The organism is Kribbella sp. CA-245084 (genome assembly GCF_050942355.1).
Taxonomy (GTDB): Bacteria; Actinomycetota; Actinomycetes; order Propionibacteriales; family Kribbellaceae; genus Kribbella.
On sequence record NZ_CP192053.1, the window covers coordinates 5937542 to 6052884 of the forward strand.

At 66.4% G+C, this 115343-nt stretch carries 107 protein-coding genes (2 of these 107 running past the window's edge); 42 read left to right on the forward strand and 65 right to left on the reverse strand.

The window, feature by feature from the left end; genetic code table 11:
* The 3 genes in view from ACQPYH_RS28270 to ACQPYH_RS28280 are tightly spaced (at most 24 nt apart) and all read left to right on the forward strand, a layout consistent with a single transcriptional unit that may run on beyond the window.
* Window positions 1-102: the final stretch of a trypsin-like serine peptidase gene (locus ACQPYH_RS28270; protein WP_432877210.1), read on the forward strand. 1698 nt of this gene lie to the left of the window's left edge; only the last 102 of its 1800 coding nucleotides appear in the window; its start codon lies beyond the left edge, outside the window; it ends in the stop codon at window positions 100-102.
* Window positions 95-3205 (forward strand): AAA family ATPase, encoded by a 3111-nt coding sequence (locus ACQPYH_RS28275; RefSeq protein WP_432877213.1) that lies wholly within the window; start codon window positions 95-97, stop codon window positions 3203-3205. Before ACQPYH_RS28270 ends, ACQPYH_RS28275 begins: the two co-directional genes overlap by 8 nt.
* Before the next feature lie 24 nt (window positions 3206-3229).
* A complete protein-coding gene (locus tag ACQPYH_RS28280; RefSeq protein ID WP_432877216.1) occupies window positions 3230-5200 on the forward strand; it encodes a DNA/RNA non-specific endonuclease in 1971 nt (656 codons plus the stop codon).
* Between the two features lie 1153 nt (window positions 5201-6353).
* On the opposite strand, the gene ACQPYH_RS28285 is transcribed toward ACQPYH_RS28280, so the two are convergent.
* A complete protein-coding gene (locus ACQPYH_RS28285) occupies window positions 6354-12791 on the reverse strand; it encodes an RHS repeat-associated core domain-containing protein (protein WP_432877218.1) in 6438 nt (2145 codons plus the stop codon).
* Between the two features lie 760 nt (window positions 12792-13551).
* On the opposite strand from ACQPYH_RS28285, the gene ACQPYH_RS28290 reads away from it, so the two are divergent.
* Window positions 13552-13773 (forward strand): hypothetical protein, encoded by a 222-nt coding sequence (locus tag ACQPYH_RS28290; RefSeq protein ID WP_432877221.1) that lies wholly within the window; start codon window positions 13552-13554, stop codon window positions 13771-13773.
* 383 nt (window positions 13774-14156) lie between these two features.
* Here the strand turns inward: ACQPYH_RS28290 and ACQPYH_RS28295 are convergent, their stop codons facing one another.
* Both ACQPYH_RS28295 and ACQPYH_RS28300 read right to left on the reverse strand, forming a co-directional pair.
* On the reverse strand, window positions 14157-14345 hold the full coding sequence (locus tag ACQPYH_RS28295; protein ID WP_432877223.1) for a hypothetical protein: 189 nt from the start codon (window positions 14343-14345) through the stop codon (window positions 14157-14159).
* The gene (locus tag ACQPYH_RS28300) at window positions 14345-14719 is read right to left on the reverse strand and encodes a hypothetical protein (protein WP_432877225.1); all 375 of its coding nucleotides are present in this window, start codon (window positions 14717-14719) and stop codon (window positions 14345-14347) included. The genes ACQPYH_RS28295 and ACQPYH_RS28300 overlap by 1 nt, the downstream gene beginning before the upstream one ends.
* A 460-nt stretch (window positions 14720-15179) precedes the next feature.
* Between ACQPYH_RS28300 and ACQPYH_RS28305 the strand changes: the two genes are divergently transcribed.
* Entirely contained in the window at window positions 15180-18167 is a 2988-nt protein-coding gene (locus tag ACQPYH_RS28305; protein WP_432877228.1) for a helix-turn-helix transcriptional regulator, read from the forward strand.
* 63 nt (window positions 18168-18230) lie between these two features.
* Here ACQPYH_RS28305 and ACQPYH_RS28310 read toward each other — a convergent pair whose 3' ends face one another.
* From ACQPYH_RS28310 to ACQPYH_RS28325, 4 genes are all read right to left on the reverse strand, one after another.
* A complete protein-coding gene (locus tag ACQPYH_RS28310) occupies window positions 18231-18545 on the reverse strand; it encodes a hypothetical protein (RefSeq protein WP_432877231.1) in 315 nt (104 codons plus the stop codon).
* A 110-nt stretch (window positions 18546-18655) separates the two neighbouring features.
* The gene (locus ACQPYH_RS28315) at window positions 18656-19156 is read right to left on the reverse strand and encodes a hypothetical protein (RefSeq protein ID WP_432877234.1); all 501 of its coding nucleotides are present in this window, start codon (window positions 19154-19156) and stop codon (window positions 18656-18658) included.
* A 180-nt stretch (window positions 19157-19336) separates the two neighbouring features.
* Entirely contained in the window at window positions 19337-19714 is a 378-nt protein-coding gene (locus ACQPYH_RS28320) for a VOC family protein (protein ID WP_432877236.1), read from the reverse strand.
* A gap of 579 nt (window positions 19715-20293) precedes the next feature.
* Complete coding sequence (locus ACQPYH_RS28325; protein WP_432877238.1) at window positions 20294-21103, reverse strand: hypothetical protein; 810 nt, start codon at window positions 21101-21103, stop codon at window positions 20294-20296.
* A 319-nt stretch (window positions 21104-21422) separates the two neighbouring features.
* On the opposite strand from ACQPYH_RS28325, the gene ACQPYH_RS28330 reads away from it, so the two are divergent.
* On the forward strand, window positions 21423-22346 hold the full coding sequence (locus ACQPYH_RS28330; RefSeq protein ID WP_432877240.1) for a hypothetical protein: 924 nt from the start codon (window positions 21423-21425) through the stop codon (window positions 22344-22346).
* A 552-nt stretch (window positions 22347-22898) separates the two neighbouring features.
* Here the strand turns inward: ACQPYH_RS28330 and ACQPYH_RS28335 are convergent.
* From ACQPYH_RS28335 to ppdK, 3 genes are all read right to left on the reverse strand, one after another.
* Window positions 22899-23687 (reverse strand): phosphotransferase, encoded by a 789-nt coding sequence (locus ACQPYH_RS28335; protein ID WP_432877243.1) that lies wholly within the window; start codon window positions 23685-23687, stop codon window positions 22899-22901.
* A 1203-nt stretch (window positions 23688-24890) separates the two neighbouring features.
* Entirely contained in the window at window positions 24891-25202 is a 312-nt protein-coding gene (locus ACQPYH_RS28340; protein WP_432877245.1) for a hypothetical protein, read from the reverse strand.
* Window positions 25203-25886: 684 nt separating this feature from the next.
* On the reverse strand, window positions 25887-28601 hold the full coding sequence (gene ppdK / locus ACQPYH_RS28345; protein WP_432877248.1) for a pyruvate, phosphate dikinase: 2715 nt from the start codon (window positions 28599-28601) through the stop codon (window positions 25887-25889).
* Between the two features lie 222 nt (window positions 28602-28823).
* On the opposite strand from ppdK, the gene ACQPYH_RS28350 reads away from it, so the two are divergent.
* The 4 genes from ACQPYH_RS28350 to ACQPYH_RS28365 all read left to right on the forward strand — a co-directional run bounded on the left by ACQPYH_RS28350 (window position 28824) and on the right by ACQPYH_RS28365 (window position 32462).
* Entirely contained in the window at window positions 28824-29267 is a 444-nt protein-coding gene (locus ACQPYH_RS28350) for a pyridoxamine 5'-phosphate oxidase family protein (protein ID WP_432877251.1), read from the forward strand.
* A 35-nt stretch (window positions 29268-29302) separates the two neighbouring features.
* On the forward strand, window positions 29303-31048 hold the full coding sequence (locus ACQPYH_RS28355; RefSeq protein WP_432877253.1) for a GAF domain-containing sensor histidine kinase: 1746 nt from the start codon (window positions 29303-29305) through the stop codon (window positions 31046-31048).
* Window positions 31049-31137: 89 nt separating this feature from the next.
* Window positions 31138-32109: an Acg family FMN-binding oxidoreductase gene (locus ACQPYH_RS28360; protein ID WP_432877255.1), complete on the forward strand. Its 972-nt coding sequence runs from the start codon at window positions 31138-31140 to the stop codon at window positions 32107-32109.
* Window positions 32106-32462, forward strand: a complete 357-nt coding sequence (locus tag ACQPYH_RS28365) for a hypothetical protein (RefSeq protein WP_432877257.1) — start codon at window positions 32106-32108, stop codon at window positions 32460-32462. Before ACQPYH_RS28360 ends, ACQPYH_RS28365 begins: the two co-directional genes overlap by 4 nt.
* Window positions 32463-32575: 113 nt before the next feature.
* On the opposite strand, the gene ACQPYH_RS28370 is transcribed toward ACQPYH_RS28365, so the two are convergent.
* Window positions 32576-35281: a GNAT family N-acetyltransferase gene (locus ACQPYH_RS28370; protein WP_432877260.1), complete on the reverse strand. Its 2706-nt coding sequence runs from the start codon at window positions 35279-35281 to the stop codon at window positions 32576-32578.
* Window positions 35282-35409: 128 nt separating this feature from the next.
* Between ACQPYH_RS28370 and ACQPYH_RS28375 the strand changes: the two genes are divergently transcribed.
* From ACQPYH_RS28375 to ACQPYH_RS28385, 3 genes are all read left to right on the forward strand, one after another.
* A complete protein-coding gene (locus ACQPYH_RS28375) occupies window positions 35410-37785 on the forward strand; it encodes a phosphoketolase family protein (RefSeq protein WP_432877263.1) in 2376 nt (791 codons plus the stop codon).
* Window positions 37782-38594 carry a universal stress protein gene (locus ACQPYH_RS28380; RefSeq protein WP_432877265.1) on the forward strand — a complete coding sequence of 271 codons (813 nt, stop codon included), beginning with the start codon at window positions 37782-37784 and terminating at the stop codon, window positions 38592-38594. The genes ACQPYH_RS28375 and ACQPYH_RS28380 overlap by 4 nt, the downstream gene beginning before the upstream one ends.
* A gap of 69 nt (window positions 38595-38663) precedes the next feature.
* On the forward strand, window positions 38664-39218 hold the full coding sequence (locus ACQPYH_RS28385; RefSeq protein WP_432877267.1) for a flavodoxin domain-containing protein: 555 nt from the start codon (window positions 38664-38666) through the stop codon (window positions 39216-39218).
* Between the two features lies 1 nt (window position 39219).
* Here ACQPYH_RS28385 and ACQPYH_RS28390 read toward each other — a convergent pair whose 3' ends face one another.
* From ACQPYH_RS28390 to ACQPYH_RS28400, 3 genes are all read right to left on the reverse strand, one after another.
* Window positions 39220-39873, reverse strand: coding sequence for a response regulator (locus ACQPYH_RS28390; protein WP_432877269.1), 654 nt, complete (start codon window positions 39871-39873; stop codon window positions 39220-39222).
* A gap of 471 nt (window positions 39874-40344) precedes the next feature.
* The gene (locus tag ACQPYH_RS28395; RefSeq protein WP_432877271.1) at window positions 40345-41463 is read right to left on the reverse strand and encodes a hypothetical protein; all 1119 of its coding nucleotides are present in this window, start codon (window positions 41461-41463) and stop codon (window positions 40345-40347) included.
* A gap of 382 nt (window positions 41464-41845) precedes the next feature.
* Complete coding sequence (locus ACQPYH_RS28400; protein ID WP_432877273.1) at window positions 41846-42685, reverse strand: tachylectin-related carbohydrate-binding protein; 840 nt, start codon at window positions 42683-42685, stop codon at window positions 41846-41848.
* Between the two features lie 495 nt (window positions 42686-43180).
* Here ACQPYH_RS28400 and ACQPYH_RS28405 point away from each other — a divergent pair, with 495 nt between their 5' ends.
* Window positions 43181-44083 (forward strand): LysR family transcriptional regulator, encoded by a 903-nt coding sequence (locus tag ACQPYH_RS28405; RefSeq protein WP_432877275.1) that lies wholly within the window; start codon window positions 43181-43183, stop codon window positions 44081-44083.
* Between the two features lie 222 nt (window positions 44084-44305).
* Window positions 44306-44473 (forward strand): hypothetical protein, encoded by a 168-nt coding sequence (locus tag ACQPYH_RS28410; protein WP_432877278.1) that lies wholly within the window; start codon window positions 44306-44308, stop codon window positions 44471-44473.
* 70 nt (window positions 44474-44543) lie between these two features.
* Here ACQPYH_RS28410 and ACQPYH_RS28415 read toward each other — a convergent pair whose 3' ends face one another.
* From ACQPYH_RS28415 to ACQPYH_RS28435, 5 genes are read right to left on the reverse strand one after another with little or no spacing between them, the layout of a single operon-like run.
* Window positions 44544-44786, reverse strand: coding sequence for an SHOCT domain-containing protein (locus ACQPYH_RS28415; RefSeq protein ID WP_432877280.1), 243 nt, complete (start codon window positions 44784-44786; stop codon window positions 44544-44546).
* Window positions 44783-45325 carry a flavodoxin family protein gene (locus ACQPYH_RS28420; protein WP_432877283.1) on the reverse strand — a complete coding sequence of 181 codons (543 nt, stop codon included), beginning with the start codon at window positions 45323-45325 and terminating at the stop codon, window positions 44783-44785. Before ACQPYH_RS28420 ends, ACQPYH_RS28415 begins: the two co-directional genes overlap by 4 nt.
* Before the next feature lie 14 nt (window positions 45326-45339).
* Window positions 45340-46251 carry a universal stress protein gene (locus ACQPYH_RS28425; protein ID WP_432877286.1) on the reverse strand — a complete coding sequence of 304 codons (912 nt, stop codon included), beginning with the start codon at window positions 46249-46251 and terminating at the stop codon, window positions 45340-45342.
* A gap of 10 nt (window positions 46252-46261) precedes the next feature.
* Complete coding sequence (locus tag ACQPYH_RS28430) at window positions 46262-47131, reverse strand: universal stress protein (RefSeq protein ID WP_432877289.1); 870 nt, start codon at window positions 47129-47131, stop codon at window positions 46262-46264.
* Between the two features lie 5 nt (window positions 47132-47136).
* Window positions 47137-47697: a hypothetical protein gene (locus ACQPYH_RS28435; RefSeq protein WP_432877291.1), complete on the reverse strand. Its 561-nt coding sequence runs from the start codon at window positions 47695-47697 to the stop codon at window positions 47137-47139.
* 192 nt (window positions 47698-47889) lie between these two features.
* Here ACQPYH_RS28435 and ACQPYH_RS28440 point away from each other — a divergent pair, with 192 nt between their 5' ends.
* From ACQPYH_RS28440 to ACQPYH_RS28450, 3 genes are all read left to right on the forward strand, one after another.
* A complete protein-coding gene (locus tag ACQPYH_RS28440; protein WP_432877294.1) occupies window positions 47890-48846 on the forward strand; it encodes an Acg family FMN-binding oxidoreductase in 957 nt (318 codons plus the stop codon).
* Between the two features lie 18 nt (window positions 48847-48864).
* Window positions 48865-49740 carry a universal stress protein gene (locus tag ACQPYH_RS28445; protein WP_432877296.1) on the forward strand — a complete coding sequence of 292 codons (876 nt, stop codon included), beginning with the start codon at window positions 48865-48867 and terminating at the stop codon, window positions 49738-49740.
* Between the two features lie 86 nt (window positions 49741-49826).
* Entirely contained in the window at window positions 49827-50228 is a 402-nt protein-coding gene (locus ACQPYH_RS28450; protein WP_432877299.1) for a hypothetical protein, read from the forward strand.
* On the opposite strand, the gene ACQPYH_RS28455 is transcribed toward ACQPYH_RS28450, so the two are convergent.
* Complete coding sequence (locus tag ACQPYH_RS28455) at window positions 50203-50733, reverse strand: TetR/AcrR family transcriptional regulator (RefSeq protein ID WP_432877301.1); 531 nt, start codon at window positions 50731-50733, stop codon at window positions 50203-50205. The genes ACQPYH_RS28450 and ACQPYH_RS28455 overlap by 26 nt on opposite strands.
* A 77-nt stretch (window positions 50734-50810) precedes the next feature.
* On the opposite strand from ACQPYH_RS28455, the gene ACQPYH_RS28460 reads away from it, so the two are divergent.
* Complete coding sequence (locus ACQPYH_RS28460; RefSeq protein ID WP_432877304.1) at window positions 50811-51860, forward strand: aldo/keto reductase; 1050 nt, start codon at window positions 50811-50813, stop codon at window positions 51858-51860.
* Window positions 51861-51921: 61 nt separating this feature from the next.
* Here ACQPYH_RS28460 and ACQPYH_RS28465 read toward each other — a convergent pair whose 3' ends face one another.
* A complete protein-coding gene (locus ACQPYH_RS28465; protein ID WP_432877307.1) occupies window positions 51922-52974 on the reverse strand; it encodes a zinc-dependent alcohol dehydrogenase family protein in 1053 nt (350 codons plus the stop codon).
* Window positions 52975-53136: 162 nt separating this feature from the next.
* On the opposite strand from ACQPYH_RS28465, the gene ACQPYH_RS28470 reads away from it, so the two are divergent.
* Genes ACQPYH_RS28470 through ACQPYH_RS28490 form a run of 5 tightly spaced genes read left to right on the forward strand, consistent with a single transcriptional unit; the run spans window position 53137 to window position 56130 of the window.
* On the forward strand, window positions 53137-54003 hold the full coding sequence (locus ACQPYH_RS28470; RefSeq protein ID WP_432877310.1) for a universal stress protein: 867 nt from the start codon (window positions 53137-53139) through the stop codon (window positions 54001-54003).
* Window position 54004: 1 nt separating this feature from the next.
* Entirely contained in the window at window positions 54005-54895 is an 891-nt protein-coding gene (locus ACQPYH_RS28475) for an ABC transporter ATP-binding protein (protein WP_432877313.1), read from the forward strand.
* Between the two features lie 5 nt (window positions 54896-54900).
* Window positions 54901-55392, forward strand: a complete 492-nt coding sequence (locus ACQPYH_RS28480; protein ID WP_432877315.1) for a hypothetical protein — start codon at window positions 54901-54903, stop codon at window positions 55390-55392.
* On the forward strand, window positions 55335-55703 hold the full coding sequence (locus ACQPYH_RS28485; RefSeq protein ID WP_432877318.1) for a hypothetical protein: 369 nt from the start codon (window positions 55335-55337) through the stop codon (window positions 55701-55703). The genes ACQPYH_RS28480 and ACQPYH_RS28485 overlap by 58 nt, the downstream gene beginning before the upstream one ends.
* Before the next feature lie 7 nt (window positions 55704-55710).
* Window positions 55711-56130 (forward strand): hypothetical protein, encoded by a 420-nt coding sequence (locus ACQPYH_RS28490; RefSeq protein ID WP_432877320.1) that lies wholly within the window; start codon window positions 55711-55713, stop codon window positions 56128-56130.
* Here the strand turns inward: ACQPYH_RS28490 and ACQPYH_RS28495 are convergent.
* The 10 genes from ACQPYH_RS28495 to ACQPYH_RS28540 all read right to left on the reverse strand — a co-directional run bounded on the left by ACQPYH_RS28495 (window position 56047) and on the right by ACQPYH_RS28540 (window position 63653).
* A complete protein-coding gene (locus ACQPYH_RS28495) occupies window positions 56047-56538 on the reverse strand; it encodes a DUF2231 domain-containing protein (protein WP_432877322.1) in 492 nt (163 codons plus the stop codon). The two genes, ACQPYH_RS28490 and ACQPYH_RS28495, sit on opposite strands and share 84 nt — an antisense overlap.
* Window positions 56539-56611: 73 nt before the next feature.
* Window positions 56612-57064, reverse strand: a complete 453-nt coding sequence (locus tag ACQPYH_RS28500) for an FMN-binding protein (protein WP_432877325.1) — start codon at window positions 57062-57064, stop codon at window positions 56612-56614.
* Window positions 57061-57645, reverse strand: coding sequence for an FMN-binding protein (locus ACQPYH_RS28505; protein ID WP_432877327.1), 585 nt, complete (start codon window positions 57643-57645; stop codon window positions 57061-57063). Before ACQPYH_RS28505 ends, ACQPYH_RS28500 begins: the two co-directional genes overlap by 4 nt.
* 16 nt (window positions 57646-57661) lie before the next feature.
* Window positions 57662-59080: a ferredoxin reductase family protein gene (locus ACQPYH_RS28510; RefSeq protein ID WP_432877329.1), complete on the reverse strand. Its 1419-nt coding sequence runs from the start codon at window positions 59078-59080 to the stop codon at window positions 57662-57664.
* 23 nt (window positions 59081-59103) lie between these two features.
* Complete coding sequence (locus tag ACQPYH_RS28515; RefSeq protein ID WP_432877332.1) at window positions 59104-60336, reverse strand: sensor histidine kinase; 1233 nt, start codon at window positions 60334-60336, stop codon at window positions 59104-59106.
* Window positions 60333-60989 (reverse strand): response regulator transcription factor, encoded by a 657-nt coding sequence (locus tag ACQPYH_RS28520; protein WP_432877335.1) that lies wholly within the window; start codon window positions 60987-60989, stop codon window positions 60333-60335. The genes ACQPYH_RS28515 and ACQPYH_RS28520 overlap by 4 nt, the downstream gene beginning before the upstream one ends.
* Window positions 60989-61744, reverse strand: coding sequence for an FAD:protein FMN transferase (locus ACQPYH_RS28525; RefSeq protein ID WP_432877337.1), 756 nt, complete (start codon window positions 61742-61744; stop codon window positions 60989-60991). Before ACQPYH_RS28525 ends, ACQPYH_RS28520 begins: the two co-directional genes overlap by 1 nt.
* A gap of 95 nt (window positions 61745-61839) precedes the next feature.
* Window positions 61840-62079 carry a cation-transporting P-type ATPase gene (locus ACQPYH_RS28530; protein ID WP_432877340.1) on the reverse strand — a complete coding sequence of 80 codons (240 nt, stop codon included), beginning with the start codon at window positions 62077-62079 and terminating at the stop codon, window positions 61840-61842.
* 54 nt (window positions 62080-62133) lie between these two features.
* Complete coding sequence (locus tag ACQPYH_RS28535; protein WP_432894512.1) at window positions 62134-62778, reverse strand: CBS domain-containing protein; 645 nt, start codon at window positions 62776-62778, stop codon at window positions 62134-62136.
* A 29-nt stretch (window positions 62779-62807) separates the two neighbouring features.
* A complete protein-coding gene (locus tag ACQPYH_RS28540) occupies window positions 62808-63653 on the reverse strand; it encodes a universal stress protein (RefSeq protein WP_432877342.1) in 846 nt (281 codons plus the stop codon).
* A 265-nt stretch (window positions 63654-63918) separates the two neighbouring features.
* Between ACQPYH_RS28540 and ACQPYH_RS28545 the strand changes: the two genes are divergently transcribed.
* Window positions 63919-64587, forward strand: a complete 669-nt coding sequence (locus ACQPYH_RS28545; RefSeq protein ID WP_432877344.1) for a sigma 54 modulation/S30EA ribosomal C-terminal domain-containing protein — start codon at window positions 63919-63921, stop codon at window positions 64585-64587.
* A 139-nt stretch (window positions 64588-64726) separates the two neighbouring features.
* On the opposite strand, the gene ACQPYH_RS28550 is transcribed toward ACQPYH_RS28545, so the two are convergent.
* The 6 genes from ACQPYH_RS28550 to ACQPYH_RS28575 all read right to left on the reverse strand — a co-directional run bounded on the left by ACQPYH_RS28550 (window position 64727) and on the right by ACQPYH_RS28575 (window position 71720).
* On the reverse strand, window positions 64727-65995 hold the full coding sequence (locus ACQPYH_RS28550) for an IS110 family transposase (RefSeq protein WP_432877346.1): 1269 nt from the start codon (window positions 65993-65995) through the stop codon (window positions 64727-64729).
* A gap of 279 nt (window positions 65996-66274) precedes the next feature.
* Window positions 66275-66919: a TMEM175 family protein gene (locus tag ACQPYH_RS28555; protein WP_432877349.1), complete on the reverse strand. Its 645-nt coding sequence runs from the start codon at window positions 66917-66919 to the stop codon at window positions 66275-66277.
* Window positions 66920-67440: 521 nt separating this feature from the next.
* Complete coding sequence (locus ACQPYH_RS28560) at window positions 67441-68412, reverse strand: PEP/pyruvate-binding domain-containing protein (protein WP_432877352.1); 972 nt, start codon at window positions 68410-68412, stop codon at window positions 67441-67443.
* Window positions 68413-68423: 11 nt separating this feature from the next.
* Window positions 68424-69431: a type I glyceraldehyde-3-phosphate dehydrogenase gene (gene gap / locus ACQPYH_RS28565; protein ID WP_432877355.1), complete on the reverse strand. Its 1008-nt coding sequence runs from the start codon at window positions 69429-69431 to the stop codon at window positions 68424-68426.
* Window positions 69432-69736: 305 nt separating this feature from the next.
* Window positions 69737-70696, reverse strand: coding sequence for an Acg family FMN-binding oxidoreductase (locus tag ACQPYH_RS28570; RefSeq protein WP_432877358.1), 960 nt, complete (start codon window positions 70694-70696; stop codon window positions 69737-69739).
* Window positions 70697-70706: 10 nt separating this feature from the next.
* Entirely contained in the window at window positions 70707-71720 is a 1014-nt protein-coding gene (locus tag ACQPYH_RS28575; protein ID WP_432877360.1) for a zinc-dependent alcohol dehydrogenase, read from the reverse strand.
* Between the two features lie 183 nt (window positions 71721-71903).
* Here ACQPYH_RS28575 and ACQPYH_RS28580 point away from each other — a divergent pair, with 183 nt between their 5' ends.
* From ACQPYH_RS28580 to ACQPYH_RS28590, 3 genes are read left to right on the forward strand one after another with little or no spacing between them, the layout of a single operon-like run.
* Window positions 71904-72698 carry a 2-oxo acid dehydrogenase subunit E2 gene (locus ACQPYH_RS28580; RefSeq protein ID WP_432877363.1) on the forward strand — a complete coding sequence of 265 codons (795 nt, stop codon included), beginning with the start codon at window positions 71904-71906 and terminating at the stop codon, window positions 72696-72698.
* A complete protein-coding gene (locus ACQPYH_RS28585) occupies window positions 72695-73477 on the forward strand; it encodes a universal stress protein (RefSeq protein WP_432877365.1) in 783 nt (260 codons plus the stop codon). Before ACQPYH_RS28580 ends, ACQPYH_RS28585 begins: the two co-directional genes overlap by 4 nt.
* A 21-nt stretch (window positions 73478-73498) precedes the next feature.
* Window positions 73499-73903 carry a hypothetical protein gene (locus ACQPYH_RS28590; RefSeq protein WP_432877368.1) on the forward strand — a complete coding sequence of 135 codons (405 nt, stop codon included), beginning with the start codon at window positions 73499-73501 and terminating at the stop codon, window positions 73901-73903.
* 37 nt (window positions 73904-73940) lie between these two features.
* Here the strand turns inward: ACQPYH_RS28590 and ACQPYH_RS28595 are convergent, their stop codons facing one another.
* Window positions 73941-74849 (reverse strand): DUF4386 domain-containing protein, encoded by a 909-nt coding sequence (locus ACQPYH_RS28595; RefSeq protein ID WP_432877370.1) that lies wholly within the window; start codon window positions 74847-74849, stop codon window positions 73941-73943.
* Between the two features lie 125 nt (window positions 74850-74974).
* On the opposite strand from ACQPYH_RS28595, the gene ACQPYH_RS28600 reads away from it, so the two are divergent.
* The 3 genes from ACQPYH_RS28600 (at window position 74975) to ACQPYH_RS28610 (ending at window position 76751) form a co-directional block, all read left to right on the forward strand.
* Entirely contained in the window at window positions 74975-75160 is a 186-nt protein-coding gene (locus ACQPYH_RS28600; RefSeq protein WP_432877373.1) for a hypothetical protein, read from the forward strand.
* 70 nt (window positions 75161-75230) lie between these two features.
* Window positions 75231-75992, forward strand: a complete 762-nt coding sequence (locus tag ACQPYH_RS28605; RefSeq protein WP_432877375.1) for a DUF4389 domain-containing protein — start codon at window positions 75231-75233, stop codon at window positions 75990-75992.
* Window positions 75993-76076: 84 nt separating this feature from the next.
* On the forward strand, window positions 76077-76751 hold the full coding sequence (locus ACQPYH_RS28610; protein WP_432877377.1) for a DUF4386 domain-containing protein: 675 nt from the start codon (window positions 76077-76079) through the stop codon (window positions 76749-76751).
* 43 nt (window positions 76752-76794) lie between these two features.
* Here ACQPYH_RS28610 and ACQPYH_RS28615 read toward each other — a convergent pair whose 3' ends face one another.
* Genes ACQPYH_RS28615 through ACQPYH_RS28630 form a run of 4 tightly spaced genes read right to left on the reverse strand, consistent with a single transcriptional unit; the run spans window position 76795 to window position 79330 of the window.
* Entirely contained in the window at window positions 76795-77304 is a 510-nt protein-coding gene (locus ACQPYH_RS28615; RefSeq protein ID WP_432877380.1) for a DsrE/DsrF/DrsH-like family protein, read from the reverse strand.
* 9 nt (window positions 77305-77313) lie between these two features.
* Window positions 77314-77607, reverse strand: a complete 294-nt coding sequence (locus ACQPYH_RS28620; protein ID WP_432877383.1) for a TusE/DsrC/DsvC family sulfur relay protein — start codon at window positions 77605-77607, stop codon at window positions 77314-77316.
* Complete coding sequence (sqr, locus tag ACQPYH_RS28625) at window positions 77604-78848, reverse strand: type III sulfide quinone reductase, selenoprotein subtype (protein ID WP_432877386.1); 1245 nt, start codon at window positions 78846-78848, stop codon at window positions 77604-77606. Before sqr ends, ACQPYH_RS28620 begins: the two co-directional genes overlap by 4 nt.
* A gap of 59 nt (window positions 78849-78907) precedes the next feature.
* Entirely contained in the window at window positions 78908-79330 is a 423-nt protein-coding gene (locus tag ACQPYH_RS28630) for an Hsp20/alpha crystallin family protein (RefSeq protein WP_432877389.1), read from the reverse strand.
* A 267-nt stretch (window positions 79331-79597) separates the two neighbouring features.
* On the opposite strand from ACQPYH_RS28630, the gene ACQPYH_RS28635 reads away from it, so the two are divergent.
* Window positions 79598-79915: a hypothetical protein gene (locus tag ACQPYH_RS28635; RefSeq protein ID WP_432877392.1), complete on the forward strand. Its 318-nt coding sequence runs from the start codon at window positions 79598-79600 to the stop codon at window positions 79913-79915.
* Window positions 79916-79946: 31 nt separating this feature from the next.
* Window positions 79947-80210, forward strand: a complete 264-nt coding sequence (locus ACQPYH_RS28640) for a hypothetical protein (RefSeq protein ID WP_432877394.1) — start codon at window positions 79947-79949, stop codon at window positions 80208-80210.
* A 45-nt stretch (window positions 80211-80255) separates the two neighbouring features.
* On the opposite strand, the gene ACQPYH_RS28645 is transcribed toward ACQPYH_RS28640, so the two are convergent.
* On the reverse strand, window positions 80256-80540 hold the full coding sequence (locus ACQPYH_RS28645; RefSeq protein WP_432877397.1) for a DUF1876 domain-containing protein: 285 nt from the start codon (window positions 80538-80540) through the stop codon (window positions 80256-80258).
* Window positions 80541-80798: 258 nt separating this feature from the next.
* Entirely contained in the window at window positions 80799-81107 is a 309-nt protein-coding gene (locus ACQPYH_RS28650) for a transposase (RefSeq protein ID WP_432877400.1), read from the reverse strand.
* 163 nt (window positions 81108-81270) lie between these two features.
* Between ACQPYH_RS28650 and ACQPYH_RS28655 the strand changes: the two genes are divergently transcribed.
* Window positions 81271-81597 (forward strand): CD225/dispanin family protein, encoded by a 327-nt coding sequence (locus tag ACQPYH_RS28655; RefSeq protein WP_432877403.1) that lies wholly within the window; start codon window positions 81271-81273, stop codon window positions 81595-81597.
* An 81-nt stretch (window positions 81598-81678) separates the two neighbouring features.
* Here the strand turns inward: ACQPYH_RS28655 and ACQPYH_RS28660 are convergent, their stop codons facing one another.
* From ACQPYH_RS28660 to ACQPYH_RS28675, 4 genes are all read right to left on the reverse strand, one after another.
* Entirely contained in the window at window positions 81679-82143 is a 465-nt protein-coding gene (locus ACQPYH_RS28660; RefSeq protein WP_432877406.1) for a hypothetical protein, read from the reverse strand.
* A gap of 131 nt (window positions 82144-82274) precedes the next feature.
* Window positions 82275-85184, reverse strand: a complete 2910-nt coding sequence (locus ACQPYH_RS28665) for a helix-turn-helix transcriptional regulator (protein ID WP_432877408.1) — start codon at window positions 85182-85184, stop codon at window positions 82275-82277.
* A gap of 726 nt (window positions 85185-85910) precedes the next feature.
* Entirely contained in the window at window positions 85911-86537 is a 627-nt protein-coding gene (locus ACQPYH_RS28670; RefSeq protein ID WP_432877410.1) for a hypothetical protein, read from the reverse strand.
* Window positions 86538-87714: 1177 nt separating this feature from the next.
* Window positions 87715-88617, reverse strand: coding sequence for a hypothetical protein (locus tag ACQPYH_RS28675; protein ID WP_432877413.1), 903 nt, complete (start codon window positions 88615-88617; stop codon window positions 87715-87717).
* Window positions 88618-88827: 210 nt separating this feature from the next.
* Between ACQPYH_RS28675 and ACQPYH_RS28680 the strand changes: the two genes are divergently transcribed.
* Window positions 88828-89727, forward strand: coding sequence for a DUF5677 domain-containing protein (locus ACQPYH_RS28680; RefSeq protein ID WP_432877415.1), 900 nt, complete (start codon window positions 88828-88830; stop codon window positions 89725-89727).
* Window positions 89728-90101: 374 nt separating this feature from the next.
* On the opposite strand, the gene ACQPYH_RS28685 is transcribed toward ACQPYH_RS28680, so the two are convergent.
* Window positions 90102-92729 carry a tetratricopeptide repeat protein gene (locus ACQPYH_RS28685; RefSeq protein WP_432877418.1) on the reverse strand — a complete coding sequence of 876 codons (2628 nt, stop codon included), beginning with the start codon at window positions 92727-92729 and terminating at the stop codon, window positions 90102-90104.
* Between the two features lie 736 nt (window positions 92730-93465).
* On the opposite strand from ACQPYH_RS28685, the gene ACQPYH_RS28690 reads away from it, so the two are divergent.
* The 4 genes from ACQPYH_RS28690 to mobF all read left to right on the forward strand — a co-directional run bounded on the left by ACQPYH_RS28690 (window position 93466) and on the right by mobF (window position 100274).
* Window positions 93466-94572, forward strand: coding sequence for a tyrosine-type recombinase/integrase (locus ACQPYH_RS28690; protein ID WP_432877421.1), 1107 nt, complete (start codon window positions 93466-93468; stop codon window positions 94570-94572).
* Between the two features lie 22 nt (window positions 94573-94594).
* Window positions 94595-94936: a helix-turn-helix domain-containing protein gene (locus ACQPYH_RS28695; protein ID WP_432877424.1), complete on the forward strand. Its 342-nt coding sequence runs from the start codon at window positions 94595-94597 to the stop codon at window positions 94934-94936.
* A 125-nt stretch (window positions 94937-95061) separates the two neighbouring features.
* Window positions 95062-96501 (forward strand): hypothetical protein, encoded by a 1440-nt coding sequence (locus tag ACQPYH_RS28700; protein ID WP_432877427.1) that lies wholly within the window; start codon window positions 95062-95064, stop codon window positions 96499-96501.
* A 152-nt stretch (window positions 96502-96653) separates the two neighbouring features.
* Window positions 96654-100274, forward strand: a complete 3621-nt coding sequence (gene mobF / locus ACQPYH_RS28705) for a MobF family relaxase (protein ID WP_432877430.1) — start codon at window positions 96654-96656, stop codon at window positions 100272-100274.
* A 15-nt stretch (window positions 100275-100289) separates the two neighbouring features.
* On the opposite strand, the gene ACQPYH_RS28710 is transcribed toward mobF, so the two are convergent.
* On the reverse strand, window positions 100290-100607 hold the full coding sequence (locus ACQPYH_RS28710; RefSeq protein WP_432877433.1) for a hypothetical protein: 318 nt from the start codon (window positions 100605-100607) through the stop codon (window positions 100290-100292).
* Window positions 100604-100975 carry a hypothetical protein gene (locus ACQPYH_RS28715; RefSeq protein WP_432877435.1) on the reverse strand — a complete coding sequence of 124 codons (372 nt, stop codon included), beginning with the start codon at window positions 100973-100975 and terminating at the stop codon, window positions 100604-100606. Before ACQPYH_RS28715 ends, ACQPYH_RS28710 begins: the two co-directional genes overlap by 4 nt.
* A 47-nt stretch (window positions 100976-101022) precedes the next feature.
* Between ACQPYH_RS28715 and ACQPYH_RS28720 the strand changes: the two genes are divergently transcribed.
* From ACQPYH_RS28720 to ACQPYH_RS28730, 3 genes are read left to right on the forward strand one after another with little or no spacing between them, the layout of a single operon-like run.
* The gene (locus tag ACQPYH_RS28720) at window positions 101023-101388 is read left to right on the forward strand and encodes a hypothetical protein (protein WP_432877437.1); all 366 of its coding nucleotides are present in this window, start codon (window positions 101023-101025) and stop codon (window positions 101386-101388) included.
* Window positions 101389-101444: 56 nt separating this feature from the next.
* The gene (locus tag ACQPYH_RS28725; protein WP_432877440.1) at window positions 101445-101672 is read left to right on the forward strand and encodes a hypothetical protein; all 228 of its coding nucleotides are present in this window, start codon (window positions 101445-101447) and stop codon (window positions 101670-101672) included.
* The gene (locus ACQPYH_RS28730) at window positions 101669-102151 is read left to right on the forward strand and encodes a hypothetical protein (protein WP_432877442.1); all 483 of its coding nucleotides are present in this window, start codon (window positions 101669-101671) and stop codon (window positions 102149-102151) included. Before ACQPYH_RS28725 ends, ACQPYH_RS28730 begins: the two co-directional genes overlap by 4 nt.
* A gap of 105 nt (window positions 102152-102256) precedes the next feature.
* Here ACQPYH_RS28730 and ACQPYH_RS28735 read toward each other — a convergent pair whose 3' ends face one another.
* From ACQPYH_RS28735 to ACQPYH_RS28800, 14 genes are all read right to left on the reverse strand, one after another.
* Window positions 102257-102637, reverse strand: coding sequence for a hypothetical protein (locus tag ACQPYH_RS28735; RefSeq protein ID WP_432877445.1), 381 nt, complete (start codon window positions 102635-102637; stop codon window positions 102257-102259).
* On the reverse strand, window positions 102634-104385 hold the full coding sequence (locus ACQPYH_RS28740) for a type IV secretory system conjugative DNA transfer family protein (protein ID WP_432877448.1): 1752 nt from the start codon (window positions 104383-104385) through the stop codon (window positions 102634-102636). Before ACQPYH_RS28740 ends, ACQPYH_RS28735 begins: the two co-directional genes overlap by 4 nt.
* Window positions 104386-104390: 5 nt before the next feature.
* Window positions 104391-105797 (reverse strand): ATP-binding protein, encoded by a 1407-nt coding sequence (locus tag ACQPYH_RS28745; RefSeq protein ID WP_432877450.1) that lies wholly within the window; start codon window positions 105795-105797, stop codon window positions 104391-104393.
* Window positions 105797-107233 (reverse strand): SCO6880 family protein, encoded by a 1437-nt coding sequence (locus tag ACQPYH_RS28750; protein ID WP_432877453.1) that lies wholly within the window; start codon window positions 107231-107233, stop codon window positions 105797-105799. The genes ACQPYH_RS28745 and ACQPYH_RS28750 overlap by 1 nt, the downstream gene beginning before the upstream one ends.
* A gap of 2 nt (window positions 107234-107235) precedes the next feature.
* Complete coding sequence (locus ACQPYH_RS28755; protein WP_432877455.1) at window positions 107236-108234, reverse strand: type IV secretion system protein; 999 nt, start codon at window positions 108232-108234, stop codon at window positions 107236-107238.
* Between the two features lie 219 nt (window positions 108235-108453).
* Complete coding sequence (locus ACQPYH_RS28760; RefSeq protein ID WP_432877457.1) at window positions 108454-108765, reverse strand: DUF6112 family protein; 312 nt, start codon at window positions 108763-108765, stop codon at window positions 108454-108456.
* An 11-nt stretch (window positions 108766-108776) separates the two neighbouring features.
* Window positions 108777-109328 (reverse strand): CHAP domain-containing protein, encoded by a 552-nt coding sequence (locus ACQPYH_RS28765; RefSeq protein ID WP_432877460.1) that lies wholly within the window; start codon window positions 109326-109328, stop codon window positions 108777-108779.
* Window positions 109325-110098: a hypothetical protein gene (locus tag ACQPYH_RS28770; RefSeq protein WP_432877462.1), complete on the reverse strand. Its 774-nt coding sequence runs from the start codon at window positions 110096-110098 to the stop codon at window positions 109325-109327. The genes ACQPYH_RS28765 and ACQPYH_RS28770 overlap by 4 nt, the downstream gene beginning before the upstream one ends.
* A gap of 36 nt (window positions 110099-110134) precedes the next feature.
* The gene (locus ACQPYH_RS28775) at window positions 110135-110860 is read right to left on the reverse strand and encodes a hypothetical protein (RefSeq protein ID WP_432877464.1); all 726 of its coding nucleotides are present in this window, start codon (window positions 110858-110860) and stop codon (window positions 110135-110137) included.
* 49 nt (window positions 110861-110909) lie between these two features.
* A complete protein-coding gene (locus tag ACQPYH_RS28780; RefSeq protein ID WP_432877466.1) occupies window positions 110910-111974 on the reverse strand; it encodes a toprim domain-containing protein in 1065 nt (354 codons plus the stop codon).
* Window positions 111971-112852: a hypothetical protein gene (locus tag ACQPYH_RS28785; RefSeq protein WP_432877468.1), complete on the reverse strand. Its 882-nt coding sequence runs from the start codon at window positions 112850-112852 to the stop codon at window positions 111971-111973. The genes ACQPYH_RS28780 and ACQPYH_RS28785 overlap by 4 nt, the downstream gene beginning before the upstream one ends.
* Before the next feature lie 483 nt (window positions 112853-113335).
* Entirely contained in the window at window positions 113336-114685 is a 1350-nt protein-coding gene (locus ACQPYH_RS28790) for a hypothetical protein (RefSeq protein WP_432877470.1), read from the reverse strand.
* A complete protein-coding gene (locus ACQPYH_RS28795) occupies window positions 114669-114998 on the reverse strand; it encodes a hypothetical protein (RefSeq protein ID WP_432877473.1) in 330 nt (109 codons plus the stop codon). Before ACQPYH_RS28795 ends, ACQPYH_RS28790 begins: the two co-directional genes overlap by 17 nt.
* Window positions 114999-115264: 266 nt before the next feature.
* Window positions 115265-115343, reverse strand: partial view of an efflux RND transporter permease subunit gene (locus ACQPYH_RS28800; protein ID WP_432877476.1) — the 3' end only. 3059 nt of this gene lie beyond the right edge of the window; 79 of the gene's 3138 nt are visible here — the last part of the coding sequence; its start codon lies beyond the right edge, outside the window — the gene reads right to left on this strand; it ends in the stop codon at window positions 115265-115267.

Genomic DNA, 115343 nt, shown 5'->3' on the forward strand with positions numbered 1-115343 from the left:
GTCAATGGTCGCTACCCGAATCCAGACCTTGGCACGGTCGTCGGCAAGTTGCAGAACTACCTGGCACTCCTTCGTGAGCAGGGAGGCACGGACAATGACTGAGTACGACGATGTGCTGCCGACCCGGCCGACGACCGAACCACCATCCATCGTTGCCCACGGCATCGAGCAGGCGCGGGTGTACGCCGCCTTGTCCGGTCCGTTCGATCCGGTGGCCGCTGTACGGAGCATCGACCAGGTCGAGGATGCCGGTCCGAGCGAGCTGACGGCGATCGCTGCCGGACTGTCCCAGGCGTGTGACACGATCCTGTCCGCGGTGACCGGCCGGTGGTTGATGCGCGGCGCCGAACGTCGTCGTGTCCTCAACCGACTTGCGGCGGACGATCGGGTGCGGAGTGCGGTCTCGTGGCGCGCGCAGACCGCGACGGACCAGCCGACGGCCGATCTGCTGAACGCGATCGAGGCGGTAGGGATCTTCTCGGCCGATGCGATCACGGCGGCGGTGCGCGAGGACTTGGATCGCGAGGTGCTGGAGCGGCTCGCGATCGGGCTAGGGCGTGCCGGTCCGCTGGCACCGGAGTACCCGCAGGTGCCGAAGGTCAAGGCGGCGCTCACTCATCTTGATCTCGTCGCGTCCACCAATCAGGTTCGCGAGTTCTTCGGACGTACGGCAGAGATCGCGCAGATCATCCGGTGGCTCGACAACGCAGTCGCCGGACAGCCGGCATCGACGCTCTACATCGACGGGTTGCCGGGTATCGGGAAGTCCGCGCTGCTCGAGGAGATCACCGCGAAGCTGCTGCAGCCCGACGATCAGTGGGTCGTGGTGCGGTTCGACTTCGATCGGGCTGGCCTCGACGTACTGGACCCGGCCGGCCTGACGCTGGAGCTTGCCCGTCAGCTGTCGGCACAGCTCCCTGGCGCGGAGCACCAGATCCAGCAGGCCCGGGAGCGTGCGGCCAGTGCGCCTTGGCTGAAGGGATACACGCAGCCGCAGATTCCCGAAGAGCTGGGGCCGGTGCTGGCCAACGCGCTCAGCAACCCGTCGCGACGGATCTTCCTGACGTTGGACACCTTGGAGGTACTGCGGGCTCGCGGCGAGACGCACCCGTGGCAGCTGTTCGGGTGGCTGAACCAGCTCGCGACGGTGTTGAACGTACCCATCGCGATCGTTGGCGCCGGACGCGGAGAGGCTCTGGACGGTACGCAGGCGCGCGTCGATGAGCGGATCTCGCTGACCGGTCTGGACGACGGCAGCGCGGACCGTCTGCTCGAACGGCTCGAGGTCGACCCGGGTGCGTGGGCGGATGTCCGGATGATCGCCAATGGGAATCCGTTGGCGCTGCGGCTGGCGGCCAAGTTCGCGAATGAGCACGGGACGCGGGATCTGCCGAAGGCACGTGGGCGGGGTGCGCTGGCGGTGCCGTACCTGTACCGCTTCATCCTGTCGCGGCTCGAGGACGAGTCTCTGAAGAAGCTCGCGGTTCCCGGACTGGTCGTACGTCTGATCAACGCCGACGTGATCCGCGACGTCGTCGGACCGCAGGTCGGTCTGAAAGGTCTGACGGTTTCGCAGGCCGAGGATCTCTTCCAAGCCCTGGCGGGCCAGCACTGGCTGGTCGAGCCCGCGCCGGACGGCTTCGTACGCCACCGGGCCGACATGCGCTTCGTTCTGTTGCCACTGCTGTACGACGCCGAGCCCGCGAAGTCGGCCCGAATCGACCGAGCAGCAGCCAAGTGGTTCGGCACACGCCCGCAAACGTGGGCGAAAGTGGAGTCCGCCTACCACCAACTCCAGCTGATGAGACGGCAGTCCGCTGTCCCGCCGATAGACCCCGCGGTGCTCGCGCAGTTGGACGCACCCACGATCGCGGAACTGCCGAAGGTCGCCCAGGATGTCGTACTGCGAAACCAGGGCGAACGTTCCACCAGCTTCCGCGGCGACTACCCCGAACCGGGCCGTCCTCTGGACGTCAACGCGGTCGCCGAGCTGCGCGCCCTGAATGAGCGCTCCGACTGGCTCGAAGCCGACTACGTCTACAACCGCGCCTACGCCAACGCCACCTTCGACCCGACCGGGCCGGACGCAACCCCAGCCATCACCTTCCTCTGGCGCGCGGGACGCTGGCGGGAGGCTCGCAAATTGCTCGACGGGCAAGGCGGTTGGGACCGGTCGGCTGTGCGCAGCCAACCAACCCGTTCACCGCTCGCTCCCGAGGAGACCACCTCGTTCCTGGACACTCTGTGCCGCCTGGAGATGGGCGCCGAGTTCACGTTCGACGCGTTCGTCAGCGCCCTCGTCGAAGACCCCGATCTCGGCCGAAGCGTAACCAGCCTGGCGATGGAGTCGACACAGTCCGGGCTGTTCGACTCGGCACTGCGCCTGGCTGTCTTCCGCGCCGGTGTCGCAATCGATTCGCGCCGCCAAGGTTTCGACCTAGCTGCGGACGTGGCGGCCCGCTGGGCTGGCGGGAGCACCACGCGGCTTGAAAAAGCAGGCTGGCAGCGACTCACGGAGCGGACCGGTCCGCTGGATCGGGCCGGAGTCGACGAGGACGTGATCGCCGCCCGCTCGTTTGCCGTCTTGACTCCGTTCGCCGACTTGGTCGGGACCATGAGCCGGCTGCCGGATCATCAATACCTCGCCGACTACGCGACAGTTGTCGGCCAACGACTGGATGATCTGGGAAACCTCGCACCATTGGGTTCGCGGCCGTGGCGTGACTACTCGGACGCCCAGGGGTCGCGTTCTCTGCCGACGCTGACAGACCTCGGGTTGCTTGCGGAGACAATCGCAGCTGCGGCGTACCTCTTTGGGGACGCTGACCTCCGGCTGGTTGCGCGGGCAGCTGAACGTTGGCGGCGTACCGCGGCTGGTTCGTGGTCCTACGGGTCCGTGGCAAAACCGCAGCGCTGGGCCCGTCCGGTGGACGTGTCGATCGCGGATCGGGTGAGTGCGCTGGACGGCGGGCCTGACCAGTACGACCGAGCGGAGGCGCAGCTCGCTGCGTGGTGGCCGGAGCATGCGGCGGACGACGTAGTCCAGTTGTTGGAGCGAAGAGCTCCGAAGATGGTTGCGGATGCACGGCGGGCCGCGCGGGAAGACCTGATGGGCGCGGCAGCTCTTCTGCTTCGGCGGAACTTGCCGAGTGCCCTCGTGCCGCCGGTGGCGGTTCTGTTGCAGCGGCGGCGGTTCAAGCTCTAGAGGGGGAACACTATGACAGATGGGATGCGAAATGAGGCCGTGCGGCTGGAGCGGTTGCAGCGGCGACTGACGAACGACGCGTTGCGGGATGAGATCATGAAGGCGGTTGCCGACGGGCGGGTTCCGCCGGTGATGGTGTCGGAGCCGGAGGTGGAGCGGCTCGGCAAGGGAGACGAGCTCGAGCGTGTGCTCGGTGTCAACGAGCTGGAGGCGATCGTCCGGAGAGTTGGGCGGCCGCCGCTGCTGGTCGAGAACGACCGCGTCGTGATGCAGCCACTGCCCGAGTTCGCGGCCGGTACCGATGCGCTGATCAACGGCGCCGAGTCGTACGTCGCGTCCGTCGGGCGGGTGGAGTTCGTCAACCACGAGATGCAGTGGGGTGGCACCGGCTGGGTGGTCGCGGAGACGACGGCCACGACCCGCACGATCGTCACCAACCGGCACGTCGCGAAGCTGGTCGCCGCGCGGGTCGCCGACGGCAGCGGCGTCTTCCTGCGCTCACCGGGCGGGATCCGGTACGGCGCCCAGATCGACTTCAAGGAGGAGGTCCACTCCAACCCCGGCGCCGCCGAACCGATCGAGGTCACCAAGATCATCTACCTCGCCGACGACGCCTCGCCGGACGTGGCGCTGCTCCAGATCGAAGGCAAGCCCGGTCTGCCATCCGCGCTGCCGCTCGCCGAGGAGGAAGCGGAGGAGGGCCAACGGGTCGCGCTGATCGGCTACCCGGCGTACGACACGCGGAACGACAAAGACGACCAAGCTCGGTACTTCCAGGGCGTGTTCGAGGTCAAGCGATTCGCTCCCGGCTTCGTCATGCAGGCGCTCCGCGGCAAGCGGGCGCTGACCCACGACTGCACGAGCCTGGGCGGGAACTCCGGCTCGCCACTGATCAGCCTGGAGAACAAGAAGGTTGTCGGTCTGCACTTCTCCGGCAAGTACGGCCTCGAGAACCATGCCGTCGGCGTTGGCACCTTGACCCGGCTGCTGGCGGGCGATCGGCCGAGTGGCAGGGCTAGTGGGCAGGTCGAGAAGGCGACGACCGAAGCCGTGGACGGGTCGCATCCGGCTACATTCTTTGTTGGGCGGCAGGGGTACGACCCCGCCTTCCTGGGCAAGAAGCTTGCGGCGACTTGGCCCGGGCTGGATGCGGGGACGGAGAAGTTGCTGGCGGCACCTAGTGATGCGAAGGACGAGCAGCCGTTCGAATTGCGGTACACGCATTTCGGGGTCAAGTACCGGGCGGATCGCAAGCAGCCGCTGATGACGGCGGTGAATATTGATGGTGAGCATTCGGTGCGGGTGAAGCGGACGCGGGACAAGTGGTTCGCTGACAAGCGGATCCACGCCGACATCCAGCTCACGCAGGAGGACTACAGCGATCCCCAGATCGACCGCGGTCACATGGTACGGCGGGAAGAGGCGAACTGGGACGTCGCGGCGACGAGTGGGGTGGACGTCACGAAGGTGGCGAAGGGTGCGAACGTGGACACCTTCCACTACCCCAACGCTGCGCTCCAGCACTCGCTGCTCAACCAAGGCAAGCAGCTCTGGCAGGGACTGGAGAACTACATCCTCGACAGTGCTCGGACCAAGGGGTTCAAGGCGTGCGTGTTCACCGGCCCGGTCTTCCGGCCCGACGATCCGAACCTGACCGAGGAACTGCTCATCCCACAGGAGTTCTGGAAGCTGGTGATTATGCCGGCAAGCGGCGGCAGGAAGCTGCACGCGACGGCGTACTTGCTCAGCCAAGGACTGCTGATTCGAGACCTACTGGAAAAGCGCTCCCGCGTCGAGGCCGTCGAAGGCTTCGTGCTCGGTCCATATCGGACCTTCCAGATCGCCGTCGCCGACCTGGCCGACGCCACCGGCTACGACCTCTCCACCTACATCCCCGCCGACCCGCTCGGCGCGGCCCGGATCGGCGACGAAGCAGCCGCTACCCGCGAGCCGGCCTTCGTCCCACTCGAGTCCTTCGACCAACTGGTGATCTGACAAATGTCATCGGGGATTGGCGATCTTGGACGCCCGCGCCTCGGCGCCGAGGACGTTGGTGTCCAGTTCAGAGTCGTCGCAGGCGGCCCCTCGGGAACTCATTTACTCGTCGGGACTAGCCTCCGACCGACCACTCCCGTCACTCCAACACCCAGTGGCACCAGTCCCATGGCGCCAAACTCAAGCCACCGCTTTACAAGTGCGAGGGTTGGCATCGATGCGGCTGTCCGCAAGTGGAAACCGTGGCATCGCGACTGTCTTCGCTGCCCGATCTGCCTTGGAATGACTGAGGTTCATTGACAGAGCCATTGACACGTCGCTGCCTGCGCGCACCTCCCGGGTGCGCCATCTCATGGCTCGACGGGGTCGGTCGAGTCCAGTTCGCCTCATGAAGCGTGTCATCGGACGCGCGGTCGCAGAACCGATTGATTTGCATCTCCTACGAGGTAGCCACGGTTGAACCCGTGTCTGCGGCCAGTGGGTGTGTGGCGATCACACGCCAACCGCGCCGACGAAGCGACCTGTCAACGCGGTTGCTTTCAACCTCGTGGGATCGGACGTTCGCTCAACGGTTGGCGCCCTGGTCCAGCCTCCCGCAGCACCACGGGTCATTTCCTGTGTGATACGACGCCCCCGGAGGACTCAGATATGAATCCTCCGGGGTGCCCTTTACGGAGAGGTGCCGTCGGCGAGCTACTGGGATAGCTCACAATGACAGTGCGGCTAGTCCGGCGATACAAAGGGGTGAATCAGTCATCAATCGAATCGCGTGGCTTTGACTGACCGATTCTTACTGCCATCCACGTGCTAGCAATCAAGACCGCAGCTAGAGCAATCGTGTCGACTAGGGCGAAGCGATCGTCTGTGATTCGTAGCCGAATCACCAATATCCCGACTATCGCCAATGGAGATCCGAAAAACAACAACATCAGTTGCCAAGGCTTGACAGTATTAACTTTTGGGTCTGTCGAGGCCCTCCAGGAAGCGATCGCCGCGCTGACCATAATTCCCGCGAAGACCGCCGGGGGTAGCTCACGGGCGGCCAATGCGAGGACCACGAGGGCCACCGCCAGGGCAATCTGAACCACCGCCAACAGCCTGAATGTCCTCACTGCGCGCCTCTCTTAGAGCCGACATGTCCGCGAAGCTCATCTTACGGGTGACCATATACTTCACAGGCATCGATATACCAGAGGAAGGCGCCTATCGCAACCACGCCACTGATTACCGCGTCAGGATAGTCTTTCTTGAACATCTGATAATGGAATAAAGTGAATGACGCAGCAAAAGTTACAATTGCCGCGAGGCAGTTGTAATTCTTGATCCGCTTCGCTATAGCTTTGACATGTCTGACCGTCCTGAGGAATCGCTTTGCTATGCGCTTAATGTACTTGATCTGCCTCTTGGTCAGACGCGTGCCACGATTGCCTCCGCTACGCTCAGCTCGGCTTGATTTTCCGTCGAGGTCGAAGCGGTTGGTTGGGTCGCCGGGATAAGTGTAGGCGTTCGCATTGCCTCCGCGTACAGGGTCGACGGAGGTGAAGAGTCCGGTGCTGGGGTTGTAGACGCGCGCGCCCATAAGCACCATGCCCGTCGGGGTTGTGGCTCGGTGGTTCGCACCCGCCCAACCGTAGTTCGTGGATCCGGTGGATGCGGTGTTGGCTCCGGCAGCGGTTCCGAACTCGTCGAAGTTGTTCCAGCCGTCGATCCCGTTAGCCGCCGCGCCGGCCGGTGGCACGTCGACGGTGCTGACGATGTCGCCGTGCGGATTCGAGATCGTGAGTTGTCCACCGTCACCGCCGGCGGTCAGTGCCAGGTCGTTTCCGACGAGCTCGGCGTATCTGCGGACACTGGTACCGTCGTCGACCCAGGCCGGGTTGTCCGACTCGTCGTTGAAGTGGTTCGTGACCAACGTCGTCGAACCACCAGTGATGACCGTCGTCTCCTTAGCCCGGCGGTCTGCGGCGTCGAGGTTGTATGTCGTGGTCAGCGAGCCCTGGGTGATCGTTCGGACCGCGTCGTTGTCGTAGTAGGCCATGTTGGTCGCACCCGCCGACGACTTCGGTGAGTCGGCCGCCGTGATATCGGTCGCCCGACCGAGCTGGTCATAGGTGTACGTCGCCGGCCGGTCGGCGCTGTCGAAGGCCCGGGTGACGGTAGACGCGTCGGCGGTGGTGCAGGAACCGTCGCTGGCTGCGGGTGCGGTTGCTTTGGTGAGGCGGTTGTCGTTGGCGTCGAAGCCGTAGGTGCGGGTGACGCAAGCCGGTGCCTGTGCGGGGTCCTCGAGGTCGACGCCGGAGGAGGCGGCGGTGCGGTCGTCGACCCGGGTCAGGCGGCCAGAGTTGTCGTAGGTGTAGTGACGGTCGTAGGGAATCGCTCCGCCGCCCGAGCTGGTGAAGGCGTTGCCGTCAGGGGTCCATTCGTGGGTCACGCGGCCGGAGCTGTCGTTTTGGAGGGACCACGACAGCCACGGCCCGTTCGGATCGACTGTTGTGCTGCCGTCGGGATTGGTAGTGGTGACTTGGCCGGTGTAGCTCAGGCTGACGGGTTCGCCGGTGTTGTCGAAGTCATCCAACTCCGTCACGCCACCGGGAAGCTTCTGGGTGATCAGGGATCCGCTCGAGTCGTAGGCACCGGTGGAGGTCCAGGTGGAACCCGCGGTCGTGACATCGACCTTCGTCACGACGCCACGGTGGTCGGTTTTGCCGTTCGCGTCGATGCCGTCGTAGGTGTAGGTCGTGGTGCCGTTCGAGTCAGTCACGGAGGCGACGTCACCGGCGGCGTTGTAGACCGTCAAGGTGGCCGCGTCACCGGAAGGCTGGTAGGAGACCTTCCGACCCCAGCTGTCGTAGCCGGTGGTGATCGTGCCAGCGACGGTGTTGTCGGCGTTGTATGCCGTCACTACGGTCGGTTGGCCGGTGGCCGAGTCGTAGGTGGTGGTCTTCTTGGTGTTCGGGGTCGACCCGGTCAGGCCATTGACAGCAGTCGTGGTGGCGTCGGTGCGACCGTCAGTCAGGTAGCTCGTCGTGGTAGTACGGGTAACGGTGCCCGAGGTGGAGGAGACGATCTCCGGCGACAACAGGTAGTTGAAGGCCGCTGTTGTCGTTGCGGGCAGGCTCGGCCCGGAGCTGGGCGCTGCTGCCGGGTAGGTCTTGCAGACCAGCCCAGCCCATTGCGGCTTGCCGCCGCACTCCGGGGAGCCCGTGTTGGCGGCTACGGTGAAGTAGACGGTCTTCGTGGTTCCGGCGTCGGCGCCGTTGGAGGCGGGTTGCCGGGTCTCGATGGCCCGGCCTTCGGCGTCGTAGCGGGAGAGTTCGACGATGTCGCCGACGCTTGCCACGCCGTTGAGGTCGACGTCGGTGATGGTCTTGCCGGGCAGGCTTCGTCCCCACCCGTCGGCGTCGCCGGCGACGGGCGCGCTGTAGTCGGTGAGCGTCTGGCCGGTGATCTCCAGGTCGGTGTCGGTGCCGGGGTCACGGGCATACGACGTCTGCGTGGTCGGGAGCCGGTAGGGCAGCGACGTGGCCTGGTTGATGTCGCTGTTCGGCGCGCCCTCGTCGAATTTCGTGTGGGTGTGGGGGCGGACCCAGGCGAGGGTGCCGTCCTTCAACGCTGCCCACCGGGCCGGGCCATAGGTATCGGTCACCAGCGTCCCGGCCGGGGTAACGACAGCTCCGGCGTTGGTGATGTCGGGGTTGTAGACCGTGAGCGTCGCCAACTGGTCGGCCGATGCTTTGGTGTCGATGACGGCGCGCAAGGCGCGTTCGTCGAGCTCACGGACGACGTTGCCTTGGTCGTTGTAGTCGGTGGAGGTGTACTGCCAGCCCCCCGCGCCGTACTCGGCGGTGTTGACGGTGTAGCCGGCCGCGTCGGTGTACTGCAGGTCGGCGTACTGCCAATCATCCGAAGTCGGTGCGCCGCTGAGTGGGTGGTCGGGTCCGAAGACCGCGAACCCGTTCGTCGGCACGGCCTTCTGGTTCCATTTCGCGACCTGGGCCGCGGTCATGTCGGGCAGGCCGGTGCCGGACAAAGGTACGTCGTACACGTATTTGCCGAGAGTGGCGGTGCCGCCGGCCGGGCGGGCGCGGGTGACCGTGTCGAGCTTCTCGCGCTGGTCCACGCTCACGTAGTTGAACTGGTATGCCACCTGGCCGGCAGGCTTGATCGATGCGATGTGGCCCGATGCGTTGTAGGTGTACTCGGTCGACAGCCCGGAGCGCGGGTCGGTGACCTTGGCCAGCATGGCGTTGGCGTCGTAGGTGTAGGCGGCGACCGGCGTTGTGGTCATGCCAGCCCCGCCAGGCTTGTGCGGGTCATAGATGTCCAGCGAGGCCTGACTCAACCGGACCTGTGACGAACCGACGGTGGTGTAGTCGAAGGTCAGGGCCCGGCAGCCAGCGACCAACCCAGACAACGGGCTGCCGGCGACGTAAGCGCCACAAGTCACGCCGGGTGCGGGCGGCGCGAGGATGCGCACGACACGGCCGTTGCCGTCGTAGGCGAACGTCGTCTTGTCCGGAACACCGGGCTCGGAGATCCCGTCTGCGTGGAACTGAGTCGCGGCGTCCGCAGTCGGACCGGCCGGGGACGCGGGCTTCCAGGTCGTGACCGCACCGCCGGCCTCGACGTACGACACGACTGTGCCGGTACCGGTGCCGGTGATGGCCAGCCGGGCGCCGTCCGTCGTGGAGTCTTCGTCGACCGGATGCCAGTCGCCTTGCTCGTACGACGCTGTCGTGCGGCGCTTTCCGGACGGCGACTGGTAGATCAGTGCGCTGCCGTCGCCGTCCTGTAGGACAAGTGTGCCATCGATCCGGGTCTGGTCGATGAGCTGCTTGCCGGCCGCGCCGGCATCGGCGCCGTCGAACTGCGCAGTCCAGCCCGGCCCGAAGGCACCGTTGATCTGATCGGTCGGAGTCTCGTAGGTCATGTGCGACCGCGAGAACGACAGATCACCGGTGTAACCCGGCACCGACACGTCCGTCGATTCCGTGTTGAACTCACCGGTCCATAGCGCCACATCACCCGGACCGGCGTCACTGGTGGGGAACCCGTCGCCGAAGGCGTGCGCCACGCGCTGGATTGTGGTGTTCGGGGTTTCCGACCAGGTGCATTGAACGGTTGCGTTGTAGGTGAAGCAGACCTGGATGTCGAGCTTGACCGGCACCCGGTCGTTCAGCTGGGTGGGCTGCACTCCGGCGGTGTTCGGGTCGGAGTCCAAGAACGCGTCGGTCTTGGCCAACGTGGTGTCCCACAGCGTGTTCACCGACACGCCGCCGGCGCCGTTGTCGACCACCGGCAGCACGGTTGCGTCCTCGTTCCAGCCGACCAGGTCGTCGGCACCGCCGTACCCCGACACCCGCCAGCGGACCTTGGCGGTCACGGACGGGGCGGTGCCCTTCGGCGGGCCTGCGGCGGTGATCCGGATCGTGTTGGCGGTCGTGATCCTGGGGTCCGCGGTTGGCGACGACAAGGACGCGCTGCCCCAGCCGAGCCGCTGGGTGGCGGTCGTCGAGTAGTTGCCGCCGGGTGTCTGGGCCTCGGCGACGATCGTGTGCAGACCGGGCTCGGTATGCTTGAACGTCACCGTGTACTTCGCCACCGCCGGGTCGCTCGACGGCGTGATCTTGACGGCGCCGCTGGTGTCGTTCGTCGCCGGGCGTTTGCCGTCGATGAACATCCACAGGTAGCCCGGCGCGCTGTACCCGATGCCGGTTGCGGTGACCGTGCAGGTCACATCCGCAGTCGGGGTCGTGTCGGTCCAGGTGTTGTTCACGTCGTACGGCGCGGGGCACGACACCACCGGCTGTGCCGGCGTCGCGGCACCGGTCCGCAGCCGTGTCTGGTAGCTCGTCCAGGCGCCGTCGATGCGGCCGTCGTTGGCCTTGGCCCGGATGTACAGCAGCGTGTTATCGGGCAGATCGGTCGACGGGCGGCAGCCGGCCGTCGTGCCGGAGGCATATACCGACGACGTACACGTGCCCACGACCGTGGAGCCATCGGTCATGAACTGGAAGACGTACTTGACTGTGTTGCCGTCCGGGTCCGACGCCTTGGTTTGTACCCACGGCCGCAGGCTCTTCGAGTACATGTACGACGTCGTGTCGCCGGGTGCGGCGTATGCGGCCGCCTCGGTCGTTTCCACGCTCGCCGGCGCGTTCGGAGCCCGGTTCCACGTCAGGGAGATGTAGGGGTCGGCATCGCCCTCGCTGGACACGAACCGCTTCCACGCGTTCGCGTCTGCCTCGTTGGCAGCCTCCAGCGCGACACCGACGGTCGTGTCGGTCTGGCCCGACCAGTACTGCGCCAGCCCGGTCATCGGCACCGAGATCCGCCCCGCCGCACACGCACTGGAGAAGCCCCTCGCGGCCGACACCGAACCCCACACCGTGGAACTGGTGACCGGCTGGTTCGTCCACCGCGTATCGGTCGAGGCCGGCAGCGCCGCGTGCAGGTCCAGCTGCGTCGCAGTACAGGTCGTCGCGCCGTACTGGTACAGCGACAGGTTCGCCGCGGTGATGTCCTTGCCCTGGAATGAGGCTCCCGTGAAGTTGAGGAACGACCGCTCGGTGGTGGTGCCGTTCTTCCCGGCCCGCAGATCCACCGTCGAGGACAGGTCGTTGGGCCAGCCGGACTGCACAAAGGTGTCGAAGGTCGAATACAGCGGCGTGTTCGCATAGGTCGGGTCGACCGTGACCGGGAACACCCGCGTCGGGTCGAGCAGCCACTTCGCATCTGGGGCGATGACCAGCGTCGCCTTGCCCGGCGAGACCTGCTCGACTGACATCGACACCGCCGTGGTATTGACCGGCAGGTTCGTGTGCTCGTCGGTCACCGCGTCCCACATCTGCCCGACCGGAATCCGCGACCGCACCACATTCTTCGCGTCGACAAACTCGATCGCGCCATCAGCGTTCTGCCGGGCCGTCAGGCCCTTCGTGCGCAGCGGAATCCGCCACACCGGCGCCACACCATCAGCCGGGCGCTGCTTCACGACAAAGTCGGTCTCGAACCCTGACCGGCGCGCATCCAGCCGCAGATCCACCCCCGGCTGCACCTCGGCATACGTCGCCTTCGTCCCATCCAGGCTCGGTTCGGGCAGCTTCCACGGAGCCATCCACTCCACCTGCCGGCCCGTACCAGCCGCCGCCGAGGCAAACACCCCACCCACAGCTGCGTTGCGCCGGCCCAACTGCAGACCAAGCCCATGCCCGCGCGGAGCGACGGTGCCGTCCGTGCCCTTAGCCAGCGTCAGGTCGACCGACCGCCACGCCCCCTTCGCGTCCTTGAACCGGATCGGCGCCGTATGCGCCTCTGTCGTCATCGTGCCGTCCGGGTTCGCCCACGTCGTCGACATCTCCGTGCGCATCGACTCGACCTCGACCCTCGAGCCCTGCGACCGCGCGGACACCACCGCCGACACCACATCTGGCCGCGACGCGACGTTCGCTGCCGGTGGTTTCGGATCGGCCGCGGGGGCAGCAACTGCCCGCTCCTGGGCCTCCAAGCTTGTCGCCGGTAGCGCGAACGAAACCATCACCGCCACGAACCGCACGAGGAACTGCATGCTTGCACGCCGAGATCGGGACATGACTTCCACCTAACGCCGGCCAAGGACGGGCACCGATGACTAGGCGGGTCACCGGGCTGGCCAGCAATCGCTACATCGGCCGCCGATACAAATGCGTTACAGCGATTGCAACAAGCTGCAATGTGGGCCGGTCCAACGTGTTTGACCCCTTGACGGCGACGCGCCACGCGGCTCAATTCGCTGAGAAATTGCTGAGAGCAACAAGACGCGTGGCAGCCGTAGTGTCGCGATCCAGACGCGGCTCTCGAACGGTCGAGCGGCGGATTAAAAGGCCGCGCGATGGCATCAACTCTGCCATCTCTGGTCGTCTGGAGCGCCACCGACGGCCCCTCTGAACCCCTCCGCCAGCACGAGTTGACCTCAGTTCGCGTCACGAACCGTGTCACGGGATGCGGCTGTCTCGACTCAACTCCGTACGGCGATTCATGTTCGCAGACGAGCGAACGCTGTTGAGCTACGTGCACGCGTCGTCGTCGCGCCATCAACTTCGCTGGTCAGCTCACGTCCCCCGACTCCCAGCGCCTCAGCAGTCGACGAACAGCCGTGCGTCTTCCGCGTCCTCGATCTGGCCCGTTCTCTTTGGAGCGCGCGAAATTGCGCAGCCGTCTGATGGACATGCTCGGGCGACACTGCTGGACTTCGGTCGCGGCTCCTAGGTCGGCCGCCAGGCTGATCTGAATACGAGCGGTCGCGATGCGGAGCCTGGCACAAAGCAAGCGGCGCTGGCATCCTTGGGCCACTGCGGTGAAGGGGGCTCGACGTGGGGGAACGTCTGCTGGCTGACGTGCAGGAAGACGGCTCGATCCGTATCACGGCCACTCCAATGACGGGTGGTCCAGGGGCTTCGCAATGGGAGTCCGCCGATTCTGCTTGGACCATCAATGATGACGAACTCGAGCAGTTGCGCTGGTACCTGGAGGACTATCTAACAACACCGTTCGGTGTTTACGGGGATTCCGGTTCTGTTTACCCTCCTCCATGAGGTCGCGCACATACTGCTTGGCCACCTAGAACAGCGAAGCTACATCCTGGACGACGAGGAACTCCCCACCCTCGACCTTGAAAAACCGACTGATGAACTTGCGGGCGATCTCGTCCTACCTCGACACCTTCCACCCCTGCCGGAACGGGTCAGCCTTACGTGGGTAGGAACCACATCTGAGAGTCTGGGAGTCAATCCGATCGTTCTAATCGGGCGCCTACAGAAAATGTGGCGGATTCCGTGGAGGACCACGCTGGTTAAGGGCGCACCGACCGTGATAGACCAACTTGAAAAGTGGTGACAGCAGCCAACCCTAGGGCTTGGCGACACACTCAAGCCGCGGTGCCGGCGGACGACTTCGTCGGCCAGTCCTCGCCGACCATTCAGGCCGAGCGGCTGCTGCCAGGCGTCTCGGATCGGTACGCGAGCGACCAGCCGCAGAACTCGGCGGCTGTTCGTCCCATCCGCTCTGCGGCCTGGCGGGTGTCGTCCCAGTCTGAGACGTAGTAGACGTGCCGGTCCCATGGTCCACCGACCAGTGTGATCACGGGTTCGCGCAGCGGCCCGGACATCAGCCTCTGTCTTTCCCGCGATCGTCAGTACCGGCGGTGTCTGGGGTGGGCCGGATGTCGTTCTGGTCGATGAAGGATACTCGGCCGTCGTCGTGCCAGACCCGGCCGAGCCACCGGCCGCCCTCGTTGATCCAGGCGTCCAGTCGGCCTACGCGCTGCTGCCAGGCGTCTACTGAAACCGGCGGATCGATTCGCCGAACGTTCGCCGGGTCGCGCGGTCCGTGAACGGTGTATTGCAGCTCCAGGTCGGCGGCGAGCCCGTTGGCCTCGGCCTCGCTCTCACAGCGCCCGCGATGACCGTTCACCGCGTTGTCCCAGACCATCCAGTCGCCGTCCCCGTTAGTACCGGGCCGGACATTGAAGCGTCCCACCATGACCTCATCATGACATTAATCGAACTCATGTTCTAGTCGAGCGGTCAGCTCGCCATATGGGGCAGGTCGTCCGGGGTCAGGTCCGCTCGTACCGCTGGGAGCAGGCGGTATCCAACTGTGCAGTATTCCTCGGGCCAGCCGCCCCTGTTCCGGCCCGACGTGCACGGTTGACTCGACCACGTCGTGCAACTCGGTGGCTGCTTAGGCCACGCGGCCACCGTCGGCGACGAGCTCGAGCTGACGGTGACCTCGATGCACCTGGCCACATAGTCCGTCGCTCGTTGCCAGACTTCCGTCTTGGCTACCACTGCCCAACGCAACCGCAGGAGGGCTTTGTGGCGAAGGCCGTGCCGACGACACCAGACACCGTTCAGTGAAAGTTAGTCGACTGAACTCTTCGATCCGCGCGTCTGGCCAGCGGACATCTTGGGTTCGTTATCGGTGACATCTGCTCAGACCGGTGGATACTGAGTTGGTGGGTGCAGCTTCCCTGGGGCCAGATCATCGTCTCGCCGGGCGGGGAATCGAGCAGCAGCGTCTCGTGAGGGCTCTGGAGGGGACCGCGAGTGGTCGTCCGTGCGCGGTAATCGTGCATGGCGAGGCCGGTGTTGGCAAGACTCGGCTTCTCACTGAGGTGTGCGACGGTCTTGGCGCCGATTTTCAAGTGCTGTGGGGCACGTGTGTGCATTTCGGAGAGGCGTCAGTTCCGTTCGCTCCAGTGTCTGGCGCGTTACAGGCCTGGCTGGAGCGGGCTGATGCTCCTACGCGGGCGGAGATGTTTTCCGGGGCTGGTGAGCTCGGCATGCTGCTGCCCGCACTGGGTGACGCCCGCCTGGGCGCACCTGGGCAGTTGCTGCCCCAGATCAACTTGGTCTTCAACCGTCTGATGGATAGAGGTCCGGCCGTTCTCGTGATCGATGACCTGCATTGGGCGGACCGTAGCTCGCTGGATGTTCTCGCGTATCTGATCACGGGGTTCCGCGGCCAGCGCATGGCGTTGCTGGCGACGTGTCGCGCCGAGCACCGCGGCGAAGGTCATCCATTGCACGGGTGGCTCGCAGATATGCGGCGGATGCCTGGATTCACAGAGATCCACCTCGATCGGCTCGACCTGGCGGCGACTGAGGCCCAGGTCAGAGGCCTTGTAAGCAACGTCGTCGACACCGGGTTTGCGGCCCAGGTGCACGAACGATCCGACGGCAACCCATACCTGACTGAGCTCTTGGTCCGTGGGCTATCCGGGACCGAAGCAGCTCTGCCAGCGGCCGCACCGGAAGATTTGAAGGACGCGCTGCTAGCTAATTGGCATGACTTGTCGGCCGCCGCGCGCCAGGTCACGCGGGTGCTCGCGGTTGGCGGCCGCCCGACCGAGATCACCCGGCTGGCCGACGTTGTCGGCGAGCATGGCGTCCCGCCGACGATGCTGACGCGGTGTCTGACAGAGGCCCGTGACCACGGACTCGTTCGCCCAGATGCCATGGGGCGCCCGTGGTTCCGACACCCGTTACTGGCCGAGGTGCTGTATGCAGATCTGCCTCCTGGCGAGGCCGTCAACATCCACGCCACATACGTGCGGGTGCTGCAAGCCCTGGCCGGCACCATGCCGGACGGATTGGCCGACGACCTCGCGGTCCATAACCACCGAGCGGGAAGAGTTGACGACGCTTATCGATGGTCGCTGATCGCCGCGAGCCATGCCGCAGACCTTCATGCCCTAGCCGAGGAGGCCATCCACCTCGACCGCGCCTGCTCATTGTGGGAGCAGGTTTCGCTAGGTGTGCGCGGCTCACCAGCCGGATACCTCGAGCTGCTCCGCCGGGCGAGCGATGTCTGTGGACGCGTCGGCCGGCTCGACTCGGCCGTCAGCCTGGCAGAACAGGCGTTGAACCTGGTCGATCGTGAATCCAAGCCGCTCCTGACGAGCACTCTGCTGGTTGCATGCTGGAAAGCGAAGTACCAACGCTCGATGCCCGGGAAGATGGTGGGCGACGAACTCGTCGAAGCTGTCCGATTCACTGACCGATTCCCTGACAGCCCTGAGCGTGCCCTCGCATTGGCGGAGTTGGCGTTCGCCGAGCACACGGACGGGTCTTTCGACCGAGCGGCGACCCATTCGGTGCAGGCTGTGCTTGCAGCACGACGGTCCGCGTCGGATCTGGCGTTGGCGGCCGCCCTGGGCACCCAGGCCTTGGTTCATGGTTCCGAACCCGCCTCGAACCGGGTGGCCGACGCGGTGGAAGCCGAGCGGTTCGCGCGGTCGTGCGGATCCACCGACTGGCTGGTGAACGCAGCTATCGCAAAGGTTGGGTGCTTGGTCTCTCTGGGCAAGAACACGGCGGCCACCGCGGCGGCTCGAGCGATGTTCGAGGAGGTACTCGCGGCCGGGTCTGAGCGCGCATACCAGCTCGCCACCCTCGCCGCCGACGGGCTCCTGTGGAGCGGGCACTGGAGCGAGTGTCGAGACCTGCTCAGGACGGCGTTGGCCGCTCGCTGCGAAGGTGTCACAGGAGCGCCGGTTCGATTGACGGCGGCCGTCTTGGCCGCCCGATGCGGGCGGCCTCAGGAAGCCAAACAACACCTCACACGAGCTACGGAACTGGTCTCCGCACAGTTCGCGAAACATCATCGGGGTCTAACGGTTGCCGCAGCAGAAGTCTTCCTGGCCTGCGGGGAACCCCACAAGGCGCTCCATTGGCTCCACGACCGGATTCTCCCGGAGGCTGCCGCGTACCACGAGGACTTCCTCAGCGACTTCGCCCACGCGGCTGCAGAGTGTGCCCGGAGTGCACACGACGCCGGCGACGAGGACGGCGCGGCCCAGGCCGTCGCCGTCCTCGAGGACCTGATCGGCAGATGGCCACACGAACCGTTCACGATGCGGGCGGATCCTATGGCCCCTGCGATCAAGGCGCTTTTCGATGCCGAGGTTGCGCGATGCCGAAACGATGCGGGTCAGGCGGACCTGTGGCGGCGGGCGATCGACGACTGCCATGCGGTCGGGTGGCCCTGGCTGGAGGCAAGGTCGCGGCTGCGGCGTGCCGAAGCGATGCTCTCAGCCGGGTCAGCTGCAACGGCTGTCAGCGAGCTCCTGCGGCAGGCGCACCTGACTTTTCTCGAGCTTGGCGCGCAGCCGTTGCTGGAAGAGTCCGTGTCACTCGCACGGATCACACGGGTCAGCCTGAGCGCACCTGTCCCGCCCGCGGCCACACCTCGACCCCCCTCCGGATTCGCTGGCCTGACCACGCGTGAACGAGAGATCCTGTCATTCCTGGTAGCCGGCCGATCCAACGGTGAGATCGCCAAACAACTGATGATCAGCGACAAGACCGTCAGCGTGCACGTCTCGAACATCTTGCGGAAGAGCGGTACCTCGACCCGTGTAGAAGCGGCAGCACTCGCGGAGCGGGCAGCCCTCAAAGAACGACTGGCTGTCCAGCGGGACCGGTGACGGCGGTCGGCGTCGACCTGGAACTCGCTGCACCCACGGGATGCGTGCAGCTACGCCGAGAGCCTAGGTCACCGGCGCGTGGTGGCGGCGGTATAGCCACAGCCCGCCAAGAGCCAGGCCCGCACCGCCCAGTGCGGATGCGCCAACCTGCAAAAACTCGACCCTGTTGTTGTCGCCTCGAACCTGGCTGCTAGTGGTGTTCGGCGTGGTTTGTGTGACCGGCGTGTCGAACCTGTATTCGGGATAGTTATAGGGGTGGTTGTATATCGTCTCAAGCCCCGGATCCGGGTGCGGCTCAGCCAGCGCTTCGCTCCCAGTGAGCACCGCCGCGCCGAACGCGAGTGTCGAAACTGCAAGGGCGCAGCAGGTGCGGTTCATGGTGACTCCCTCAGCCTCTGGCGGCGGCCATCGCCGCTTCCCCTCCACACTCGTCGCCAAGCCCACTTAGCCACATCGCATCCAACCCCTCAGATCAGCAGTCCAGCCCCTCAGAATCGAGCGTTCGCAGAACGGTTCGCTAGGTGCCAACTGCCACGCCCGGCTACATCTACCGGCGTCCGGAGCTGCCGCCAGGATCCAGTGAATGTTCTAGTCGGTTTCGCGGCGGGTCGGCGCACGAGGCAGGTCGTCCGGGCTGAGGTCTGCTCGTACCGGACGTACCGCATACCGTGCCGGGCCTGACCGGCCTGGGTCGCGGCGTCGGCGGTGACTTCGACCACGACGGTTGGCTGCACCTTGGTCAGGGGTTTCTTGGCGTCGGGGCCGCCCCAGCAGTACGAGGTGATCTCGTCGGGCCACGGATGGCCGGGTTTCGCCGGGGTGAGTACGGCGGCGAGCTGGGCTGATTGGTCGGGTTTGAGCGGGACCGTGCGGCCGATGTTCACCAGCTCGCCGTCGGCGGTGTAGAGGCCAGCGATCACGACTTCGGGGTGGTCGATCGAGCCGAGGACTCCGCAGACGATGACCTCTCGGGTCTCGCGGTGCTTCATCCAGCCGCGGGAGAGTCAGCCGCCGTCGTCGGTGTCGCCGACGGCAACAGGTGGCATCACTGGTCACCGGCAAGCAGCGGTCGGCTGACCACCGTGAACGTCCGGCCTACCGGGCAACGGTTCGCGCGCATCACCCGACGTCCACGAGCTATCACTTGTGATCCACCGCGGACGTGAGCTTCACAACTGACGCGAGGTCAGCCGGAGGTAGTAGCCGGCGGGGTCATGCAGACGAAAGTCCCGCAGCCCCCACGGCTGCGCCCTAAGCCCGGCCGCCAACGTCCAACCGGTCGCCCGGACACGCCTCAGTTCGGCGTCGATGTCGTCCACCTCGAGAACGATCTCGGTGCCGCTCGGCACCCACCGGGCCGCTGCATCCACACCTTCTCGATCGACCCCGACCCCGATGCGAGCCGTCCCCCGGCCCATCCATAGGTAGCACAGTTGCCCGTCAGACTCCTGCCGCGACAGCTCCTCGAACCCCAGCACTCGCCGGTAGAACTCACCGGACGCCTCTGGATTAGAGGCGAACACCTCAATCCGCAGACTCAGCTCCATACCGCCGATCTTCGAACTTCAAGCTCGGTCGAAGTCAAGCCGCGGCCCGGGCGTCGTTCAGCTTGACGGTCCTAGCGGCGACCTCAAGGATGCTGCGGTATCGGCCGACACAAGCACCTCAGGCGGCCGCAGGCGACCAGCTGACAAGTTCAGTGAAGGTAGCCGTCCCACTTGATCTCGTAGCGTGATCCGCCGGGCAATGCATGCGGGCCAGGGATCTGGTCGGGCCGATCGCGCCAGCGCTACCTCGACCGGCCCGACCAGATCAGCCGGGACACGCTGGGATGCGGCGCTCTCAGGCGGTGGGCGGCCCGGTGGCACTGTCTCGCCTGCGCTCGTGTCGGTGGAAGGATGGCCAGACCACGACTACCACCCGCCGCACGGTGAGCCGCGGGTCGCGCCGCGGGCAGAATCGGTGGACTGGCAACGAGCGCATATTCGAAGTGTGCGCTATTCGCCGGCTATGCCTTGAGCGAAGGCTGCGGGGCCCGACATCACCGACCGCTGACCCACCCGACCGCCACCCGGGCCCTGCCGGGTGGCTCCTGCCCTCCTGCCTGTCGGTTGGGCTGCTGGATTTCAGGCGGGGGTGATTGTCGGGTTGAGGAGGAGTAGGCCTTTGGGGAGGGTGTCGGCCCAGGCGGCCAGTTCGGGGGTGACTCGGACGGGTTCGGCTGTGGCGAAGGGTTGGCCTTGGGGGTCGGAGTTGCCGGTGCCGAAGGACTCCAAGCGCCACTGCTGGAAATGGGCATGGAGGACGTCGCGGACCTCGTCCAGTTGGGCGCGGGTGAAGCGGCTTCGGACGACGCAGAGCTGATTCGGGAGGCTCGGGGACAGCCCGCGGGTGACCGCGTCGACGTCGGTGGCGGCTACGACGAGGACTTCCTGGTCTTCGGAGGGACGGAAGATCGCCCGATGGACCATCGCGCCGGACGATTCCAGGTCGCGGATGTCCAGGTCCAGATCCGAGACCGCGCTATGTGGCCAGCCCTCGTACCAGACCACATTCTGTGGCCACCCCCCGGGAGGTGGCGGGCATGGTGGGTGGGTCCTGTCCGCACGTGGCCGCGGAGGAGGGCCTTCCGGAGTCTGTGTCTCGACCTCGATGCTCTCGTCACCGAGCCGTACCTGCTCAGCAGGGGCGGGGGCATGCCACCTCCCGACCACTGTGATGTAGCCCGGCACCTGATTCGGGCCGAACTCGGAGGGGACGGCCGCTGCGTCGGCGCCGATCAGGCGGATCGACAGATCCGACTTCCAGCCGGGCGGTTTGATCGTCAGAGTGTGGACGCGTTGCAGGTCGAGCCAGTCGCCGTCCGGTCCGGAGACGAAACGGCCGCAGGTACGGACTCTGTCGCCCGGCTGGAAAACCAAGTCTCTGGCCGCCATGCATCCATCATGACCAGAAATCACTGAGAAGTTGATCATGTGCCTGAGTCACGCCTCGGATGCCTAGCTGTGACCCGTGAATCGGATGTCGTTTGTCCGTCAGTTCAGGAGCAGCCGTTGGACCGACGAGGATGGCGGAGCGTCGGACATACTGTCGCGTGCGCTCGTCTCCTGGGTTGCGGTCACAGGCTGCCGGGTACGGCACCGGCTCTACTCACCTACACAGCAGCCACAACCTTCGCGCGCACCCTTACCACCTACCTCATCTGAGGAACCTCGCTGCTTGAGGGGCCGAGATGGGAAGCGGATACTCGGCCCCATGGTGGGGAAGGTGTGGTTGGGGGTGGTGCTGGTGCTGGCTCTCGGAGGGTGTGGGTCCGAGGCAGCGCCGGGCTCTGCGCCTAGTAGTACGTCGGCCTCTCGGCCGGCGTGGAAGACACCGGGCGGTGATCTGGTGCCGCAAGCTCAGCCCACACAAGCGTTTGTGGCGCGCGCGGGAGTGGTGGCGCAGGTCGTGCGGGCGGCGGGGATTCCGGCGCCGGTGACCGGGGTCTTCTTGTACTCGACGCGGACGCCGGGGCTCGGGTTCGACACCTGGCAGCAGAAGATCTCGTGGTTGTCCGGGCGGGTTGCCTTCGCGGACGGGGTCCAGTTCGCGGAAGGTGGTACGACGCGGGTCGATTTCGCGGATGGGTCGAACGAGGCGATGCAGGTGCTCGAAGCTCAGCAAGCTCTGACCGAGGCGATCGGGCCGCCGAGCGACATGTGCGAGAGGATGCCGAGCTGCGAAACGCTCACGATCACCGGCGACTCCTTGACGACGACCGACGTGGAGACCAGTCATGGCCGGGCGACCGTGCCGGCTTGGTCCTTCACGGTGCAAGGCCTGTCGAGACCTGTTGTCGCCGTCGCAGCCCCCGCGGGCGTGCTCAAGTCGCTGCAGTGGCCCGACCCGCTACCCGGTCTCGCGCGGCTCGGGCAGGGTCTGCTCCGCGTCGGCGTTCTCGACTGGGTCGACGGCAAGACCCTCAGTTTCGAGTTGAGCCACGGACTCTATGAGACCGACCTCCGGGCCCACGTCGTCGAGTACGACGATTTGGTGGTCATCGGCGGCAGTCACGGTCCATTGCTCCCGGGCGGTGCGGACGTCGGGAAGACATCGACCGCGGTCGTCACCCTCGGCAAGCCGCTCGGCGACCGGGCCGCCGTAGACCAGGGTTCGAAGTCGGCTGCACGGCTTTAGACCAATGACTCTGGGTTCGTGTGTGGTGGCCGATCGTCATGAGGATGACCGGGGGGCGGCCTGGTCGAGCTTCGGCAGCTAAGACTCAAGCGCGGGTGAGCTTGTACGCCTCGAATATCCGCTCCTGGCCTGTGTATGAGACGACGTCGATTACGGCTGTGTCTTCGAAGCCGCACCGACGCCTATCTCGTCGCCTGGCCGGCAGGCCAGCTGTCAGTTGCATCAATCAGGGCGGGTGAGCCGTCACGGAGTGCGACACTCCAGCCTGGAGGCCAGGCCACGTCGATGTCGACGAGGCTGTCGGTGCCGGCAGCAGTGCCCATTGGGGTACGGACTTCCAGGCAGCTTGTTGAAGTGTCGATCTCGAGGGTTCCGATCAACTGAGCCTGTAACGCCACAATAGGGGCTCTACGTTGAACAGTCAGACCGGGCATCGCAGCATCGTGGTTCTGCTTCTCGTCGCGATTCATCGGATCATCTCCAGAGCTTTCTCTGAGTGGCCGCTCACCGAGGCGCCGACCTTGTGGCCTCTCAGATGAGGGAAGGCATGCGCTAGAGGAGAGCTGCGGCGAACTGGTCGTAGTGAGCGGTCCACCAGCGGCGCCGGCGGTCGAACTTCTCGATCCCTCCCGCCCGGTTCATCCTTGCGACGGCGTTCGAGCCGCCCGCATCGATGCTGCGCCACGCAGCTGCTTCGATGCGGGCGAGGGCGTCGTTCATGGCGGTGAGCAGCTCGGCCCGGCCGCACCGGTCCAGTCCGTAGGCGTCGGCCACGAGTCGCAACCGCGCCGGCCGGTCGGAGCGCCGCCAGCCGATCCGGGCCTGGTCGAAGTCGTCCTCGATCGGTACACAGAGGCGGGCGAGCTGGGCAACGTCGTAGATAGCGCGGCCAGGGGCGGCAAACTCGAAGTCGATCAGCGCAACGGCGATGCCGTCACGAAAGACGACATTCGAGAGCTCCACGTCGTTGTGGCACACCAGCGTCCCACCCGCAGGATCAGCCAGACTGTCGTTCCAGGTAAAACCCTGGGGGTCGAACCGGTGGGCAGCGTCGTGCAGCCCGCGCAGCAGCCTGGCGACGGACGCCAGCGCGGTGCCGGACTGGCTCCAGTCCGGATAGGGCGCCACCGGGACCTCGCCATCGATGAACACAAGGCGCTCACGTCCGTCCTCATCGATGCCGACAGGTATCGGGGCACCCTCAAATCCGGCGGCTTTCACCGCCAGCAGGAAGGCATGAATCGAACCCGAGTACGGACTCGAAGGACGAAGCACATGCGGACCGACGCGCACGACCTGGCCCGCGTTCGCAATCCCACCACCGAGCTGCTGCTCCGCCACACCGCCACCTTGACAGGCCGGTGGTGCAGCCGCCAACCAGCACGCGTGCCCCGGCAACGCGGCACGATAGGGCCAACAGGTTGGGTCGGAGGAATGCGATGCGGTTCGGGTTGGATGTGCCGGTTAACGGGGCTTTTGCGCAGCCGAGGACGAACGACACCGCTCGCCATGGGTGAACCGGCTGCGGCTCCGGCCCCGGATCCGCAGGACGAGGTAGCCACCAGCGAGCATCAGAACCACTACGGGCCAGCCTGGCGCGAGTCGCCAACTGCCCAAAGAATCCCAGCCCAGCGGAGGTATCGCACTCGGATCAGACATCGGTATCGCCGTCCAACCGAACACCCGTTGCGCCTGATGTGCTCGCCATCCGCACCTCCATAACTTGACCGATGCAGGCATTGCACACTGCAATCCACGCTGCGCCGCGGGATTCCCCGGAGATGCCGGGCGGGATGCTCGTCTAGGTGTTCACCAGCAAAGCTGTGTCCGCGGCAAGCGACGCGAGCCGTGAGTCGAGTCTGGGCGCAGTTCGTTCCGACAACAATTTTCCTCGCTGACCCTGTCAGGTGAAGCAGGGCATCGCTGCACTGTGCCACTGCCGACTTCAGGGATGCCGCTTGGCCACTGTGTTCTTTGTTGGTGGTCAGTTCGGTGGCCGTGCAGAGGGCGTACGACGCAGCGGAGGACAGCGGTGACGATGATGGCGTCGTCGGTGGGCTATCGCCTGGACCTGCTCGAGCACGCGCGCCCACACCCCTGTCTTCGACCACCGGTCGAAGTTCGTGTAGATCGTGTTCGAGTTCCCGAACCGCTCGGGCACCTCCGCGACGGCACCCCGGTCCGGAGCCGCACGCCGCGGCCTCGACAACCGTTCGCCGGTCCCCCGGATCAGCCTGATCGAGACAGGCCGGATAAGGATGAGTCTCGAGGATCTGATCGTCCTGGCCGATACATACCCGGCTCAAGGGAGCCGATCGAGCAACGGTGCTCGAGCTCACCGAACTCGCCTGCATGCAATCATTCGTGACGAGCTCGCGTGGGTCACCCACACGATTTGAGACAGAGGACGGCGACGATCCTGTTGGCCGCCGGCCAAGACGCCTCGTCAGGTCACCGACCAGCTCGGTCACGCCGAGGCCTCGATCACGATCGACGAGTCAAGGCGTCCGGTGCGGACCGGACGACGTATGACGACCATGCCGGTCAGGCACCCTCGCCGGCGCCGACCGCGGTGAAGATCTGGCGCGTCCAGGCATCTGGTCCGGGCGAGCAGACGATCACCTGGCCACTGGAGAACGGTGACTGGACCCTCGTGGTGATGACCGCCGACGGCAGCCGGAACGTCAACGTGCGTGCGGATATCGGCGCCACCGCGCCGGCCCTGCAGTGGGCTTGGATCGCAGTGCTCACCAGCGCGGGCGTGTCCTTCGTGCTGGGTCTGGTACTCGTGCTGCTGGCGGTCGTCCGGCCGTCGACGCCGGGACCTTCGGCGGCGTCGGAATCCGGAGGCTGCACAGCCCCCTCGAGGTGCCCTTCGCCACATCCATGAAAAGGATCGCGAGACATCGCATAGCCCTGAAATCTGACGCGAATCCTGGACGCCCGGCGGGGAAAGTCGTGAGTAACCCGTGAGTTGGACCCCGAAAGTTGATCGCTTTCGGGGCATACTCCCAGGTCAGAGCCGGTGAGGGTGTGTTCCGTCAGGACATACAGGACAGGTAAACCGTGAGCGGGTCAGGCTTGTCTCCGGGCTAGCGCCTGGGGAGCCCAGTGTGTGAAGCAGAACCGTCGGTCATGCGCTGAAGAATGCTCGATGTGGCCAACGTAGGTACCTGGGGACCTTGCTGGTCAACCGCTTCTGCCGGCTGAGGTTCGCCTCGACGTGGGCATCGGGAGCGTCCCTCTGAAGTGTTGAATGCCGCTGAGGCCTCCACTGGAACCCTGGCCATACGGGATTAGCATCAGATCATTTGCCTGGACTCTCGTCATCGCCCACCGGCCATCGACGGCCCCAGCCTCGAGCCTCTCGACGATGGCCTCCGCCCGACTCACCAGGTCCATCACCTGCCGCCGCACGTCATCGCCCATCGGTGCCTTCTCGTCCACCAGCCGTCTCCGTTCCAAGTCGACGGCTCGGGACGCCTCATCCCGAGCCACGACCACTCAACGGATGCCGAAGACAACCTTTTCGTGCAACGGTCAGCGGGTGTCGTTTTCGGTTGAGGTGGGGGCGACGGCCGCGCGGCCTGCTTCCAGGCGCGCGATGGGGAGGCGGTACGGCGAGCATGAGACGTAGTCCAGGCCTGCGTCGGCGAAGAAGGCGATCGATGCAGGGTCTCCCCCGTGCTCGCCGCAGACGCCGATGACCAGATCAGGATTGCCGCGCCGGCCCTCGGCGACGGCGATGCGGACGAGCCGGCCGACGCCCTCGACGTCCAGCGACTCGAACGGCGAGACCGCGAAGATCCCCGCATCTAGGTAGCGCGGGAAGATCGAGGCCTCCACATCGTCTCGGCTGAACGCCCACGTCAGCTGCGTCAGATCGTTCGTACCGAACGAGAAGAAGTCGGCCGAGTGCGCGATCCGCTGGGCGCCGAGCGCGGCCCTCGGCACCTCGATCATCGCGCCGATCCGAGTCGCGACCGCACGTCCCGTCCGCGTCGCAACGGCAGCGAGGACACCCTCGATCTCCTGCCGCACCAACCGCAGCTCTGCCTCGCCGGCCACCAGCGGCACCATGATCTCCGGGTGCACCAGCTTGCCCTCCTCCGCCACGATCACGGCGGCCTCGGCGATGGCCCTGGTCTGCATCGCGAACAGCCCCGGAACGACGATCCCCAACCGGACACCGCGCAGTCCCAGCATCGGGTTGCTCTCGTGGATCCGCTGTACTGCGGGCAGCAGACGCTCGGCGTCGGCATCAGGCGCGTCCGTGGCGCGGCCGACTGCCGCACGCGTCGACAGGTCGGTAAGGTCGGGCAGGAACTCGTGCAGCGGCGGGTCGATGAGCCGCACCGTCACCGGCAGACCATCCATCGTCCGGAAGATCTCAGCGAAGTCGTCGCGCTGCAGAACCAGCAGTTCCTCGAGCACCGCCTGTTGCTCGATGGGACCTTCGGCAAGCACCAGCCGCTCGACCAGCGTGCGTCGCTCACCGAGGAACATGTGCTCGGTCCGGCACAAACCGATGCCCTCGGCACCGAACCGGCGAGCCCGCTCCGCGTCCGCCGGCATATCGGCGTTCGCGTGCACGCCGAGCCTGCGACGACTGTCCGCGTGGCGCAGCAGGCGGTCTACTGCACGAACGAGGTCATCGGCTTCCGAGAGATCCAGCAGGCCTTCGAAGTACTCGACCACCGGCGAGGCGACGACTGGGACCTCGCCGCTGCAGACGACACCGACCGTGCCGTCGAGCGACAGCATGTCGCCTTCCTCGATGACAATGCCGCCGGCCGTCACGGCGCGACGTGCCTCGGTGTCCACCGTCAGCGAGTCGACGCCGCAGACACAGGTCTTACCGAGTCCGCGAGCGACCACTGCGGCGTGGGAGGTCTTTCCGCCGCGCGTCGTGAGGATGCCGACGGCTGCCAACATTCCGGGCAAATCGTCGGGGTTCGTCTCGCGACGGACCAGCACGACCTTCCAGCCGTCAGCGGCGTACCGCTTGGCAGCAACGGAATCGAAGGCGGCGACCCCAACGGCTGCGCCCGGGGAGGCGGCGACGCCGCGAGCTATTTCCGGGACGCCGTGCCGCTCGCCGAACCGTGGAAACATCAGTTGTCCGAGCTGCGCTCCGGTGACTCGTAGCAGCGCCTCGTCCAGCGTGATCACGGCCTCGTCGACCAGCTGGACGGCGATCCGGAACGCGGCGCCGGCGGTGCGTTTGCCGACGCGGGTCTGCAGGATCCACAGCCGACCGCGCTCGATCGTGAACTCGATATCGCAGAGATCGCGGTAGTGGTGCTCGAGTGCCGACATCGCGCTCACGAGTCCGGCATGACTGGTTGGATCGATTGTGGCAAGCTGAGCCAGTGGCACGGTGTTGCGCACGCCGGCGACGACATCCTCGCCCTGCGCATCCTGCAGGTAGTCCCCGTACACACCCGGTGCGCCCGAGGCCGGGTCGCGGGTGAACGCGACACCGGTGCCGCTGTCCGGGCCGCGGTTGCCGAAGACCATCGCCATCACGTTGACCGCCGTACCGAGGTCGTCCGGGATGTGCTCCTGGCGCCTGTACAGCTGTGCCCGAGGCGTCGACCACGAGCGGAAGACGGCCCGGACCGCGAGGTCGAGCTGCTCGGCCGGATCCTGCGGGAACGGCCGCCCGGTGTGATCGGCGATCGTTTGCTTCAGCGCCGTACACGCTCGTTCGATCGCGTCGGCCGGGAGCTCTTCCGGCGTACCCACGCCCCACTCGCCGTACTCCGTCGCCACCGCGGCTTCGAGCAACTCTTCTGGTACGTCGAGGACCGTCCGCGCGTACATCTGCAGCAGCCGGCGATAGGAATCCCACGCGAAGTGCTTGTCGCTGGAATGCTTGACCAGACCGTGCACCGACTCATCCGTCAGCCCGATGTCGAGGATGGTCTCCATCATTCCCGGCATCGAGAACTTAGCGCCCGAGCGCACCGAGATCAGCAAAGGGTCTGCCGGGTCGCCGAGCCGGCGGCCCATCGTCTCCTCGAGCCGGCGCAGATGCACGGTGATCTCCTGGGCCACGCCGCCCGGCAGGTCACCGGTCTCGAGGTAGGCACGGCACGCGGTCGTCCCGATCGTGAACCCCGGCGGGACCGGGAGCCCGAGTCGCGTCATCTCCGCGAGATTGGCGCCCTTCCCGCCGAGCAGGTCCTTCTGGTCCATGCTCCCTTCGGCGAAGTCGAACACGTAGCGGCTGCTGGTCAGCGTTGTGGTCATGGGTGTACACCTCCGCATCTCACGCTCCAACCCCCGCCGCAGTCACCACAGGGTCGAAGGTCCCGTCGTCGTACACGCAGGTCAGCTGGGTGACGACCCGTCGGACGGGTTGCCGCCGAACAGACCCCTCGCATAGGGACCTTCGACCCTGGTCTCGGCCGGATCCCCCCGCGAGCCTTACAGCGTGGGCACCTCGGTCCACCGCCATCGAAGGACACCCCGATGACCACCCAGCAACGCATCGCCGGCTCCCGGCTTCAGATCGTCAGCCCGGCGGACTGTCTGCGGTTGCTCGGGTCGGTTCCCCTCGGGCGGCTGGTCTACACGTACGCCGGTCTGCCGGCGGTCCGGCTGGTCAACTTCGTGCTCGATGACGACACCATCGTGTTCAGCACGGGGGCAGGCGACAAGTTCCGGGCCGCCGAGCGGGGGGACGTGGTCGCGTTCGAGGCCGACGACGTGGACATGGAGCGTCACATGGGCTGGACGATCACCGCTATCGGTCACCTGTCGGTCGTCACGGCCGAGGAGAGCGCCGAACTGCGTCGCAGGCTGCCGTTGCACTCGTGGCTGCCGATGGACGATCCACAATTCGTCCGGCTCGGGATCGAGACCGTTCACGGGCGCCGGCTGGTTCCGTGGGGCCAGCGCCCTCGCTCTCGTTAGTTCACATCGCCGGTGACTATGCGTACTGTGGTCGCGTGGCCGAAGGCTCGCGGTCTGGGCGGGGAAGCTGGGACGAGGGGGCGCTGGAGTATGCCGGGTTGTCCCGGGTACGTCTGGATGCCCTCCTACAGGAGTTGCTCGGGCGCGTCGACGAGATCATGGAGTACCAGGAGCGCCTACGGGCCCTTCTCGACGCCGTTGTCGGTATCGGCGCGGACCTCGACCTGAACAGCACCCTGGACCGCATCGTCACCGCGGCCTGCGAGCTCGCGGGGGCCCGGTACGGCGCTCTCGGCGTCGTCGGCCCCGACGGCAAACGACTCGTTCGGTTCATCACCCATGGCGTGGGCGATGACGAGATCGCCGCGATCGGCCCGTACCCCGAAGGTCACGGCATCCTCGGTTTGTTGATCGAGCACCCTGAGCCGATCCGTCTGCACGATCTCGCCGAGCATCCACGCTCCTACGGCTTCCCGTCGAATCACCCGCCGATGAAGAGCTTCCTCGGCGTCCCGATCCGCACCCGCGAACACGCCTTCGGCAACCTGTACCTGACCGAGAAGACCGGCGGCGCGGACTTCACCGAGGACGATGAGCGCACCGTCACCGCCCTCGCCACCGCGGCCGGCGTCGTGATCGACAACGCCCGCCTGTACGCCGACACCGAGCAACGCCGACGCTGGCACGAGGTCACTGCCGAAATCACCCAACTGATGCTCGGGGACTTCGACCCCGACCAGGCACTGCAACTCATCGCGAAACGCTCGCGCGAGGTCTCTGGCGCGCAGGTCGCGGCTGTGCTGCTTGCCGAAGGCGACGAACTGGTGGTGCGCGCCGTCGAGGGCCCGCCTCAATTCGCCCAGTACGTAGGTCGCCGGATTCCTGCCGACGTGCCAGTGCTCGGCCGCGCCACATCGGGCACCGGCGAGCAGATCGTGATCGAGGACCTCGCGCAGTTCCTGAAGGACAGCGACATCCTGATCGAGTTCCCCGAAGGCGCCACCCTCGCCCGCACGACAATGGCTCCGCTGCCACCCGGCAACACGGGCACCGGTGGCCTGCTCGCCGTGGCCGTCGAGCAGGGCACGAATTCCCGCGTGTCCGAGGGCGCCGACCTGATGCGGATGTTCGCCGGCCAGGCCACCCTCGCCCTCGAACGGGCGCAGGCGCAACACGATCGCGACATGCTCGCCGTTCTCGAGGACCGCGACCGGATCGCTCGCGACCTGCACGACCTGGTCATCCAGCGGCTGTTCGCGACCGGCCTGCAACTCCAGGGCATGCACCGGCTGGTCCGGCCAGAGCATCAGGAACGACTCAGCCGTGCGGTCGAGGACATCGATGCCACTATCCATGACCTGCGTGCCGCGATCTTCGAGCTTCAGCAGACCCCCGGCTCCACCTCGTTACGCGGCGACGTGCAGACGCTCGTCGCGCAGTACGCCGAGCCACTCGGGTTCCGGCCCCAGTTGATCTGTACCGGCCCGATCGACACCGTCGTACCGACCGCTGTGCGACCGCAGATCCTCGCTACCGTCCGGGAGTCGTTGTCGAACGTGGTCCGGCATGCGCAGGCGTCACAGGTGACCGTGGAGATCACAGTCGACGGCGACCAGGTCGTCGCCCGCATCTCCGACGACGGCATCGGCATCGGCTCCAGCACGCGCAGAAGCGGTCTGCACAACCTGACCGAACGAGCTCAGGCGCTCGGCGGTACCGTCCGCCTCGCCGACAATAATCCGCACGGCACCGTAGTGGAACTCACCGCGCCAACTGACTAACGGCCTTCCAGGTCGGGACTCTTGCCCGCAGCGCGACCCGCCTCCCACCGGCGAACCTGAAGAAGGAGAACCAGTGGGAGGAGCACCCCGTGTCCGAGCAACTGCCAACCAAGGACGTCAACGTCCTGCTCGCGGCGGCCATCGCCGCACCGAGTATGCACAACACCCAACCGTGGCGGTTCGAGGTCGAGGGCCACGTGATCGACATCTTCCTGGACGGATCCCGCACCCTGCCCGCCGAGGACCCGACCGGCCGGGCGATGCGGATCTCCGCGGGCGCCGCGGCCTTCAACCTGCGGTGCGCGGCCGAAAGCCTCGGGTACGGCGCCTGGTTCGGGCTGGCGCCGTACCCGGAGGAACCCGATCTGCTGGCCCGCATCGTCGTCGAGCCCACCGAGGCGCGCAACGACGAGCTGTGCGACCTCGCCGCGCAGATTCCGTACCGCCACACCGACCGCTATCCGGGCGACGCGACGCCGTTGGCCGAGGACGTGCGGATCAAGTTGATGCAGGCGGCGTACGCCGAAGGTGCTGAGCTCACCTGGCTTGGCGAGACAGAGGTCCACAAGGTCCTCGACCTGGTGCTCGACAGCGACCTGCGCGAGGTTCACGACTGGCACCGGCGCGCCGAACGCAGCCACTGGGTCGGCGGCGAGCGCCCCAGGGAAGGCGTGCCCAGTTCGGCCCTCGGACCGCGGTCGACCGGCTACCCCTCGGCCGTGCGGGACATGGGGACCCGACCGACCGATCGACTCCGCGACGAACGAAAGTTCGAGGAACACCCTGAGCTCGCCATACTCTCCACCGACTTCGACGAACCGGCCGATCAGGTCGTCGCCGGCGTCGCCCTCGAGCGCGTGCTGCTGGCCGCGACCCGGGCGGGCATCAGTGCGTCGTTCCTCAACCAGCCGCTCGAGTACGAGGACCTGCGCAACAGGGTGCAGCGCCTGACCGAACGGCCAGGGCATGCCCACATGATCATCCGATTCGGCCGCAGCCGGCGCCACAGCGGCACCGCCCGCCGACCGGTCGCCGACTTCCTGCCGAAGGAGCAATCATGACCACACTGCGCGAGGAGATCGACCGCTGGGAGGCCGACCTCAGCAACATCGCCGAAGCCAGCCAGTACAACGACTGGTTCCTCGAAGAGCGGCGCCTGGCCGAAGCTCTGCACACAATCGCCGCCTTCCATCAGCGCATCATCCCGATGCTCACCGCGCTGCAACCGCACGACAAGGTGATCGTCGCTGAGATCGAGCAGCTCCTCGATGCCCTCGAACTCCTCCGCGACGACCTGTACAGGACCGTGCATCCACCGAACTCGTACCTCCAGGTCGCCGAAAAGGTAGCTGCACTACGCGCCCTCAGCCGGGTCGCCGCCAGCCTCGATCGCACCTTCGAAGACGCTTCGTGAGCATCTTCTCAGCGCCCCGCTGCCGTTGACCGGCAGTGAGTTCCTCCTCGAGCGGGATCCCCAACGGATCCCGCTCGACCCATGCCTAGCCCGGCCGGCGGGCGCAGATCTGGTTAGGGCTGGTCGCCGCGCAGATGGCGGGCGTACCAATCCGGCTCCGGCTCTGCCGGTGTGAGGCGCATGCGGATGTCGACCGCGGAGACTCCGGAGGGGGCGGCAACCAGCGGGTTGATGTCCAGCTCGGCCAGCTCTGGGACCAGGTCCGCCAGCCAGGCGATGCGATGGATGACCTCAAGGACCGCCTCCTGGTCAGCGGCCTTCGCGCCGCGGTAGCCGGCCAAGAGCGGGGCGCATCGCAGTGAATGGACCATGTCGAGCGCGTCCAGGTCGGTGAGCGGCAAGCCGCGCCATTGGCGGTCGGCTTGTACGTCGGTCAGGATTCCACCGCTGCCGGCCATCACGAGCGGACCGAAGAGCCGATCGCGAACCACGCCGACGACGAGCTCCGTCCCGCTCGCCGCCATCGCCTGCACCAGTACTTCCGGACCCCCGGCCGCCGTCGTGATCTGGTCGTACGCCTGGCCGAGTTGCACCGCGTTCTCCAACCCCACACGCACGCCACCGATGTCGGTCTTGTGCACCACACCGGGCGCGGCAGTCTTGAGTGCGACCGGATACCCGGCCGCATCAGCCCCGGCGATCGCTTGTGCGCGCGTCGATGCGGTCGCTACTGGAATGACCGGGACACCCGCGCACTGTAGGAGCACACTCGCCTGCCGCGGATCCAGCCAGCCGCCGTCCGGGTTGTGCTGGAAGAACCGCCGGACGACGACACGCGCCCCGGCTGCGTCGACCCTGGCCAGTTCCGGTACGACGCCTTGCGGCCGCGAGCGCCACTCGGCGTACTGAACGGCGTGGGCCAGCGCACGCACTGCGCTCTCCGGGAACGGGAACACGGGCAGCTTGCGCCCGTCGGCCAGTGCGATCTCCGGACCGGCCTGCGCGGAGCCGACACAGTTGACGACGATGGGCAGCTCGGCCTGGACGCCGGCAGCGGCGATCGCGGCGTAGATGTCCTCGACTTTGCCGGCGCGGGTGACCGCGTAGTTCACCACCACGCCGTCAACCTCGCCGCCGGCTACGATCACCCTCAACGCCTGCTCCAGGCTCGTCGCGGACGCCGCCGCACCGAGGTCCACCGGGTTCGCGCACCCCACCGCGCCGAGCGCGGCGAGCTGCTCCTGAATCGCCGTACTGAACTCAGGCAACTCCAGACCGAGCCGTCCGGCCGCATCAGCAGCCAGAATCCCCGCTCCACCGGCGTTACCGACAACCGCGAGCCGACGACCACGTGGCAGCGGCGGTACGGCGAGAACGCGTGCCGTCTCCACCAACTCCTCCACCGTGTCCATCCGGAGTACGCCGGACTGCGCGAACAGCGCGTCGACGGCTGTCTCCGGTGTCGCCGCCGCCGCGGTGTGCGAGACGCCCGCCCGACGGCCACCCACTGAGCGACCACCCTTCACTACCAGGATCGGCTTCGTCCGGCCGATCATCCGGGCCAGACCGCCGAACTTGCGCGGGTTCCCGAACGACTCCAGGTACAGTCCGATCACCGCAGTTCGTGGGTCGCCCCACCAATGCAGCAGCACATCGTTGCCGCTGACATCAACCTTGTTGCCGAGGGAAACGAACTCCGAGATCCCAAGCCCGGTCCGTCCGGCATGTTCGAGCGCTGCGATACCGACTGCGCCAGACTGCGCCGCGATGGCGAGTGCGCCGGGCGCCGGCGACACCTCGGCGAAGGTCGCGTTCAGACTCACGTCCGGAGCCGTGTTCACCAGCCCCAGGCAGTTCGGACCGATCAGCCGGATGCTGTGCCGACGTGCGACAGCCAGCATCTCTCGCTGCAGCTCGCGGCCCGCGGTGCCGAGCTCCGAGAAGCCCGCAGTCAGCACGACTGCGCCACCAACGCCGCTCTCACCGCATTCCGCCAGCACGTCCAGCACGCGCTCGGCCGGAACCGCGATTACGGCCAGATCCACCGTGCGCGGCACCGCCGAGATCGACGGGTACGCCGGCACGTCCGCAACCCGGTCCGCCTGCGGATTCACGGCGTACACAGAACCGGTGTAGCCGCCGTTGACGATGTTGCGCAGCAGTTCGTGCCCGATCCCGCCAGGTTTGCGGCCGGCCCCGATCACGGCGACCGTCTGCGGCGAGAACAACCGATGCAGCGAGCGGTTCTCTGCGGCCCGCTCACGATCGGCCATCCGCTCCAGCGTCGTCGGTCGGTACGCCGTGTCCAGAACAAGCTCCACCACGCCGCTGTCCATCCGGCGGACCTGTTCGAAGCCCGAGTCGGCGAAGACGCGCAGCATCGGCGCGTTCTCGACCAGGGTGTCGGCCCGGAGCCGCTGGACGCCGTTCTCCCGGGCAACCGCCGCGAGCTGCTCGAGCAGAAGCGTGCCGATCCCCCGTCCGTGGACCGAATCCTCCAGCAGAAAGGCCATCTCGGCCTCTCCTGACCGGAGCGGCTCATAGCTGGCGATACCCACCAGCGCGTCGCCATACTCCGCGACGAGCGCGACATGACCGTCCCGATCCGTCGCGAGGTGGTGGGTGTGCTCGTCGGCCATCGTCCTGCTGATGCCGAAGAAGCGCAGATAGATCGAGCGGTCCGACACCCGCTGGTTCATCGCGTCGAGAGCGCGTTCGTCGTCCTCGCGGAGCGGGCGGATCCTGACCACCGAACCGTCCGCGGCCAGAACGTCCCAACCCGCGCCGTGTCCGGCATCGGCGTGCTTGATCGCTGTCATGAGGCGTCTCCTTCCGACACCCCACCAGCCGACCGCAGCACGGCCCCGCAGGGCCAGTGCCGTAGGTCCCGCGCGCCGGGACCTTCGCCTCTACGACCCCATCGCCCGCAGCGGCGAAGCTGGCAACCATGCATGAGCTCACCGGGAAACCCTTGTCCGCTGACGAGGTCACTGACCTCGACGCCTACTGGCGCGCCGCGAACTATCTGTCCGCCGGCCAGATCTATCTACTCGGCAACGCGCTGCTCACCGAGCCGCTGCGGCCGGAGCACATCAAGCCGCGCCTGCTCGGCCACTGGGGTACGACACCTGGCCTCAACATCCTGTACACGCACCTCAACCGGATGATCCGGCGCCGGGACCTCTCGATGATGTACGTCATCGGCCCTGGTCACGGCGGGCCGGCCATCGCCGCCAACACCTGGCTCGAAGGCAGCTACAGCGACATCTATCCAGACGTCTCGCGGGACGCGGCGGGGATGGCCAAGCTGTTCCGCCAGTTCTCGTTTCCAGGTGGCATTCCGAGTCATGTGGCACCCGAGCTGCCCGGCTCGATCCACGAGGGCGGTGAGCTTGGCTACTCGCTCAGCCACGCGTACGGCGCGGTCCTGGACAACCCTGACCTGGTGGTCGCCTGTGTGATCGGCGACGGCGAGGCCGAGACCGGTCCGCTGGCAACGTCGTGGCACTCCAACAAGTTCATCGATCCGCGGACCGACGGCGCCGTACTGCCGATCCTCCATCTCAACGGGTACAAGATCGCCAACCCGGCCGTCCTCGCCCGGATCGGCGACGACGAACTCACCCGGCTGCTCGAGGGCTACGGCTACCGTCCGTACCTGGTCGAAGGCGACGTTCCCGAGCATGTCCATCAGGCACTCGCGCTCACCCTGGACCAGGCGTTCGACGACATCGCCGCGATCCAGGCCGAGGCCCGCGGACAAGAGGGCACGCCACGCCGCCCGTGGCCGATGATCGTGCTGCGTACTCCGAAGGGGTGGACCGGTCCGCGCGAGGTGGACGGCGTACCCGTCGAGGGGACGTGGCGCTCGCACCAGGTGCCTTTGTCGGGTGTTCGTACCTCACCGGAGCATCTGCGGATGCTCGAGGACTGGCTGCACAGCTATCGTCCGGAGGAGCTGTTCGACGCAGCCGGCCGGCCAGTGGAGAGGCTGTTGCGACAGGTTCCTGCTGCCGAACGCCGGATGGGGTCGAGCCCGCACAGCAACGGTGGGCTGCTCCGGCGTGATCTCGATCTGCCCGCGATCGCGGGCTACGCCGTACCCGTCCAGAGCCCTGGGCAATCCGACCACGAGCCGACCCGGGTCCTAAGTGACTATCTCCGCGACGTGATGCGCAACAACCTGCCGTACCGGAACTTCCGGGTCTTCGGACCCGACGAGACCGCGTCCAACCGTCTGGACGCGCTCTACGAGGTCACCGGCAAGGCATGGAACGCCGAGGTGCTGCCGACCGACGAGCATCTCGCGGTCGACGGCCGGGTCATGGAGATCCTCAGCGAGCACACCTGCCAAGGATGGCTGGAGGGATACTTGCTGACCGGCCGGCACGGCTGGTTCTCCTGCTACGAGGCGTTCGTGCACCTCGTCGACTCGATGGTCAACCAGCACGCGAAGTGGCTCAAAGTCACCCGCGCACTCCCCTGGCGGCGACCGATCCCGTCATTGAACTACCTGCTCACCTCGCATGTCTGGCGGCAGGACCACAACGGGTTCTCCCACCAGGATCCCGGCTTCATCGACCACGTGGTGAACAAGAAGGCCGAGGTCATCAGGGTCTATCTGCCGCCGGACACGAACACGCTCCTGGCGACGGCAGACCACTGCCTGCGCAGCCAGAACTACATCAACGTCATCGTCGCCGGAAAGCAGCCGCAGGCCGACTGGCTCGACCCTGAAGCTGCCGCATTGCATTGCGCGCGCGGGCTCGGGATCTGGGATTTCGCCTCGAGCGACGACGGTACGCCGGACGTCGTGATGGCCTGCGCGGGCGACGTACCGACTCTGGAGACGCTCGCGGCCGTGAGCCTGCTGCGTGAGCACCTGCAGTCGTTGAAGATTCGCGTGGTCAACGTGGTCGACCTGATGCGCCTGCAACCGGCGAGCGAGCATCCGCACGGACTGCCGGACGCGGACTTCGACGCATTGTTCACGACCGACAAGCCGATCATCTTCGCGTACCACGGCTACCCGTGGCTGATCCACCGGCTCACGTACCGGCGGACGAATCATCACAACTTGCATGTGCGCGGCTACAAGGAGGAAGGCACCACGACGACACCGTTCGACATGGTGGTACGCAATGACCTCGACCGGTTCCACCTGGCCCTCGACGTGATCGACCGCGTGCCAGGTCTCGGCCAGCGCGCAGCGGAGGTCCGCCAGTGGTTGATCGACCAGCGGGCCCGGCACCACGAGTACATCCTCGAGCACGGCGAGGACCTTCCCGAGATCCGCAACTGGCGCTGGGAGCCGCGGACATGACCAGCAAACGAGTTGTCGTCGGCATCGACGGCAGGCCCGACTGTGAGAGCGCGATCCGCTGGGGTGCGCTCGAGGCCGCGGCGCGTGGCGCGGCCTTGCATCTGGTGCACGCCTTCGTGTGGGCGGAGTTGCGGGTGCCGCTCGGTCCGAGCGAGGTCGCGCCGGGATTGCGGGCGCAAGCAGATCAGATCGTTGCCAACGCCGTCGAACTGGCGCAGAAGTTCGAGCCCGGAGTCACGGTGGTGGGGAGTCGCGTCGACGGCTTCCCCTCCGCCGTCCTGCTGGCTGAGTCACGGACCGCGGAGCTGATCGTGATCGGCAGCCGCGTCACCGGCCGTCTGCTCGGCCTCCTCGTCAGCTCGGCCGGCATCGAACTGTCCGCGCACGCGCACTGCCCGGTCGTCGTCGTACGGCCCACCGAGGACTCGCTCGCCGGGACCTATGTCGTCATCGGGTACGACGGATCGCAGCCGGCCGACGCCGCGGTGGAGTTCGGACTCGAGTACGCGCGGCGACATGAATTCCCCGTCCGGATTGTCGCGGTCCTGGACGAGGATGAGGACGACGACCACGACCTCCTGGCCGGAGTACGCGCCCGCACCCGTGACGCGGACCTCGTCGAGGTGACCGGTCATCCGTCGGAGCTGCTGCTCGAATGGTCGGCCGATGCTCAGCTACTCGTGGTCGGGTCGCGCGGACGTGGAGGTTTCGCAGGGCTGCTGCTCGGATCCGTGAGCCAGACCATGCTCCACCAGGCCGCCTGCCCGGTGGCCGTGATTCCTCGCGCCGCGATCGAACGTCCCGTTTAGCGAGGCCGTTCGGCACTGACGCCACGAAGGCGCCGGCTGGTGTGCTGGAAACGATCGAAGGAGGCTCTGATGGCCAAGAAAGTACTGATCGCCTATGCCAGCAAGACAGGCGCGACCGCGGAAATCGCCGAGGCAATCGGTGATGAGCTGCGCACCCACGGGCACGATGTCGATGTCCTGGACGTCGCCACCGTGAGGGGCATCGAGCCGTACGACGCGGTCGTCCTGGGCAGCGCGCTCTACATCCGGCGCTGGCAGAAGGACGCCGTGCGGTTCCTGCGGCACCACATCGACGAGCTCCGCACCCGCCAGGTCTGGCTCTTCCACAGCGGCCCTGTCGGCCCCGACAAGGACCAGGACGAGACGATGCCACCAGCCGTCCGGCACCTGGCACACGAGATCGGCGCGACACCCGCAGTGACCTTCCCCGGCCGCCTCGAACAAGCGACTGCCAAAGGCTTCCTGGCCCGCCATCTCGCCACCGGCAACCTGGCCGGCGACTCCCGCGACTGGGCCAAGATCCGCGCCTGGGCGGCCGACATCAGCGCGGCCCTCGACGCCACGGAGCGCAGCAGTTGGCATCGGCCGACCGCGAGACCGCCGGCCGGTCACTACCTCGGCTGAGTCAGCTCTGCGGATGCTTCTTCGTGTGCTCGATGGCGAAGACAGCGGCTTCGGTGCGGCGTTCGAGGTTCAGCTTGCGCAGCAGCGAGGAGACGTAGTTCTTCACGGTCTTCTCGGCCAGGAAGAGGGACTGGGCGATCTGGCGGTTGGTCTTGCCCTCGGCGATCTCGGCGAGGATGCGGCGTTCCTGCTCGGTCAGCGTGGCGTACCTCGGGTCCTCGGCTTCGGTTGGGTGACGGAGACGTTCCAGGACCTTGGCGGTCATGCTGGGGTCCAGCAGTGATTCGCCTGCGGCAAGGCGGCGTACGGCGTCGATGAGCGCCTGGCCGTTGATCTGCTTCAGCAGGTATCCGGCGGCACCGGCCATGATCGCGGTGAACAGCGCCTCGTCGTCGGAGAATGACGTCAGCATCAGGCAGGCCGGCGGATCGTCCATCTGCGAGCGGACCTCGCGGCAGACCGAGATGCCGTCGCCGTCGGGCAGCCGAACATCAAGCACGGCGACATCAGGCCGTACGGCGGGGATCCGCGCGATCGCCTCCGCAGCCGTCGCAGCATCACCAACCACCTCGATGTCCGGCTCTGCGTCGAGCAACTGGTGCAGTCCCAGGCGGACCACCTCGTGGTCGTCGAGCAGGAACACCTTGATCCTCATCACCGTCCCCTTCGGCGTCACGCGCCCTACCCACCCGGTCGAGCGCTCGCCCCAGCATCCCGCCCCCACCACGCTACCCGCCAGGGACCACAGTCTCGCGCCACCCGGGACCTTCGGCAATCCTCGGTCAGCTGAACCCCCGGATGCCATCGAGCACGGCAGCCACTAGATCGGCCCACTCGTCGGCAACGGACGCGAACCGCCAACCAACTGCTCGAGGGAACGCACCAGCCCGTCAAAGTTCTGATCGGTGCCCAACGCAACCCTTGCCGCCTGCTGCTCTCCCCACACTCGACGACACTGAGTGGCCGTTGCCTGACGAGCCGCCCTTCGAGGGGTGACGGTAAGGAACGTGTCACCACACTCGGCAAGCCCTGACGTGCGACGTAGTGGGAGTACGTGGCATGGAGGAGCACAAGCGTCCCGCCATTCCACCTGCTCCTCGCTACGTTGGTGCTCCGGGGCGCGAGATTAAGGGATTGTCACTACTGTGCCCTGGACATCGAGTGGTCCCTGTGGCTGCAGTGTTCCGATTCCGGTGCCTACGCGAGCCCAGTAGCCAGGGTCGGGGGCCTCGCCGGCGAGGTAGGCCGACGATACGTATATGGCGGCTTCAGAGCCGAACACGTTCGGGTGGTCGCCGCCGACGACGAGGCCTGTGCCGTGGTTTGTGTTGCCCAGGCAGATGACCGGACCGACAAGCAGCGCGTCGATCCGAAGGAGTGGAGAAGCAGCTGTCTGCCCCATGTTGCCGCAGAACCACAACGCATAGGATGTCTTCCCGCGGAACCATAGGAACGAATGGTCACCGTTCATATGGCATCGGCTGACCTCCAGTTGAATCGATGGGACCTCATCCGGGTGCTCTGCGATGATCGCCGCCTCGCCGATCGTGTCCTCCCAGGAACAATCTCGGAAGCTGCACATGTTGCCATTGACATAGCAGGGCCCGGAGGAAACAAAGGTGCAACACTGGATCACGTTGGCGACGTCGCCTTCATGCCTGATCGGGGTCGCCGGTCCATTGAACTGGCAGTACCGTATCCAGTTGGCGTTGGTGGCTCCTCCGATGGTCGCCGGCGGACGCGGCGGGGCCTTGAAGAGGACGCCGATGTTTTCTTCCGGTGGACACCAGTTGCAGGAATTGCCGAACATGACGTTTTCGATGATGGTTAGCTCACCTTGGTCGAGGATTATCCCGATCTGGAAGCCGATGATCCAGCAGTTCGTCACCCGATAGCGTGCTCCGCCTTGAATTTCGATCCCGTAGAGAGTGGGGTTCGCCTGCTCGCTCACGTTGCATATACTCACCGCGTTCACGCTTGCGTCATTGCCGTAATTCGAATCGGGGAGGCCTGGAAATTTGATCCCTCCATCCGTGAATTGCAGGACGCTGGTCATTCCTTCGCCGTCAATTCCACAATGCGGCGGCAATTCGATAGATCCACTGATGTCATAGGTACCCGACGTGAAGTAGAGCGCACCGCTTGCCATCAATAGCCCTACTTCGGGCAGCGTCACTTGATCCGCATTCATGAGCCCGAGCGCGTGGTCTATAGCCTCACGAGCCGTCCAGTTGTTCTCAGCCATGTATTTATGAATATCGTGTCGCATGTTGATTCCTCTTGAAATCTGAGTGAAGCAGGGGACGACGCCCTTGAAATGGAAATCGAGCGACCGCCGTCACGGCTTCAGTCGGCTGTGTCGTCGAACGCCTTGCGCAGCAGCCGATGTGGTGGAAGGTCATTATCCGACCCCAGGTGACCGTGATGAAGCCGATCGCGAGGACGAAGCCGTCGCTGCCCGGCAGAGGAGATGTCACCGCGCAACCGGTCGATGCTGTCCGCTCGGCTGAAGCAGTGATGGCCCACTGATCGAGGACGACAGACTGGTTCGCCCGCCGTCGGTCGAGCGGGTTCGGAGGTCGGGATGCCTACCCCGTCGTCGGCGCGGGGTCCGCGAGAGCGGAGGTTCACTTAATGCTCCAGCCTTGGCCGATGTGGTTTCCGCTGTTGGCTGCCCATCCGCGTTCTGCGTGGGGGCCGTTGGTGCCGTCGCGCAGATCGTCGCGGTACCACAGGAGATCGGCTGCATCGGTGATCGCGTAGATGATGCCACTGCCGTCTCCGGGTGCCGTGAGCGCGGCGAAGTTGGTCCAGCCTTGGCCGATGTGGTTTCCGCTGTTGGCTGCCCATCCGCGTTCTGCGTGGGGGCCGTTGGAGCCGTCGCGCAGATCGTCGCGGTACCAGAGCAGGTCGCCGCTGTCGGTGACGGCGTAGATGAGTCCGTTGCCGCCGGAGATCACGTGCCTGAAGTTGGTCCAGCCTTCGCCGATGTGGTTTCCGCTGTTGGCTGCCCATCCGCGTTCTGCGTGGGGGCCGTTGGAGCCGTCGCGCAGATCGTCGCGGTACCAGAGCAGGTCGCCGCTGTCGGTGACGGCGTAGATGAGTCCGTTGCCGCCGGAGATCACGTGCCTGAAGTTGGTCCAGCCTTCGCCGATGTGGTTTCCGCTGTTGGCTGCCCATCCGCGTTCTGCGTGGGGGCCGTTGGAGCCGTCGCGCAGATCGTCGCGGTACCAGAGCAGGTCGCCGCTGTCGGTGACGGCGTAGATGAGTCCGTTGCCGCCGGAGATCACGTGCCTGAAGTTGGTCCAGCCTTCGCCGATGTGGTTTCCGCTGTTGGCTGCCCATCCGCGTTCCGCGTGGGGGCCGTTGGTGCCGTCGTGCAATTCATCGCGGTACCACAACAGCGAACCGTCGACTGCCGCGGCGTAAATGCTGACCTCGTCACCTAAGACGTGTGTGAATGCCATGATGATCTCTCCTTGATGTCCAGCCTCGTGATCGTCACCTGGGGCGGGCGCCGGGGGACCTCGATAGCGATCCCGCGTGAAGCGAGAGATCGCACGATCCTTCCAGCCGATGATGAAGAAGTTCTTAGCGTGATCCGATAGAGGATCGTGACCGCGACAGCAATGCCGGCCGCGCGGATCCCAGCGGGTCTGCTCCAGCGGCCGTCGGGTCCGACCCAGGCGACGTGCAGCTGTCCGTCGCTGCCGATCAACAAGGTGTCGGTCTGGCCCTCGACGCCGTACCGCGGTGATGTGACTACTCCCATAGCGGGCATTGCTGGATCCGATTCCTCATTGAGTTGTTTGTTTCGGTTGAGGGGCACCCGTAACCAGTGCAGCTTCCACGCAGCTACCGAGATAGCGGCGGTTCCAGAAAGGAATCGGGCCTTGACAGCAGTCAGAGACTGATAGAAGGACGTCTATCGAGCGCGGGGCGTCGGGCCTTGGGGGTGAGGCATGGATCTAGATCTGGAGCTGGCCTCCAGCTTCCTAGTCCTGATAGACGAGGAGCACTACGGGCGAGCAGCCGCCCGATTGAACGTCACCGGTCCCGCCTTGACCAAACGCATACAGCGGCTCGAACAGCAGCTCGGCGTGGTACTTATCGAACGTGGACCCGGCGGCATCTCTGGCATCACCCGCGCCGGACTGCGCTTCGCCCAGGCCGCTGCTCCTCTCATGAGCCACGCCCAAGACGTCGTCATAGCCACCCGGGCTGAACCAAAGCCCTCACCGCTGCGGGTCGGTGTCCCGGCCGGCACGGGAGAGTTCTTGCAGATCATCAAGATGCGTGACCTTGTACGCAATCTCCGGCGTGAGCACCCTGATGTTCGGATCGTCCCCGTCAACGTGCCCTTTCCCTCGCTGCGAGGCTGCCTTGGTGACGGACATGTCGACGTCCTGCTCACCATTGATCCCGTGCGGGACAACAGCGTCGAATCCTCGCCCATGGCTGTCACAGCGAATCGCGTCGGTGTGGTTCATGCTCATCACCCACTGGCAGATGCCGGCGCCATGCGCGCCGAGCAACTTTGCGAAGAGCTCATGGTCTTCAATCCCGCAGCTCCCGCCGAGTTCATGGATCCGTTCTGGTTGAGCGACATCCGCCCCCGCCGCGAGGCGCGCCTCTTAGAGGTGGGTGCTAATGACCTCTCGGGCGCCATGAACAGCGTCGACAGCCCGGGCATGATGATCAGCCTCGACCGGATCCGTAAGCGGTTGCCCGCGCACCTCAAGCCGATCAGTCTCCTTGATGCGCCTCCTGTGCGGTTCTATGCCGCGCACCGGCGCAACGACCATCGCCAGCTTGTCCAGGTGCTGGTCGCCAAACTGGAGAACCTGCAACCAATCAGATTTTGACTCGGCTCGGTCTGACACGCTGTCCGTCGCGGAGCCCGGCTGGTTGCGCGGACGCCTAACAAGAGGCGGGCTATCGGCGGCCTGCCTCGCATCGGACACCATGAGAAACGATCGTTTCTCAACACCCGCGAGTTCCTCACCGACCGGACGGCGTCCGACAGCGCGGTCGCGCAGTACGACCTGGAGCCGATCGCGTTCGAGCTCGACCTGGTCGACGAGGGCATGCAGGACGGCTGGAGCGTCCTGGTCAACGGCACCGTCCGTCCCGCCGTCGACCTCGAGATCGAAGCAGTTCGCAACCGCGTCGAGCCCTGGGCCGGCGGCACCCGCGACACCTACCTGGCCATCGAGCGCCACCGCGTCACCGGCCGCCGCATCCGCTCCTGGTAACGCGACTTTGAGAACCCACCGATCATTTCGCCTCGGCGAAAATGGTCGGTGGGTTCTCAAAGTGGGGTGTTCAGAGGTCCAGATTGTGCTCGCGGAGGCGGGCGCGGGCTTCGTCGAAGTCGTCGCGGGTGATCTCGCCGGCGGCGAAGCGGCGCTCGAGGATCTCCAGCGGCGATGGCAGGCTCGGCGGCAGCTGCCGCCGCGGACGCCGGATCAGCCGGACCGCGGCCCACGCCGAGCCGCCCATCACCAGGAGCCACAGGACCAGGACCGTCACCGACCAGAACGCGGCACCGGCCGTTGAGTGCATCATGATGCGACCTTCGCCGACCCGGTCAGCTGTTGGCCGAGTTCCTCGCCCCACTGCTGAGCCCGCTCGATCTCGACGTCGCGGATCGGACCGGTCGTCTCGTTCACGAAGAAGCTGTCGGTACTCAGCAGCCGGAACCCCATCCGGCGCAGGACCTTGGCCGCCGAGCGCGCCGCCGAGCCCGGCAACCGGCGTACCTTGGCGATCCGGGTATCGAACGTCGCCACCCGCAGCGCATCCGCGCGTCCGGCAGGTTCCAGCGCCGCCAGCCACTCGCGGATGCCGACCTCGATCGGCGTCACCAGATCGCCCTGCTTGACTGCCTCCTGGCGGGTGGACAGCCGGCTCATCGAGAACGCGTGCGTCGGTCCCCCGACGACCAGCAACCGAACCCCCTCGGGTACGGCGACAGGCGCCCGATTCACGGCGACCGTCTCGGCCGGCATGTACTGCCGCAGACCGTCGCGGATCGCCCGCGCGATCCGCTCGGTGTTGCCGAACATGGACTCGTACACAATCAGCGCACGAACTGTCCCGGACATGGTGTTGCCTCCGATCAGTGTGTGGGTACGGCGGTCTGCGCGCGCCGGCCGGCCCGCTCGGTACCGGTCACGTGGTGGGGCACGATCGCGATCGGGCACGTCATCGCGGCCACCGAACGCCGCGCGACCGGATCGTTCGACAACGCGCCGCTGTGCGCGCCGACAACGACCAGACCGACGTCGCCGCTCTCGTGCACGAGAGCGGCCGCGGGCTGCCGACTGCTCAGGAATCGCGTGACATTGACGTCCGGGAACCGGCTGGTCCACGGTGCCAGGGTCTCCGATAACAGGTAGTCCGCCCGGCTGAGCCAGGAGCAATCCGGATCGTCGTCGGACAAGGCGCGCTCGGCCGGTACCCCGGCATGGACGACGATCAGGTCGCCCTCACGCCCGGCCGCGATGCCGAAGGCGAACTCCAGTGCCTCGGTCGACAACGTCGTACCATCGATGCCCACGGCAACCTTCCGGTCGGCCAGGCATGGCTTCCAGGACATCGGTACGACGACCACCGGGCAGCCGGCACGGGCGGCCAGCGTCAGGTTGGCCTGGGTGTGCACCAGGCGCTGCGGACCACGGCTGCGCGATCGTCCGACCACCAGCATCCGCGCGTTCCGCGCCGCGTGGGCGAGGACCCGTAGCCTCGAGCCCTCCTCGGTGACCGCGGCCAGCTCGGTCGCGTACCCGTCGTGGTGACGGACATGTGCCACCGCAGCCCGCACCGCGTCGTCGGCCAGCTCGGCCGGCGACTTCGGGGCGTACCCCGGCATCATCGGCGAATACGAACCGTGCGCCGAATACGGAGCGACAAGCACCAGCTCCGCACCGACGCGAAGCGCTTCAGCGGACGCATAGTCCACCACACGACGGTTCTCCGCGCTTCCGTCGACTTCGACCACTACAGGTCCGGTCCGGTTCCAGTCACTCATCTTTCTCACCTCAGAGTTGCGCAGGGACGACGGCCAGCGGGCACGTCGCGTGGTGCAGGACACCTCGGGTCACAGAGCCGAGGAGGAAGGACGCCAGCCGGGTGTGGTGGTGGGTGCCGACGACCAGCAACTGGGCGTCGGACTGCTCCGCGGCCGTGACCACCCCGTCGACCACGTGTCCGCGCCGGACATCGACCTGGATGGTCAGCTCCGGGTGCTTGCGGTGCCAGTCGACGGCGACGTTGTCGAAGTGGCGCTTGGCGTTCTCGGCCCATTCGGAGCTGACGCCGGCGGTATTCATCGCATCCCAACTGAAGACGGCCGGAATGTCCCAGACGTGCAGCATCCGGACCGGCAGCCGTCGCTCGGTGGCGGCGGCGATCGCGAACTCCATCACGGCGGTCTGGTCATCGGCGTCGTCGAGGGCGACCAGTACCGGCCCAGCATGATCAGACGGCTTCCAGTGCTCCGGAACGATCACCACCGGGACGGTCGCGTGCGTCGTGACCGCCTCCGAGGTCGAGCCGATCAGGAGCCGCTTGAACACGCCCATCCCTCGACGCCCCACGACCAGCATCTCGCTGTCTGCCGCCGCCTCTGCCAGGGTCCGGGCCGGCGGGCCGACCATCAGATCGGCGCCGTGGTCCAGAATGCTTGAGCTTTCGTCCAGATGCTTCTGGACCTCGTTCACCAGCTCCATCGCGGCATCGTCGACGATGTCGGGCTCCCATCCGGGCACCCGCTGGAGCTGTTCGTCGATCACATGCACCGCCTGGAGGGGCTCCTGCCGGAGCAAAGACTCCTGCAGGGCCCACTCCAGGGCACCGGTGTCACGCCAGGAGTTGTCGACTCCTACGTGGATGACCGGCTTGACGGGCATGGTGCTCACCGCAACCAGGAGTGCTTGCGGACGATGGCGAGACCACTCCAGATCTTGCCGAAGCCCCACACGTTGCCAGCAGCAACTAGCGCGAGAACGACGAGGGTGATGGCGCCGAGGATGTGGTCGTCGAGGACCGGGTTGGTCTGCGGCGGCAGGTTCGCGGACCACATCAGCAGGTACAGGAACACGCCGCTGACGGCGGCGATCCGGATTCCGATGCCGAGGGTCAGCGCCAGGCCGATGCCGGCCAGACCGATCATGAACAGCGGGGTGACCCACCAGTCGCCGACCAGCGAGTGGTAGAAGTCGGCCATCGGGCCGCTGGTTCCTTTGCCGAGGAATCCGGCCGTCGGGTCGCCGCCGTCGATCCAGCCCTTGCCGGACGGGGTGGCATAGCCGAGACCGAAGACCTTGTCGACGAAGGCCCACAAGAACTCGAGGCCGACGGCGATCCGCAGTACGGCGATCGCACGGCCGGCCGCGGTCGTGATGACCGGGTACCGATCACCATCGGGCTCGATCCTCGGAGCCTTGAAGTTCTGCCGGTTCTGCGTGGTGCTCATGGTGTCGTCCTTTCAGTGGTTTCCGACACCTCGATCCTCAGATCTCGCGGCCACAACGGTCAGAGCCCTTCTCACCTCACTCTCAGGACCGAACGGCCCGTAGGTCCCGGGACGTATGGCGCTGTCCGCCGTGCCGGGGCGGGCAGATCGTGGGAGGGCGAAGGAATGCCCGTCCGGAAGGTGCCAATGCTGATGAACAACGACGAAGTGAGCATCCTGCTCGCGGCTGCGGCACACGCGCCGTCGATGCACAACACGCAGCCCTGGCGATTCGAGGTTCACGGGCCGGTCGTCGACGTCCTGCTCGACGAGGAGCGGACGCTGCCCGTCGAGGATCCGGCCGGCAGAGCTGCCCGGATCGCGATCGGCGCAGCCGCCTTCAACGTCCGGGTCGCGGCCGCCATGCTCGGCCACGAGTCACGCCTCGTGGCGATTCCTGATCCCGCTCGCCCGGAGGTGGCCGCGAGGCTCTTCCTTGCGGACCGCAAGGTGCCGGTGCCGGAGCTCGGCAAGCTGTACGGCGAGATGACCGCACGGCACACATATCGCGGCCCGCTACTCGACCACCCGATCCCGCCACGCGTCTGCGATCAACTCGACGACGCAGCCCGCACCGAAGGCGCGCGGCTGCACTGGCTCGATCAGCCGGCGAAGGAAACGCTCAACAAGCTGCTGACGCAGACCGACGCCGCAGATCTCACCGACGAGGATCGGCTGCACGAACGGCTGCACTGGATCGGTGGCGACCGATCAGGTGACGGAGTACAGGAGAGCGCCCTCGGACCGGTGCCGGTGCGCCGGGCCATGGTCCGCGACCTGTCCGTCGGCTTCGACAGCACCCATCGCAGCCAGGCCGTCTACGAGACGCACCCCGTCATCGCTGTCCTCAGCACAATCGCCGAGGACGAGAGCGGCTGGGTCGAGGCCGGCGCCGCGCTCCAACGGGTGTTGCTGGTCGCCACGTCGTACGACCTGACGGCCTCGTTCCTCAACCAGGTGCTTGAACGCCTGGCACCTCGCTCCCAGGTCCGGGAACTGATCGGCGACCGCTCCTGGCCGCAGATGGTGATCCGGATCGGCTACCCCGCCCAGCCCGCCGGCCATACGTCCCGAATGGACTGGCGCGATTCCTTCGATCAGTGGTTCTGAACTCACAGGAGGCAAGTCATGTCGTCACCAACCGCTCCGATCGTGATCGGCTACGACGGTTCGCCCGGCAGCGTGTCGGCGCTGCACTGGGCCGCCGCTGCAGCTGATCGCGCGATGGCGCCGCTCCGGATCCTCGAAGCTTTCGAGCTCGTCATCATCACGCGGCCCACACCGGGCCACGTCGTACCGCTCGAAGCGGTGCGAAACGCCCGGCAGAAGAGCCTCGACGAGGTGGCGCAGAGCCTCCGCGACCAGTACCCCGGTCTGCGAGTCGAGACCAGTCTCGTCGGCGGCTCCGCTCCGAAGGTTCTCTTCGACGGCACGCAAGACGCCCGGCTGGTGGTCCTCGGTTCCCGTGGACTCGGCGGCTGGAGCGGACTACTGGTGGGCTCGGTAGCTGTTCAGGTCACCACTCACGCCGAGTGCCCGGTCGTCGTCGTCCCGCGCGATGGAGAACCGCAGCCACACGACGGGCAGACCGTACTCGTCGGGGTCGACGGGTCCGAGGCTTCGGCGAAGGCCATCGAGTTCGCCTTCGATCAGGCCGAGTCCCGGCACGCGCAGGTCGTCGCGCTGCATGTGTGGACATCGCCGTTCCTCACCTACGCCGACGGTGCCTCGATGCTGCAGTTCGACGAGAAACAGATCCAGGACGAAGCGCGGCTGCTGGTCGCCGAGTCCGTCTCCGGCGCCGCCGCCGACCACCCGGACGTCAAGTGGACGACCGAGCTGGTCACCGGCTCAGCAGCGCAGGCACTCGTGCGGCGGTCCGAATCCGCTGATCTCCTCGTTGTCGGCACGCGTGGCCGCGGCGGCTTCACCGGCCTGCTCCTCGGCTCGGTCAGCCAGAGCGTCCTGCACCATACCCACTGCCCGATCGCGATCGCACGGTGATCATTGCCGGAGCAACGATGTCCCAGGTCAGATCTCTCACTGAGCAACCAACCGCAGTTCGGCGGACCCTACTGGTTCCCGAGCAGTTGACGGACTGGGTTCCGTCGGCCTGTGCGGTGGTCGCCGACCATCTGAGGCATCAAGGCATCGCACCGACGGGCTACCCGTTCGCCCGCTGCCACCCGCTTCCTGACGGAGTGATCGAGGCCGAGGCCGGCTTCCCGGTCGCCGCACCGATCGCGGACAGCGGCGTGGTCGTTCCCTCCACGCTGCCCGGCGGTCCCGTCCTCGCCGTCTGGCACACCGACCCGGACGAGAAACTCACTCTCGTCCACCAAGGCATCGACGACTGGCTGCAGGCCGAGGGCGCCGTCGCCACCGCAGACAGCTGGGAGATCTACCACGACCTGCCCAGCTGCGATGACGTCGGGACCCGCATCGAAGTCATCCAACCGATCGGCTTCAGGCACGGAGCCCGTCGAGGATGAGGGCCAGCATGCGCGGCGACCGGTCCCCGGGTCCCGGGGCGGCGCGCCAGAGCGCGCCGGTGAGGTGGAGGAAGTCGCCGGGATCGGCGTCGGTGCGGATGCTGCCGTCGTTCTTGCCGGCGTCCAGGATCTCGGTGATCGCGGCAAGGACCGGACCGTAGGTCTGCTGGGTGATTGCCTGGTGCGCGGTCGGGTCGAGCGCGTCGCCGAGTCCGTGCTTCCTGCGCATCGCCTCGACAAGATCGGCCGTCCAGAGCCGAAGCGCCTCGAGCGGCGCCGTCTCAGCCAGCAGGCCCGGCACGGTGCCGACGATCCGTTCGACCTCGTCCTGATAGACGGCCAGGACCAGCGCCTCCCGGGTCGGGAAGTTGCGGTACAGGGTGCCGGCCCCGACCGCGGCGCGCTGCGCGACCTGGTTCATCGAGGTGGCACCGTCCTCGGCGAAGGCCTCGCGGGCTGCCGCGAGGATGCGCTCCCGGTTCTCACGCGCGTCCGAACGAACCACAGAAACCTCACCTTGCTAAGTGGAGAGCTCTCCAGTACCGTATCTGGAGAACTCTCCACATAGCTTAGAGGAGCACCATGCGATACATCAAGCTCGGCACGACCGGCCTGGACGTGTCACCGATCGCGGTCGGCGCCATGACCTTCGGCGAGCCCGATCGAGGGCATCCAGTGTGGTCGAAAGGCGAGGACGAGGCGCGGCCGCTGATCCAGCACGCGCTGGAGGCGGGGATCAACTTCTTCGACACCGCCAACATGTACTCGAACGGGTCCAGCGAGGAGATCCTCGGCCGCGCGCTCAAGGACTTCGCCGTCCGCGACGACGTGGTAATCGCGACCAAGCTCCGCCATCCGATGCGCACCGGCCCCAACGGCCGCGGCCTGTCCCGCAAGGCGATCATGACCGAGGTCGACCACTCGTTGCAACGCCTCGGGACCGACTACGTCGACCTGTACCAGATCCACCGCAACGATCACGCGACCCCGTGGGAGGAGACTCTTGAGGCGCTCAGCGATCTCGTGCAGGTCGGCAAGGTGCGGTACCTCGGTGCGTCGTCGATGCACGCCTGGGAGTTCGCGAAGGCGCTGCACCTGCAGAAGCAGCACGGCTGGGCGCGGTTCGTGTCCATGCAAGACCACTACAACCTGCTCGCACGTGAGGAGGAGCGCGAGATGATCCCACTGTGCCTGGACGAAGGCGTCGGCACGATCATCTGGTCACCACTTGCCCGCGGCCGCCTCGCCCGCGATTGGGACGATGCCAGGTCGACGGCGCGCTCCGAGACCGACGGCGCCTACGCGGACACGCTGTACTCGCCCGAGCAGAGGGCGTCCAACCGCGCGATCATCGACGCGGTCGGCGAGCGTGCCGACGGCCATGGCGTGAGCCGCGCGCAGATCGCGCTCGCATGGCTACGCCGCCAGCCGGTCGTCACCGCACCATTGGTCGGCGCCGGCTCGATCCACCAGCTCGACGAGGCCGTCGCGTCGTTGGACGTCGAGCTCACCGACGATGACGTACGGGCCCTCGAAGCGCCGTACACGCCGCGATACGACTGGCAGGGGATCTCCGACGAGGCCGAGATGGAGGCCATCCGCAAGCGCGTCCCAGGCATGGCACTGGCGTGACCCGCCTGGGTCAGACGGTAGCCGCGGTCCGCGGACTCGAGGACCGCGGCTTCCCCATTGGTTACTCGATTCCCTGGTCGCTGAACATCGCGACCTTCAAGGCACCGGTGGTGGCCGGGTCCGAGAACACGTCGTACGCGTCCTGCATCTCGTCGAGGCCGAACCGGTGAGTGATCAGGCCGGGCAGCTCGAGGCGGCCGGCGGCCAGCATCGACAGCAGCCTGGGGGTCGAGAACGTGTCGACCAGACCGGTCGTGATGGTGACGTTCTTGATCCACAGGTCTTCCAGGTGGAGTGTCGCGGGCGCACCGTGCACCCCGACGTTCGCGACGGTGCCGCCCGGACGGACGACGCGGGTGCACAGCTCGAAAGTGGCCGGTACGCCGACCGCCTCGATCGCCACGTCCGCGCCCAGCCCGCCGGTCAGCTCGCGAACCGTCGCCTCCACGTCTTCGTCCGGCCCGATGGCCAGATCCGCACCACGCTCCAGCGCAGCCTTGCGTCGCGAGTCGGCCGCATCGACGACCACGACCCGCGACGGCGTGAACAGCTTGCTCGTCGCGAGCGCCGCCAGACCGATCGGGCCCGCGCCCACGATCACCACGGTGTCGCCCGGCGAGACCTTGCCGTTCAGTACGCCGACCTCGAACGACGTCGGCAGGATGTCGGCCAGCAACACCGCTTCCTCGTTGGTGACGTTGTCGGGCAGCTTGTACACGGACCGGTCCGCGAACGGAACCCGGACCTGCTCGGCCTGCGTGCCGTCGATCAGGTGACCGAGAATCCAGCCGCCTCCGCCGAGGCACTGTCCGTAGTGCCCCTGCCGGCAGTACTCACACCGCCCGCAGGACGTGATGCAGGAGATCAGCACCCGGTCCCCGACCGCCACGCCACGGACGCCGCTGCCGACATCGGTGATCGTGCCGACCGCCTCGTGTCCCAGGATCCGCCCCGGCTGCACGGTCGGTACGTCGCCCTTCAGGATGTGCAGATCGGTACCGCAGATCGTCACCGCGTCGACGCGAACGATCGCGTCCTCAGGATCCTGGATCACGGGATCCGGCACCTCGTGCCAACTCCGCTGACCCGGACCGTTGTAGACCAATGCCTTCATTGCGAACCTCCCTGGACGAGACTTTCCACCTTCGACTCTGGACCGCCCGACCGGCCGTCACAGCGGCCGAACATCACCGTTCGGCGGGACCTTCGGCCCTGCCGACGGCACGTGCCCGCGGCTTGACTGGAGGTGCAAGGAGTACGAGCCCCGGGAGGTCCCATGTCCACCGAACTGCCTGTCCTGGTAGGGATTGACGGATCCCGCGACGGCCTGATCGCCCTCACCTGGGCGGCGTCGTACGCCGCGTTGCACGGAGCGCCGCTGCACGCGGTGTACGTGCTGGACAACGACCGCCCGGTCCCCGTCGGCCCGCCACCGACCGAACCGGACGACGGCACAGAGGTAGTCGACGACGCGCTCCAGGAACTCGAGCGGATCGGCTTCCGGGATGCCTCACTCGAACTGCGCCACGGGCATCCGGCACAGGTTCTTCTCCGGCTCGCCGAACGGTCCCAGGCACTGGTCGTCGGCCGGCGCGGCATGGGCGGCTTCGCCGAGCTCGTGCTCGGGTCCACCTCCCAGGCGTGTACGGCGCTGGCGACCCAGGTCCCGTTGGTCGTCGTCCCCGACACCTGGGATCCGACGGCGCCCCCGTACGGGCGCATCATGGTCGGCGTCGACGGATCCCTGGAGTGTCAGGACGCGCTGCGGTTCGCCTTCGAACTGGCCGACGCGACCGGTCTCGAGATTCTCGGTGTCCATGCGATCGACGTGCGCGAGAACTACCCGGACCCCAACAACTGGTTCGACTCGAGCCGGCAGCCATGGATCGACGCCGCCGACGATCTCCTGGCCGCAACCCTCGAGGGCTGGACCGCGAAGTACCCCAACGTCCCTGTCCAGCATCGTGGCGTCACCGACCACCCGGTCCTGGTGCTGGCCCGTGAGTCGAAGGATGCCGATCTGGTCGTCGTAGGAGGGGTCGGCCAGACGGCATTCTCCGAGTTGCGGATGGGCTCCGTGGCCCGCGGTCTGCTCTACCACTCGCACTGCCCGGTCGCCGTCATCCACCATCCGGAGTTCTGACATGGACCACGTCATCAGGACACGCAACCTGACCAAGCGCTTCGGTCACCGGACCGCTCTGGCCGGGCTGGACCTCGACGTACCGCCCGGGGTTGTCCTCGGGTACCTCGGGCCGAACGGCGCCGGCAAGACCACCACCATCCGTTTGCTGGCCGGGCTCATCCGCCCGACCGCCGGGTCCGCGATCGTCTTCGGGTTCGACGCCTCCGACCAGTACGACGCCTTGCAGCGGCAGATCGGCTACCTGCCAGGCGATTTCGTGGCGTATCCCGAGCTGACCGGTGCACAGTACCTCGACTACTTCGCCCACCTGTACGGCGGAGTCTCGCGGGACCGGATCGAGCTGCTGGCCAAACGGTTCGACCTGGACCTCAACCGCCGGATCGGCATGTTGTCGCGAGGCAACCGGCAGAAGGTCGGCATCGTCCAGGCCTTCATGCACGACCCGGACCTGCTGATCCTGGACGAGCCGACGACCGGGCTGGATCCGCTGATGCAGCGCGAGTTCCGCGAGCTGCTCCGTGAGACCGGGGACGCCGGGCGGACCGTGTTCCTCTCCTCGCACGTGCTGTCCGAGGTCGAGGCCGTCGCCGACGTCGTCGCGATCCTGCGTGCCGGCCGACTCGTCACCGTGCAGTCCGTGCAGGCGTTGAAGGACCGCGCCAGGCGGCGGCTCGATCTCACGTTCGACGGCCCACCGCCGGGCGGCCGCATCCAGGCCGTACCGGGTGTTCAAGAGCTGTCGATCGACGGTCGCATCGCGCACGTCGTGGTCTCGGGATCGACGGCCGAGCTGATCAAGGCCGTCGCGCCGTACGACGTGACCAGCGTAGTCAGCCACGAGACCGATCTCGAGGCCACGTTCCTCGACTACTACGACGGCCAGGAGTGAGGGTCATGTTCCGCAACGTCTATCTGAAGTCGCTGTACGACGCGCGCCGCGGACTCACCGGCTGGTCGATCGCGATCGTCGCTCTCGTACTGCTCGAGTCTGCGCTGTGGCCGTCGGTCCGCGACATGCTGGACGTGAAGGACCTGTACCAGTCGTTCCCCGAACAGCTGCGGAAGTTCTTCAACCTCGAGGCGATGGCCACCGGCACCGGCTTCCTAAACGCCGAGCTGTTCACGATCATGCTGCCGGGTCTGTTCCTGGTCTACGGGATCGGCCACGGCGCGCGGACGATAGCCGGCGAGGAGGAACGGGCACCCTCGAGCTGCTGCTGGTCACCCCGGTCTCCGGCGCCCGGATCGTTCTCGACAAGGCTCTCGCGCTCGCATCCTCGATCGCGGTCCTCGGTCTCGCTCTGTTCGCGGCGACCACTCTCGGCAGCGTGGTCTTCGATCTCGGCATCTCCCTGGCGGACGCAGCCAGCGGTGCTCTCGCGATGACGCTGCTCGGCGTCGAGTACGGCTTGCTCGCCTTGGCGGTCGGCGCGCTCACGGGTCGTCGTACCACCGCGATCGGAGTCTCCGCCGCAGCGGCCGCCGCGGCGTACGTCGTGTACGCCGCGGGCCTGATCCTGCCGCGCTTCGAGTCCTGGCAGCCGTACTCCCCCATCCACCAGGCCTTCCACGACGGCCCCCTCGGCGCCGGCCTCCAACTCAGCTACCTCTGGCTCCTCGCCGGATCCGCGCTGCTGGTCGCCATTGCCCTACCGTCCTTGGACGGCCGCGACATCTCCACCGCCCACGGAGGCTGACCCGACCATGCCGAACCGCCGCAACCTCGCCGCCGGCATCCCCGTCGGCGCACTCGTTGCCCTCTACCTGGCGTTCCTTGCCACCGGCAACCTGCTCTCCCCTCGCGCGATGGCCGCTGCCGCTCTCCTCATGACCGGCGCGACGAGTTTGCTGCTAGCCGACGACCACGACCCGCCCGCCGTCAGCTGGATCACCCCGATCCTCGCCCTCCCTGCGGTCGTCTGCGCAACCCTCGCGCTAGCGTTCCCGCCCACCCTGCTGCTGACCATCACGACCGCCACAACACTCGCCCTCTGGACGATCCAGCTCGCTCTACACCTCACCTTCGCGGATGGTTGGCAGTCAGGGGCGTGCGGCCCAGTTGTTCCAGCTGGCCTTGGCGCCGGAGTCGCCGATGCGGACCACGTCGTACACGGCGGCGGCTGAGACGAGGACGGCGACGACGGTCAGTGTCGAGGTGAGGGCGTTCGAGGTGGGTGCGAGGAAGGTGCGTGTGGCCGGCGTCCGGCCGGTGCTCTCGCGCTGACGCCACCACAGGACGACCGCCATCAGTGCCACTCCGATCGCCGCGTAGATCGCGGTGTCGCCGAGCTCGGCGTGCCGGTGGATGAGCGGATTCGGTGAGAGGCGGTGTTCGAGCCATTCGCCGGCGCTGGTTGTGATCGGCACCAGTACGACGACCAGCAGTGAGAGGACCGCGTTCGGGCCGGCCAGCCGTCGTCTCGCCGCGGACCAGAGCGCTGTCAGCGCCAGAACGGCCGCCGACAGCGGGAGCAGGACGACGATGGCGTGCACAAGGAGCACATGGGCCGGGAGACCGTTAACTGTCTGCATCAGGTTCCTTCGACTCGTACTGGTTCGGAGCAGCCAGGCTGGCAGCGGGTTCTTGGGGAATTCTTGGAACGCGTCAGCCCGCGGCCCGGAAGTGCGCGGCGTCCAGAGCCGACTGCAGCGAACGGCGGTACCCGTCCGAGGTGAACGTTGCCCCCGACACCGTGTCGATCCGCCCGCTCTGTGCGGCGATCGCCTCCTGCTCCAACTGCGGCAGCGCGAACGAGCTGATCTCCCGATCACGCCCACCCGACGACGGGTACACCAACGCGGTCACCCCGACCAGCCGATGCCCGCGGATCGCAACCCGGACCTGCACCGGCCCGTACCGCGTGCCTTCCGACGTACCGTTCACCGTCAGGTCCCCCGACCCGGGCGACGTGCTGACGACACCGGGTGTTGCCGTGGGCACCGATGTGCTCGCCACGTGGTTGCGGCTCGTCGGGAAGAGAAACAGCAGCACAAGCAGTACGCCGGTACTCCCGCCGGCCACGAGGTTACGTCGCAGCCGCTCGGAGTGCCTGTTCATCGCGCGCCTGCCCGATGGGCAGCATCGAGCGCTGATTGCAACGACTGGCGATACCCATCCGAGGTGAAGGTCGCGCCGGACACGGTGTCGATCTGCGCGCTCTGTGCGGCCAACGCCTCGTGATCGAGCTGCGGGACCGCGTAGCTGTTGATCTGATCGGTTTGTCCGTCACCGCTCGGGTGCTGCAAGGTGTGCGCCTCGACGATCCGTCCCCCGCGCACCGTCACCTCGACCTGCACCGGCCCGTACTGCGTGTCCACGACACCACCGGCCGCGACAACGGAACTGCTCTTGGGGGTGGCGGTACTTCGCTGCGGCGCCGGCGGACGGCTCGAACGCGGCGAGGGCGAGACGCTCGGTCGCGTGGACGGCGAGGTCGTCGGTTGCGAGGACGGCGAGGTCGTCGGCACGGTCCGGCTCCCGCTGCGGCTGGATTGTGCCGTCGATGTGGGCCTCGGCTGCTCGGAGCCGACCGACGCAGGTCCCACGTCGGCCGAATGGGTCCGCACACTCGCCCCGAGCGCGACGGCGACGACTGCCGTGGTCGCCACCGTCATCAGCAGTCTGATCCCGCGCCTCACGCAAACTCTCCTCTCATCACGAGAACCGTTCCTGATGCAACTGCGCCGCAGGCAACCCGCTCGCCACCGCGGCAGCGCACACCGCGTCCATCCACCGATCCGGACCGCAGACATACACGTCGTACCGCTCGATTCCGGGCACGACCTGGCGCAGGGCGTCCTCGTCGGACCAGGACATGAGACCCTCCGGCAACCACGAGCTCCGGTTCCGGATCCGCGGTCCGAGCAAGTAGTGCACCGTGATGCCGCGACGACCGGCCAACTGGTCGAGTTCGTCCCGGAACACCAGATCGGCGGCACGGTGCGCCCGGTAGACGAGAACCGCGTTGCCCGGCCGGTACTCGAGCTCCTCCAGCAACGCCCGCAGCGGCGTAATACCGATGCCGCAGGCAAACATCGCGACCCGGTCGGTGACCCTCCGCTCGGCCGTCAACCGACCGTACGGTCCCTCGACGGCAACGCGAGTACCGGGCCGCAGGCGCGCCAACCGGCCGCTGCCGTCACCCGCCGCCTTCGCCGTCACCCGCAACCGGTCAGGCGCCGGCGAGGCCGACAACGAGTACGGATTGCCCCGCGACCAACCCGGACCGTCGAGGAACCGGAACACGAAATACTGCCCCGCCCGGACCGGCATCCGATGCAGACCACGACCGCCGAGCAGCACCGTCACCACGCCAGGTGCCTCACGCACGACCTCGCGCACCGTCAGCCCGTAGCGCAGCGTCCGCCACAGCGGCAGTGCGACGCGATACAGAACGATCGCGGCGAGCGCGACGCCGTACGCCGACCACCAGTACGTCCGCGCCACCGCCGACGTGGTGAAGTCCGCACCGGTCCAGATCTCGTGCGGTATCGACAGCCCGACGCCGATGTACGCGTACAGGTGGAGCAGGTGCCACGACTCGTACCGCAACGCCTTCCGCGCCGCCCGGACCGACGTGACGACGACCAGCGTCAGTGCCACGCTGGCCGCGGCCGCGAGCAGCATCCCGCCGTACGTCGTGACAACGTTCCACGTCTCCCGCAGCAGGTTGTCGTGATCGCGCAGGGTGTACCCGATGAGGATCAACGCGATGTGCACCAGCAGCAGATTGAACGACCAGAAACCGACCAGCCGGTGGCGGCGCGCCAACTCGTCCTGACCGTAGCTCCGCTCGATCATCGGCACCCTGGCCATCAGGAACACCTGCACCAGCAACAGGTCCGCGGCGACCAGTCCGGACAGCCTGCCGAGCGACGTGAACAGGTCAGCCGGCCCGCTCGCGAGCAACTGCAAGCCGCGTCCTGACACCCACAGCGCCACCACGACCAGCACGCTCGCCCAGCACAGCACTCCGGCGACGTCGCGCCACCAGGACGGCGTACGGCGCGGCCGACGGCGGGCATGCGCGATCCGCGGCCCTCTCAGGGCCGGTGCGGGATCGCGGTACGTCATGCTCCGACGATGACCGCCGATTCTTAGCCCTTCCTTGGACCGGCCTCCCCGAGCGCGGGCAGCACGAGCTCGAACGTCGCACCGACCTCGCTCGGTGCCAGCCGGAGCTGGCCACCGAGCCGGTTCGCGACGTCGTGTGCGAGCGCCAGCCCAAGACCGTAATGCGCACGCCCGGCCCGATGACCGCCCGAGTCGAACCGCCGGAGGATCCGCTGTGCGGCCTCCGGACCGATCCCAGGACCCGTGTCACTGACCGCGAGGATCACCTCGCCACGCTGCCGCCGTACCGTGATCCGCACCGCGCCGTCGCGTGGCGTGTGGTCGATCGCATTGTCGACCAGAGCGATCGTGGCGCGCCTGATCGCGCTGGGCGATCCCAGCGCAGGCGCGGAGTCACGGTCAGTCTCCCAGCTCAGTCGTACGCCGGCCTGCTCGGCGTGCGCGCCCGCGGTCTCGGCCACGTCCCGCGCGACGCTGACCAGGTCCACCGGCTCGTACTCCTCGGTGCCTCGCGGGTCCGCCGCGGCCAGCAGGTCGTCGACGACCTCGGCCAACCGGCGCGTGTCATCGACCACACCGTCTGCATCGTCGAGCACTTCCGCACTCGCACCACCGCGGCGCAACGCCCGCTCGAGCACCTGTGCTCGCGTGCTCAGCAACGTCAACGGCGTACGCAACTCATGACCCGCGTCAGCGACGAACGCGCGCTGCAGCGTCAAAGCCTGAGCAAGCGGTCGCACCGCGCGCCGCCCGATCAGAACCCCGAGCAGTCCGGCCAGCAGCAGACCGAGAAGCGCTGCGACACCGGCCGCCTGCAGCAGACGGGTCCGCTCCTTGTGAGCCGTCGCCAGGTTCAGAACCGCCTGCACGGGCTTGCCGTTGGTCACGCCGGAGGCGATGCGGTACTCACCCTCGTCGTTCTCCACCGTGATCAACTGGACCTGAGACGTGGCGTGCGCTCGTAGGGACGCAAGCTCGGGCAGGAGCTCGTCCGGCAGCCCGGGCGACGCAACCGCGCCCGACGGATTGGTCATCACCAACCAAGTGCCGGCAGGCGGATCCCCGACATCGTCCGCGGTGGCGATCGCAGACCGGAGCAGATCGTCGGCCGCACCCGTCTGCCCCCGAACGAATACCAGTGTGACCAGAGCGATCAGCAGCAGCATCGCCATCGCGACCAGGGCCGCGGCCTGTACGGCCACGCCGCGGGCAGCTCGGCGAACGAGCACCTCGTCGCCGATCGGCCGTCCACTCATGACTTCCCCAACCGGTAACCCAGCCCGCGCACCGTGCTGATCACACCCCGGCCCAGCTTCCGCCGGCAGTAGTGGACGTAGGTGTCCACGACCGTCTCCGACTCCGCCTCGCCGAACACCCGATCGAGCAACTCGGCCCGACTGAATACAGCCGCCGGCCGCGCCGCGAGCAACCCGAGCAGCGCGGCCTCCCGCTCCGACAACTCCACGGTCCCGCCGTCGTCGCGTCGTACTGTGCGGCTCGCCAGATCGAGCGCACCACCCGGTACGGCGAGCTCGATCGCGTGATCGAGATGACGCCGGAGCAGCGCGCGGACCCGGGCCAGCAACTCGCTCAGCTCGAACGGCTTCGTGACGTAATCCTCAGCGCCCGCATCCAGCCCCTCGACTCGGTCCGCCGTGCTGTTGCGCGCGGACAGCACCAGGATCGGCGTACCGACACCACGGCTGCGCAACCGTGCGATCAGATCCAGACCCTCGACGGCCGGCAGCCCGCGATCGACGATCATCGCGTCGACCGGCTGGGTCAGCGCCAGGTGCAGACCGGTGTGCCCGTCGCCGGCCCGCGTCACGGCGTACCCCTCGTCGGTCAGCACCCGATCGAGCAGACGAGCCAGGTCGGTGTCGTCCTCGACCAGCAGGATCCGGGCCATCACCCGCCTCCCCAGCCGGGTGTCGCGAACAGCTTGCCGTCGGCAAGGATCCCGAGACCTTCGTAGCCACGCAGCGCGGTCAGCACCTCGGGCCAGTCGTCCTCGGCAACGAACGCGGCCGTGGCCAGCACATCGGCGTACTCCAAGGACGGCCCGGTCACCGACACCGACGCCCACCTGCTCTCCACCGCACCACCCGATCGCGGGTCATACAGGTGCGCACCGCGCGCCGCCGTACCACTCGTCGCCACCGCTCCCCCGGTCCGCGACACGCTCGCAAGCACCCGGCCCGTGTCGCGCGGGTCCTGGATGCCGACCGTGAACGGCTCTTTGCTCGGACACACCACGAGCACGTCACCGCCCGCATTCAGGCACCAGTCCACGTCATCGACCTCCCGCAACCGCGCGCCGGCACGCTCGACGGACCACCCCTTCACCAACCCCGAAGGATCCCACGTGCCACCAGGTACCTGAGCATCGAACAAGCCGCCGGTCAGCTCCCGCGCAGCGACACACCGCTCGGCAACCTCCCGCACCACCGGATCAACACCATCCCAACCCACCTCGCCCCGCGCCAGCAGACTCACCGCACTGTCGGCCTTGTACGGCGAGAACACCCGATCGACCTCGACCAGCTCGGCGTAGACCCCTCGCACCGCAGCCTCCGCCACTTCCGACTCAGCTCCGTCCCCACGAGCGAGCACACTGATCGGCAGCCCCATGACCTGCTCGACCCAACTCCGCCGCGGCACCATGCGGCAACCGTACGTCGGCCTCCTCACCCGACCCGCTTACGGCGCCGCCTGCACGAGCCAGGTAGGCAGCTGCGCCGGCCACTCGAAGACAGCGCTCATGATCTCGCTCGGCGTCGGCGTAGTCGCCACAATTCGTCGGCTCCCCAAACCAGGACCGGGAATGCCGGCGGCACCAACAGCTGTGACAGGGGTGCTACTGCGGTCCCGAACCAGAGAAGCAACGCGAGAGGGTGGATGAGCCGACGCTCCAGCTCACCCACCCAGCTGTTTGCCCGTTTCCGGGTCAGTTCCTTAGGTCCGTGGGCCTCGAGCCTCCGCTGAGCCCCGCGGCTCAACTCGTCGTCAGGTCCGTCGAGATCTGCTGCTCCCTGGTCACCGGCCCGGGCTCTCTAGTAGTAGATCGCGCCCGGGGCGCGAGTCATGTCGTCGACCATCCAGGTCAACTCGTTGTTGGTCGCGACGACACCGTCGACACCGCGGACGAGCTCCTCGGCGAGCGTTACTGTGCTGCGCTTCTCTACCTGACCGGTCAGGGTCACCACGCCCTCGAGGACCGACACCTCCACTGCCATCGGGTCGTCCCACAAATTGCGGTCCACGACGTCGCGCCGTACCCGGGCCAGAATCTCCTTGTCCGGGGCAAGGAACGCCCGCAGCAGGTCCGACCGCGAGACGATGCCGATCAGCTCGTCTCCGTCGGTCACGACCAGACGGGTGATCCCGCGAGCGGCCATCAAACGTGCCGCCTCATCGAGGGTGCAGCCACCTTCCACGGTGACCGCCGGACTGGTCATCAGCGCACCGGCGGTCTGTGCGTTCGCCTTCGACCGCGTCTTGCGGTGCGACCACGGCATACCGAGACGGGTCGACCGCTGGAACTCCTCCTTGCGGAGCAGGTCCGTCTCGGAGACGATCCCGGCCACTGCGCCGTACGCACTGCGGACCGGCACCGCGCTGATGTGCTGCTCGGCCAGAACAGCGGCGACGGCCTTGAACGGCGTGTCCTCGTTGACGGTGACGACGTCCCTTGTCATCACGTCCGAAACTGTCAGGAAATGACGCATCATGACTCCTTGTGCCGGCGGACGATCGCCACAGGCGAGTCCGCATGGTGTAACAGGCTCTGACTGACGGACCCCAGCAACAGTCCGGCGACACCGCCGCGACCGCGGGAACCGACGACGACGAGCGAAGCGGTCTCCGACAGGTCGACGAGCCGAGCACTCGCCCGTCCGTCGACGACGGAGGCGCCGACCCTCACCGTGGGGAACTTGTCCCGGTACGGCGCGATGCTCCCTGCGAGCCAGTTCTTCAGCAGTTCCTCCGTGTCGTCGATCGCCTCGGCATGCTCCGCCTGCGGCTGCCAGCAGTAGACGACCTCGAGTGGCTGACCCGTCTGAGCCGCCTCCTCGAACGCGAAGACGACCGCGTCCTCGGAGTCCGGCGAACCGTCGGATCCCACTACCACCGGGCCGGTACGGCGCTCGCCGCGCACCACGACGACCGGGCACGGCGCCTTGGCCGCCATCGCGGTCGCCACCGACCCCAGCACCGCAGCCGACATCTTGTTCCGCGACCGGGTCCCGACCACGACCATCGCGGCGTCGCCCGCCTCCATCAGGATCGCGGTCGACGGATCAGTGTTCGCCAGCCACCCGGACGCAGGCTTGGACCCGAGCCGGTCCCGGGCGAATCGCACGGCCTCGTCCAGTTCGTGCTGGAACTGGTCCAACGGCATCTGCGGGGGCACGTAGCCATCCATCCCGATGGCCGGCCAACGGTCGACCTCATTCAGGTACGCCCGGACAACCCGGACCGCCAACTCCCGCTGCTTCGCCGCATCGACGGCCCAGCGAAGGGCGATCTGGCTCTCGGATGTGCCGTCCACACCCACGAGGATGAACTTCATCGTTACTCCGTTCCGGTTCAGTTACTGGGGTGCTGGGCGAGGATTTCCTTGAGCCCGTCGACGAAGGCCGGCCACTCGTAGCCGTAGAAACCCCGCTGTCCGGATCCCCACTACCACTGTCATCCCGCCGTACCCGTCGGAGCAGTGCCGTCAGCCCCCGTTCGACCGGGACCTTGGTCCTCAGCACGACGGGTCTGCCCCAAGAGGCGTAGGGGTGGCACTCTGGAGGGGATGCAACCGCGGGGGCGGTGCTGTCAGGGGGAACATGAGTACAGAACGGCACTTCGCGCTGCCACAGGGGCCGAAGGCAATGATTGCGGTCAGCATCCGGGGAATTCTGCCGACCGATGCCGCAGCGGCGGTCCAACAGCACCTCGCACCGATTCTTGGCCCGGTGGCACCGCACAGCCGTGTTCGGCTCACCCGGCTGGCCGAGCCCGAGCTGACGAGGCCGCTGCTGGCGCAGGTCGACGTACAACTCGGCGGTGGCCGCCGGATCCGGGCGCAGGTAGCCGCCGGGACGGTGTCCGAGGTTGTCGGCCGGCTCGCGAAGCGCACTATCGAGCAGCTGTGTCTGTTCCCGAACGTGCTCTCCGAGCGTCTCCGCGCACGCGTCGGCGCCGCGATGCCGCCCTCACTGCCGGAACTATTGCCGCCGCCCGGGCGCCGCGTGGTCCGTCACAAACTCTGTCACCCGGAGACGATGACAGCGGCCGAAGCGATCGCCGAGCTCCAGGCGCTGGACTACCGGTTCCATCTATTCCGGGAGAAGTACAGTCGCCAGGACAGCATGGTGATCCGGGACGGCTCCGGTCGTTACCGGATCATCCAGTACGACCGAATCCGATCGGTCTCACCGTCGCCTCGCCACAGATCGTGCTCGCTACGGCGGAGCGTCGCAGCGTCGCGCTCGCGATTGCCCGGCTTGACCTGACTGTGATCCGTCAACAGATCCGCGACAGATATCCGTCAACTGATGTGCGGCAGGCTAGAAGCCTGGCGACCACCTCGGGCGCTGGCGAACGCACGCACATGGCTCCCCTCTGTGTCAAGGGGTACTCGTCCCGCGTTGGTCAGGTTGCGCCGGTCCTCGCCGGTGTCAAGCAGAGTGCGCTTGACGCCGGCTGTGGGTCGGCGCTGGTAGTGGACGCGGGGAACGAGGCGGAAGAACGGGCGGTGTGGGTCGGCGTATGGTCGGCGGTGGCGGGTCCGGGAAGTGACTTGTCCGAAGAGCCGGCATGGGGATGTGAGCTGGTCACGCTGGAGTCGGTAGACGTTCCCCGGTGTCCTCCCGGGCCCGTCTGTGTCTGTCTCAGGGCGTCGTTGAGCATCTGTTGATAGACGATGTCGGACAGGCGTCGCTTCACGCACCGCATTGCCTCCATGGGTGCCTTGCCGTCGGCCTTCTTGCGTTCGTAGTAGTCGCGGCCCTGGCTGGGGTTGCGGATCTGGACGCGGGCCATGATGTGTAGCACCCGGTTGATCTGCCGGTTGCCCGCGCGGGAGAGCCGGTGGCGGACCTGGTCGCCGGAGGAGGCGTCGATGGGCGCGGTGCCGTTCCAGGACGCGAAGTGGGCCTTGTCCGGGAACCGGGTGATGTCGCCGACCTCCACTAGGAGCCGGGCCGCGCCGGAGGGGCCGATGCCGGGCAGGCCGAGCAGCCCGGTGCCGGTGGCTGCGACGAGTTCGGTGAGCTCCTTGTTCGCGGCCTTCTTGCGCGCGTAGATCCGCTCGAGGTCGCTGATCAGTTCCGCGGCGACCCGTCGTCGGGCCTTGCCTGCAGCGTCACGGGGTCGCACCTTGGCCAGCAGCGCCCTGGCCTGGCGGGCCGACAGGTCCTTCTTCGCGCCGCCCGGGATCAGTTCCAACAGCAGCTGGTGCAGCTGCGACACCATCCGGGTGTGGTCCTCACCCAGCGACCGGCGCCGGTCGACCAGGATCCGCAGCACCGCGAGCTGCTCGTCGTTGACCACCGGACGCAGACCGGTCATCCGGGTACCGACCAGCGCGACCGAGTGCGCGTCGGTGACGTCGGTCTTGCGGCCCTGCCCAGTCGCGAACACCCGCGCGCGGGCCGACAGCTTGGGTGGGACGTCGACGACCTGTTCGCCGTCAGCGAGCAGCCGGTTGGCGATGTGCTTGCCGATGCCGGCGCAGCCTTCGATCGCCCAGACCCGGTCCGGCCACTGCCGGCCGTAGCGGAGCATCGCGGCGTAGCCGTCGCGGTCGGTGCCGAACCGGCCCGCGCCCTGGATGGTCTCCTCGGCGGACATGATCTCGATCGTTGCTGAACGCTTGTGCGGGTCCATGCCAATGACCACGCGATCTGCTGTGGAGCTCATGGAGTCCTCCGTTGCTCGATGCACTGCTGGTTATCGAGCCGGGAGGGCAACGCTGCTTCGAGCCACACAAACCCCTCTTGAGCCTCTCCTGGCCCTAGCGACGCCCGGACCGCGCAGGCCAAATGAGAGCCACACGACCAGCGTGGGCAGCCGAAATGAGAGCGACAAGCCGGGCGCCTGAACCGAGCCTCGCCAGGATCGATCCTAGGAGCAATACAACAAGCAGCCGATGAGCGGACGTCCGTCGCCCCGGAATAGGGATGCTGACAGGGCTGGGCCTCAGGCATCCGCGGATCGGTTCCGGATCGCGCGGAAGGGCACAAGGATGTAGACGGCGATCGCCAAGTAGCCGACCACGGCAACGACCGGCCAGAAGAGGCCCAGAACGATCAACGCGACGTAGCCGGCAACACCCGGTGTGAGCCGCTTTCTCAATGTCTCGACGTCCTCGTCGGCCAGGTCAGCACTGACCAGATGGTCGTGGACCGCGAATCTCCACAGGACGGACAGCAGCGCCGACACCAGCAGCAGATTAATGCCGTAGACCGTGGCGGCAACCCGCTCCGCGTCGGTCTTCTCGACATACTCGGCAAGCAGTCGGGTCGGGAACGGGAGAAAGGAAACCACCAGGAGTAGGAGCAGATTCAGCCGGATCAGGATCGAGGTCGCGTGGTCGAGGTGCTCGGTGATCACGGTATGCGCGAACCACACCGCGCCGATGGTCGCGAAACTCACCAGGTACGCCAGGTACGACGGCCACTGATCAACCAGCGCACCCCAGAGGTCATCCTCGGAGCCGGCGGGCACTGCGATCTCCAGCACGAGAAGCGTGATCGCGATCGCGAACACGCCGTCGCTGAACGCCTCCATCCGTGCGGTCCGATAGCCCGGAGCGCGAGCCTGCGAGTCAGCATCGTCAGCCATAGCCTGAGTGTGGCAGTGACGCCCGGACCGCGGAAGATACGTCCGTGCCCGCTCATGCCGCGGTCCGCACTGTCGAACGTCGCAGATCACCTGGCGGACGACTGTCGCGCATCAGTCGACGGAGGACACCGGCTTGACCTGACCGGCGGACCAGTTGAGATCTTTACCGACAAGGCCACCGGTCGCCTGCACGCCTTGTACGCACGGTACGACGGGCACTACGGTCTGCTCGGTCCGGAAGTAGCGATCAGGGTGCCTCGAAGAGCGCGTTCTCCGCAGTCAGCCCGGCGGTCACCTCGCCGAACGTCGTGATCCGGCGGGCGGCGTCGAGTTGCGGACGCACCGTCGCCGAGGCGTCCGCGAAGTACCACGGGTTCAGACGGTCGAAGGACGCATGCTCGGGCCGGTCCGGGTGTTCGTACGTCGAACCTGCCGGCCTTAGGCGAATGCCGCGACCGAGAGCAGCTCGGCCGTCGTCACCACGCCCTGGCCGCCGCGGCCGTGGATCCTCACCTCGAACATCACGTCACCTGGACGCGGGCGCCGGCAACGGACCGGCCGCGTGCCTGGATCGTCACCGTCGGCGTCGTACCCGGGCGGACTTCGACGACGTAGAGCTCGCCGGTGCAGCCGTCCTTGGCCCATTCGAGCGTCGTCGGGCGGCAGAAGTGCTTGTCGGACAGAACCGACCACTCCGCAAGCTTCTCCAGCTCCGCGTCGGTCAGCACGAGGGCGTCTCGCTCCTCGTCGGTCGTCGCGACCGTGCGGGTTCCGCGCGGATCGGCGTACACCGACTTCGTCAGCTTCGCCCCGCGGTGCTTCACGATCATCGGGCGGCCACCAGGATGCACGGAGTACTGGTCGGCGCCGCCGGTCGACGGCTCGCCGAGACCCCAACTGGCCCGCACCCGCACGAACGTGCTCTCGCCGCGGGCGGTGCCAGAGGCACCGACGTCGGAGCGGACCATCCGCTGCACGGTCACCGGCATCGCGACCCGCAGGTGATCGATGCCTTCGGCCTCGCGGTTGACAACAGCAACAAAGCCGTAGAGCGAGGCGAAGCACCGCCGGCAGGCGGCGATCACGTCGGCGGTCGTGGTCAGGTGAAGGAAGGCCTCGTCCTGTACGGCGTCAGGGGACGTCACCGGACTGCATCGAACGGCCACCTCGGCGCCTTCGCCGCCAAGTTCCTGGTACGCCGCCGACATGTCGTCGACCAATGCCGACGGCAACGAAGCGTCGCGGAAGGCGGACCGGATCTCGGCCGCGGCCACGACCACGTCGCGACCGGCCCGGAATCTGCGGATCGCCTGGGCAATCTCCGGTCCGAGCCGCGCGTCTCGCACGAACTCCCGGTACGCCTCGGCGGTCACCGCGAAGCCTTCCGGAACCTGAATGCCCTCCTGGGCCAACTCGGCCAACCGAGCCGCCTTGACGCCGACCTCGGCCGGATCCACGTCGCCCTTGAGTCCTACGATGTACTCGCTGTTCATGATTCCTCCGATCACAGCGAAGCGGCGACGAGCTCGGTCAGGTCGACCAGTCGGCTCGTGTAGCCCCACTCGTTGTCGTACCAACCGAAGACCTTGACCAGGTGGTCCTGGACCTGTGTGAGCTGGGCGTCGAAGATGCACGACGACGGGTCGCCGATGATGTCGTGGGACACGATCGGATCCGTCGTGTAGCGCAGGATGCCCTTGAGTGGTCCGGCCGCCGCATCCGCGAAGGCCTGGTTCACCTGCTCGACCGAGACGTCCCCGGAGACCTCGACCGTCAGGTCGGTCAGCGATCCGTCCTCGACCGGTACCCTGACGGCGACGCCGTCGATCTTGCCGGCCAGCTCCGGGATCACCAGGCCGACCGCCCGGGCGGCACCGGTGCTCGTCGGGATCAGGTTGGTGGCGCCGGAGCGTCCACGTCGCAGATCCTTGTGCGGCGAGTCCAGCAGCACCTGGTCGTTGGTATAGCTGTGGATCGTGGTCATCAGACCACGCTTGATACCGAACGCACGGTGCAGGACCGACACCATCGGCGCGACGCAGTTCGTCGTACACGAGGCGTTTGAGATCACGTGGTGCGTCGCCGGGTCGTAATCGTCCTCGTTGACACCCAGCACGACCGTCGCGTCGACGTCCTTGCCAGGCACCGACAGGATCACCTTGCGGGCGCCGGCGGTCAGATGCGCGCCGGCGGCTTCGCGGGTGCGGAACTTGCCGGTCGACTCGATCACGATGTCGGCGCCGACAGCATCCCAGTGGAGCTGAGCGGGATCACGCTCGGCGGTCGCCCGCAGGGTCTGGACGCCGACCGTGATCGTCTGGTCGGAGTAACCGACCTCTTCCTTCAGAGGGCCGTACGTCGAGTCGTACCGGAGCAGATGCGCCAACGTCGCCGGCGCCGCGATGTCGTTGATCGCGACCACCTCGATGCCGTCGGATCGCTGTTCGAGCACGCAGCGCAGGTAGTCCCGCCCGATGCGCCCGAAACCGTTGATGCCAACCCGTACGCTCATGTTCGATCCCTCGGTCGGTGGTATCCGTCGTTCTCATTCCACCGGTGGGCGGGGTGGCCCTGCAGGGCCGAAGGTCCCGGCTTCGACGGCCGGACGACCGCCATCAGCACGAGCGCCAGGCCCAGCACGAAGAACAGGGAACCGGCTCGCCGGACCGGGTCCGTCTTGACGACGGTGAGTCTCGTGGCCCGTGGCCACCGTCTCACGATCCGCTTCCGGCGAACCGGTCATCCTCCCTGCAATTCCAGACTCGCCGTTCTCGGCCGCCGCGGTCAGGGCACAAGTTCCTGACCTCCGGGACCACCTCAGTCGGCCATCAGCACATCGCCGACTGCGCGGCGAGGCGTCGGCGGGACGGGCGGCCCGTACCCGAACCGAATGACGACCTGCGGCCGCTGCCACGGGCCGAGGGGGTCGTTGATCTGCACGCGCAGCTCCTCATGCTCGATCGCGTGGTTCAACAGCGACGTAGCTACTCCGCGGGCGGTCGCCTCCAGCAGCACGTGTTCCAAGGCCTGCCCGGCACGCAGCCATTCGATCGGTCCGTCGTACCGGGTCGCGAGCACCGCCAGCTGCGGCTCGCGCTCGAAGGTGGCCGCCGGACGCGCAGCATCGACTGCCGTGGCCGCCAGATCGCGCACCACCGCCTTGCCGCCGGCCTCCCGTGAACGCAAGGCACTCGACGGTACGCCGTCACCTTCCCGGACACCACCGACCCACTGTCGACGCTCCGCGGTTCTGGCCGGACTGTCGTCGTCCGCTGCGACCGCCTCGTTCGTTGCCATTCGCAACCACCATCGCCGGTTAGGCGTGTCGAACCACTGCAGGACGGCGCCTTCCACCCGAGCACAGAGGTCCAGCTCCACCCGCAGCTGACCAGGCAGACGCTCCTCGGTGAACGGCTCCCGATTCGTCCGGCGCTCGGCCAGGTACGGCGCGAGTGCGGCCATCGGCTCATTCGGCCGCCCGTCCAGTTCGACCACCGCGATCAGGTCAGGCCGCCGCTGATCGACCAGGTGACGCACCTCCGAGCCCATCCCCCGCGCCGCGGCGGCCACCCGCAGGTTGAAGATCGCGGCCCCCAGCGAGATGAACAGCATCCGCCGTGACGGATCCTCGGCCGGCAGCTCACGCTCGCGATCGCGGTACACCTCGACCGTTCGGCCGATGAACCGGAATCGCCACGGCTGGGTGTTGTGCATCGACGGCGCCGCTACGGCGGCACGCAACAGCGCGTCCCGGTCAGCGTCCAGCAGCTCGTACATGATCCGACTCCTAGAACTGGAAGACGACCCGGGCCGGGATCTCCCCGGCCAGTACGTCAGCGATGGACTGGTTCACGTCGTCGAGCTTGCGATCGACGGCGATGACCCGGGTCCGCCCGGCAGCGTGCAGGCCGAACACATCGGCCAGATCGTTGCGCGTACCAACGATCGACCCGATCACGGTCTTGCCGTTCAGCACCGTGTCGAAGATCGGCAGGTTCAGCGAGCCGTTGTCGGCGGGCAGCGCCACGCAGACCAGCCGACCGCCACGCCGCAACGACCGGAAGGCCTGGTCGAACGACTGCGGGTTGGCCGCCAGCGCGACCGCTACGTCGGCACCGCCGAGCGCCTGGATCGCCTCGACCGGATCGGTCGTCGCCGCGTTGACCACGTGATCCGCACCGAGCTCCTTGGCCATCTCCAGTTTGCTCTCCTCGATGTCGACCCCGAACGTCAGCCCGCCAGCGATCCGCGCGTACTGCAGGGCCAGATGTCCCAGTCCGCCGACACCGAAGATCGCCACGGTCTCGGCCGGCGCGACCCCGGCGACCCGGATCGCCTTGTACGTCGTGACGCCCGCGCAGGTAAGCGGTGCGGCATCCCGCGACGAGACCTCGTCGGGCACCGGCGTCGCGAACGCGGCCGGCAGCACGGCGTACTCCGCGAAGCTCCCGTTGACCGAGTAGCCAGAGTTCTGCTGCTCGAGGCACAGGGTCTCCCAGCCGCCGATGCAGTACCGGCACTTGCCGCAGGCGTAGCCGAGCCACGCGATCGCGACGCGATCGCCGAGCGCTCGATCGGTGACGCCGGCGCCCAGCCTCTCCACCAGGCCGATGCCTTCGTGGCCCGGGACGAACGGCGGGGTCGGCTTGACTGGCCAATCCCCGTGCGCCGCGTGGATGTCGGTGTGACAGAGCCCGCTGGTCTCCATCCGGACCAGCACCTCCCCCGGACCAGGCTCAGGAATCGGCACCTCCTGGATCTCCAGCGGTTTACGGAAGGCGGTGACAACTGCTGCTTTCATGACGGCCCCTTCAAAACTCGATCAGTCCATGCCCTTCGAGAGAACCCCAGGCCGAGCAGACCTCGTAGGGCCGAAAGACCCGCATCAATCAGGAGTCCAACGTCCCGCGTGCTGGGACCGATCGGCCGGTGCGGCTGGTCGTCTGGAACGCCCATGCTGTGAGGAGACTCAGGAGGTGGCACCGTGGACGATGCACAGGTACGACGGGTGCCGTGGGTACGGCAACTGGTGATCGACACCGGCCGCGCGGCACGCCGCCGCCACGCCATCCACGGCTTGTTCGAAGTTGACGTCACGTCCGCCCGATCAGCGTTACGCCGTGATGACTCGACGCAGTTCTTCACCGCGTTCGTGATCCACTGCATCGCCGCCGCGGTCGCGGCCGATCCCAGTGTTCAGGCGTACCGTGATCTTCGCGGACGAGAGATCGTCTTCGACCAGGTCGATGTCGGTCTGCCGGTGGAGGTCGAGGTCGACGGCAGTCCGTTCGCCTTCACGCACGTACTGCGTGACGCGGGCAGGCGGACGGTCGAGGATCTGCACAACGAGATTCACGCAGTCAAAATAGATCCGCAGCTGAGTCCGTCGGTCCGCAAGGCCCCGTGGGTCCACGCTTATCTGCTGCTTCCCGGCCTCATCCGCGTCGCACTGCTCAGTGCGGTGCACCGGCTACCCCGCAGGCAGCGAGCGTTGGCCGGCACCGTCGGCGTGACATCAGTCGGCATGTTCGGCGCCGGCGCGGGCTGGGGCGTCGGCTTCCAGCTGCACACGCTGAGCGTCGTCATCGGGGGTCTCGCGCGGCGGCCCATCTTCTTCCAGGGCGTACTGGTCCAACGCGAGTTCCTCCAGTTGACCGTCAGCCTCGATCACGACATCGTCGACGGCGCCCCGGCCGCCCGCTTCGTGGGCCGGCTGCGCGACCTGCTCAAAGCCGGCGACGGGATCCGCTCCTCGGTCACCGCGAAGGAATGGGCATGAGTCGCAAACCTGTTGTCGTAGGCATCGATGGATCGCCGGCCGCGGACGTCGCGATCAAGTGGGCCGCGCTCGAGGCCGCCTCGCTGCGCACCGACCTTCGTCTTCTGTACGCCGCTTCCCCGGGCGGATCCGCGTCCCAGGCGGGCGACATCGTCTACCGTGCCGTGGCTTTGGCGCGTGGGCTGGATCCCCGGATCGCGATCGACTCCCATACCGAGAACGGTGTGCCGTCGACCATTCTGGTGGAGGCCTCCGGCAAGGCCGCGATCGTCGTGATCGGCAGCCGCGGCCTCGGCCTGATGGCCGGCGCGCTGGTCGGCTCAACAGGTCTCGACCTGGCCGCGAACGCGCACTGCCCGATCGTCGTCGTACGCCCTGACCTCGGCACCACAGCAGGCGTCCGCGTCGTCATCGGGTACGACGGTTCGCCGGCAAGCGACACCGCACTCGACTTCGGACTCGACTACGCCCGCCGGCACGACGTCGCCGTTCGCGTCGTCGCAGCCCAGCCCGAAGGCTCCGAGCTACACCGGATCACTGAGGCCGAGCTGCGCGACGCCGTCCAAAACCGCGGCGGACACGACGCCGAACTGATCCAGATCACCGGCCACCCCGCCGAACATATCCTCCGCCTGTCTTCAGACGCGGACCTCATCGTCCTAGGTGCCCGCGGCCGCGGCGGCTTCGCCGGCATGCTCATCGGCTCGGTGAGCCAAACCGTCCTCCACCACGCCGACTGCCCCGTCGCCGTCATACCGGCAGCCGCCATCGGCGGCTGACTTGACCACGGGAGACCCCAGATGACCACCAACCGTGCGCCAACCATTCCGTCAACCCAGATCTGGCGAGCCATCCACTGGGGCTTCGTCGCCCTCTTCGCCTCCGGCGCCTGCGTCCACGTGATCCTCGGCCTCGCCGCCCCGAGCTCCTACGACGGCTTCGCCGACGCGGCGTTCTTCGGCTGGGTCCGCGACGGCTGGCAGAACATCTTCATGGCCTACCCCACGCCGTGGGCCCTCCTCCTCGCAGCCGCCGAGCTCACGATCGCCGTCCTGCTCGTCAAAACTCCACGCCTCGGCTACGTAGCCGTCGTACTGTTCCACCTAGCCCTCATGCTCTTCGGCTGGGGCTTCTGGCTCTGGTGCATCCCCGCCCTCGCCTTCGCCCTACCCGCAACCCGCCACGCCTTCCGAGCTGGTCGGTAGCGTCTCAGGCGAACGCCACGGTTCGGTACTGCTGGGATCAGGACTGCTCTGCCGGCAAGGTCCGTGAGTTTTCGATCGGGACATTTCCGTTCACCCGCCTGAACAGCAGGACGCCGAGAACGAGCAGCCATGCTGCCCACAGGTAGCTTCCGAGGAGGCCGCCCAGGTCCCAGACGGGGAATCCTGATACGGCCGTCGCGAGGATATCGCCCTGGTTGACGAGGTACAGAGCGCTTGCGAGCAGACCGAGCCAGCCCGCCCAGGCGGGCATGACGTGGGAGCGCAGGATGATGACGCTGACAGTGACCGACCAACTGATGGCCAGGAGCTGACCGAGGTGCTCGCCCAGCAGCGCGCCACCGTACTGGTGCTGAGCTGTCCAGGCCGCAGCAACCGCTGAGCGGGTGCCTTCGTCACCACCCGTATACGAATCGGCCAGGGTCGGTACGACGAAGACCCAGCGCAGGAACCCGATCAGAGCCAACAGGACCGAGGCCGCTCCGAGATAGGTCGCGACTCGCAACGCGGCGTCCTCGCGGCGAGCCAGCGCCGTCGGCAGCAACAAGATCGGAACCGCGAGTACGGCGTACGTCCAGGCCACCGCGAACCAGGTCCACACCAGGCTCGCCCCGCCGGCCGCGAATTGAGGCAGCACTACATCCGCCGGCTCCCGCAGAATGTCAGGCCAGTCGAACGTCATGGACAACACAGTCGCCGCGATCATGAACGCCACCGTGGAAGCGATGAAGAGACTCCCGGCCACAAGGGCTGATCTAGGCCGCGACCCAGCGGACGAAGGTGCCCCCACGCTGGATCGCTCTGCTGTCTCACTGTTGTGCTGATGGCTGCTTGTTGTGCCCATGCTGACGGCCCCCAGCACGGCACGAAACTGTCGCAGCCCCGACGGGCCACTAGGCGCAGGATCTGTCCGCGCTGCCCCCAGCATGGGCCTCTCCGCCGACCCTGTCCACGACCGGCAGCGGTACCTGACGATGCAGTTCAACGTTGACACAGGTAGTACTCCCGAGGATGGTGGGCAGCACGGGGCGTATGCAGGTGGGGGTGCCGGGCGTGTCTGTCGTCGACAGATATGAACGCCGGGTCTTGTGCTGCCTGCAGGGGGAGTTCAGCCGGATGGCGAACGTGAGCACCTTGAGACGTACCGCGATCGTCGCGGACGAGTTCGACCTGGCCACCGAGGTCACCTCGATCTCTGCGCTCCTGCTGATTCCGAGGTGCGAGGACACGCACCGATAGCTCTGGGGTGAGAAGCAGGCGGCCCAGGGCGGGCGTCGTCTGTATTGAGCAGGCTTTGGAGATGGTTCTGATGACGACATCTGTGGCGTACCCGGTGCATGTGAACGCCGCGCCGGATCCGAAATCATCGAGGTGGCTCTGGCTGGTCAAATGGATCCTTGTGATCCCGCATTACTTCGTACTGCTGTTCCTGTGGATCGGCTTCATCGTCAGTTCGGTGATCGCGTTCTTCGCGATCCTCTTCACTGGGCATTACCCGCTCGCCATCTTCAAGTACAACGTTGGCGTCCTGCGGTGGTCCTGGCGTGTGACCTACTACGCATACGGCGCACTCGGCACCGACCAGTACCCGCCGTTCACCCTCGCTGAGGTCGAGGAATATCCAGCCCACCTGTCGGTTGACTACCCTGAGCACCTGTCCCGAGGCCTCGTGCTGGTGAAGTGGTGGCTGCTCGCGATCCCGCACTACATCATCGTCGGCATTTTCGTCGGCGGTGGAGCGTGGGCCGCGAACCGGTCCGACAACTGGCAGTGGAACATTGGCGGCAGTGGTGGCCTGGTCGGGATCCTGGTGCTCATTGCTGCGGTGATCCTCGCGTTCACCGGTGCCTACCCCCGGCCGCTTTACGACCTGATCATGGGAATGAATCGCTGGGCTCTGCGGGTCGCGGGCTACGCGGCCCTGATGACCGATGTGTATCCCCCGTTCCGCCTCGACCAAGGCGGCAGCGATCCCGTCCTCGCCGTGTCGCGTCCGTCGCCTGGTGCATCGGGGCCGGCCGACCTGATGACGCAAGCCCCGCGCACCGGCGCAACATCGCCAGAGAAGTAGGGGATTCAGATGGACATTGCCACACAACGCCAGAGCATCAGCGCGGCGTACGCACGGAAGATTGCCACCCTGACGGGTTGGCTGATGGTGGTCACCTTCGTCGCCTCGATCCCGGCGTACTTCATCCTGTACGCGCCGGTTCGGGATCACCCCGACTACATCACCGGAACCGGCGCCGACCCAACCAAAAGCGTGGCTTTGGGGGCTCTCCTCGAACTCATCGTCATCATCGCCAATATCGGCACAGCAGTAGTGCCATACGCGATCTTCAAGCGCTACAGCGAAAGCCTCGCGCTCGGCTACGTCGCAGCCCGCCTCGTCGAGGCAGTGTTCATTGCCATCGGCATCGTCAGCCTTCTCACGTTCCTGTTGATGCGGCAGGAAGGCACGGCCGGCACGGACGCCGCTCTCGGCCAGGCTTTCGTCGCGGTCTACGATCGAGCCTTTCTGATCGGTCCAGGCTTCTGCGCCGGCGTCGCGAACGGAATCATCCTCGGCTACCTCATGTATCGCTCCGGTTTGGTGCCACGAGGTATGGCGATGCTGGGGCTCGTCGGAGGCCCGCTGATCGCAGCCTCAGGAATTCTCGTCATGTTCGACGTCATCGAGCGTGGAGGAGCGGTCCAGGGCATCGCGACGATTCCAGAGTTCTTCTGGGAGTTGTCGTTCGGCATCTACCTCATCGTCAAGGGATTCAGGCCGTCTCCGATTCTGGCCGGAGTCGACGGCGAGCCCGTTGTCCCCGGCGCGAACTCGTAGTCGGCCTTCGCAGCAACCTCCAAAGGGTCCCGATGGATCCTGTTCAGATGAAGATGATCTGGGCGCCGTCGGTCTTTTCGATGAAGTCGGCGGCGCTGATGATTGCTTCGACGTCTTCGTAGAGGTCGGATTCGTCGAGGTGCATCATGTCGGCGGACATGCGGCAGGCCCACAGATGGCCGCCGGAGGCGACGATCTGTTCCAGGAACTCCGGTACGTCGGGAACGCCGATGTCCTGGATCTGCTTCTTCATCTGGTGGGTGGCCATCGCCGTCATGCCGGGCAGGCCGCCGAGGCCCTGCGGCATGTGTGTCGCGGTGTTGCCGAGCATGGTGAACTTCAGGTCGTTCATCCGCGACTTCGTGATCATGTCGAAGCCCCAGAAGGTGAAGAACAGGTGCGTCTCCACCCCTTCGCCGAGGGCGGCGTTGGCCAGGATCAGGCCCGGGTAGGCCATGTCCAGGTTGCCCTTCGAGCAGATGATCGCCAGCTTGCGGCCTTGGGTTGCCTGGTCACCGAAATCCGGGACGACCAACGGCATCGTCGTTGTCATGACGTCCTCCTACACACAACCACGGGGTTTCGGCAGGCCGGCGACGTATGCCATCTTCTTGGCCGGCTTGCCCGGGAACAACACGAACAACTGCTTCACCGGAATGCCGGCCAGCGTCGACACCCGCCGCAGCGTGGCGGTCTCACCGTGCGTCGGGTAGTCCTGGCGCAGGAACCGGATCGCCTTCCAGTGGTCGTCGGTGAGCTCGATGCCGATCCGCTCGGCAAGCTGTACGGCGAGATCGTCGGTCCACTCGTCGTACTCGGTCAGGAATCCCTCCGCGTCGACGTGGATGGTGTTCATGGTCGGACCTCCTCGTCCGGTCGGTGTTTGCCGCTCATCGACATCAGAGCGGGCACTGGCAGCCAACGGCCCGGGAGCAGCAGGTTCCAGTAGATCCAGCGGAACGCGACCTTGCCCCAGTGGTTCGTCTTGGTCTCACGGAGCAACGAGAGTGGTCCGAGCCGCCCCAGCGGGAAGCGTCCGGGCAGCGGCTCGGTGTCGTAGTTGAAGTCGATCAACAGGCCCTTGCCGTCGCCGGTCTCGACGAAGCAGTTCGCGTGTCCGTCGAAACGGTGCGTCATCGCGACACCTTCGACGTACTGGAGGAAGTTCTCGACGAAGATCTCGCTCGAGAAGTGCGCCACCGAGCCGGCCTTCGACGTCGGCAGATCGTTGGCATCCCCAATGGCGAAGATCTCCGGGTGCGCGTGCGACTGCAGGGTCTGCTTGTCCACCGGCACGTAGTTCAACTCATCGCCGAGACCGGAAGCCGCGACGAAGTCCGCACCCATGTTGAGCGGCACGGTGGCCAGGAGGTCGTAGCCGATCTCACGCTCGTCGTAGCTGACCAGCGTCTTGCGTTCGGCGTCGACGCGCTCGACCATGAAGTCGGTCTCGACGGCGATCTTCCGCTCGTCGAGCAACCGGCCGAGGTACTGCGACGCGATCGGTTTGGTGAACGCACCGTCCAGTGGTGTCACGTACACGATCTCCACCTGGTCCCGCCTACCGAGCCGGCGGAAGAACGCCTCCGCGAGGAACATGAACTCCAGCGGCGCCACCGGGCACTTGATGGGTTGCTCGACCACGTGTACGACGAGCCGACCGCCGGCGAACCCTTGCAGTGCATCGCGGAGGGCGAACGCACCGTCGTAGGTGTAGAAGTCGTGGATACTGCGACGCCACTCGGTGCCCAGCATTCCAGGAGTCTGGTCCGGCCGCGAGCTGGTGCCGGTGGCAACGACCAGGTAGTCGTAACAGACCACGTCTCCGTCAGCGAACCGCACGGTCTTCTGCTCGGCGTCGACAACTTCGACCTGTCCGATCAGAAGTAGTACACCGTTGCGCAACAACCGGCGACGCGGCTTCAGGAGATCCTCCCGGCCCCCGAAAGGCACGAACAGCAGGCCCGGCTGGTACATGTGGTCGGGATCGCGGTCGATCACCGTGATCCGCCACTCGTCCAGCGCCAGGCGGCGCCGCAGCTTGTTGGCCACCGTGGTGCCGGCCGTGCCGCCACCGAGGATCACCAACCTTCTCATCATCGATTCCTTTCACGTTGGGGCCCGGCCGGGTGCGGCCGGCCGGGCCCGGGTGGTTGTCAGTCGGTGTGCTCGATCGTGATCGTGCGCGCCTCGGACGTCTTCGCCGAGATCGGCACCGTCACCTCGAGGATTCCGGCTGCGTACTTCGCGACGACCGCCTGCTCGTCGGCTCCGTCCGGCAGCAGCACCCGGCGGGTGAGCGTGCCGTAGTGGAACTCCGAGCGGGCACTGTCGTGCTCCTCCTGCTGACGAGTGGCCGTCACGGTCAACATCCCGTTCGCGACCTCGACCTTGATGTCCTTCGCCGGATCCAGTCCGGGCAGTTCGGCCCGTACGACGTACTTGTCGTCGGACGTGAACTCCTCGATGCGGACACCGCGCATCGCGGCCGGCATGGTGAAGAGGCTCGGCAGGCCCTCGGTCCAGTCGAACAGATCCGCGAGCTGCCGCCGGCTGTCCCGGTGCTGCAGCGTCGTCATGTTTTCTCCTTCCTCTCGCCTTCCCCTACACCTCCACCACACCTCGTCCTCGATCCACACAGCAGGGCCCAACGCACCGCAGTACACGGACCTTCGGCCCTGCCCGCCGCCACGTGGCAGCGAAGCCTCTGAGCCCAGGGCGCAAGGGCCTACGCCAAACGGGCCTAACGCCCCGTGTGCCTGGTCCGCATCGGACCGAAGCTCGTGCTGAGGACGGCGTCGTCTCCGTACGGCAGCCGCCACGTATGCGCGCCGAAGGGAGTCGTCATGTCCAAGTCAACGACCGGAAGCCCCGCCCCCGAGGTCCGACGAGCATCCGCAACCTCCGGCGGCTGGTTCGTCTGGATGGTCGGCATGTGGGTCGCCTTCTTCGTCCTGCTGAACGCCGGCCGGCTCGACGACCTGGCCGGCTGGATCCGCGACCTGCCGATCCTGCTCGAGATCCTCGTCTGGGTCGCGTTCTTCCCCTGGGTCCTGGGCACGGCCGTCTGGACCAGCGGATGGTCCGAAGGACTCCGAATCACGCTGGTGGTGCTCTTCGCCGCCGTCTGGATCCTGATCTCGATCCCGCGCCCGAGGAAGTGAGGTGAGCTCGGCGAGGCTGCGAGGTCGAGACTTGATCGCGTTGATCCTGCTGGCTGCTGTGCTGATCCCGTACGTCGGTTACCGCTTCAACGGTCAGATGCCCATGATCGACAACGTACGGCCGATGGCCTCCACCGGCCTGCTCTTCGGCGGACTTGCCTTCTGGGTGATCCGAGGCGGGCAGCGACCGGTGGCGGTATCGCTGTCCGGACCGGTCCGCGCAGCGCACGCCACCTGCTCCACCTGCAACTGCTCTCGCCCACCCAGCTGGCTGTGGCTGCTGTCTGCGCAGTGATCTCCGGATTGACGGTTCTGATCCGCCGCATCCGGACGGGTCGCGTCAGTTGTGCAGGTGGGCGTGCTCGTGGGTGATGGCTTCGATGTCTGATGCGGCGGCGTCCAGCAGCTTGTGGGATAGGTCCGACAGAGCTCGGGCCACTGCCAGCTCGGCGCCGATCTCGACGATCTCGCGGTCGGCCGGGTTGCGGTGGGAGGCGCCGCGGCCGACCAGGTGGGTCTTGTCGTTGGTGTGCAGGCGGGCCTCCGCGTGCGTGGTCCGGTCGTCCTCGTGTTCGTCGACGAAGATGTCGACGCGCCAGCGCCTGCTGGTGATCCTCGTGGGCATGGTCTCGTCCTTCCACCCGGGCAGATGTTGCTTCTCGCCGTCATCGTCGGACTTCCGGCGATCGCGGACCAGGGCCGTCCGGTCCACCCAACCCGGGAACTTCTGCCCTGCCGGGCGTGCGTGACGCGGCGTGTGCTGGAGGTGTGAGAAGGGAGCCAGTCATGACCGGCTGGGCCAGCCACCGGTAGTACGGCTGGCGAGCGATCTTCAGTACCCGGCACGTCACCGCGACGGGGGTCCCGTCGGCGGCCAGCTCGCTCACGAGCGGGTAGAGCCTTTTCCCGGAAGGTGAGCCTGGGACAGGTACGCCGCCGCGCGGCGCAGTACCTCGTTCTCCTGTTCCAGCAGCTTGATCCGCCGCTGCGCCTCGCGCAGTTCGGCCGACTCACCACGAGACACACCGGGCTTGGCGCCGTCGTCGACCTCGGCCTGGCGCAGCCACTTGAACAACGTCATCGGATGAACGCCGAAGTCCTTGGCGATCTGCTCGACCGTCACTCCAGGTCCCCGATCGCGAGCCACGCGAACGACATCGTCACGGAACTCACGCGGATAAGGCTTGGGCACAGCAACATCCTTTCAGGCCAACCTCTCGGCAAGCCATCTCAGATGTCACCTACTCGTGCAGCAGACCCGAGAGTGTTGCGGCCGGCTGCTCCTAAGGCGCGCCGGCGCTGAATATAAGGCTTCGCCGGACGTCAAGCCAGGCGATTGCCTGGACAGTCGAAGCATGTCGAATGTGGTCGGACGTCGCAGCGTTGTCGCGAAGGCCGGGACGGTCGTATCGCCGTCGCGCAACCGGCCGCCGGCGCCGAGCCCAGTACGCAGCCACCTGGCCGCGGCCGTGGTGTGCACCCTGGTGTGTTTCGCGCCGCTCGGCGTAGCCGCAGTCGTCTGCGCGGGCAATGTGCGCACGCGGCTGGCGCTGGGCGACGTCGAGGGCGCCCGTCGTGCGTCGCGGATGGCGAAGTGCCTGTGCTGGGCTAGCGCGGCGGTCACGGTTGGCTTCCTCGTCGTGGTCGTGGTCGGCGCGGGCAGCTACTCCGACGTCCATTGAAAGGCCGCTCAGAGACGCCATCCCGCGTCGGGAAGCAAGACAGCCGGGTCCGTAACGGCGGACCCGGCCCTGATTGCGTGGTCAGGGCAGATAGCCACCGTCGTGCAAGCCTGCCCACTGCTCGAACACGTTCTGGTGGTAGTCGCCTCCGGTGCGAGCGGACTCGGCGCCGTACAGGACGAGGAAGGCAGGACCGAACATCGCCCACTGGTCCGCATGCCTCGCCTCGTGGCGGTGCCGGTCGGTGCCGCCCAGGTCGTCGTACAGCCACACGTTGCCGACCGTTGTGGCGGCGTTGGCGTAGCCGCCCTGCATGGATTCGCAGGTGACAATCAGGTCGTCGTGCGTCGCGCAGGTGCCGCCGTGCGCGCGACCCCAGACGACTGCCACGGCGCTGTACGGCAGGTTGGCGACCGCCCGGGCGACAGCGGCGGGCTGGGTGGCGACAACCAGACCGGCGGCAGCCAGCGCAGCGACGAACCGGTTGCGTCGGACCGCGGAGGTGGCGGATCTGCCAGGCTTCGTCTGCGTCGGGTAGGTGTCCATACCCGCAGCGTCTGCCGCTTAGACGCTCATGTCGTCCGGCATTGCCTCAATCTGCGGCTCGCGGCAGCCTTACGGCGACGACTCAGTCGTCCCAGACCTGTGGTTCGTCGCGCAACGTACCAGCTCGGCGGCTAGGCGCGGTCGGTGTCGTCGGCGAGGCCGGCTCGTTCGGCCACGGTGGCTGCTTGGACTCGATTTGTCACGCCGAGCTTGCGGAGGATGTGCGTGACGTGAACGCTGGCCGTCTTCGGGCTGATGAACAGTTCGGCGCCGATCTCGGCGTTGGTACGGCCGCTCGAGAGCAGCCGGAGGACCAGCAGTTCACGGTCGGTGAGCCCGTACAGCGTTGCCCAGTCCGGCGTCGTGGGCGCTGCCATCGTTGCGCTCGGCGGTGGTTCGAAGCTGATGCGGGCGCGCCGTGCGAGCGCACGGATCTCGGTGATCAACGGCGCGTGTCCGGCGGCACCGGCCGCGGCTGATCGCAATGCGGCAGCGGCGACATCGAGCTGATGTCCGGCAAGCAGTTGCGCCTCGGCCTGCCGCCACCGCGAATAGGCAGCCTGATGCGGTCGGGACATTGCTTCCCATTGTTGGGCAGCCAGGTCCCACAGGCCTGGTTGGCTCATGCTTGTCAACCGCTTACACTCGGCGTTCCACAGTGCGCGCTCAGCGGATCCGGCGCGGAAGAAGGCACTGTCGCCAAGAGGATCAGCGGTCTGCCGGTCGCGCCAACTTTCGATGCGCCGTGCGACGGCGAGGGCAAGCTGCACACCACCATCGTCCCGCCCTGCCCGCGCAGCTTCGGCTAAGTCAGCGCACGCCCGCAAGCCGAGCACGAGCAGCGATCCGCAGAGCTGTACCTCATCTGTGCCGTCATGATATTCGAGTGCTGTTTCGACCTCACGAACGGCCTCGGCGGGCCGTTTCCGCCACAACTCGAGCTCGGCGGCGTACTGCGCAATGTCCCGGTTGAACTCGACGCTGCCCCCGATTGGCAAGGCCCGAATCTGCTGGATCCGCCGCTCGGCCGCTTGTACGCCGCCGCGGAGCATATCCAGGTGCGCGCGCTCCAGGTCCAGGATCCACCGATCTTGCGTCGGAGAGCCCGATGTCCGTGGTTCCAGCAGCGCGGCGGCGTCGACGATCCGGCCTACACCTATCAAGGCCTCCGCGGCATTCCCGGCCAACAGGCAGGCGCCGAAGCTGTCCGCCCGGCCGCCGCGTCGGATGGCGTCGAGGTGGCGTAGCGCCACTCGACTTGCCTCCTCAAGCTTCTGTGTCTTGAGCAGGACGTCACACTCGATGTTGGCGAGCCACTCCACCGACTCGGCGTCGGTATCGGCATCGATCAACAGCCATGCCCGCTCGAGAAGTTCAAACCCTTGCTCAAGCTCGGCGTGAACGAAGTGGTCGTGCGCCAGCACACTGAGAAGGCGGGACACGAGCGGCGAACCCGCTGCCTCCGCGACCTCCAAGGCTCGACGCAGGCTGCGGCGGCCACGGACCTGATGGCCTGCGCTCCTGAGGAGATTGGAGTGCAGGAACAGCGCCGCGGCGTGGTCGGTCGACGGTGGACTACCGTCGAAGAGGCGCAGCGCCTCCTCGACCAATTCGAGTCCGGTCTCCGCCGAATCGATGGACCGATAGTCCGCGGCGCGGTGGTGGATGACCGCGGCCACCGCACGATCGGAGTGGTCAGAGAAGAGCCGGTACGCCTCCTCGGCCACCTCGCCGGCGCGAACGCCGTCACCGTTGGCCTTCAACGCATCGACGACCTGGACGTACAGGCCGGGCATCTCGAGGCCGGGCGGACGTGCCTGCTCGGGTACCTGCCGGCACAGCTCGATCGCCCTGAGCTTATGTGTCGCGACCTCGTCGTAGGCGAACATGTGCTCGGCCGCGTCGGCGGCTCCGAGCCTGGCTCGAAGCTCCTCCGTCGGGCGACCCGCGGCGGCCCAGTGCCCTGCGACCTCCGCGGCCAGCCTGGTGTCCGCGAGTCCTTCCAAGGCCTCAGCGACCCGGCTGTGCAGCTCGGAGCGCTCGCCCGGGAGAAGCTCTGCCACCACGGCCTCAGCCAGCAGGGCGTGACGCGGACGATACCCGCCGTCCGACGTACGGTCGACCAGCAACCGGCCGGCGGCCAGCTCCTTCAGCGCCGCACGAACAGCGCCTCCATCTATGGCCGCGATCTCCACTACGAGTGCCTCCGTCACAGGCCGTCCAACAACGGCGAGTGCCTCCAACACCCGCCGAGCGTCGACGCCGACACGGCGCGTCCGAGCCACCAGCAACTCGGCCAGACCGGCGGGCACCCCGCTGGGTAGCCGCAGCTGATCGCCCTGAAATCCACCAACCGCCGCGGCCATGAGCTGCTCAACAAAGAAAGGATTTCCCTCTGCACGCGCCTGCAGCTCACGTACCAGCATCGTCGGCGCCGGAGCGCCTAGAATCGCCGCGGCCTGCTGCTCAACTTCCTCACCCGACAGACCGTCGAGCCTAATCTCCTCGACGTTTCGTTGGCGACGTATGTGGTTGGTCCACGCGGTCACGGGCGGGTCGAACGACGCCTCATCGCTCCGGAAGGTCACCACGTACGTCGGCCGGTGCGCGGCGTGTGCAAGGTAAGTAAGGCAGTCCAACGTCTCTGCGTCCGCCCAATGCACATCCTCGACGAGCAGAGTCACCGCCACGCGTCTGGCGATCTCCTCCAACAGCTCGCCCACGGCAGTGAACAGCCGCTCACGCCGCCACGCCGCCCCTGACCCGTTCACCTGTGCGGTCGCACCAAGCCGAGGCACCAGCCGCCCAACCTCTGCATGGACATAAGGAGGGACAACGGCCAGAACCCCATCGAGCAGCCGACTGTCTGGAGCCTGCACGAACTCCCGCAGGGCATCTGCGAGCGGGAGCAGCGGCAACGTCTCGGTCAACGGCAGGCAAGCGCCTGTCAGCAACACGGCGCGAGCCTCGCTCACGCGCATGAGCGCTTCACCGATCAGCCGCGTCTTACCAATGCCAGCCTCTCCGGTGACCAGGATCATTCTCCCGCCCTCGGACAAGGCCGTACTCAGGCGCGCTAATTCGACGGCCCGGCCGACAAACGAGGCAGGTTGCTCCACAACACAACGTCAACAGGAGCCGGGCGCCCCGTCAATCCGTGGCACCCGGCCAGCTCCCTGCACAGAGCAAACGCGGTTGCACCGGAGACACTCCAGCCCAGCTCGTCCGCGAACCGTTTCCCGCTCCGTCTGGAACACTTTGTGGAACGAACTGGTGAGTAACAGAGTTGCTGGAGTCGACAAAGGCCGAAGGCAGCGTGGCTCCTGGGGCTCAGATCGGCCCCTGTTGATGCGGTCCGGCGGCCTTCCAATCCGGGCGTCACTGCTCGACCACAGACCCCGCCCAGGCCCGCACTGTTGGGCCGTACAACAAGCGGTTAGCGATTAGCCATCACTGCGGTCGTCAGCGACCCTACCGTGGGTTCTGCTAGACCCGGAGTCAGCCTGCTCCCGGGCTGACCACCGGTTGTTCGAGGCGAGCCGCACTCCTCGACCAGGCGGCTCGCCTCGCTCTCACTATCTGACCTCCCATGGTCTTCTGCTCGAACAGGGAGGGGATTCCGGGTTCGCACGGCGGACGAGTCGGCAGGTGATCAACATCCTCGAGGAGCCGGACTTCGAGGGGAATCGAAATGAACCCGGGCTTCGAGCGGATCTTGCAAGTGAAGATCCATGTCAGGGATCTTGAGCGCTGCTGCGACTCAACCGTTAGGTAAGGAGAATGTTCGCAAGTACAGCCTCAACACTTCCAGAGCCACAAGCAGGTGACTCCTTTAGAGAGACAGTCAATTTCAACGCATTTACACCAGAAACGACAACGTCAACAGTACCGATCTGATTCAGCTTGACGCTCCTCTGGCCGCGGAACGCTCCATTAGCATCGATCCTGACCTGCAGCACCTGGTCGGAGCTCTCAGACGTGTTGCTCTGTGCGAAGTCAAACCTGAGTCTGGTGAAGTTATTCGCGAGTCGCAGCTCCAACGTCTGACCGTTGTCCTGGCCGCAGGACTGCAGCTGGCCCGCGATACCAGCGACTTGTTTCCGGTCGGCAATGTCGTAGCGGCCATCTCTCCAACCATCCGGATATTTGAAGAAGCTTTCCAGTTGCAACGGCTTCCCGGTAGCCTCCGGTGGCAGGACCCCGGGAGTGGTTTCGACTGGGTCGGGCGGCTCGACGCTGCTTGGTGCGCCGCTTGGAGTCTCGCTCGATATGTCCGTCGGCTCTGGCGGGCGGTCTGAGGTGGATTCCGTCACCGTGACTGTGATTTGCGGATCCGGTCCAGCCTCATTGGAACCGAACGGCGACCCGAATACGAGCGCGACAACGAGAGACACCGCCAAGACACTTGCGGCTGGGACTAAAACGGAAAACCTTGATGACCATTTTGATTCCCGAACGGGATCTCGCCATATGCGATCCCTATTGTCATTACCTTGGCCATGACGTACGGCTGCCTGCCCTGCCGTCCGCTCGCCGGCTCCGTCCACATATTGCCGACTTCGCGCGCGGGCCAGGGGTGCTGGCTGTGTGGAGTCGCGTGCAACGCTCGGCGCCGCCGCGAGTTGCCCGGACACCGGCGTCACGAAGGCAAACAGCACGCGGCCGACGAGTGTCTTGGGAAGAGCGCGGCGAGGGCGGAACCGCGGATCTGCGCGACCGATCGCTCGGCTAAGGCTGGCGAGATGGGACCTAAAGCTGACCCTCATGGCTCGACCGTCGGCGATTGTGCTGTCGCAAGGACAGGCGAGTCGTCCTCGAGCTCGCCATGCGCGCCTGGGACTGCCTTGCCGAGCTGCACCAATATCAGCGGAGCAGCCGCCCCCATACCTACGGCCGCCAATGGACCTACTAATTGGCCCGACTGGAAGGCAGCAAGCGCTACCCCGCCGCCCAAAGCGATCCGGAATATCACCGAGATCGACAGATATGCGAGGTCAGCGACTCCCAAAACCAACTGCCTTCGTCTGCGTGTTGATCGGGCGAACGTGTGGAAGTCAAGCGCCTCGACAGCGAAGCTTCCGAACACCCCCCACAACAACGCGTGCCACCAAAGCATCTTTCCCCCCGGCTGACGCCTGAATCGTCTCGATCTCATGGCCGCTAGCCATCCTGCCGGTGGCCGGTGGCGAGCGGTAGTACTGGACGTAGGTCGATCCCGGCTTAGGTCCTTGCATCACCTATCGTTCGCGAGACCAAAGTGTTTCATCTGTCGCCCAGCACCGCTGAACCGTGCTCCGATAGTGATCAGGTCGGCGGAGTCAGTCTGGTTGCCGCGGCGCGGTTGACGAGTCAGCCGATGTCCGCGAACTCCGCGGACGGTATGAACATGCATAAGGGCGAGTCGACAATTGTGGTGACTCCGCCAACTTCTTCACGTCGGCCGCCCGCACAGCGTAGAGGCGCGAGGCCCTACAGGTCGGCAGGTTTGGGCTTGCGACACCCTCTGACGCCTGTCCCTGGCAGGCGCGCCAGGTATCGGGTATGCCGCGACGGGACTCAGACTGTGTCGTCCTAGTCCAGCCGGTCACGTCGGGCGGCGGCAGAGGTCCGCATCGCTTCGAGCTTCGTCTCTGTCATGCCGGGCTTCCAAACTGGCAGATCGAGCACGGGTAGCCAAAGTCCGTCCTCGCGGGCGCCGGCTCCTTCGGCAAAGGTTTTGAAGCGACGCGGTACCCGAGATCGGGATCTTGCAACGTCCACGATGTGGCCGCTGACCGTCGGGATATCCGCTGGGTACAGAGCCGTCGCCTTGGACTCGATCCGGCGCGCTCCGAATGGTGGCGCCCACTCGCCCACTCGGAAGTGGTAGCTAATGTGATCGCGCGCGTCCACATCGACATCTATGCCGACAGCATCAATGGAGACAGGTACCAGGCCCTCATTGACAACCTCGATGCCGAGGTAGTGGCCCAAATCCCCGGTGACCGTCACCTCGGAGAGACTCAAAAGCGGCGTTCTCACGAAGCCTTCAGCAGTAAGGATTAGACCCACCGGCTGAACGGTCAGCCTCACTTCGTACAGTGCTGCTAGTGCCGACTGCACCTGGCCGGCGATCTGAGCAATCTGCTCATCGGAGAACCGTCTGGCGGTCCTGGCCTCAGCAACCTGGCGGCGCTTCCATTCGAGAAGTTCCTCGATCGGATAGACCGATTCGTGATGATCAACGGGCCGATGGTGTAAACCGCACAAAAGGAGCAAGTTCTCCTCTGTATCGATCAGAGGCTCAGGGTAGTCCGGATCGTAACGCGGGCCGTCCTCAGACTCTGAGCGGATATGGGCGATATCTGCGGACACGGTCAGCCGCCCACGATGCTCAAAGATCAGAGGTGTCATGCAGGCGGGGTCAGGGAAGGCACAGTGCGTCGCCCGCCCAAACAGCAGCTTCAGCGTCCTCTTCGAGTAGTCGTGGCCCACGATGCCGCACTCTAGCCACCTCCACAGTTCAACGCGATCCGCCGTGTTCTCATCCGATATGCCGATGCCCCCGATACTGACTTTTCAGAGGTAACCTGTCGGCGCGCGGCTCTCCACGACCTGAGGTTCCCTTGGACAAAGCAGTACGACTGGCGCAAAGACTCGGACTAGCCGTGAGGATCGGGCGCGCGCCCCGTGGGGGAATGCGTAATGAACGATGGCCAAGCAGCCGGCCAGCCGCAACAGCGCGATCTAGACTATGTGCGTCTGGCGCGGACCGCGCTGCCGCTTTTAAGGTTCATGGTGTCGGGCTACAAGCAAATCGACCTGGCGGCCTTTGAGGAAGACCCTCGCAGACTGGCTGGGCCAGTATCGATACAGCGTCAGATCGAGAGCATCGAGTCTGCAGTGAAGCTGAGCGAGGCCGAACTCGGACACATGGCGGCGGCGTTCATCCGGGCATCCTGTGAGGAGTTGATCTGGCTGAGGTACCTCTACACCCTGCGGCGCGACGACGCGCGGACACTGCTGCTGAAGCTGAGCCTGAATGACTCGGGCCGTTCTGTCCAGGCGCTTCGTGACTACGCGGGCACCGACGCCATGGTTGGCATGGGGTGGCCCAGCGCACTCCTCGGCGACCTCGACGCCTTGGTCGAAGGCAATAGGAATGACCTCAAGGCGATCGCCAAGGAACTCGGGTGGCCGGGACCCAAGCCGAACCTGCAATGGCTGGCCGACTCCGTGGGCAAGGGAAACTTCTACGCATACCTCTACGCAGCGACCAGCCGCGCGAACCACTTCTCGGCGGCTGAGGTCTTTCGCCGCTTGTGGTTTGAGTCCCGGACAGGTCCTATATCGGTCGGGCATCCAGCTCATCGGTCGTACCTAACGAACTTCGCGTGTGACACGCTGCTGCGCATCTGCATGATGACGCTCGCTGACTTGACTCCCCAGATGGAGTTCGAGCCCGAGGCAGAGGGCGATCTCCAGGCCGCAGAGGAGATGGCGATGAAATTCGCGGCGGTCAGCACGGAGTTGCAAGCTCTCGGTAAGGTACCGATCATTAGGCCAGAGGAGTTCAATCTGCTTCAGGGCCCGATTCCCGACTAGCTGCACGGCGACAGCTGATATCCAACTGAGCCAGCATACGGGGGCGCCGGATCTTCCCGATCTGAGAGCGGAGATGAAAGCGGATATCGACAAGGCGCTAGACGACCCTGAGCGCCTCACCCGGGAGTTCGTCGACCTGGTGGACTGATCGAGACCATCGAAGAGGCACCATCCGGCGTCCAGGTGATCCTTGCTGTCGGGCGAGGATGCGACGAGGAAGTCGCCTAATGCAGCAGGGAACTCGTCGTCAATGCGACTGATCCGCCGGCTGGCCGGGCCGACATGGGGTCTTGAGCGCTGGCCGCTGCAGACGCCGGCGTGCGGAATCGATCGGCATCGCCTCACGAGTGTGCCATTACGAGGAGGAATGCGCGCTAATCATCGTCGAGCAGCCGCTGAACTAATTGCGCGGCTTCTGATGCGCCAGCCCGGTTGAAGGCCTCGACAGCTTGGGTCCACGCCTGTCGGGCGTCTTGTGCGCGATCCGAGGCCTCGTAGCCACTGCCGAGGTTAGCTAGTGCCGAACCTTCGCCGTGCGCGTCGCGGGTGTTTCGGTACATTCGAACGGCTTCCTCGAGGGCAGTGATCGCCTGGTCGACGCGATCGTCTTGCAGCAGGGCGCCGCCGAGGTTGTTAAGAGCGGTCGCTTCGTCGTGGCGGTCGTCGGTCTGTCTGAAGAAGTCCAGAGCCTGCTGGTGAACAGTGACCGCATCGGCATATCGCTCCGCCCTTTGCAGGGCGAGCCCGAGGTTGTCTCGCGCGGTAGCCTCGCCGTACCCGTCCTCAACCTCGCGATAGATCTGTGCTGCCTGTTCATGGGCGCTGATCGCGTCCGCCACGACGGTTGTTTGTGGCACGTCTCCTGCCGGCAGCTCCTGCAGGACCAGGCCAAGGTTGTTCAGCGCCTTGGCTTCGCCACGACGGTCGCCGAGCTCGCGGGAGATAACGACGGATTGTTCCAAGACCTCGATCGCGCGCCCATTCTGGCCCGCTTCGCGTAGCGCGGCTGCGAGGTTGCTCAGTGCCATGGCCGTGCTCCGGCGGTCGGGCGAATCGCGCAGTCGGGCAACTGCCTGGTCATGGGCAGCGACGGCCTCATGAAAGCGCCTCAGACTGCGAAGAGCCAGGCCGAGGTTGTTTAGCGCGATGCCTTCAACATGTTCTTCGCCCGCCTCACGGGCGATCTCGATCGCTTGGCGTCCAACTTTGACCGAATGTTCGAACTGACGGGTCGCGCGCAGGGCGGCGGCAAGGTTACCAAGTGCCATAGCTTCGGGGATCTGGTCACCGGGCGTGCCTAGTCGGGCAGCTTGCACCCCCGTGGTCGCCACCCGTATCGCATCGCCGAAATGGCGACTCCGCAATAGGACGTCGGACAGAGACACGGCTAGCTTCCATGCGCGCTCAGGCTGGTTCGTGTCCGCAGCAAGGTCGACTGCGGCTACCAAGTTTGGACGTTCCATGTCCAGCCACACCAAAGCGTCCGTGTGATCGAGGACTTGATCTGACTGGGGCTTACCAGGCGCGAAACCGAGACGACCCGCAGCGATCGTCATGGCTAGGTAGTAATCCAACAGTCGTTCGGTCGCGGCGGACTGCTCCTCAGGATCTTCCTCGACCGTCAGAAGACTCTTGGCGTACGCGCGAAGAAGGTCATGCATGGTCCAGCGGCCTGCGGCCGTTCCGGGCTCGATCAGACGTGCTCGCCGCAGAGTCCGGAGCTGTCGTCTCACGACCGACTGCGACTCATTGTGCAGGGCTGCAGCGGCAGGAAGGCCAATCTCAGGGCCGGGATTGATCGATAGCTCCAAGAACAGACTGGAGGCTCGCGTGTCGCGAGAGACGAGGCGCTGCCAAGAAAGCTCGAAGGCGGCCGCCACACCACGCTCTCCGTACGCTAGGCCGTCGAGTCGCGTGGACAAATCCGACAGATCTTCGACCAGCGCCGCGATCGTCAGGTCGGGATCGTCCGCCAGCAGAGACGCGGCGATCTGCAACGCCAACGGCAACTCGCCGCACAGTGCTGCGAGTTCACTGGCCTGTGTTGGCTCGTCCACGACTCGTCGGTCTGTTGGATTCCGCCGGAGCAGAACGTCCCCGATCACTGCAACGGCATGCCGCCTCTCCAGCGTTCCAAGGTCGAGGACGCGAACACGGGGAAGGTCGTCGAGGCTGTCGCGCGATGTCACCAGGACACGGTGGACCCCGCCCGAGGGCAAGAGGTCCACGATCTGCCTGACGCTGGAAACGTTGTCAAAGACAAGTAGAACCGCCAGCCCATCACTGGCCAGCCGAACCAGGACCTGACTGTAGGTCAGGGCTTGCTCGCCAACTGTCGGCGGGATCTGATCACCAGCGACTCCGAGAGCCCGCAGCAACAGTGGGTACAACTGCTCCGCAGTTATACCGCCGTCTGCATCGTAGCCGTGCAGATCCGAAAAGAATGCTCGGTCCGCGAACCAACCCCGTTCCACAGCCATCGAAGCTGCTCGATGCGCAAAAGAGGTCTTGCCGACCCCGGGCAAGCCCGCCACAAGCGGGAATACGGTATCGCCCACGCTGTCCGCCGGATCAAGCAAGTGCAGTACGAGGTCGAGTTCGGCGTCGCGTCCGGTAATGGAGTCCGTCGACGTTTGGCTCAAGGCAGGAACTGCCAACACGACGCCCGCCGCCCGCGCGCTCTTTGCGTCGGGCTTGGTCGGCGGCACCGCATCCTTACTCTGACCTGCGCAGCCCAGCGTTCCCGAGAGACCGGCGTCGGCCGAGGACTCTCGGTCAAGAGATGCGCGGAAGGCCAGCAGGCTGACAATACTGCCGCCAACAGCCAGCACGGCTAGGCCGATCCACACGGCAGCCTGATGCTTGTCGAGTAACGAGTCCAACCATCGCGGCTGGTTAGCGGTGGCCCAGTTTCCGACGACGGCAACGCAAATCCCCACCAGGAACAGCAGGGCCGTGAGACACGCTGCGACCCGCCACCCAGATCGCCTCAACTTCCCCATCCATGCATCGTGCCAGCATCGAATCGCCCTGACACGCGACCGAGCCCGCCATGAGTGCAGAACCGACCAAAGGTGCCTGTGGATAACCCCAGCGGCACCTCGCGCAGATCCCTGGTCCCGTGGTCGGTGTTGGGCTGGTTCAGGTTGGGCACAGCACCGGCCAAGTGCAACGGCGCTGGGGCAGCGAGCGCGTCCAGTGCCTTGACCTCCTCGACGGCGTCGGAGTCAGCAGATCGACTGAAGATCGCCCGCGTCGAGAAGGTTTGAATGCTCCACGAACTCGCACGCGTACCGCGCCAGCCGCTAGCTCTACCTCTACCTCTACCTCTACCCGATCGGATTCATGGTCCAGCTCGTGCCAGGTGCCCAGCACACTGCTGCCACCCACCAGCGCAGCATGGGCGCCTGAGCTGTAGGTGAAGTCTCAACAGCTCGCCACACGGTCCAAGCCGCGTACATGCGCTCGACCCGCCGAGACGAGGTCAGCACCACCGTCACACATCTTGCACTTAAGGAGCTTCTGTCGCCGAAACGATTAGATGCGATCTGGCGACGGTGTGAGATGTGGCGGGTCTCTGACGTTCCCGCTGGTCAGCGGGGAGTCGATTCTCGCCGTGCGGCTGTGAGGCTATCGGACTTCGTACCGATCGGGAACCGCGATCCTTTGCTGGGTTTGGTCTTCACAGCGGCTCGCATCTGATGCGATGATCCCGCATCCGATGCGGGCAGGTGGAGAGTGGTTTCGGTAGACGATCGCGGCGACATCCCGGGCGCAGCCGGCCTGGTTCTGGTCGATGGGGTATCGCTGTTTCGCCCCGAGGAGCAGGTGTTCGAGGCGATGCTGGAAGGGTTCGCGAACCAGCAGCTCGCCAGGAATCTGGCCTACTCGACGGTGCAGGCTCGTGAGCATCAGCTGCGCGCGTTCGCCGGTCACGCGGAGGCATTTCCGTGGCGCTGGTCGCCGCATCTGGCCGATGAGTGGTTCAGTGATCTGCGCGCAGTACGGCATGTCGCACGCTCGACCGTGCGCAGCTACCAGGTCGCGATCCGCAGCTTCTGCAGCTACCTGACCGACCCTGCCTATGGCTGGGCGGCCGAGTGCGAGCGCCGGTTCGGGACGCACCCGATCCAGGTGATCCACGAGGTCAACGCGGCCGCGCACGTGGCCGATTCCGAGGCCGAACCAGCACGACGTGCCTTTACTCGCGACGAGTTGCAGGCACTGTTCGATCACGCCGACGACGAGGTCGCCCGCAAACGCAACCTCGGCCGCAAGGGCTGGCTGCCCGCGTTTCGCGTCGCGACGATCTTCAAGATCGCCTACGGCTACGGCACCCGCCGCACCGAAACAGCGATGCTGGACGCCGCCGACTTCGGCCGCAACCCCGACGGCCCGGAGTTCGGCGAGTACGGCGTCTGCTACATCCGGCACGGCAAAGCACAACGCGGATCGCCACCCAAACGCCGCTCCGTGCTCACCGTCTGGTCCTGGACGAGCGAGGTTCTCGAGCAGTGGTTCACCGAGATCCGGCCATGCTTCGGTCTGGAGAACAACCCCGCGGCCTGGCCGTCCGAACGCGGCCTGCGGGTCGGGCCGCAGCAACTGAACAAGCGCCTGGCCGGCTACCGCGACACGCTCGGAATGGACCCCGCACTGGACTTCCACTCGCTACGCCGCTCCTACGTGACCCACCTGATCGAGGACGGCTGGGACCGCGCTTGGTGCAAGAACAGGTCGGCCACAACCACGCCTCGACCACCTCGATCTACACCTGCGTGTCGTCTGACTACCGCACCCGCACTCTGCGCCGCGCCCTCGACGCGATGGTGGCCGACGCCTTGAAACCAACCACAGGAGGCACGCGATGAAAGGCCACAAGCGGCTGGTCAGTTATCAGTGGCGGTTGCGGGAGGTGATGGCCGAACACCAGATGTTCGCCACCACCGAACTCGTCCCACTGCTGCACGAACGCGGCATCGACCTGTCCGCCTCCCAGGTCCACCGGCTCGTGACCGGCACTCCCGAACGGCTTTCGATGGCCGTTCTCGCGGCGTTGTGCGACATCTTCGCCACCGACCCCAACGAGCTCATCACCACCGACGCCGTCAACCTCGGCGTCCGCAAAACCGCCACCGGCGAACGCGCACCAGGCAAGACAGCTGCCGATCTGCGCCCGAGACGTGCCCGCATCACCGACCAGCCATGAGCATCGATCCGCCAGACCGGCGGGCCCAGACACCGGACCAGACAACGCGCGCACGTTGCCATCGGCCCCTTCGAGGCGCCGCCCCGCCTCAACCAGGCCAAGCTCCACCCACAGGTCGAACGGTCGTGGCCAGCAAGCACTGGCCAGAAGGCGCGATCTGCTCCGGCTGTTTCGTCAAGGCGTGCGAGACCTACGGAGTCTGCGCCGGTTGCGGCGTCGACCGGATGCTGCCCGGCATCAGCCCAACCGGCGACCGGTTGTGCACCGACTGCGCCGGCGGGCTCGGTGACTACATCTGCACCCGCTGCGGCCAGGAAGCATGGCGCCACTACGCCGGCATCTGCGGCCGCTGCGTCCTCACCGACCGGCTCACCGCCGCCCTCACCGACAACACCGGCACCGGCACCGGATCTATCCGGCCCGAACTCCAGCCGTTGTTCGACTCGATCCGCGCCATGACAAGGCCGCGCTCCGGCATCCTCTGGCTGTCCCGACCGCACGTCCCAGCCATCCTCCAGGCCCTCGCCACGGGCCGCGTTCCACTCACCCATGACGGGCTCAGCACCCTGACCCCATGGCGGTCGGTCGTCTATATCCGCGACCTACTCATCGCCTGCGAAACCCTGCCACCCATCGACCGCTACCTGTTCCTTTTCGAGCAATGGCTCCCCCGCTGGCTCGACACCATCGACGACCCCGAGCACCGCAAACTCCTCCACCGCTTCGCCACCTGGCACCTCCTCAGGAATCTCCGAACCGCCGCCCAAACCCAGCCGATCGGCCACTACCGCAACCAAGGCGCCCGCACCCAACTCCGCACCGCCGCCGCCTTCCTCACCGACCTCGCCACCCGCGGACACACCCTGCAACACTGCACTCAAACCGACCTCGACCGCTGGTTCGCCACCACCAACAGCACCGCCAAGCTCGGGCTGCGCGCATTCCTGCGCTGGGCCATCGACCACCACGCCCTGCCGCGACTGGCCCTGCCCCCGGTCGTCACCGGTCACAGTCCACCCATCAGCAACCACCAACGCATCGACCTCATCCGCCGGATCCACACCGACCCCACCATCGCCCCGATCGACCGCGTCATCGGGCTGCTCATCCTGCTCTACGCCCAACCACTCCCACGGATCGTCCGCCTCACCCTGGCCGACATCACCCACCACGGCAACCAGGTCCTGATCCGACTCGGCGACCCACCCGTCCCCGTCCCCGAACCCTTCGCCGGCCACATCACCACCTACATCGCCAGCCGACCCAACCTCGCCACCGCCACCAACCCCGACAGCCAACTACTCTTCCCCGGCCGCCGCGCCGGCCAACCCATCCACCCCACCAGCATCCGGCTCCGCCTGCACAACCTCGGCATCCCCAACCTCAACGCCAGAACCCGCGCAATACGAGAACTGTTGCTCCAGGCACCAGCACCCGTCGTCGCAACAATGCTCAACTACACGCCCCACGGCGCAGAACGGATCGCCGCTCAAGCGGGCAGCACCTGGAAGACCTACGCCGCCGGCGACCACACCCGCCGACCCACCCCACCACACCAGCCCTGACAACAGTCATCACCAACGCCATACGTTGATCACCGACGATTGGCGACAGTCGAATAGGACTCGCTACCGGTCTAGTGCTGCCGGGCGTTGCAATCGAGGCCGGTGTGCGGTCGCCGTTGAGGGTGTATGGAGCATTCGTTGGGCCAGCGCTCGTGCTGAGCATTCATCGGCTGACTGCTGGAGATGGCTACAAGTACCTGCTTCGGCACGTTGCGTCGGGAGATGTCGATCGGCGGATGGCTACGCCGCTTACGGCGTACTACACCGCCTCGGGATACCCGCCTGGACGGTGGATCGGCGGCGGACTTGCCGGACTGGCAGGAGGTCATCTTCGGCGCGGAGCGGAGGTCACCGAAGATCAGATGGGCGCCCTGTTCGGGCAGGCTAACGACCCGGTGACTGGCCGACCACTTGGCAGGCCCTACCCGGTTTACAAGAGTCCGTCTCAACGCATTCAGGGCAGGATCGCGGCCCTTGATCCTGCGCTCGACGAGGCAGATCGCCGCAACGCAATCCAGCAGATTCGGCGGGAGGAGATGCGTCAGAAGTCGAAGCAGGCGGTGGCTGGTTTCGACCTGACCTTCTCCCCCGCCAAGTCGGTATCGGCGCTCTGGGCAACGAGTGATGTCGGCGTACAAGAGCAAATCGTTGCCGCGCACCACGAGGCCGTTCAGGATGTACTCGAGCTGATCGAGCACCACGCCGCGTTCACCAGGACCGGACCTGGCGGGATCGCTCAGATCGAGACCCGCGGCCTCATCGGTGCGGCATTCGATCACTGGGACACCCGCAGCGGCGACCCGCAGTTGCACACCCACGTCGTCGTCGCCAACCGGGTACAAGGTCCGGACGGACAATGGCGGACGCTCGACGGACGCGTTCTGTATCGCGCCGCAGTGGCCATGTCGGAGATCCACAACGTCTTCCTGGCCGACAACCTGGCGAGGAGGCTCGGCGTGGATTGGGAGCTTCGCGAGCGCGGTTCTCAGCGCAATCCGGCCTTCGAGATCATCGCCATACCTGACGAACTCATCGCCGAGTTCTCGGCCAGAACCGAGCAGATCGAAGCCAACCTCACCACACTTCTCGAGGAACGCGGAGACCCGATCCATCCACCCAGCCGCCGCGAGATGTACGTACTTCGACAGCAGGCGACCCTCCTGAATCGTCCGCCCAAGCACCTCGCCAAGCCGCTGTCCGACCTCATGGCCCGATGGCGAACACGCGCCGTACTCGCGATTGGCCACGACGCCGTGACCGCCATTCAGCGCTCGCTCGAACAGGCCGGCGATCGTCCGCTGATAGCGGCCGACCTCAGCCTGGAGACGATCGAAGCCTACGGCGCCGCGACGGTCCTCACCCTGCAGACCAAGCGGTCCACCTGGACGCACTGGAACCTCCTAGCCGAGGCTGCGCGTCAGACCCGGCTGCTCCGTCTCACCACGGCCGACGAGCGGTTCGCAACACTCGAGAACATCGTCAAGAGCGCCGAGCAGCATTCGATCAGCCTGACCGCACCAGAACTCGTGCCTGTCCCGATCACGAGATCCAGTGGCGAGAGCGTCTTCACGATCCACAACGGCGAGATCTACACCTCGCCGGTCATCCTCGGCGCAGAGTCCCTCCTACTAGATCTCGCACATGACGCATCCGGGCCAACCATCAGCACCTCACGGACGGCCGACCTCAGCACCGACAAGATTCAAGCCCTACAGCGCATCGCGACCAGTGGCCAGAAGCTCGAGGCCCTGATCGGACCGGCCGGCACCGGCAAGACAAGCCTCCTCTCGGCACTCACCACCGACTGGACAGGCACCCACGGAGACGGCTCAGTCATCGCGCTCGCACCGTCATCCGCGGCCTCGACCGTCCTCGCCGACGCGATCGGGATCCCCACCGAGAACATAGCCAAGTGGATCTACGAATCCGCCGGCCTCGGCGCCGAACAACGTCGCGAGCAGATCCAGCAAACCGAGTACGCCGCACACCTCGCCAGCCGAACTCGGCGCCGACGCAGGCACCAGCGTCTCGTCGTTCAACTCGCGTCGCTTCGCGCCGAACAGGACCGCTGGAGCTTCCGTGAGAACCAGCTCGTGATCATCGACGAAGCCTCGATGGCCTCCACCACGGAACTCGCCACTCTCGCCCGCGCGACTAACACCGCCGGCGCGAAACTCCTCCTCGTCGGCGACGTCGCCCAACTCTCCGCAGCGGACGCCGGTGGTGCCTTCCGCCTCATTGCCAAGGACACCGCAGCCGCCGAACTCACCGACGTCTGGCGCTTCACCAACCCCTGGGAACGCGACGCCAGCCTCGCCCTCCGCACCGGCGACCTCACCGCGATCGACATGTACGACCACCACGATCGCCTCACCGCAGGATCATCCGACGACATGGAAGACGCCGCCTACAAGGCCTGGCTCGCCGACACCAACGGCAGCAAAACCAGCCTCCTCATCGCCGCCGACAACACCACCGTCGCCCGCCTCAACGCACGCGCCCGCCTCGACCGCATCACCACCGGCGAAGTCGAACCCGACGGAATCGAACTCCACAACGGCAACCACGTCGGCCTCGGGGACCACATCGTCACCCGCCTCAACAACCGCCGCCTCCCCTACGGCCACCGCCAGTTCGTGAAGAACGGCGACCGCTGGACCGTCATTCACCGCTGGCCCGACGGCTCCCTGACCGTCCAAAACGACGCAGGCGACAACGTCACTCTGCCGAGCGCCTACGTTCAGGAATCCGTCGAACTCGCCTACGCGACCACCGCCCATCGAGCCCAAGGCGCAACCGTCGACACCGCCCACCTACTCGTCACCGACGTGCTCACCCGATCCCTGATGTACGTCGGCATGACCCGCGGCCGCGACACCAACCACGCCTACGTCGCCACCCACCAGACGAGCTCCGACCTCCACGAACCCTTCCCCGAACAAACCATGCAAGACGTCCTCGAAACCGTGTTCAACGACCCCGGCGTCGAGCAATCCGCCCACGAGATTCTGCGGCAAGAACTCGACAACGCCACTCGCCTAGACCGCCTCATCCCAATCCACGAACACCTCTGCCAACTCGACGCCCGTGCCCGCTACAGGGCGGCCTCGGCGAGCAGCGGGCTGAGCCCCAGCGACCAAGCCACCCTGGAAGCGTCGCCGGCGTACGGCGCCCTGGTAGCCGAACTTCGGCGAGCTGAATCCATCGGACTGGACCCATCAGATGTCCTCCACCGGGCAGTCAATCAGTCCGCCCTAAACGATGCCATCGACCTTGCAGCGGTTCTCCACACGAGGATCGAGCGCTTGGTCACTCGGTCGCTCCATCGCACCGGCCGCCAGCCGATCCTGATTGCGGGCCTCGTTGCTCCGGCAGGCAACGTCAGCAATCCCACGCTGATCGCCCCACTGCGAGAGATCGAAGCACAGATCGCTCAGCGTGCCGATTGGCTGGCGCGCTGGGCCATCACGGAACGCCCCGCATGGTGTGGGTCAATCCTCGACGGGCTGGCCAGCACGTCGACACCGGCACGAATGACGAGCCTGATCCGCGACATCGCTGTCTACCGAGAGCGCTACAGCATCGAAAATCGACACATCCTCGGCAAGGTGCCGGCGAAGACATCGATCGCACAACATGGCCAGTACACACGTCTGCGCATCCAACTGAGGCAAGTCATCGGCTCCTCAGATGACAGCGTCGGCCAAGCCACGCCCGATGAACCACGACCTGTCATTCAGCCTGCACTGCAGCATCCTCGACCGCCGACCTAAGGCTCTCGACAGAACTCAATCAAACGCGACACGCTCGCCTTCGCCTGTGTCCTCGCGGCCGGGTGAGGTCTTGACCGCGTACACGCCTCCAGGAAGCGGATACCGGCCGAAGACCTCTCTCGCCAGTGCAACGAGACGATCCTGGTCTGGCCCGTACAGGTAGAAGGAGACCTCGTCCCATTCCTCCTCCTGGTCGTCGCAGAACTCGGATTCACCGTCCAGCCGTCCCGCGAACTCGTCCAGCAGCGGTTCGACATACGACGGATACGACGCATCCAGCGGGACATGCACCTGTACCTCTCGCCGCTCCACCTCGGCAGCCTCCGTCCTCAAGCCGGCACATCCTCAGGTGGCGTCGGCCAGCCCATCTTCTCCGCCGCAAGTCGCCACAATGTGCATTCCTGCTGCCGCAGATACGAGACCAGGTCACCTGCAGCGGTGGCCTCCTGCGATGGCAACGCCAATCTCACCCTGATCTCGCCGCCGGCATTCGAGACACGATGGGATGCCTTGGCTCGATCCTCCACCCAGATGACAGCAAAGATGTCATCTGGGTCCGGCAACGTCTTCCACCAGGCAAGCCAAAAGCGATCGCTGACGAACGCTGTTTGCACCTCCAGTACCGCGCGGTCCCATCCGCTGGGAGCGTGGCCATCCAGCCACCCGGTGCTCACCTGCAGCGGGGCGAACGTACCGTCCATGTCAGATACAACTCCTCGCTCCTGGCGGACACGATCCATACGAGTACTTGTGGACAGGGCAGAACAACTTCGGCGGCGGCACGACGACGACCTGGCGCGGCAGCACCACTCTGCATTCCGACGTCCTCCTCACCACGCCCCGGGATGTTTGGGGATCGTGGCAGATCACATTCAAGGGCGCTACATGGTTGACGCCGCTGATCGCCACGGTGAATGGCGCACGCTCTCGTTGCGACCAAGCCTTCGCGGATCGCCCTGCCGGCTGTGTCTTCTCGAACGTCCCGGGCATCAATGAGTACAGCCAAACCGCAGTGCCCGAATACACCAGCCACGTCGACAAGGCGATGACCAGTGGCCTGCCAGGCCGCGTCGACAGCGCGAGGCAGCTGCACCGGCCGGTCAGAATCGCTTGAAGGCCTGCCCGGACAGTATCCCGCGCCCGCAGGGAAAGTCCTGTGACGAGCTCCCCATGGCCGCGACCTATGAAGGCGCGGCTACTGCGGTCCCCACCGGCATCGCACGCAGCTTCCCTCCGGGTTGCCAGATGCCCGACCCGGCGCGAACAGGATCCACGGGCTGGAGCCGCTGCTTCATCATCGATACCGAGAACAGTGCGGCTGGTGGGATCTACGTCAACTTCCTAAAGGACCAACGGATGCTGGACAACGACCCCTTTCAGATAGCCTTCATTCCGTGACAAACAGCTCGTCGTCCCACCAGGTCATGGTGGTTTACCACCAGTTCTTCCTGGCTCCGTACGGGCACACGCCCATTCTTGACTCGGCCCAGCCGGGTCGGCTGCTCGTGGCCGACCCGGCGGGACCGGCCGCCATCGTCCGCTGTGGCTGCGCCATCGGTCCGGTCAACGTCACCATCGACGTCACGACCAGCAACCTGCCTGACCTCGCGGCCGCCGCGGCCGATTGGGAACTCGGGGAAGAGATGACCATGCAGGTCAGGAAGGACCTGTACCTGGTTCCACTCGTCCCGGAAGGCCCAATCATCAAGGTCTACAGCCCATCCGTGCCTGGGCCCCACCTCATCCGAGCCGTCGCGCGAGGTCGGGCGACGCACTACGACTCGGTCGTCGAAGAACCGACGGAGGATTACCTGATCACCATCTCTCCAACGACCGCACCACGCCCCCGGCAACAAGTCGGAGACGACACAGTCTGAGCGCTGCAACACGCCGCCTCGCCTGCCACACCGGCGTACCGCGCCTATCTCAGCACCGTCTTGAGCCGGCTCAAGTTCGCCAAAGATCCTGAGTACGTCCAGCGCTCAAAGGTTGCTTGCCTCTGGGCGATGGGCTGTTCGGCTGCAGCCCAGGGCTGCGCTCCATTCGCGCAGGCGTCGTACGGCAAGTGTCAGGTCTCGGTGGAAGGCGAGGGGGTCTGAGGGGGCGGCGTCGTCTTGGAAGCAGGCTTCCCAGAAGGTGCGGAGGGCGGAGAGTTCTTCGACTATGGCGCCGTGGTGGGGCCAGCAGGGCGGGATGACTTTGTGGTCGAGGTGGTAGCGGGTTGTTGCCCAAGACACCCATTCGGCGAGGTGTTCTAGTTCTTCGGTGGTGCTTGCGGGATCGAGGTCTCGCCAGCAGACGATGTAGGGATCGGTCGGTGGGGTGAAGGCGAGGGCTCGGGCGAGTTCGTCGTCGGGGTTCATCCGAGGGTCGCTTGTCCGATGCTGTGGCGGATTTGGTCGGCGTCGGGGCGGTCGGTCCATGGCGTCATGGTCAGGAGGATGGGTGGCGCGGTCCGGGCCAGCAGGATGCCCATGCCGAACGGAAGTGTGCGGATGACGTCGGGCGGGAGGATGGGGATTCGGCGGGTGCTGGTCGACGTGGTGCGGCCGCCGTCGGGGCCTCGGCTCCAGTTGCGGATTTCTTCGTCGCGTTCGCCGCAGACGGCGGCGAGGTCTTGGAGGTCGCGGGGTTGGGCGGAGCCGCCGAGGATGAGGCGGAGGGTGGCGGCGTCCCACATGGCGGCTGCGGCTTGTTCGCCCCAGCGTTCGCGGGCTTGGGCCAGTGATTGGATGACGACGTGGGTGGAGATGCCGGTTCCGCCGCCGTCTGCCATGAGGGATGGCAGGGAGGGTACGGCGCAGAGGTTGGCGATCTCGTCCAGGACGAGGGCGAGCGGTGGCTCGAGCCGGCCGCCGAGGTTGTGCGCTGCGAGTTGCCGCGCTGATTCGGTGATGTCTTCCAGTAGCGCTGCGATGAAGGACGAGGTTGCGGAGGCGCCGGCTCCGGTGCCGAGGAGGTAGATGGTGCCTCGCTCTTGGATGAAGGAGGCTGGTTGTAGGCCTTCGCCGGGTGGTGGGTCGAAGGAGCGTCGTACGGCGGGGTCTGCGAGCGCGGAGAGTGCGGAGCGGACGCCGGCCCAGATCGCGTCGCGGGTGCGGCCGTCCATGCGGACGATGCCGTCGAGGGTGTCGCCCCAGCCGTCGGCCGCGTCGTTGGAGCGGTTCAGGATGGTGACGGCCTCGGTGGCAGAGGCTGGTTCGAGGCTCCAGCGGTAGAGCTGTTCGATGCCGGTGTCGTCGAGGGCCGCGGCGTGGAGGAGTCCGCGGAGCGCCATTTCGGTTTGGCCGTGCCAGAAGGCGCCGTCGGTGACTCCGCCTTTGGTGAAGCCGGCGCCGGCGGCGAGGCCGCTGGCGCGAACCATCGCGGTGGTGGGGTTTTCGCAGCCGCGGACCGGTGACCAGCGGATGCCTTCGACGCGGCCGAGTCCTTGTGGGTCGAAGACTGCGACCGGGCCGATCTTGCGGCGGAGCTCGAGGGTGGCGGCGAGGTTGTCGGGTCTGGTCGATGTGGTCACGACGGCGCCCGGGGCGTCGATGATCGCGCCGATGATCTGGTGAAGTCCTTTGCCTGATCGGGGTGGTCCGACGTCGATGCGCGAGTCTTCGACGGATGCCCAGCATTCGCGTCCGCGGGAGCGGCCGAGCAGGGTTCCGACCTCGTGTGGTGTTCGGCCTGTGGCTTGGGGCCGGGCTGCGCGTCCTCGTCGTACGACCTGGCGGCGTCCGACTGCGTGCTCAACATCTGCCGCGGTCGCCAGACCCGCTCGCCCTGCCAGGGCGCGCCGGCGGCTGGCCTGGGTTGACCGACGGCCTTGCCATAGCCAAGCTCCGAGCAGCCCAACGACAGTCGGTACAGCGACGACGACTGCCAGCGCGATCCAGTACGGCGCCGGACCGAGCTCGGCGTTGGTCAGTCCGAAGGCGACGGCTGGGTTGCCTGGGTGCAGGACGACGCGCAGGGCGTCGATCCAGGGTGACTTCACCCAGTGGCCGTTCGTCACCAGGTACGCGAGGCCTCCCGCCAGGTAGAGCAAGCCGGTCGAGCAGAATAGAACTCCGGCGCCGATGGCAAGGATCTCGGTGGAGTCGCGTGGTGGTCGCTGGTTCATGGCCTCTACATCCGGGCGTCGGTGTCGAAGAGTTCGACCTCGCGGGCGTGCCGAACCAACTGCACGACGAAGGACCGGTTGGGCAGCCGCCACAGCGCCCGTCCCTTGGGGAGCTTTGCGATCGTCGCGATCTCGACATCTGTCAGACCGAGCAGGCTCGCGGTACGAGAGAGCTGATCGGGTTCCTGGCGGAGCATGATGCGGGTGGAGCAGTCGGCCAGCAGGCCTTCGGCGAGGGCGCGGGCTTCGGAGCCGAGGTCGCCGACCGCGGCCAGGTCGGACAGGCGGTGGACGATCAGGATGTTGGAGACGCCCCATGCGCGCGAGAGCTTCCACTGTTCCTGCATCCGGCGCAGGAGTGCGGCGTCGCGCATGACGCGCCAGCCCTCGTCGTACACGATGTAGCGGTTGCCGCCTGACGGGTCGGCGACCGCGGCCTCGAGCCACGACGAGGCACAAGCGAGAGTAAGTCGCAGAGCCTCGTCGTTCCCGCCGCTTCCTAGCCATGACGAGTCCAGCGTCACCATCGGCAGCGTCGGGTCGAACTCGGTGGTCGAAGGTCCGTCGAACATGCCTGAGAGGTCGCCGTGGACGAGCCTGCGGATGGCGTGGGCGACGCTGCGTCCGTCGTCGGTGAGATCTGTCGTCTTGAGGCCGGCGCGTCCCGCCCACGCTGAGTCGGGCGTGAAGAGTGCGACGACAACGTCGGGGATCGTCGGGGATTCGACTTGGCTCGTGACGGTCTCGAGTGCGAGGTCGAGTGCGGTGTGTTCGACAGCGGCGAGCGGTCTGCCGAGGGTTGACTCTGCCAGCGTGCCCAGCAGTGCGCGGCGGCGGGACCAAACGATCCTCGCCCACTCGTCGGCGTCGACCGCGGACGGTCTGCGGCCGGCGTCGAGAGGGTTGAGGCGCGTGGGCAGACCCGGACCGAGCTTGATTGTGGCTCCTCCCACGGCGGCCGCGACGGAGGTCCATTCGCCCTTGGGGTCGCAGGGCACGTAGGCCTTGTGGCCGAGGGCAATGGATCGGGTCAGCAGGGCTTTCGCCGTTGAGGACTTCCCGCTTCCGATCACGCCGGCCAACAAGATGTTGGGGTTGGTGATGGCTCTGCCCTGGTAGAGAACCCACGGGTCGTAGACGAAGGAGCCGCCGCTGAATACGTCGGATCCGATATAGGTGCCGTCGGCGCCCAGTCCGCCTTCTGCCAGGAACGGGTATGCGACGCGGAGCACTCGGGTGGTGGCTCGATGCGCGTCGACCCGCAGCCGGCGTACACGACCCGCACCGGGATCAGCCTCGAACGCTCGCGGTTGAGGTTTGCGGGGCACGTCTGCCGCGGATGTCCGGTTGGCTCGACGGGTCGCGCGGTCGGCGCCGTCTGCTTCGTAGTACGCCGACCGTTGGGACGCCATCACAGACCGATCCCGAACGGCAGAGCCGCGGCGAGGAAGCCGTCCATCTGTTGCCCTACGAGCCGTCGCAGATCCAGAAGCGCCTGGGTGGCGGCGATCTCAATCTCCATGCACGCGTCGTCCAAGGCCTCTTCGGTGTCGGCTGACACGACGACGAGTCCGAGCCAACGCACGTCTCCGTGCCCTGCTGCCAGGTCGCGTTCTCGCTGCGCGACGTCGGCGTCGAGCTGGCGGTCCTCTTCGGATTCAAGTTGTCCGATCCGATTGCGCGTCGAGCGATCGCTGATCCGTTCGACCTGGTGGCGGCGCGCGTCTCGCAAGGCCTTCGCCATGGGGATGGGCTGCAGTACCAACGTGAACGTGCGGCGGATGCCCGGCTTCAGCAGCAACGGACTGAGGAACGAGGGAGTCGCGCGGATCCGTGGCCACTCGGTGACGACATAGACGCGATGCAGCGACGAGTCCGTCCGCAGGTGGTCCCATTCGGCGTCGACCGCGAGCGGGCCCGCGTCGACTGGATCGAGCGTCTCTGGACGGTGGAGCGTTCGCTTCGCAGCTGGGTCGAATGCCACGCGCAGGCTGGCCGCGAGTTCGCCTGCACCGAGCCAGGTGCCAGCTACCCCGGCCGCCGCGAGGGATGTCTGGAATGCACGTGCTTCGGACTCCAGAACCGCTGTGGCACCGATCAGCCCGCCACCGTGCTTGCGCACCTCACGAGACACAGCGTCGAGGTTCACGGCGAAGCTGAATAGCGTCTCGTGCTTGGCCGCGGCCGGCGCTGCTTGCTCCAATAGCTCCGTGTAGATCGCTCCTGCGGGCGTACGCGGATCGACCCGTCGCTGCCTGGCCCACTCCCCCAGCTGGTCGCCGGGGTCTGGCAGCGTACGTTCGAGGATCTGCGCTCGGGCGATCCGATTGCCCTGACAAAGTCCGGCGATGAGACGTCCGTACGCCGCGACCCGTCGATCCTGCTCGTCAGCGTTCTGCAACAGATGAGCTGGGCCCTCGATCCTGGCCACCGCAATCAGCCGCCGGCGCCGCGCATCGTGGACGACGCCGATCCCGGAGGCAGCCGTCAGGATCCGCAACGGTCCGCCCTCGCCCGGCAGTTGCAGATGGCCGTGCCGCCTCGGCTCCATCACCCGAGCCCGAAAGGACTGCCGCCCGAGCAACGATCTCCACGCGTAAAGCGCCCGCAGAACCAACCACCGATACACCGGCAGCTCCTCGGCCCGCCCGAAGGCCACGGCGATGCACACCGGAGCGGCAGCAAGCCCACCAACCTTCGTGATAGCTGGAACCGGACTCGCGATGAACAACGCGGGCAGAAGGACAGCAACCAACAGCAAGGCGACCTGTGCCGGGCGCAGTCCGAGCAGTACGGCGTTGCGCTCCGGGCGCGGGAAGCGCGTCGACAACGCGTCCGGACCCGTCACCACTACTCACTCCCCTTGCTGTCGCTGTCACCACGGCTGTCGGACTGCTGCCCTGGTCCTGCCGACCCATCGACGGACACCTGACTTGTCGCGACCGCGACAGCTGATGCACCCTCGCCACCGGAGGCTGGCTGTGATCCGGAAGGTGCACCGACCGACCCGTCGAGTCGCGGTCCCTGAGCGGTAGCAGAATCGCTGGACGCCGAAGTGTCTGCGGAATTGTTGCCATCGCCAACAACCGGTCCGGCATCGTCCTTGCCGCTCGATCCCCCGAAATGATGCGCGCCCCACTGCTGCGCCTGTTCGACACGCTCCTTCACGGCGGACGCTCCCGCCGTACCCTGCTGCAAGGCGTGCACCGCGGTATGGCCCTGGTCACCGGCCCAGTGGATGAATGAATAGGTGGCCATCGGCGCGAACGCCGCCATCGCGAAGAGCAAGATTCCGGTCAGGAAGGTCCCGATGCTCGCGTCGGCATGCTGATCAGCGGCCCCGGTGGCCGACAGCCCCAGAGTGAACACAACGGCCATCGCGATCTTCGAGAACAGCAAAGCGCCGACGACCTCGATCCAGCGCCGCAGCCAATGTCGTGTCGCCGACCACGTCCAGCTCGCCAACGCGATTGGCGCAAACACCACGAACGCGACGAGGGCCACCTCGCGGATCAACATCACGAAGTACAAGGCCGCCGTCGCCAGAATTCCCAGCGCTATGGCGATGGCGAGGAAGCCGCCGAGCGTGCCGACGCTCATCAACGCGGTCACATTCAGCATCCGCTTGAACCCCGCCTGGGTAACCTCATTCCCGAGGATCGCCGCGGACATCTGGTCGACCATTTGTCCGCAAGCCGCGATGATCCCTACAGAGAACGGAACCCCAGCGGTGCCGAGAAGCGCGCCGAGGAGCGCATGGCCCAGCCGGGCGGGCTCGCGTCGGATTGCCGCGGATGCACACTGCAGCACGAAGGCAACGACGAGCAGCGGCAGCGAGATCGTCACCACCAGGTCGAGGTTGTCCTTCCACCACTGCTGGTCGAATGTGGGCGACGTGCTGTCGCTGAAGCTCTGGAATACGTACGTCGTCATCTCGTTCAGGCCCTTGGCCAGCCAGCTTACGAACGAGTCCCACAGCGAGTCGGTGATCGCGTCCTTGCCGGCTGACACAGCGCATTTGCCCGGATTGACCAAGCACTCCATCCAAGACATGAGTCGCCCGCCCGATCAGCCGATGATGATGCCGCTGAAGAACCGGACCAGGCTGTTCGCCGAGCCGATCAAGATGGCTGCGCCCAGCGATGCGAGGACCCCGATCCGGCCCTTGCTCGCGTAGCCGGGGTTGCCGTTGATGTTGCCTAAGGCCCACGCGGCAGCGGAGATGATCAAGGCGACGACGCAGGTCACGAGAGCGAAGGTCACCGTCGCACCCGCCAGGTGGCGCGCCTCGGGAAGGCCGGGCAAGCCGTTGGCGTTGGGGCTGACGCCAGGATCCTGCAGAGGCAACAAACGCCGGACCACTGCACTGCATCTGAACACGGGACTGTCCTTCAGGTAGTTGAGTAGATGGGCGGTGCCCAGCCGAGGTAGGTGGCGCCCCACTTGGATTCGATGAGTCCGAAGTCGACGAGGTACACACCGCCCTCGCCGGGGACTACGTCGTTGATGTCGTTCGAGACGATCCGTCCGTTGCCGACGTACACGGCGACGTGCCCGTACGGGCCGCCCGTCTCCCAGAACACGAGTGCTCCGATGGGTGGCTGGCGATCGTTGCGGTGGGCATTGTTCGTAGTGGCCATCTGGCGCCACTGCTCGGCGGCCGACAAGTACCCGGCACGCGGCCGGCCCCAGATGTTGGCGGCCAGCCGCGCACACAGCTGGTAGTAACCGTGGCCACCGACGAGTTGTAGGGCGCGGGCAACCGCCTGGTCCGCTCCTGCGAGGTGCCCGCCGGTTCCGACAGGCGGCTTGCAGTCGGCAGGCTGAGCGTCCGCCGGCGCCGTGAAGCAGGTGTCGCTTCCGCTGGCGGCGAGGGCCAGCGGCGCGATGAGGCCGACGCCGCTGGCCAGCAACGAGCCTGCCAACACGATCTTGATGATCACGGCGAGACCTGAGCTGTCGCCGACCAGAACCTGCAGGTCGGCGTGCAGATAACTGCGACCGCGGCTTTCCGGTCGAGGAACAAGGTCTGGGTGTCCAGCACTGCGGTCTGTTTGCCGTGGACGACGTACGCGTGCCATCCCTTCGGGGCCTGGCCACGGTTGACCATCGCTGCGAGGTCGGGCGTGATCTCGGCCGTGATCCCGCCGATCGAGGCGCGAGCTTTGCGCTGCTCGAGTTCGTTCCACTCCGCCCAGGTCGGTAGCAGGCTCTTTGCGACCTGCGGTGCGGCGCCGGTTGGTACAGCGAACACGCTGACGGCGTTCTGCCAGTCGACGTAGCTGTGCCGGGTTGTGTCGTAGGTCCAGATCGCCCGGGCATAGGCGATCGCGAACTCCTGCGGATCGGTCGTTGTCGGAGGCCGCCACGCGTCCAGCACCACGGGATCCTCCGACGGAACCACGGTGCCGCCTGCGCTGGTGTTCGGCGTACTCGACCGACGGTCGGGATCCTGCGAGCGCAGGACCAGCGTCAGGGTCAGCGCGACCACTCCCAGCCCGACCAGGAGCGGGATCACAATCTTCGAGCGGGACTTCACGGCACTTCCTCTCTTGGGGATCTGGGTACGGCGAAGCCACCCGTAGGCGGCGGCCGCGATCGGCCGCGGCACGATCCGCAGCGCTGCGAGGACGCGCAGGGAGATGCGGAGCTGCGCGCGGTAGTACCGGATGAGCCAGTGGCGGCGCGGTACTTCGTGGTGGTAATGCGTCATACCGGGCCTCAACGGTTGAGCCCGGGAGACTTTTCGTCAGGCGGCTGTGAGCCACGCGACTTCAGCCGCTCGGCGGTGGCCGAGGCGGCTTGGGCGGCCGAAAAACCGCTGGTCACGCCCGACTGCAGCCCGGATCCACCGCCGTACGGCAGGATCGGCAAACACCTGCCCGGGCGGCTCTCCCAGAGCCAGCCGCGCCAGCGCCGACGGCCGGCCTGCGCCGCCCCGCAGCAGCCATGCCAAGCCTTCCGCCTGACTAGCCGTCGCGCGGGCTCGTCGGAGTCGCAGGATGATCGCCGAGCGGTAGTACGGCGGGCCGTCGGCAGCAGCCCGAATCAGACGGCGACCTACAGTCGCAGGCAGGCCCTCGGTCTCGAGTTCGGAGGCGATCCGCTCGAGGTACGGACCGAGCGACCACCGGTGCGTCACAGCCGAGTCGGGCAGCTGATGCGTGAGCTGGTGTCGCTGGCCACGCAGGACATCCGAGCGAACCGCATCCATAAGTCGCCAGCGAACGAGGTTGGCCAGATAACCCCACGAAACCCCTGCCGACGGCCGGTTGATCGCCAGATCCAGGCAGCGCTCCCAAGCGATCACGCGCGCTAGTTGCTCGGCCTCGTCGCGCCCCAGTGCAGCCCGCAGCCTGCTCGACAATGGCACGACGATGTGGGACTCGATCTCCTCAGCCAGCCGACGCGATGCCTCCGGAGACCATCCCGAGCGAGCCGCCTCCACGATCAGTTCCTCCAGGTCAACGTCCATGCCCCAAATCTGCTGGCCACGGCCCCGAACCAGAACCTGGATTCCGGGATCAAGGACTCCTGGAATAGTCCGGCGGGTCGGCGCCGGCCTCGACGATGTCCGCACTGGTACGGCGTCGAGCACGAGATGTCTGGACGCGACCGGCCGCCGCGAGCACCTCGTTCGACACCACCTGCTCATCGAGATGTACAACCCGCGCAAGGCGGGCGATCTCACCCGCGATACGCGCAGATGGAAGCCGTGCCACCAGCGGAGCCACCGCCCGTACCGCGTTCACCTGGCCGCTGAGGTGGTCCAACACGTTGCTCCACTTCGTGAGCTCGACATCGATCGCGAAATCAGCCAGCGGGCGCGCGGAGTTCAGCACCACGCGCAACTGCCGTGGGTCCGCGGAATACAGCGCAGCCGGGTCCCACTCATCCGGCAGCCGCGCGAAGAGAACTTCGTCGAAGACCTCGGACAACACCTCGAGACTCCGCACCGCTCCCATCTGACCGCCAAGATCGCCATCGAACCCGACGATCGCTGTGCCAGCCGCCGAATGCCGTCGCACGATCGATGCCTGTTCGGGCGTGATCGCGGTACCGCACGACGACGCGCCAACCCACTCGTCGCCACACAAGTCGACCGCGAGGGCGTCCATCGGACCCTCGACGAACACTGGAATGGAGCCCGCGCTGAGCCGATCCTGCTGGCCCTCGAGGCCAACCAGCGCTGAGGCCTTGGAGTAGATCTCGGTCGTGGGTGTGTTCAGATACCTGAGTCGGTTGCCACGAGAACGACCGATGAATCCGACTGTTCGCAGATCGACGTCATGCGCGGCAAACATGATCCGGTCCCGAAACCGGTCAATCAGAAAGCCGGTCCTCGTGACAGACGCCAGCCCAGAGCCGACCAGCACGTCATCGGCGAATCCGCACCGGCGCAGGTGACCGACAAGCCGGGACCAGCCATCGGGCGCGTACCCCACCCAACCAGCTGAGCCGGGCGCCGCGGCAGCACCCAAACCGCGGCCCCGCAGATGCTGCGCCGCCCAACCCTTCGGCCGATCCTGCAGTTGTTGCCTGTAGTAGCCGGCCGCCTCGACATGAACCTCGAACAGCTCAACCTTCACAGCTCCGGCCCACGATCGGGCGGCTCCGGATCATGACTCATATCGGCGGCGGCACGACCACCAGATCGGTGAACCACAGTCACGAACTCCGTGGTCAACAGCTCAAGCAACTGCGCCCGTCCGTCCTCGACCGACACGAACTCCCTCAGACTGCACGGCAACTCGAAGGCGCGAACCCGGTCGAAGTGAAGAGCCAGATCGAGCATGTACCCGGTGCTCAACTTCTGCTCCTGGTCGTTGCCGCTGACAACCACGACCGCGGTGTCACTCATGCTGAACTTGCGCAGCATCCGCGCCTGCGCGGTCGACAACCCTTTGCCACACACGGGAACACCAGCCCACTGGCCGCCAAGCTCGCCCAGTGCGATCGCATCCACCGGATCATCAACAATCACAGGAGAAGCGCCGTCACGCAGCAGGTCCAACTGCTCCTCGATTCCCACCAGGACATTCGACGGTCGGTGGATCGCAGTATCCGGAGTCAGCGAACGGGCCTGCCCGTCCGGCCCGATCCCGATGAACCCCACCGGCAGCAACTTGTCGTTCCGCGCGATGAGCATCAGCTGATCCCGGTAGCGATCCGTCGCGTCTCCATCCGCGGTCCATGTCATCAACCCCGCTCGCACCATCGTCGCGTGGCTGAAGCCCTCCGAGCGCAGGTGATCGACAAGATTCGACCAGGTGTCCGGCGCGTAGCCGATCCTCCAGGTCGAGTCCGTCGACAGCACCCGCTCGGCGCCCATCGCCTTCAGGTAATCCACCGGCCAACCACCCGTTGCCCGAAGCAACTCCCGCCGATAGAACCGCGCGGCAGCAGCATTTGCCTCCAGCAACCGACGCCGCTCCTCCGTCGCGATCGCAAACCCAGGATCATTCACCGAGACCTCCAAAGCCGAAACAATTCCGGCCTCGAAGATCCCGTCCGAACACCCACAATCGAACCCGGATCACAACTTCCAGGAGTCCCTGCAAATCACGACAACTCACAACTGGCGTCATGATCTGCGTCGTCAGAATCTAGGTCGATCCCGTACGACTCCAGCGGCGATCGCCGCCGCCCTCCCACTCCCACAGACCTACGCATCCCAGCCTGATCGGCCGCCCCGTCCCACAGCCCTCCGGCTCGCGCCAACTCCGCGCCGGCTGAGTCGATCGCTTCGTCCACCAGTTGGATCAATCGCGCAACAGACCACCGCAACCGATTGCCCGCGGCCGCGCCGTCGCCAAACTCGTCATAGACATCGAATCGCTGCTCCATGTCCCGACGATCGGGTCAGCACAAGATCTCGGGAACCCGGATCGGGACTTCCAGGAGCGCAGTCGACATCCCTTCGAGCCCAGGCCTAAAACACAGAGGTCGATCAAAGGTCGACGCTAGAGGCCTCGTTAGAGATCGCCAGGTCGAGCTCGTCCAAGAGCACGTGGTTCCACTGAGGTGGTGGCAGAACCCGTGGCACGGTGGCGAAGTTCGCGCCGAACGGTCGGTGCTGTTCGGTGGTTCCGGCGAGGCGACGGCTGGTCTGCGCGGCATCGGCAAAGTGCCCTGCGGCTTCTGCCAGCGCGGAGGTTAGTTGCTCGAAGCACGAGGCTCGCGCGGTCCTCAACCAGGAAGGCTGCGGGTATCGCATCCGCCATACCGAAGGCCGACGGTCGAACTCAGGATCACGCCTCGCGAGCTCGAACTTGGGCACGAACAAGCAACCAGCATGGATGAGGAACCAAACAGACTCTTCGTGATGACTCGCGACCCGATGGCCCGCGTTAGCGATCTCATCAACCACCTCGCGGAGCATCTTGACCGAGTTCGCGTTGCCAGCGATCTCATCAGGTGGCCGGAGCCTGTCCCCTTCACACAGCCAACGTTTCAATGCATCAAGAAGATGAACGAACGCATCCTCGGCTGGCCCGTCGGAACGGCCATTCACGTCGGACAACCGCGTCTGCCAACCCCGCGAGACCTGCGCCTCTGTCGCAGCCGAACGGCGAAGGCTCTCTGCCAACGAGGCCAATTCCTGCGGCTGACAGTCGTCGACCATCTGAAGGACCCGGGTGAGATGGATCAGGTAGCCGGCAACAGTGCGCAGCTGCGCGGTGGTTGACCGCAGATCCCGAGTCAACAAGGACCGCGGCGACGTCGCCTCATGGGCCACCTGCCAGGCCGCCGCCAAGCGGGAAATCCGCGACAGCTCGTCGACCGGTTCTCTCGGCAAGCGCGTCGCCAATCCACCGAGACTACCGATCTCGGACACGCCCGGCTCGCCCAGGGCTTCAAGCTCTCCAAGCACACTGACGACATGCTCGTACAAGAGCCCACTGCCCGCCCTAGACCTCATCCGCCCGGCGGCCAGCGCAGTAATTACCGCCCGAGCTCCTATCCCGGCGATAACTGCGACCTCAGCGCGAGCAGCTTCGACCGCTTCGACGTCATCCATGGCGACCCAGGTGCTCCCGTTCTGCGTCGCCAAAAGATCCGCACCAGCACCCAGCGCTTCCGCGAGCAAGAACAGCGGCCCCTCCCCCCGCTCTCCCAGCCCGCACGCAAAGTCCTCGGTCGACAACTCGACCCCCAGCCACCGCAGATGATGCCGCGTCGCCGACAGCGTCGCCCGCCAACCAGCGACCAAATCCGAGGCATCAACGCAAGCCAAGTTGTACGCCGCTACCGCCCGCCGCCGAGCGAGCGCCAAGAGATCCTTATACGTCGCACGCACCGCACACCATCCGCACGTCAGCGATCGCATCCCGCAGCGCCGCCGCCAACGACAACCGCCAAACGACCCGCTCAACCGGCACCACCAGCTGCTCAACGGCCGTCGCCGCCTCCTCCAGGAGCACAACAGGATCGAGGTCCAGATCCCGGCCGTACAACGCCATCGGCTCCACGGATAACAACTCCACAACCCGGAACCGGCTGAACGCCGTCATCGCCCAGACATTAGGCTCCTCGGCTTCCCGGGCCACGATGACCGCCTCAGCCGTCCGCACCAGATCAGCGATCGGCATCCACCCATCCGAAACCTTCACAGCTACGTCCCTCCTTCACGACCCAATGACCTCCCATCGCGCAGCGCAAAGAGGTCACACGACTCAAGCTCAACGGTCTGAGCCTCCGGAAACCCACGACGCTGGGGTGTGGCCAGTCATTCTTCTCGCGAGGTTCCGCCGTCGCCGGGTACGCACAGGTTCTCGGGTTGGCACCGCGGATGGTCCGGCTCGCAGTACGTCGATACCGGCGCCTCGGCGGGGACTGCGGAGTGGGCCGCAGTCGACCGCCGAGGCGTCCCGGTGCGTTATCGCGCGTCGGCCGGGACGGGAGGCACCGGGTCGTTGGCTGGTGGCTCGGCTCGGCGTACCCGCTTCAGTTGAGAC

Bases quoted from the DNA above. Each gene is read 5' to 3' on its own strand.
- ACQPYH_RS28480 (WP_432877315.1), top strand. From the start codon at position 54,901: ATGTTCCGCAACGTCTATCTGAAGTCGCTGTACGACGCGCGCCGCGGA.
- ACQPYH_RS28495 (WP_432877322.1), bottom strand. From the start codon at position 56,538: ATGCAGACAGTTAACGGTCTCCCGGCCCATGTGCTCCTTGTGCACGCC.
- ACQPYH_RS28405 (WP_432877275.1), top strand. From the start codon at position 43,181: ATGGATCTAGATCTGGAGCTGGCCTCCAGCTTCCTAGTCCTGATAGAC.
- ACQPYH_RS28770 (WP_432877462.1), bottom strand. From the start codon at position 110,098: ATGACGCATTACCACCACGAAGTACCGCGCCGCCACTGGCTCATCCGG.
- ACQPYH_RS28550 (WP_432877346.1), bottom strand. From the start codon at position 65,995: ATGAGCTCCACAGCAGATCGCGTGGTCATTGGCATGGACCCGCACAAG.
- ACQPYH_RS28740 (WP_432877448.1), bottom strand. From the start codon at position 104,385: ATGAACCAGCGACCACCACGCGACTCCACCGAGATCCTTGCCATCGGC.
- ACQPYH_RS28475 (WP_432877313.1), top strand. From the start codon at position 54,005: ATGGACCACGTCATCAGGACACGCAACCTGACCAAGCGCTTCGGTCAC.
- ACQPYH_RS28685 (WP_432877418.1), bottom strand. From the start codon at position 92,729: ATGGGGAAGTTGAGGCGATCTGGGTGGCGGGTCGCAGCGTGTCTCACG.
- ACQPYH_RS28350 (WP_432877251.1), top strand. From the start codon at position 28,824: ATGACCACCCAGCAACGCATCGCCGGCTCCCGGCTTCAGATCGTCAGC.
- ACQPYH_RS28400 (WP_432877273.1), bottom strand. From the start codon at position 42,685: ATGGCATTCACACACGTCTTAGGTGACGAGGTCAGCATTTACGCCGCG.
- ACQPYH_RS28395 (WP_432877271.1), bottom strand. From the start codon at position 41,463: ATGGCTGAGAACAACTGGACGGCTCGTGAGGCTATAGACCACGCGCTC.
- ACQPYH_RS28470 (WP_432877310.1), top strand. From the start codon at position 53,137: ATGTCCACCGAACTGCCTGTCCTGGTAGGGATTGACGGATCCCGCGAC.
- ACQPYH_RS28620 (WP_432877383.1), bottom strand. From the start codon at position 77,607: ATGAACACCATCCACGTCGACGCGGAGGGATTCCTGACCGAGTACGAC.
- ACQPYH_RS28315 (WP_432877234.1), bottom strand. From the start codon at position 19,156: ATGAAGCACCGCGAGACCCGAGAGGTCATCGTCTGCGGAGTCCTCGGC.
- ACQPYH_RS28465 (WP_432877307.1), bottom strand. From the start codon at position 52,974: ATGAAGGCATTGGTCTACAACGGTCCGGGTCAGCGGAGTTGGCACGAG.
- ACQPYH_RS28380 (WP_432877265.1), top strand. From the start codon at position 37,782: ATGACCAGCAAACGAGTTGTCGTCGGCATCGACGGCAGGCCCGACTGT.
- ACQPYH_RS28310 (WP_432877231.1), bottom strand. From the start codon at position 18,545: ATGAACCGCACCTGCTGCGCCCTTGCAGTTTCGACACTCGCGTTCGGC.
- ACQPYH_RS28615 (WP_432877380.1), bottom strand. From the start codon at position 77,304: ATGACAACGACGATGCCGTTGGTCGTCCCGGATTTCGGTGACCAGGCA.
- ACQPYH_RS28285 (WP_432877218.1), bottom strand. From the start codon at position 12,791: ATGTCCCGATCTCGGCGTGCAAGCATGCAGTTCCTCGTGCGGTTCGTG.
- ACQPYH_RS28430 (WP_432877289.1), bottom strand. From the start codon at position 47,131: ATGCCCGTCAAGCCGGTCATCCACGTAGGAGTCGACAACTCCTGGCGT.
- gap (WP_432877355.1), bottom strand. From the start codon at position 69,431: ATGAGCGTACGGGTTGGCATCAACGGTTTCGGGCGCATCGGGCGGGAC.
- ACQPYH_RS28645 (WP_432877397.1), bottom strand. From the start codon at position 80,540: ATGCCCACGAGGATCACCAGCAGGCGCTGGCGCGTCGACATCTTCGTC.
- ACQPYH_RS28445 (WP_432877296.1), top strand. From the start codon at position 48,865: ATGTCGTCACCAACCGCTCCGATCGTGATCGGCTACGACGGTTCGCCC.
- ACQPYH_RS28570 (WP_432877358.1), bottom strand. From the start codon at position 70,696: ATGTACGAGCTGCTGGACGCTGACCGGGACGCGCTGTTGCGTGCCGCC.
- ACQPYH_RS28630 (WP_432877389.1), bottom strand. From the start codon at position 79,330: ATGACGACGCTGCAGCACCGGGACAGCCGGCGGCAGCTCGCGGATCTG.
- ACQPYH_RS28655 (WP_432877403.1), top strand. From the start codon at position 81,271: ATGTCGAATGTGGTCGGACGTCGCAGCGTTGTCGCGAAGGCCGGGACG.
- ACQPYH_RS28365 (WP_432877257.1), top strand. From the start codon at position 32,106: ATGACCACACTGCGCGAGGAGATCGACCGCTGGGAGGCCGACCTCAGC.
- ACQPYH_RS28280 (WP_432877216.1), top strand. From the start codon at position 3,230: ATGCGAAATGAGGCCGTGCGGCTGGAGCGGTTGCAGCGGCGACTGACG.
- ACQPYH_RS28745 (WP_432877450.1), bottom strand. From the start codon at position 105,797: ATGGCGTCCCAACGGTCGGCGTACTACGAAGCAGACGGCGCCGACCGC.
- ACQPYH_RS28725 (WP_432877440.1), top strand. From the start codon at position 101,445: ATGGCCGCGACCTATGAAGGCGCGGCTACTGCGGTCCCCACCGGCATC.
- ACQPYH_RS28680 (WP_432877415.1), top strand. From the start codon at position 88,828: ATGAACGATGGCCAAGCAGCCGGCCAGCCGCAACAGCGCGATCTAGAC.
- ACQPYH_RS28390 (WP_432877269.1), bottom strand. From the start codon at position 39,873: ATGAGGATCAAGGTGTTCCTGCTCGACGACCACGAGGTGGTCCGCCTG.
- ACQPYH_RS28660 (WP_432877406.1), bottom strand. From the start codon at position 82,143: ATGGACACCTACCCGACGCAGACGAAGCCTGGCAGATCCGCCACCTCC.
- ACQPYH_RS28555 (WP_432877349.1), bottom strand. From the start codon at position 66,919: ATGGCTGACGATGCTGACTCGCAGGCTCGCGCTCCGGGCTATCGGACC.
- ppdK (WP_432877248.1), bottom strand. From the start codon at position 28,601: ATGACCACAACGCTGACCAGCAGCCGCTACGTGTTCGACTTCGCCGAA.
- ACQPYH_RS28545 (WP_432877344.1), top strand. From the start codon at position 63,919: ATGAGTACAGAACGGCACTTCGCGCTGCCACAGGGGCCGAAGGCAATG.
- ACQPYH_RS28540 (WP_432877342.1), bottom strand. From the start codon at position 63,653: ATGAAGTTCATCCTCGTGGGTGTGGACGGCACATCCGAGAGCCAGATC.
- ACQPYH_RS28590 (WP_432877368.1), top strand. From the start codon at position 73,499: ATGACCACCAACCGTGCGCCAACCATTCCGTCAACCCAGATCTGGCGA.
- ACQPYH_RS28420 (WP_432877283.1), bottom strand. From the start codon at position 45,325: ATGTCCGGGACAGTTCGTGCGCTGATTGTGTACGAGTCCATGTTCGGC.
- ACQPYH_RS28560 (WP_432877352.1), bottom strand. From the start codon at position 68,412: ATGAACAGCGAGTACATCGTAGGACTCAAGGGCGACGTGGATCCGGCC.
- ACQPYH_RS28415 (WP_432877280.1), bottom strand. From the start codon at position 44,786: ATGATGCACTCAACGGCCGGTGCCGCGTTCTGGTCGGTGACGGTCCTG.
- ACQPYH_RS28435 (WP_432877291.1), bottom strand. From the start codon at position 47,697: ATGAGCACCACGCAGAACCGGCAGAACTTCAAGGCTCCGAGGATCGAG.
- ACQPYH_RS28275 (WP_432877213.1), top strand. From the start codon at position 95: ATGACTGAGTACGACGATGTGCTGCCGACCCGGCCGACGACCGAACCA.
- ACQPYH_RS28585 (WP_432877365.1), top strand. From the start codon at position 72,695: ATGAGTCGCAAACCTGTTGTCGTAGGCATCGATGGATCGCCGGCCGCG.
- ACQPYH_RS28410 (WP_432877278.1), top strand. From the start codon at position 44,306: ATGCAGGACGGCTGGAGCGTCCTGGTCAACGGCACCGTCCGTCCCGCC.
- ACQPYH_RS28385 (WP_432877267.1), top strand. From the start codon at position 38,664: ATGGCCAAGAAAGTACTGATCGCCTATGCCAGCAAGACAGGCGCGACC.
- ACQPYH_RS28535 (WP_432894512.1), bottom strand. From the start codon at position 62,778: ATGACAAGGGACGTCGTCACCGTCAACGAGGACACGCCGTTCAAGGCC.
- ACQPYH_RS28775 (WP_432877464.1), bottom strand. From the start codon at position 110,860: ATGGACGTTGACCTGGAGGAACTGATCGTGGAGGCGGCTCGCTCGGGA.
- ACQPYH_RS28695 (WP_432877424.1), top strand. From the start codon at position 94,595: ATGAAAGGCCACAAGCGGCTGGTCAGTTATCAGTGGCGGTTGCGGGAG.
- ACQPYH_RS28460 (WP_432877304.1), top strand. From the start codon at position 50,811: ATGCGATACATCAAGCTCGGCACGACCGGCCTGGACGTGTCACCGATC.
- ACQPYH_RS28440 (WP_432877294.1), top strand. From the start codon at position 47,890: ATGAACAACGACGAAGTGAGCATCCTGCTCGCGGCTGCGGCACACGCG.
- ACQPYH_RS28605 (WP_432877375.1), top strand. From the start codon at position 75,231: ATGACGACATCTGTGGCGTACCCGGTGCATGTGAACGCCGCGCCGGAT.
- ACQPYH_RS28665 (WP_432877408.1), bottom strand. From the start codon at position 85,184: ATGATCCTGGTCACCGGAGAGGCTGGCATTGGTAAGACGCGGCTGATC.
- sqr (WP_432877386.1), bottom strand. From the start codon at position 78,848: ATGAGAAGGTTGGTGATCCTCGGTGGCGGCACGGCCGGCACCACGGTG.
- ACQPYH_RS28525 (WP_432877337.1), bottom strand. From the start codon at position 61,744: ATGGTGCCGCGGCGGAGTTGGGTCGAGCAGGTCATGGGGCTGCCGATC.
- ACQPYH_RS28515 (WP_432877332.1), bottom strand. From the start codon at position 60,336: ATGAGTGGACGGCCGATCGGCGACGAGGTGCTCGTTCGCCGAGCTGCC.
- ACQPYH_RS28375 (WP_432877263.1), top strand. From the start codon at position 35,410: ATGCATGAGCTCACCGGGAAACCCTTGTCCGCTGACGAGGTCACTGAC.
- ACQPYH_RS28330 (WP_432877240.1), top strand. From the start codon at position 21,423: ATGGTGGGGAAGGTGTGGTTGGGGGTGGTGCTGGTGCTGGCTCTCGGA.
- ACQPYH_RS28370 (WP_432877260.1), bottom strand. From the start codon at position 35,281: ATGACAGCGATCAAGCACGCCGATGCCGGACACGGCGCGGGTTGGGAC.
- ACQPYH_RS28425 (WP_432877286.1), bottom strand. From the start codon at position 46,251: ATGAGTGACTGGAACCGGACCGGACCTGTAGTGGTCGAAGTCGACGGA.
- ACQPYH_RS28520 (WP_432877335.1), bottom strand. From the start codon at position 60,989: ATGGCCCGGATCCTGCTGGTCGAGGACGACACCGACCTGGCTCGTCTG.
- ACQPYH_RS28610 (WP_432877377.1), top strand. From the start codon at position 76,077: ATGGTGGTCACCTTCGTCGCCTCGATCCCGGCGTACTTCATCCTGTAC.
- ACQPYH_RS28320 (WP_432877236.1), bottom strand. From the start codon at position 19,714: ATGGAGCTGAGTCTGCGGATTGAGGTGTTCGCCTCTAATCCAGAGGCG.
- ACQPYH_RS28295 (WP_432877223.1), bottom strand. From the start codon at position 14,345: ATGTCCGGGCCGCTGCGCGAACCCGTGATCACACTGGTCGGTGGACCA.
- ACQPYH_RS28635 (WP_432877392.1), top strand. From the start codon at position 79,598: ATGTCCAAGTCAACGACCGGAAGCCCCGCCCCCGAGGTCCGACGAGCA.
- ACQPYH_RS28735 (WP_432877445.1), bottom strand. From the start codon at position 102,637: ATGAACCCCGACGACGAACTCGCCCGAGCCCTCGCCTTCACCCCACCG.
- ACQPYH_RS28300 (WP_432877225.1), bottom strand. From the start codon at position 14,719: ATGGTGGGACGCTTCAATGTCCGGCCCGGTACTAACGGGGACGGCGAC.
- ACQPYH_RS28575 (WP_432877360.1), bottom strand. From the start codon at position 71,720: ATGAAAGCAGCAGTTGTCACCGCCTTCCGTAAACCGCTGGAGATCCAG.
- ACQPYH_RS28325 (WP_432877238.1), bottom strand. From the start codon at position 21,103: ATGGCGGCCAGAGACTTGGTTTTCCAGCCGGGCGACAGAGTCCGTACC.
- ACQPYH_RS28500 (WP_432877325.1), bottom strand. From the start codon at position 57,064: ATGAACAGGCACTCCGAGCGGCTGCGACGTAACCTCGTGGCCGGCGGG.
- ACQPYH_RS28510 (WP_432877329.1), bottom strand. From the start codon at position 59,080: ATGACGTACCGCGATCCCGCACCGGCCCTGAGAGGGCCGCGGATCGCG.
- ACQPYH_RS28595 (WP_432877370.1), bottom strand. From the start codon at position 74,849: ATGCTGGGGGCAGCGCGGACAGATCCTGCGCCTAGTGGCCCGTCGGGG.
- ACQPYH_RS28490 (WP_432877320.1), top strand. From the start codon at position 55,711: ATGCCGAACCGCCGCAACCTCGCCGCCGGCATCCCCGTCGGCGCACTC.
- ACQPYH_RS28715 (WP_432877435.1), bottom strand. From the start codon at position 100,975: ATGGACGGTACGTTCGCCCCGCTGCAGGTGAGCACCGGGTGGCTGGAT.